Raw genomic sequence first — 115,343 nt, forward strand, 5'->3', positions numbered from 1 at the left:
GGGGAAGCAGGCGGTTCACCAGCCTGACCGTTCCGCGCAGAAACTCCCGGACATCGGGCAGAATGGGCTTTATCACCCCGACCACACTGCTGGCGGCCAGAACAACAATTTCGGTCATCACCCCGGCCGCGCCTTTTGAGTCAATGATGATGATGTCATACTGCCGGAACAAAGAGTGTTGCAGTACATTTCGCAGGCGCATCCTGCCGTCCGCGATGTGCAGTATCTCTCCCGGCAGACGCTCATCCGGGTCATTGGAGACAATCACATCCAGATTCGGAATACAGGTGCGGGAAAGAATATTATCAGGATTACTCAGGTCGACCGTCTGCGTCAGCAGTTCATAGAGACCACAGGGGGCCTCATAATCCAGGTGGTAGATACTGCAGGACGTCGGCTGGGAGTAGTCGCCGTCAATCAGAAGGGTTTTCAGGCCTGCATCGGCGGTGAAACCGGCAAGATAGGCACCCTGGGTGGATTTGCCTTCCCCACCCTTGGTGGAAATGATGGAAAGAATTTGTGTCGCGAATTTTGTCAGCGAAAATGGTAAACTGCCAGATGAGGTTATATTCTGAACAGAAGCAGCAACTACCTGCTCAACCTGCCCGGAAGAGACCGAAGTTTGTTCATTACGCATTTTGTATCCTGAACGTAATTCAGGAATTACAAACTTGAAACACGAATGTTAAAATCCGGTTAAATTGTCGGCATTTTCGGTGATGGGATTGAAAATCCCCGTGTCCTTGGTTCGATTCCGAGTCCGGGCACCACTATTTAGAAAAACCAGCCTTAGGGCTGGTTTTTTGCTTTCTGGGATTCCGGTAGATTTCAGGTCGCGCTGGCGGCAGATGTTACCCCCCAGCATCTGCCATCCAACATGAACATTTCTCTTAAGTAGCCACCAATCCCTCTGGTTGCTGTAGGCCCATCTGTCAGAATTCAAATTCCCAATAGACACTATTTCCATCATGCGTCATGGCTAATGAATTCATTGAAACAAGTCTGTACCCGGTCTTTGTCCGGTCTGAAGTAAAGCGAGAACCACAAACCTTGAGCCTAATGCCCAACCTTTTCCAACAATCCCTCTATATCACACTGAACGCTTTTCACCCCAATTGATTTAGCTTTAGTCATCTTTTGGGTATTATGCCTGCGATATCAATATGATTAATAAGGGATTATGGCTACGGGATACTTTCTGTATCATCTGGATAAAACCAGATGCGGGGGGCGAATTCTTTCCGGTGCGTCTGACACCGATTATGAAATCGGCGGCATTGTACGGCAGCAGGTCCGGGAGGGAGACCCGGTGACTTGCGGGAAGCATGAGGGGCTTTTCCGCGTCTGTGGCGGCATGGGAGACACCTACGAAGTAGGCGGTGTCCTGAAAGAGTGGGCGGGTTCGCTGGATAGTTACAGCTCCTGCCCCTGCCGGGCCCGGTTCGTTCCGACAGTATTTTCACACTATTATGAAAGTGATTGTAATGCCGGTCGCGTGGCCGAGCGGGAACGGGAAGCTAAACAGGCTGAGGCTTCTGCTGCACTGGTCGGGAGCGGAGCACAGGGGGAAGGGTCTGACAGCGTGAAACTGGCCCCTGTACCAGTTTTTGCCAAATCTTGCCTGCGTGGGGCCGGATGTACCGATGCCGGAACCGAGGATGAGCCACAGGCAAACTTTGCTGCGATGAGCATTTACCAGTCACTGCCTGCTTCTCCGCCCCCAGAGTCATCCTCAACGGCAACCAGCAATGAGCCAGAACAGCACGCTCAGGCGGCGAAGAAGACAAAGACCACCTCCGGGCTGATTGATGCCGTGCCGGAGAGGAAAAAATCCCTGTTTGATAAAGTAACGGGATTCTTCTTTGGTGAAGCGGAAGCAATGCCACTTCCCCCGCCACCTGTTGTTATGGGCGGTTCAGCCGAAGCCGGAATGGCAGCAACGGCAGGAGGGGCTACAGCAAAAGCGAATCAGGACGCAGCTAAGGCATTAATGTACCAGATGAAACACCTGTCCGGGCCAGCGGTATGGGAAAACCGGTTTGAACTGAATTTACCGTTCGTGGTCATGGGGGCAGTACTGCACTCAATGCTGAAAGGCGAAAAGTCTGACCTGCTGACAGCGGAGAAACTGCTCGCGGTAGCCCAAAGCGGCGGTACGGTACCAACACGGGTACGCTATAACTGGGTGGAAGACCCGGAAACCGGGCGGCTGAAAGCCGTGGGCTATCACACCAGCCCGGAAAGTGGGCGTGATCAGGTGAAAGTCAGGCTAATGGAAAAGCGATTTGACGGGAAATACCGCTTTTGGGGTGATGGACTGGTCGGAAAGGTACAAATAACATGGACACCAGCCGATGCTCCGGGCAACACAGATGCCAGTGGGTGGAACACCGGGAACCAAAGCCCACAGGCAGGAACGGTAGCAATTCCGGGGCTTGAGCACCCTGACATTCAGAGCGTGACCATCACCACCACGCCACCGCCAGAGGAAAAGGACTTCCGGGACTATATTCTGGTGTTTCCGGGCAACGTCCATCCGCCGATTTACATCTATCTCAGCAAGCCTCCAGTGGAACTGCTGGAAGTTGACTTATATAGCAACTTCACAGGTAGAGCACGAAACGGTACTCATGCTGATCACATGCCCTCAGCCGCAGCAGTACGGGCCTACTTACGACGTGAATTCCCAGACGCAAAACCTGCCGAAATTGACCGTATGGCGAAAGACGTTGCGTCTATCATCATTCCTGCTGATATTCACCAAAAACTTAGTGCCACTTATGGCGGCAGAAATAGTCCTACGCAAATACAGCAAGACTCCAGAGATTTGCGAGCGGCTGTAGAACGCGACATTGAGACCATACGCACTGAGCTTAAACAGCGTGGCGTAACAGATAGCCAAATCGATGAAGCAAAAGCTAAGATGCATCAATTAAATCAGGAACAGGGATTATACTAATGACCGTTAATGTCGAAGCATTGATTCGCTACTTAGGTAAGCCATATCAGGAAATTTTTGATGCCGGATTGATTCCCTACAAGACCAAGCCGACAGGCTACCCGGGAGATCCTGATCTAACGTTAAGCATGATGAATGAAGGAATTTACTTAGCCTTTAAGCGAGAAGGTACAACGCTTTTTTCAATTGAGCTTTTTTTACAGAATGAGAAGAAAACGAACTATAAATTTCCTAATGAGCTGCCATCCCCACTACAACCTGAGATGGTGCGATCTTGGGTGCATTCACAATTCGGACCTCCTGACAGATTCTTGCCTCCCCGGAAACGGTTACGCCAAGAGATTGGCTACACAGATTTGTTCACAGTAACGGATTTTCATATTCCGATCAGTATGCAAGTCGATTACGACTTGCAGGAGCGAGTCAAAGAGGTGGCATTCATAGCAACATCTGAGCTCCGCTGGTAATGGTCATAACAGCACCTTTCGGGGTGCCGTTTCCAGCCTCACCCAGGAAAAGAAACGTTAAGGTCATCACAGAAAGCTGAATCATGCATGACAGAATCTGAATCGCCACAGGTTTAACAGACACCTCGGAGTCATTTAAAATGGCTTATAGAGAGGTGCACATGAGCAGTAAGCGTTATCCTGAAGAGTTTAAAATTGAAGCAGTCAAACAGGTTGTTGATCGTGGACATTCTGTTTCCAGTGTCGCAACACGTCTCGATATCACTACCCACAGTCTTTATGCCTGGATAAAGAAATACGGGCCGGACTCTTCCACCAACAGAGAGCAGTCAGATGCTCAGGTTGAGATCCGCCGACTCCAGAAGGAGCTGAAGCGGGTTACTGATGAACGGGACATATTAAAAAAAGCCGCGGCGTACTTCGCAAAGCTGTCCGACTGAGGTACGCCTTTATCCGTGACAACTCCTGTTGTTGGCCCGTTCGTCTACTCTGCCGGATTCTGAATGTTCATCCGAGTGGGTTTTACACCTGGCTTCAGCAGCCGCATTCACTACGGTTTCAGGCGGATCTCAGACTGACAGGACAAATCAAACAGTTCTGGCTGGAGTCCGGTTGCGTTTATGGCTATCGAAAAATCCATCTCGACCTGCGAGATAGCGGGCAACAATGTGGGATTAACCGGGTCTGGCGGCTGATGAAGTGTGCCGGGATAAAGGCTCAGGTCGGATATCGAAGCCCACAAGCGCATAAAGGTGAAGTCAGTATCGTGACACCCAACAGGCTCCAGCGACAGTTCAACCCGGAAGCTCCGGATGAACGTTGGGTAACGGACATAACTTACATCCGAACCCACGAAGGCTGGCTGTATCTGGCCGTAGTTGTTGACCTGTTCTCGCGCAAAGTTATCGGCTGGTCAATGCAACCCCGGATGACAAAAGATATTGTTCTGAATGCGCTTTTGATGGTCGTGTGGCGACGTAATCCCCAAAAACAGGTGCTGGTTCATTCTGACCAAGGTAGTCAGTACACAAGCCATGAGTGGCAGTCGTTCCTGAAATCACACGGTCTGGAGGGCAGTATGAGCCGTCGTGGTAACTGTCACGACAACGCAGTTGCAGAAAGCTTTTTCCAGCTACTGAAGCGTGAACGGATAAAGAAAAAGATCTACGGAACACGGGAAGAAGCACGCAGCGATATTTTTGATTACATCGAAATGTTTTATAACAGTAAGCGTCGGCATGGTTCGAGTGTTCAGATGCCACCGACGGAATATGAAAAGCAATATTATCAACGGCTCGGAAGTGTCTAGATTATCCGTGGCGATTCATCCTGTATTCCGGGTTTCTTGTATGTATATCAGTCGGATGAACGTATTGCATTAGAGGAAGGGGGCAGAAATTTATTGGTCGCTGCATTATTTCCGCCCCCCAAAATAATTTTATTTCAGCCTGCAATAGAATTCATATTAATTAGAGTAATTATCAAATGCATCACTTATATATTTTTCATAGTGATTATTTTGGCTAATTTATTTTATAACCTTGATATACTAAGACAAGAAATGATTAATAGTGAGTCATCCGTGCTAATCCACACACCAAAAAGGATTTCAATACAGCGGTATAATCGGTATGAATTTCAATCCCAACGGGAGTGGAATGGGTTCTTTTTCTGGTGAACTCACAGAGTTGGATACTAATACTACATTTGATGTGCTGAGAATAATCCATTTCAATTATTTGATTGAGTAATATAGTTATTTCACATTATCAAATTTTGTTATTAAGAAAAATGTTAACGATTCGTCTGATGATCAGATGTTTAATCGACTGATGTTTGATTTGAACGCATCCGATCGTCGAATTCGAGTTGAAAGGGTGAAGGACAACGCTTTCCTTATCGAAAATACATTTAATCCGATTTCATTTGCACCGAAAGGTGATGAACTGGCAGTATAGGAACCTGAGCATGAACAGAACTTCATGCTTAAAAACAAATAAATATTGGAACATAAACCTATATTTACATCACAACCCAACTAAATGTATTAATCGATAACCTTTTAAGGATATCGTTTGTATCAATCCTGAATTACTTAAGAGTTTTTTCCTTATGAGCATGAATGCTGATTATCTGGTGCCTGGTGAAACGTAATTCGGAATGAATATAATAAAAAAAGTTTACTAAAAAAGATGCAAAAAGCGAAATTAGTTTAGAAGTGAAAACGAAATTAGTTTAGAAGTGAAAACAATGAAATGGATGTTTCTTTAAATAACATTGAAAATCTTAATGAAACAATGCACCTTGCTAAAGGTCGTAAAGGACTTACTAACTTGAGTACCATATATCAAACGCTCAGCACATCTTCTGAAGCAGGATTGACAACAAGACAGATAGCAGATAATTGTGGACTATCCATTTACGTTACCCGGAACTGGTTAACAAAGCTAAATCAGGCTGGGTTGATATGTTGTCATCTTTTTGATGGAAAATCTTTATATTGGTCTATTGATTTGTAATGCTCTTTTCTATATCAATTGCGATAGTAGTTCGTACCTTTCATGAGAAAGGTATGCGTTCTAACATTTTCAATCCAGTTCTAATTAATTATTTTCCATCAACTCAATATATAACACCAATGATATATTTTAAATTTGATATAGATATTAGCTATATTACTAATGTATGTGTCTTATGCTTGAAAGTATATATAGCTCAAAGTCGGATGTAATGTCAGAATAAATGTTATTCATGTACTAAATGGGTATAAGTTATGAAAATAGTAGTATCAATAATGATAATTTTATGTTGTGTGTTTCTTCTCGCATCTAACTCAAAGGCAGTGATTATGGGTATGCCTTTACCTGACAGGTGCCCGAGTGGTTCAATCGACGTTACGAGCTACAATACTGTATGTAAGCCGAACACACAAAATAGCTATTTTGGTGGAGCTACAACATGGTCTGGACGCAATGATGCACAGGCGAACATGTATGATGGTTTTGAATCCTATGTTCCATTTACTGGCAAATGGAGAATGGTTACTCACTTTTGCCCGGGAAATGCAATCTGCAATTTGCAAAATGCAATTAGCCATTATGTAAGTTCTAAAGAAGTTGAATTGAATACAAGCAAAGGTATTTCTTCGCAAAATCCTGACTTTGGGGGAGGGGCAGGGCCCTCACAATCTCAGGCCGGTACTGTATGCTTTACTTTTCAAGATGAACAAGGCAAACAGTGGAGCACTTCCGCAAACAGAACATGCCAAGATGCTACCCTGCTGCCCGAGGAACCTTCAATATGTTACATAAATTACAATAATAGTGATTTAAATGTTAGCATGGGTGATGTTGAGCGAACTGATATTACATCAAACCCCATGCTCGGGGCTGTCGGGAATATTAAAAAACAGCTAATAATTCTATGTAATGGCGAAGAAGCAAGTGTAACGTCTAGCACACAATTTAAGTTTACTCCCCTGTCAGTTGGAGGTAATCAAGTGATTCAGTCATCTCGCTCAGGCCTGGGTATCGCTTTATTTTATAATGGTAAAGCGGCAAGTACCACGGATATTATTAATGAGACATTTATGACTGGGAATAATGAGCGTAACATTGAATTTCAGATAGTACGAGACCCAAACATGAAACCTGAGGATATTCCTGCCGACGCATTTACAGCAAACGCTGTAATGATAATAACGATAGAGTAATATCATTCATTGTATTAAGCATAATATTTCAAAAGCATTCACTTTCCCAAATGAATGCTTTTTTGGTTCGGCAGCAGGAATGGAATTTAACATCGCCATACTGTAAACACACCCGTTTTAGTTCCACGCACTTCTTGAGATTTCCGTGTTTTTGGCCATCAGCCTGTATTCTTCCGCCCACTGCGCCGGTGCAGCGACACCAGTTCTGGCCCATTATCCATCCGCACCTTCAGCGGATATCGGGCTGATAAAAACACACTGTCCTGCTCAGCGATAAAGTCCTGCATGTCTGACGTAAGCTCATGCCAAATTGCACCGTCAGATAGCTGACGGGCTTGCACTTTATAGCTGGTTTTAAAACTTATTTTCGATGACGTCTTTCAACGCGCGGCATTCCAGACTGAGGTCGGCAAATATCTGTTTGAGACGCCGGTTCTCATCCTCAAGATCCTTTATCTTTTTAATATCAGAAGCCTCCAGGCCGCCGTATCTGGACTTCCATTTGTAGTAAGTGGCTTCAGAGATACCGGCCTCCCGGCAGACATCCTTAACAGTTCGTCCGGCTTCAACCGACTTAATCACGGCAATGATCTGATGCTCAGTAAAACGGGCTTTACGCATAGCAATCTACTTTGTTGGCAGATTGATTATGCCGGAGGATCTCTAAATGTGAATGGCACGATTATGCGGGATACTTACACATCGGCCCGTTGAACTCACAGTGATTACCGGTCTACAAGAGTGACGAAATGAGAGTTGTTCCTGTACCTAAATCCCAGGCTGCATTTGCAATAGGCAGATGAAACAGAATTATGACATGTAATAACAGGTATTACTTGATGATGGTTGTATCTAAAAAAGGGGGCAGAACAAGCGCCCCCATGAATTGCTGAATAACCTGACACAGGAAGAGTACAGGCTGATGACTTAAAGCCCGAATGTGTCAGAATTAACACGAGCGCGCTACATTTATTATACCAACATAAAAGAGCTAGCTAAATAATAGTAATACTTATCCCATCTAAGACCTCATTCGTGTATCCATACACTTTCTCTGGCAATGGGTCATTATAATGATCACATACGATCTGGACATAGAGTGTATATTTACCACTTGGAATATGTTCACTAACCTTCGAACTGATGGTGTTGGAAAAACTTTCATTTAAATAGATAAGTCCTTTTTCAGACCCTATTAAGTACTCATTAAAATCCTCATCTTTTAATTTAACATTGAACGTTACAATTTCCACACTTGGAAGATGCGAATATTCAATCATATATTGCGATGAAAATGTAACATCAAACTGTTCTAAATGATTGAATTCATTCTTACTCACTTCAATACTTTTAGTCAGGAACATAAAATCATAAGGATTCCGGTAAAATATATTGACTAGTGCTGGATTACTAACGGAAATATCTTCAGGCTTAACAATATATCGATTCTCATTATCGTCGAAATCACTATGCGTCAACCGTATTGAATATTCTGCAACAGGGTGTGACTGATCAACATTGAGTTGACCAGGGTTTATATTAAGGTCAATCTTAATTTCCCCCAGTTCTGTAACCCCATAACTTTTTTTATTACTCCTGATAATACGTCCGTTTACATCCAAATATTCAATGTAAAAATCGTAAAGCTTATTACCTTCAAAAACTATAGGTTGAATAACAACCTCAGATGGTGGGTAAGTTGCACCTGAATATAAAACATCTGGTAGCGGTATATTCTTTGATAAGGAAAAAAATTCACTATAATTTTCTTCTGATAAAATATAAACATCAGATTCAAATAAATCTAACTTCTCGAAAACGGGGAACACTTCTTCACTTTTTGTAGCAATAATAACTCTATAATTTTGTTCTACAGATATTTCATTGAAGTCGCCTTTAATTACAAATGGTGAGTTTTCACCATTATCTAAACGTACAATAGTACTACCTAGAGTTTTAATAATGTTAGTATTGATATCAGTAAGCAATAGGAAAAATTCTTTTTCCTCATCAATCTCACTATGTATTTTTATTTCTACTTCTATTTGACTTCCATAAGGAATAGTAGTGGGAATCACTACATCATTTACTAAATGTAATGTCTCACATACATGCCGATTAATCGTAACCTTTTCTTTTAAGATATTATTGCTACTATCCTTAAGCTTTTGCATCATACCATCTTTGCTAAGATACATTACTTCCACATATCTTTCGCCAAAAGATATATCAATCGGCATTTCAATAGGAATTATTAAACTAGACTCCTCACCTGATGCGAGGGAAATATTAACATTTTTGCTTATAACATTTCTTTTAAAATTATTTTTATCACAGGAAACTAAGTTCAAATGTCCCTCAAAACTAGTATCTGTAATATTTTTTATAACGACCTCAACAGAACTCGAAGATAGCTGGGTTAAAACATTATTAGTTACTAATAATTTTTCTGCTACCAACAACGGTTCAGATGATGGCCTAATGCCAAATATAATACACACTGGTTTACAACCCTGCATATCATTAGTTAAGTTATAGTAATAGCTACTGCCCCCCCCCCAGCCATAATTAAAAGAAAAAACACCATCCCCCATGTAACCATCACATACAGTTGAATGCCCTGGAATATCAACCAAAACAGGGAATCCCATTTGCAGGTTTTCTATAACGGCATCGTTTATAGTTGATTGTTGAATATAATCGGTAAAGTTATTCGTCTCTTTGTATGAGATATATGATATGTCATCTTCATAGCTAAAGTTATCGACAAGCGCACTTATCTCTTCTAAAAAATCCAGTTGAGAGCTAGATGATAAACCAAAGCGCGTGTTGATTGCACATGCAACATGTCCAATCATAGTTGATATTGCATCTCGTGCTTCTTCTGATAGAGCCTTATCATCCATTAAATCCCAACGATACACATATCCATCGATATTAATTTTTGGATCTTCTGCCATAATACCATTAATCATCCCCTTACCTTTAGCTGGATAGGAATTAGCTCTCATTAATTGAGCAATAGCCAGAGCAGTACAACCAACTAAGTACGGTTTTACAAAGTTATTATACGGTGCCGATTGAATCCATTGACTTGTTGTTAATGGTCCTATAAGATACTCTCTTTCTTTCACACTTGCGCGTTTCATTTTCCATCCTCAATTTCAAAACAATTAATTAACACTTTATAGATTATTTAAATTTCTGACAGCAAATAATAAAAACCATAGACCTACAATGAATATCATTTTGACTTTATATTCTAAAATCAGTATTGCCCTCCCATTCTGGACCATACACCGGTAAAAAAACCCTCTTTAATTAATAGAGAAAAGATAAAGTTTCGTCGCAAAGACAATACAACCAAATGCCTTAAGGAGAAACATTTAGTTGAACACATCAAAAATATAGATTTAAAATTCAATGAAAGATATACATACAAGATGAAACACTAATGATACTTAATGCAACTGAATCGACACAGATTTAACGGACACATTAGAGTGATTTAAAATAGTTAAAAAAGATAATGACCATAAACTGTAAACGTTAACACAACAATTTTAAGTTACAACGTTAAAACGAATAGTTGAATGAGGTCATCCTGTTCATCAGAGCAGCATCACATATTTATATCGCATCTCAGAATATCTACACCAGGATAAATAAGTATAGCCGGAATTGTCTGCTAACAACGCACAGTCAAATACTCAGGCCGCCCCCCTACAAATCCCAAAAGAACTGTAGCAGGTTACTAATGAGTGGCATATTTTACTTTGAAAAATCGTCTGAATGACATACACCTATATCCGTGACAATTGAATGAGTATCGTCCACATCCAGCACTGAATCGTAGGTCAACATAGATACCTATAATGCTAATTGACAGCTATATCTATAAACATAGGGAAACAGAAGCCAGAGATTACTACCACTGACAATACTTTTTTTTAAAATTTGTTTAAAAGTCTTGCATCTCAAATAGAACGCAAGTATTACAAATCAATAGTCCAACCTAAAGATTTTCCATCAAAAAGATGACAACATATTACCCCAGCCTCATTCAGCTTTGTTAACCAATTTCGGGTAACGTAAATAGATAATCCACAAATATCTGCTATCTGTCTCGTTGTCAATCCTGCTTCAGAGGTGGTACTAAGCGCTTGATATATAAGACTCAAGTTAGCGTATCCTTTACGCCCTTTAGCAAGACGCATTGTTTCATTAAGCTTCCCAATTTTTCTTAAAGCAACATCTGTTTTAATAGATGAATCACCACTTAATTCTTCTTTTGCATCTTTTTCAGAAAGACTTTTTCCAATTATATTTCTTTCCGTTTCACCCAACAACAAATAATAAACATTATCATTTACCACATTACTGCTCATAAGAAAAGCCAACCTCGGAGTCATTCAGAATTGTTGCAAATGATATCCTCAAAACCCATTAAAACGGCATATTTAGTTAAAATAGCATATAAATATAGGTTAAAATTCCGTTTTTTAAATAATTTACAGAATAAAAATCTTTTGAGCGTTCTAATTTTTACACCGATTATTAATCATCTTTCAATGCAAATGAAAATCGGATTAAATGTATTTTCGATAAGGAAAGCGGTGTCCTTCAATCTTTCAACTCGAATTCGACGACCAGCTGTACTTAAATCAAACATTAGTCGATTGAACATCTGATCATCAGTTGAATCATTAACATTTTTCTTGATAACGAAATTTGATAATGTGAAATAGCTATAGTATTCAATCGAGTAATCGAAATATATAATCCTCAGTACATCAAATGTAGTATTAGTATCTAACTCTGTGAGTTCACCAGAAAAAGAAGCCATTCCAGTCCCGTTGGGATTAAAAGTCATACCGATTATACCGCTGTATTGAAATCCTTTTTTTGGCATGGGGATCAGTACGGGTGACTCACAATTAATCATTTCTCGCCTGGACACATCAAAGTAATAATATATATTAGCCAGAATAATCACAATGAAAGATATAAGTATGGTTAACTTAATAATTGCGCGCATTGATATACACTCCATTGCAAGCTGAAATAATATTATCTTTCTCACCAGAAATATTGCAACGACTAATAAATTCCCGCCCCTTACCCTCTAGTGAAATACGTTCATCAGATTGATACACATACGAGAAACCCTTAGTACAGGCTATGTTGAAATTTTCATTTTCAACCATCTTCTCAATCCTGGAGCGAATTGATGCAAAATCATGCTCGCTTACCTTTTTAAGCGTGTAAATTTTACAAGAATCTATTTTACCAAAATAAAAGAGCTCCTTGTTTGTTAATCGGTCTTTAAGGAAAAAAATCTGATATAATAAAACCATAAGCAAAATCATAAAACTTAGAATTGCAAAAAGATATTTACGAAAAAAAACATCCTTGAGCAAACTAAAACCACCATCTTTATAATTACTAACATTATCGCCAGATAAATAAAAACCAACGCGTGGTATTGTCTTAATTAACTCCTCTTGACATTCCAAGTCTGTAAGCGTTTTTCTTATAAAAGAAACATATTGAGTAAGACTGTTATTTGATGCAAGCATCTCATTTCCAGACCATACATAATCAAAAATCGCTTCTCTGGGGACAACCTTCCCTGCGTTGATTAACAAGCATGTAAGAACACGTGCAGCCATATGTGGTAAAACAATAATATCGTCCGCACTATTTTTGTTAACTAAAGAACCATCATCAGAATTGTAAACTATAGAATTGTTAATCAAAAATTTCATTTTGATAAATGTCTCTAACAAATTGATCAGCATTTAATGCAGATACGTATCAACATAATGGATAAATTATAGTCCTTACAGTTCTAACTTGCAGAAATTTATACTACTTATTTTTATTTTGATGATGCTGCCATGTCATTAGCAATGCTTTCTAGTATAGCTTCTGGCACCCTTTGTTGGTTGAAATACGTTTCGCACAAGGCTTTCTGCTCATTTTGCAACGGGTCTTTACCTCCGGATGAAAAATGATCTAACCATGGGACTAACATCTCTGGCTGCTCTGCTGGGATAGGATGAACCCCTTTCTTGACGTGAACGCCAAATGCATTGAAGGGGCTATGATCTTCACGCTCTAAAAACAATACAGGCTTTTGATTAAGCTGGTATTCAAGCAGAAAACTAATCCCATCAACGATCAGTAAATCGGAAGCCTTGAACGGACCGGCGTAGTCGCCATTTGTAAGTACTCCTGTATTCGGTAGTGCACACCATCTGGCACAAAATACATCAAACTCTGAAGAGGATGTGTTTGAAATTGATTGCATTTGGCTGACAAGCGCAGGATGAGGACTGAACAAAAAATCAATTTCAGGATGCACCTGTGCCAGATTCAGCATAAATGATTTCACCATCCAAAATGTACCGAAATTGGTCCATTCAGTACCCGTGGAGTGGTGAGCACTCCATATTATTTTAAAGTTATTTCCTGTATTTATCGGCCAGATGGGTTCTGCGTGGCACAAATAATCAACTCGTGGATGCCCAGAAGTGATTACGGGTAATGTTGATGGCATAAACTCGCGTATTGCATCATTCGCAATAAATATTCCACTGGCTCGTCGATACAAAGGACTCGCCCGAAATCCTGAGACATGAATCGGGGCAATACTGTAATCTATATAATAAATCTTCGCAAAACCAAGCCATTCGGCAGCAAAAGCTGGCGATATATCAGCATCCCAATGTGATTGTCTAAAAATAATTTGAGGTTCTAATGCTCGAAGAGTAGACAAGTCATCAAAAAGATCTCCCGAGATAATCCTGATATGCGGAATACCTTTAGATTTCATGCTATTATGGGTATTCTCTTCATTACAAAGCTTTTCGCTTCCAGGATACTTTCGCGGGATAGTCACAACTATCGGATCAAATCGAGGATCTTTACTCATTGCGAGCCAAACAGCGTGCAAACTACTCCATATTTCAACACTGTGGACAAGAAAAACACAACGCCATGGTGCTTTTCTTTTCATTATCAGACGCTCAGAATGATGAATAGATTGCGATACAACCAAAAGTTTCTGGCGAATATCATTCAGCTGAGAAGAGAGCGAGTCTATCTGCGATTGTTGATGAACACTGTTGCTTAAAATGGCGTTAATTGAGTCTATAAGCCGCCTATAGCGCAGAGTTATCCCAGGAAATACTCTACGAATACCCATTGTGATCAGAGATCTAACCATTACTTTTGCCTTTTAAACCAAATCTGGACACCAGGCTACAGAGGGTTAAACGCATATAAAAGTTAAACATTTTACTTCCCATCTTCCTTGCCAGTAAGAATCGCTCAAAATGAGTGAGTGGAAATGATGCTCCAAGGCATTGTTTGAATATATTGTTCAGGTAATGTTTTTTTAGGGGCTCTTCAATAATAAACCATCCCCAATAGTGTGTATTTAACATCAATCTAAAAGCTTGCATTGCCGTGGAACGTGTTATCTCTGGTTTAAGGCGCAACATAAGCCATTCGAAAAGCTCAACATGTACCAATAAGCGTTCATCCTTGATGCCGATATCCTGTCCTGGCCTTGCCTGACGGTAAAAATAGTGACAATCCGTAATCGTTGTTAACTTTCGGGCTGCGAACAATGCTTCAAACTGAAAAGGAAGATCATCGAAACGACGAATATGTGCCGGGAATACAATCGCCTTTTCTTTCAGCATCGCTGTACGGTAGATCTTACGCCAAATCGTGGGACGCGAACTTAACTCATCACAAAGCAACGCATTCTCATTACCCAGGCATTCCACCTTCCCACCATCGGGATAAAATTCAGTCCAGCCGCATTGAGCCACATCAGACTGACGCAGCACAGCAGAACGGAATAGAGAGCTAAACATGTTCGGTGCAACAAAATCATCGCTATCAACAAACCCAGTAAATGTTCCCCGAGCAGCTGAAAGACCGGTGTTTCGTGCAGTAGCACACCCAGAATTTTGTTGATGAATCGTTTTGAAGCGTTGCGGATATTGTATCTGCCATTTTTTTGCAATTTCCCCACTACCATCGGTTGAACCATCATCAACAACAATGACTTCCAGCCCGTCCAAATCCTGATGAGCTAATGATGAAAGGCACTCATCCAGCCAATCGACAACATTATAGACAGGTACGACAACACTAACGGGTACTGAAGACAAGCGCCCACTGACTTGCGTTGAAGCTTCATCCACCCACCAGCTAAAACGCTCACAATGTTTCGCTGAAAATTGGTACCATTGCAGCCAGTCTCCCGCTGAACGTTCCAGAACGCCGCAGACAACATCTGGAGCGTGAGAAAGAATTAATTTTTTTATTTGTTCCGAGTTGTTTTGGTCCAGCACAGCATAGAGTTCGTATCTCTTATCTACAGGAGATTTATTAATAAGCTGATTTATATCTGACACGACATAAATATCTGAATGCGAAGGTAACGAACTCCACCTTCGTTGGCCAGCAGATTCTGAGTCCACAATCCAGATAGGTGCCTCATGCTCTTTTAATGAATTAATCATATTTGGGCTAATCAATTTGTCACCCGGAATGATAATCAGTGGGATATCAGGACGCTGAGCAAAATAAGGGTGTCTGCCATCGATACAGGAAGAAATAACTTTCATTGTGAACCGCCTTTAATCATTTTCCCCATCAGACGAAAGATACCGAGCCATAACATCGGACGAAACAGTAAACCGGGGACCAAAAACGGCAGACTGCTCCATCGGTAGCCAGCAGCCAGTCGAGACAGTCCATGTGAGCTACCCACTAACAACGCCAAAGCGATAATGGCCTGCCCCGCTGGCAACCCAGCCTTGAATGCCGTAGCAAGCACCTGACGCGGACGGGCATGCTCAAACAGCGAACACGATGCAACATAGTAGGGTTTGCGATCTTCGGGTAGAGAAGCGACGCCACTCCAGTGCAACATACGTAATAGCTGCCCCATTAATATTCTGCAATGATTACTGGAAAGTGTTGCAGGCACTGCGTCAATGACTCCCGCTACTGCGTCTACCATATCGCGTCGGCGATGGCTTCGTTCCTCCGTGATTTTACCGGGCCTTCCTACCCGATAATAGTAACCGACTATGTCCATCAACATTATTTTTCCTTCGCTAAAAAGAACACGGTAATGAGGAACCAAATCTTCAAATACTTTGCCATCACGAAAAAAGCCAACGTTGTGCAACCAAAAATTCCTCCGATAAACTCCGGTATTAATATTTGGCTCAAGACCTAATAATTCAGGGGCCGCAATAAACGTAGTAACCCCATCATCACAATACTTGCGCGACTGAGAATAGCTCTTTTCATCATAGAAAGGAGACAGTGTCTGATTAATATCGTCATAAACCATACTGCGCCAAAAAACAGCATCAGCATGATTCCTTTCACCACGATCAATGGCCACCATTAGCGTTAATGCATTTAACCAGTCATCACTATCACAAAAAGCAATCCAGTCACCTCTTGCCAGACACACCCCTTTATTACGAGTAGCCGACAGTCCCTGATTGGGTTGCTTCAACAGAAGAACCTGTCCTGGAAATTTCGCCAACAAATCCGGCAAACACTTGAAACTATCATCGGTACTGCCGTCATCAATGACGATCAATTCAGCATTAGTCAGTAATGATGAGGACAATGAAGCAAGCGTCATTTCTACCCAAGCAGCTGTGTTATAAACAGGAACGACGATGCTCACCACCGGTATTTCTGCACTGCGAGTATCAAGAATAATGTCAGGTTTCAGGTTAATTCCCTCTCACTTAAAAATTAAATTCTGGTAGATGCTATACGCCCGGCGCAGCGCCCTCAGACGCCGTGAACCTCGTATACAATCCTGTATCTTCTGCCCTCCGATCCGAAACCACAGATGGCGATAAATGCGAATTAAACCATCCGATAACGTAAACCGAAGCTTGCCCATTGGAGTGCGGGGCGTTCTTAAATGCCTAAAATACTCGCGTCGAAGCGGATGACGACAGCCAGGAAGCCATGGCTTATCCGGGCCTGTAAAATGTAATATGACGGGTCCGGCCAGCGCTGCAACGTGCTCCAGGGCACTAAAAGAAGGTGTCAGGATGTCCGGCAAGTAACAACGCGTCTGGACGTTGTAAATTAAAGGCAGAGTATGAATTTCTCCCTGATGCGCCAAATTCAGCACATCCTGATCCTGCAATCGAATAACTTGCTGAAAGCGGTAATAAATGGTCAGGTATTCTTTTAATGGAGACGGATAACGCGCTCTGAGTGCATCCAGGTTGATAAGGAGTACCCCAGCATTAATGTAAAGGCTCTCAATACCAAGCCTCTGCGCCTGATCTCTTCCGCCCTCATCCGCGCAGGCTCCCATTACTACATTTGCCGGCAAATCATACTGCCAGAGAGGAAGAAGGTTGCCGCATACCACCATATCCGCATCCAACCACAGCACTCGGGATACATCAGTAAGCAATTCCGCAAGCAATAGTCGATACCACGTTCGATGGCTAATATGGCGTCGGTTATTGGGGAGATACTCAAGAGAGTTATGTGAAACCTGATGAAACTGAAAGCGGATGTTGTCACCCCTTTCGTTGGACAGGAGCGCTCTGCTTTTTTGAGATAATGTTTCATCGCACAGTAAATGGATGATGAGTCTTTGTTTCGGATGTAGCCCTGTAATCAGCGATGACAAGAATGTATCGGCATGAACAACATAGGCGTCATCGACTGCGATAGCGACTTGTATTGCCTCATCAATCAACTGGCTTCGATCTGGCTCTACGGGTTGAGAAGGCTTGAGGTATGCAGGAGAAACCCCTATTGCAACCCCTGTTTGCCCAATCCTCATCTCTGGCCAACGCTGCTGAGCCGCAATGAGCCAGGCCTGCGTCAAACGCTCGGCAAGAAAGCCCCAAACTCGCTGCTGATAATGCGTGTAATGCTCAAGAGAGCGTTGTTGCGATTCCGGTAGTAATACTCCAAAAAGAAACGAACAGTAATCCTGAAAATAAGGATGTCGCATCACCACAAGATTACCCGTGACCATCGAAGTTCGTGAAAGGCAGTCAATCAGAGGGAGATAGAAATCTGGCCAGTCTCGCTTCACTCTTTCAACTATGCTTTCCAGATCGGCACCATGATGTGCACGATGATAATACTCTGCTACCGTCATTATCTGTTCAGGCAACCCAGGGGGATGTACCGGTAGCGCAGGAGCGGTCATAACATCATATGACTCCAGACACTCATTGACCTGTTTCTCCGTCCAGCCGAAATAATGGAGGGTATTTTCATCCAGTTTAGAGAATGTTCCGTTCAGGATCTTATTCTTACGAAACGTCAGCATGCGCCGATAGTGCATCAGCCCATACCAGTCGGCATCGACATTTTTCCATATCCAGTAAAGGGCCGTAAGCTCACTCCAGAAGGGATTTTGAGACGAAATATTGTCCCCTTCGTCGTCCCCCGCCGCGTAATCAAGACGAGTTGAAACAACAGATCGCCCTGCCTGAATGGGTGTAAAATAACGATTTCGAAAGTATGGTGCCGGGCGATGATGGCATACGAAAAAACGGACCACGGGTTCAGACATTATTTTCCTCCCCCGGACCAGCCAGACCGTCACGAAGCCCTATACCCCAGTGCCATATATTGCGGAGTTTTTCAGGGCCGCTCATTGCGCCAGCCAATTGCCCAAGCACCCTCAACGCAGTGACATTGTTATTCCATGGAGCACCCGAACGGGTTCTTGATAGCCACAAAAGGTTTCGTGTTAATAACTTACGGCGCTCGGGAGAGACGCCGCTGCGGCTGTTAATATCATGTTGAAATCGTAGCGATGGACACCACAGCATCCTGACACCTTGTTTTGCAAGCGCGGCTCCGGCGGCCAAATCGTCAAAATAAAGAAACAATCTTGTATCCAGTACATCCAGCAATTGCCGTACGACTCTACGCTCAACGCAGCAACCCACAAACGTCAGCGTACAGACCGACGTTATATTGGGCTCTCGGGGCAGCCATCGCTCAGGGAAGAAAAGATAGCCCAACGATTGTCGTAAGGTTTGCGGCAAACGCTTAAACGGCATGTTCATTCGGCAAGGTTGATTGAGTGCATCTCGAACATGACTCAACCAAATATCGGCCTGAGGCTGCTTTGCCAGTTCACAAAGCCAATCCGGTGCAGGTTGCGCATCATCATCGTAAAGACAGACGTGCGTCCAACCCGTCACCGCCGTTAACGCTTCTAATCCTGCTGCAAAGCCACCCGCACCACCACGATTCTCAGGTTGATGCAATACAGTCAGCCTTAGCTCATCCAGGCTATCCAGCCATTCTTTGGTTCCATCGGTGGAGGCGTTGTTAACCACCAGCACCTGGTCGAATGACATATTTAGCGTGTGGACCAGCGTCCTTTTCAGCATCGTTAACCTGTTAAAGGTCACAATCAGCGCAGCCACTTTCATGCGTTAGCATCCGGCCAGGCCAAAAAGCGCTCACCTGCTGGGGTTGTTATAAAATGCTTCGCGATCGATATGGCCTGGCGTAGCGTAACGTCCATATCCATATAGCGATAAGTCCCTAATCGCCCGATAAATGTCACACCAGTAAGAGCCGAAGCACGTTCGCGGTAGTGAGTCAGCAGCCGTTCATCATCTGCCATTCGCAGCGGGTAATAAGGGATATCATTCTCTTTGGCCTCCCGAGGGATTTCCCTGACTAAAAGCGTTTGTTGATGCTGCTCCCAGGGACTCAGACGCGCATGGTCAGTAATGCGCGTCCAGGGAACAGATTTATCAGCATAATTCATGACGGCACACCCCTGAGCGTCAGCCGTTGCAGCCTCCCGAATAAAATCCAACGTCCTCCAGCGCAAGCGACCCGCATCATGATTAAACCAGGCATCAAGTGGACCGGACCAGAAAACATGTCCTTTCTCCATCAACTCACGTGCAATTTCTGCCGTCACAGTGACGTCAGTCTGCACCTTAATATTGGGGTGTTGCAGCATAGATTGAACCATCGCGGTATACCCGTCCTGTGGCATACCCTGAAAACGGCTATCAAAATAGCCATCTGTATAGTCAAACCTGAATGGAAGGCGCTTGAGAATAGAAGCCGGAAGCTGCGTATCCTGGCGCTGGCGGTAACATCCCATCCTGATCTGGATGATACGCCGCTGTATGATGAAAATGGCGATGGTAACCGCAACAATGATGGCGATCTGTGGCATACCCACTGGGTGGTGCTGAAGCCTAACGAGGTCTGCGGGCCTGGCGCACTGGCCGTAGTTGATATTCCTGAGGGACAAAAACCCCGGCTGCCAAAAACCTGGCCTGGCTTGCCGGTACTGTTGGACAGTCCGGGCTGGAATCCTACGCTGACAGGTGAAACTGTAGAAGTGAAAGTTCCTTTCGATAATATTGGCGTGGTCACTGCCAGCCAGTTTGATGGTGTAACTGCCGGGCTACGAGTTAATGCCTCCGTTCATGCGCCGCTACTTTGCGTCGAGGATGTATTTAAAGTGGCCTCTGGCAAGCTGACGCTGCCGGGGAAAGTAAACCAGTAACGGAAATTAACCCGCACCACAGTGCGGGTTCTGGAGTTAACATGAATATCATTCGTCATCCGCGAGCACCAGCATTGACAATTGAACGCTGGTTTAATACGTCACAGCCGATAACCCTGGAATCATTACGCGGCAAGGTCGTGGTAATGGAATCATTTCAGATGCTGTGTCCTGGCTGTGTTTCCCATGGACTGCCGCAGGTTTCACGTGTGTATGCCACTTTTCCACCGGATAAAGTGGCCGTTATTGGCCTACATACGGTTTTTGAGCATCATGAGGTAATGACCGCACAGGCACTGGAAACCTTTCTATCAGAATACCGCATCCCTTTCCCCGTCGGGGTGGATATGCCGTCTCCTGACAATGATGTCCCCCAGACCATGCTGTCCTACGCTATGCGCGGTACACCTACGTTGACGTTAATTGATCAGCAGGGATACCTACGCCAGCAATATTTTGGTCAGGTAGACGACCTCGCGCTGGGAGCAGAAATCGGGGCGTTATTGAATGAGTCGTTGTCTGTTTCCGAGGACGCGTCTATGGCATCAGGGTGCAGTGATGGGCAGTGTGCCACTACATAATGAGATACTGGATATGGCGGAGAGTTTTTTCCTGCCCGTGGGAAGGGTGAAACATTATCCCCGGGCAGTGAAAAAGAAACCGCAACGCTAGGCATTACGGTTTCCATCAAAAGCTAAACTGACAAGCATTAGGAGATATACTCCGGCTTTTCGCATTTCAATCAAGCACTCGCAAAAAGATTACTCTTCCTTCACTACAATCAGCGGCTCGATATCGCTCTCTTTTTTAATCACCAGCGACTCATCGCCGCGCAGGCAGGTCCCCCCATAGTTACCGCCTACGGTGAAGGTACAAACCTGAATATATTTACCAGCAATTTTTGGCAGACACCAAAGCTGCTGATAAATGTTCTTCTGCTCGGCAAACTTACCGCTGGTTTTATCCAGTAACTCTTCCTGATGGCTCACCAGATCGATGTTGCTGCCACAACGTCCTGCAATAGGTTTCACTGCATAACCGGTTTGCGCCAGCTCTTCATTAACAGTGAAATCAGTATCAAGCAGATAGCGGTGGTGTGGGAACAGTTGCCACAGGATCGGCAGAATCGCTTTATTACCAGGGATCACCGTCCACAGAGGTTCAAAGACCAGCACTTCCGGGCGCAGCAACACGTCGATTAAACGCACTTCCTGATTCGTATGCCCGGTACGAATTGGTACCGCGGCGTACTCCGTTTCACTGACCTCTCGCACCTGCTCAATCGCGGTTTCCCACGCCCAGGTTTTCCAGACGCAGTTCACCAGACGACCGTCCCCGTCAATCAGCTGACCGGCGTCATCCCAACGTAGCTCATCGAGGCCACGCAGAATTTTACTGTCAAACCCGGCCTGACGTAGCGCCTGCTGCATAAACTGAGCGTGGTAGTTTTCCTCTATATCTTTATCCTGCATGATGTGGACAAAAGGACGCGCGCGGCTGTGCTTCCAGGCCCCCGCCAGTTCGTTGATCAATCCTTCAGCTGGGTTGTGTCCCTGTCCTGTATAGCCCTGCTCGGCCCATCTTTCGAGGATCAAACCAGCTTCGGTATGGCACGATGCGGAATCGGCGTTGTACTCATACACCTTCAGTCCGCGTTCATCCATACAGAAATCCATACGTCCTGTAATCATATGATGCCGACGACGCTGCCAGGAAAGGCGCAGACGCGGCCAGAGGATTTTCGGGATATCGAACAGCGCCAGCAGGTTGTCATCTTTCAGCACTTTGTCGGTCGCGTGCAGATACATCAGGTGCAGCTCGTTGGTGGCTTTGATCAGCTCCTGCTCTGCACTCTCGGTAATAGTGAAGTACTGATGCGGATCCTGATTAATAACGTGGCCGTTCGCCAGCACGTAGGCTTTCTGCAGCGGATCCTGTTCATCAAGCCATTTACCGTCAAACTGCCCGTTATCTTCCAGTCGCGCGCCGCCAATTCTCAACGAGTCGTTGGCGATCTCCGGCTGCGGCAGGCTGTCACGGGTATCATCGGTCTGGATCATCCAGCCAAGGATGGTGGTGTCGTCAAAGGTATCACGCAGGGTGTAACAACCGTTTTCAACCACCATCTCCAGTTCGCGGGTCCACTGCTGTCCGGGAGGCAACGGCGTATGGAGCACGTTCTGTTCGGCAATACGGATTTTGTTTTCCAGCAACTGGGTGACGACCGCCACATGGCCGGTATCGTTAAACTCACCGCCTTTTTGCCAGATAAGCAGAGCACCGGCTACCGGCGCGCGGGGTGAACCATTCGGAAATGCCTGTAACGGCAGGATATTGTCATTCACCACTTCGCGCAGAAAGCGTAAGGAAAAGATCTCCCAGGCCATGCCTACATCGGTGAAGACCACGCCATAATTAAGGAAGAGAAAGCGGCGTGCGAACTCTACGCACTGCCATTTGTGGCCCATGTATTCGTCGTCGATATAGCTGCGAAATGCCGCATCATCGTCGTAGTCCCGTGGGTCGAGGGAGCTGTAATCTGAAGAGTAGATTGCTACGCCGCCTGGGGCGTAGCCCAATAATGTCCCGAATGGGGCATCCTGACTGGTCGTTCCTTTGCTCATGCACCTTACCTCAAAACAATACAGCCTGAGCAGGTTGGCGTGAATTTTTCGCTCTGATTGCCTGCTCTGCGACACTAACCGGACAGAGGTCAACATCATCATACACCTCAACGCAGCGGCTGGCGCTCAGAGGCGAAAAATTCACAGCAGGAACTACGCTTTTGTCAGGGTGACCGGTACGCTTTTATACGCCGGAGTCAAACTTTGTGTGTCCACCGCATCCAGCGAAAGCAGGACATTCGCTTCTGGCAGATAAGCGCCTATTGAGCCCACCGCCATGTTGTAAATCACCACCGTCAAGCCGCACATAATACGATCCGCACAGGGCTGGCCGCGGTCGTCCAGCGCCTGAACGTTGACCACATCTCCCTGGCTCAGATCGCGAGTCGCCGCTTCTTCAGCGCTTAAAAACACCACATCCCGACGACCGGTAATGCCACGGTAGCGATCGTTCATACCATAAATAGTGGTGTTGTATTGATCGTGGCTGCGCAGCGTCGCCAGAACCAGTGCATCGGCAGGCTGATTTTCTCGCTCTACCGCCCGCTGATGGCTGACGATAAAGTTGGCTTTACCATTCGCCGTTCGCCATTCACGGCGCGAAGTGGGCGTATCCATACGAAATCCGCCCGGCTCGGCAATACGGGCATTGTAATCGTGGAACGCCGGGATCACGGCTTCAATGGCGTCACGGATCAGCGCGTAGTCCCCGGTTAACGCTTCCCAGTTGATCGGCGAAAGCGGCAGAGTGGCGTGTGCCATGCCCGCCACAATCGCGGGTTCCGATTTTAACCAGCGGGAAGCTGGCTTCAGCGCGCCGCAGGAAGCGTGGACCATCGACATCGAGTCTTCGACGGTCACCGACTGGATCCCCGTCGCCTGAATGTCGCGCTCCGTTCGACCTAATGCAGGCAGCAGATAATTATGCTTTGCCAGCAGCAAATGCGATCTGTTCAGCTTGGTCGCAACATGGACCTGCAGATCCAAATTTTTCATCGCCGCAAAGGTACGCTGCGGCTGCGGCATCGCCACCGCCAGATTGCCACCCATGCAAATGAGCGCTTTTGCCTCTCCCCGTTCGATGGCCCGAATACTCTCCACGCTGGAGCGGCCATGTGTACGCGGCACACGGATAGAAAAATGCGTCTCAAGGCGTTGCAGGAAGTCTTCGGATGCCGCTTCGTTGATCCCCACGGAACGGTCGCCCTGCACGTTAGAATGACCGCGCAACGGGCAGATCCCCGCCCCCGGCTTACCCATATTGCCTTTCAGCAGCAGCAGGTTTACCAGTTGCTGGACGTTCTCAGTACCGTTTTTATGCTGGGTGATGCCCAGACCATAACAAATAATAGTGGCACGAGATTTACTGTAGCTGTGTGCCAGGTCCTCCATCTGACTGCGCGTCAGGCCCGAGTCCTGTTCCAGCTCCGCCCAGTTATGCTGACGTAAGTCATCATACAGCGCTGCATATCCAGCAGTATGCTCATCGATAAACGCATGATCGAGCGTCGGTTGCTGATCCAGTAAGATCCGCGCTTCATCCATTTCGATCAGCGCCTTCATGATGCCTTTGAGCAGCGAGGCGTCACCGCCCATTTTTACCTGGTAGTAGTCGTTGCTCAGCTGCGTCGACTGACCGGTGAACATCTCTTTCGGGCTTTGCGGGAAACTAAAGCGCTCAAGCCCCCTTTCGTTCAGCGGATTGATAGAGATAATTTTAGCCCCGCGTTTGGCAACGTCGCGTAAGGTGGTCAGCATACGTGGATGATTTGTGCCAGGGTTATGCCCGATACAAATCACCAGATCGCAATGGTCAAAATCGTCAAGTTCAACGGTCCCTTTTCCAAGGCCAATGGCCGGCGTTAGCCCTGCGCTGGTCGGTCCGTGGCACATGTTTGAGCAATCAGGAAAGTTGCTGCTGCCATATTCGCGGGCAAAAAGCTGATACAGGAACGCCGCTTCATTTGACGTTCTGCCGGAGGTGTAAAACTCAACCTGCTGGGGTGAATCATAGCTGCGCAGACGCTCGCCTATCTCCTGGAAGGCGATATCCCAATCCACCGCCTGCCAGGTATCTGATGCTGCATCGTATTTCATCGGATGCGTCAAACGACCGATATTTTCCAGCTCATAATCGCTGTAGTGCCAGAGTGTGGAAACCGGGTGACGGCTGAAAAATTCCGGTGACGCTTTTTTACTGGTTGTCTCCCAGGAGACCGCCTTAACGCCATTTTCGCACAGCTCCATTGGCGCACGGTGCCCTGGGTCCGGCCACGCACAGCCCGGACAGTCGAACCCTTTCACCTGGTTCATTTTGAACATCGCGATAATGTCGCGGGCGACAGCCTTTTGCGAAAACACCGAAGCAGTGACGGCTTTTACCGCGCCCCACCCACCCGCCGGGCCCTGATAACCGCTTACTCCTGGAACACCATTTTTCATTATTACTGCTTATTCACCGCCAATTTTTAATGGTGAATACGGTAGCAATTTCCGTCCAACATTGATTTCCTCTTCATGGAGTACGGAGCGGGTACAATGAACGGGTTAGATTTATCTTCCCCTTTCAGCACAAAGCGACATAAAGTCCCAATCTGTTAAATTGAGTTCTACCTAACTGCTACACTGCATCAACACAACCACTCAGAAGGCAGGTCAATATGTCAGACAATACCTATCAGCCCGCGAAAGTCTGGACGTGGGAAAAATCGAACGGGGGCGCATTCGCCAATATCAACCGCCCGGTTTCCGGAGCCACCCACGAGAAAACGCTGCCGGTTGGCAAACATCCGCTGCAGCTCTATTCGCTGGGTACGCCAAACGGGCAGAAAGTGACGATCATGCTGGAGGAGTTGCTGGCGCAGGGGGTGAAGGGCGCGGAATACGATGCCTGGATTATCCGCATTGGCGATGGCGATCAGTTTTCCAGCGGCTTTGTTGAGGTGAATCCGAACTCGAAGATCCCAGCGCTACGCGATCACTCGCAAAACCCACCGGTTCGCGTATTCGAATCTGGCGCAATCCTGCTCTATCTGGCAGAGAAATATGGTTATTTCCTGCCGCAGGATTTGGCAAAACGCACCGAAACGCTGAACTGGTTGTTCTGGTTACAAGGCGCAGCGCCGTTCCTCGGCGGAGGCTTTGGCCACTTCTATAACTATGCTCCGGTAAAAATTGAGTACGCTATCAATCGCTTCACCATGGAAGCCAAGCGCTTACTCGACGTGCTGGATAAACAATTGGCGCGACATCAGTTTGTGGCCGGAGATGAATACACCATTGCCGATATGGCGGTCTGGCCATGGTTTGGCAATGTGGTTCTGGGCAACGTCTACGACGCAGCAGAGTTCCTTGACGCAGGAAGCTACAAGCACGTACAACGCTGGGCAAAAGAGATTGCAGCGCGTCCGGCGGTTAAGCGTGGTCGTATTGTAAACCGCACTAACGGACCGCTGAACGAGCAGCTTCATGAACGCCATGACGCCAGCGACTTCGATACCCATACCGAAGATAAGCGTCAGAACTAAAATAAATCGCCGGATGGCAACCGCTATCCGGCAATTTCATTCAGGATTTGTCACGCGCTGGTGACGTCGTACTCCATGCGGCGAAGTGCGTCTAACGTGGCTTTAGCTTCATCTTCATCAATGATGCTCATGGCGAACCCTACGTGCACCAGTACCCATTGCCCGACCAGCTCAGCTGTATCACCTTCACAAATCAGGGCAATATTGACATCACGTTTGATGCCGCACACTTCAACCTGCGCAAGCTGGTGAATATCTTCACCAACGGCCAGAACCTGACCAGGGACTCCAATACACATATCTGACTCCGCCCCATAGCAACCTATGGGTTATTCGACTTCAATACTTTTCACTTTCAGTGAATCGCCAGCATCAACCCGCAGGCGATCGCCCTGACATTGTGGACACTGCGCATCATGCTGGGTGATTTCCACAACCTGACTGCAATCCCAGCACCATGCCTGGGCTGGCTTGTAATCAATATGCAGCTCACAACCCTGAGCCAGCGTCCCCTGACAGACGATGTCGAAACTGAAACGAACGGCGCTCTCTTCAACGCAGGAGAGCGCCCCGATTTCCAGCCAAACACCGGTTACACGTTTGACACCGTGCTGCTCTGCCTGCTGTTGAACAATCTCAACCGCGCTCTGACAAAGGGACAGCTCATGCATTTTCGCAGTTCCGACGACCCAGCAGCAACGCGCGGCGATTAAGCTGCGGCGCATTCGGATCGCTAACCGGCAGCGATAACAGCATTCGCGCGCAATCGTCAGTCAGACGCATGCCTTCTTGCGCCGACATACTGTGCGAAAGCGGCGACATCAGTGAGCAGGAAAGGTATTGCGATACGCCCTCCAGTTCACCAACGGTAAAGGTCATCTCGCCATACGGCAGACGCAGTCCGATTTTTTCGCTGACTTTACGCACCGGCCAGATCTGGTCCGGTCCGGGGAAAATCAGTGCGCTGAGCATCCAGGGCGTGATAACACACCCCGTCCACTGTCCTTCAAACAGCGTAAATTCAGAGACATATACCGGCATGTTCGGATGCAGGAAAGAGAGATCGTGCATTGAACGCCGGGCAACCTCTTCAAACGCTGCCTGAATTTGCATCTTCGGGGCCGTCTGAAAACCGACAAACTCCTCAGACATGAGCCGCCTCCCGCGGGATCGCTTCAACACCTGATTCGCGAAGCGCGGCAAGAACCTGCTCAAGCGCAGGTTCAATCATCGCTTCAACCGTTGGCGTTAGTCCGATATGCGGCTCCAGCGATTCCGGAATAACACCGACTAACGTCAGCTTTTTCGGAAACTCGCCGGTGAAACGCAGGGCCGACAATACGTCGGCCAGACCAAGCTGGTGCGGTGAGATTTTGTTGGTAAACAGCGCCGGGATCTCTTCATCCCGCAGGACCATCATCGTTCCTGGCGTGTTTTTCTTCGACACAATGGCGTCAGCAATGATCAGATGATCTCTGTTCGCCATATCACCGAGAAGCTCCATCCCAGCCGTACCACCGTCCAGAACATCAACAAAGTCTGGCAGGACGTACCGTTGTTCTAATGCTTCAACGATACGTACCCCGATGGCTTCGTCGGTCAGCAAAATATTGCCGACCCCTAAGACTAATATCCGCATTACAGAACCTTAACTGAGACCACTTCGTTCCCATCAACGTCCACCACATGCACCGCACATGACATACAAGGGTCGAAGGAGTGAATGGTACGAACCACTTCCAGCGGTTTGTTTGGATCGGCAATCGGCGTACCTACCAGCGAGCGCTCATACGGTCCCACTTCATCATTAAAGTTACGTGGGCCAGAGTTCCAGGTTGACGGTACTACCGCCTGGTAGTTGCTGATAATGCCATCTTTGATCACCATCCAATGAGACAGCATACCGCGCGGCGCTTCGAGGAAACCGACACCTTTAAATTCACCCGTTGCCGGGATATCCGGTTTCACGAAGGTGGTGTGGTCACCTTTACCGATGTTCACAATCAGCGCGTTGTACTGATCCTGCAGAACGTTCTGCAGTTCACAGCAGTGAACGGTACGGCCAATAATACGGCCCAACGTAGAGTGCAGTTGTGACACTTCGATAGTTTTACCGGTCAGCTTGGTGTAAATCGCGATGATTTCATTCAGCTTGGCATGGGTAGACTCGCGTTTGGCCGCCAGTTTACACAGCATGTTGGCCAACGGACCCACTTCAACCGTTTTACCGTAGAAGGTCGGTGCTTTAACCCAGGAGTACTTGCCGTCATCTGACCAACCGGTGTAATCAGGAACCGTTGTGCCTTCCCACGGAGCCTGCGGCGCTTCGTCTTTGTACCACGCGTGTTTCGCACTCTCCTGAATCCCTTTGATCAGGTACTCATCGGAGTGAGAGGTGATCGGACGATAGGTCGACAGATCTTCATTGGTGATGTAACCCCCCGGGAACAGGAAGCTGCCGTTTTTACCATCAGTCGGGAATTCCGGTGCGCTCAGATAGTTAACCGCACCTTGACCACGTTCCAGCCACTCAGGGTAGAACGCAGCAATCACCGCGGTATCAACCTTGTAAACCTGCTCAACGAAGTCGCTCAGCTTATCGATAAAGGACTTGATATACATCAGGCGCTCAAGGTTCAGCACGCCAAGGCCGTCGAGGTTAATTGGGTTAGCAACCCCGCCTACCGCCAGGTTCTGAATGTGCGGCGTTTTACCGCCCAACAGCGCCACAACACGGTTAGCATCACGCTGGCATTCCAGCGCCTGCAGGTAGTGAGCGACCGCAATCAGGTTCACTTCTGGCGGCAACTGCATTGCCGGGTGACCCCAGCAACCGTTGGCAAAAATGCCTAACTGACCGCTGGCAACAAGGTCTTTGATCTTGTTCTGAACCTTAGTGAACTCTTCTGCGCTGTTCAGGTGCCAGGAGGACACGCCGTTCAGCATGGCAGACGCTTTCGCTGGGTCTGCTTTCAGTGCAGAGGTGATATCCACCCAGTCCAGCGCAGAGAGCTGATAGAAGTGAACAATGTGATCATGCGTGGTGTGCGCGGCCAGAATGATGTTACGGATATACTGTGCGTTCACCGGAACATCAATATTCAGCGCGCTTTCTGCTGCACGAACGGAAGAGATAGCGTGAGTGGTAGTACAAACGCCACAGATACGCTGCACAATCATCCAGGCATCGCGCGGATCGCGGTTTTTCACGATCTCTTCCATGCCGCGCCACATGGTACCGGAAGCCCATGCTTTAGATACCACGCCATTTTCGATTTCGCAGTCGATGCGTAAATGACCCTCAATACGGGTTACCGGATCAATAGTAATTCTCTGGCTCATGCTTTGCTCGCCTCATGACGATTTTGATCGTTTTGTTTTAAAGGAGGAAGTATCGGCAGTAGACGAATGAGTACGATGTATGCACAAATCTCAATAGCCACAAAACCAATAGAAATCAACAGTTCTTCCCAGGTCGGGAAGTAGTGGTAGCCACCACCAGGATTGAACGCCACCAGCGAATAGGACAGACGCCATGTCGCACAACCCAGCAATGCGCTCAGCGCAGACAGATACAGCATGCGTGAGTCGTTACGCAGCTTAGTGACGCGCAGCACCACCAGCGGGAAGACCATCAGCACGACTTCAATCCAGAACATCAGGGAGTAAAGATCGCCTGAGAACGCATAGGACAGCTTGTCGCGATAGATCAGTTCGCCAAAGCGCAGAACCACGAAAATCGCCAACAGCACACTGATGGTATTCGTCAGCTTGATGAACAAACTTTTCTCGTCCGGACCATTACCTTTCAGCCCGGCTTGTACCAACGAGCCTTCAAAGATGACGATCGAGAAGCCCATAATAAAAGCGGTTAATACGGAGAAAAGCGGCAACATTTCATAAGCTTGCCATAGCGGATGCACCTTATAGCCCGCAGAAATCATCAATGAACCCATTGAAGACTGGTGCATAGTTGGCAGCAGCGCGCCAAGGGCAATAATAAAGAACATCACTTTGTTCAAACGTTTGAGAGAAACTTTCCACCCCAGACGTTCAAACAGAGCCGGAGCAAATTCCAGCGCCATGATGCCGATATAGATGGTCATACAGACCGCCGTTTCGAACAGTACCGAGTTCACGTTGAAGTGGCCCGGAATGTAGAAATACGGCAGGTTCCAGTAACGACCGACGTCAATGGTGATCGACAGACCACCCAGCGAGTAGCCAAACAGGCTCGCCAACAGCGCCGGCCGTACCAGTGGATGGTATTGTCCTCTGTTGAAAACATACACCGCCCACGCCAGAGCCCAGCCACCGCACGCGAAGCCGGTACCAATCAGCAGGTCAAACGCGATCCATACACCCCATGGGAAACCGCCGTTCAGATCGGAGACTGAGCCCAATCCGAAGACCAGACGTTTCACGATCAGGAGCATACACAGGACGATAAGCGGCCCAAAAATAATGACCGGTTTGCTGATTATTTTTCCGCCCAGCGGTTTAGGATCATGACTCATGATCGTCTCCTCCATCGTGATGGTCGTTTTTCGTGTTACGACGAACCAGCACGGTTAAGCCCGCCAGCGCAGCCAGGGGTAATATCATGCCCTTGTACAAGGAATGTTGAACATGTTCGGAACGCGCACCGGTTGAAAGATCATCCAGTTTCGGCAGATCCAAATCCTCGTAAGGAACGCCCGTCAGTACCATAACCTGTGTACCACCACCCTCTTTCTCGCCGTACAGATGGGGGTAATACTTCGGTACCGTATGCAGATAGGTATCGCCTGCTTTCACCGTCTGACGCGGATAGTGGTATTCGCTGCCAGGCTTCAGCGCGAGACGTTTTTTCGCCTCAGCCATCAGCTCTTCACGCGTACCAAAAATCACCGCACCAGCAGGGCACACTTCAACACAACCCGGTAAACCGCCTTTATCCAGACGCTCAACACCTTTCTGGTTACACAGTTCACATTTGTGAAGCGCACCAAACGGGTTGTTGTAGTCATACTTAGGCACATTGTACGGGCAGGCGACCATGCAGTAACGACAGCCCGTGCAGACATCTTTGTCATAGTGGACGATGCCAGTTTTCGGATCTTTCTTCAGCGCGGAGACCGGGCAAACGGAGACGCAGTTCGGATCGACACAGTGCATGCACTGCTTCTTAATGTATGCGTAGCCGTTTTCTTCCTGGTCTTTGTTAACGCCTGTTCCGCTACGCCACACCTGGATGATGTTATTGGTATACGGTGACAGTTTGTCGTTGTTCGACCAGGTCTGCTCGCCTTCCGGGTTACGCGCCGGGAAGTTGATATCCTGACACTTGGTGACACAGGCCTGGCAGCCTACGCACAGCGTCGAGTCATAGAGCATCCCAAGAGAACCAGGGATCGGCGGACGGTTTTCTGCAGCCGCATGGCTGATGGACGGCGCAGCGCCCAACAGCAATGCCCCGCTGGAGGCTGCTTTAATAAAGTTACGTCTGTTCACGGTTATTCTCCCCGTGAGTCAGCGTTATCTTTCTTCTGCTGACGCCCCAGTTCACGAACCGCCATCACGCTGACACCGGCAACCAGTCCTACTACGCCACCAAGCAGCCCAATCGCCCCGGCAGAAATATTGCCGCCTTCTTTCATATTGACGTCAGGTTTCTCGGAACGCGGTGTTTGGTTTTCCACATGAGCAAGCTGGTGAATACCTTTATGGAAACCGACACCTTCTTCGTTACAGCCGTAGCAAGGGTGACCGATAGCCACCGGCCACACGCCGCCAACATCGCAGAATTGCAGCGTTGAGCAGTTGCCGTAGGTTTCTGGTCCTTTACAGCCCAGATGGTAGAGGCACCAGCCTTCACGGTGACCTTCATCGCCAAACTCTTTAGCAAAACGACCTGCATCGAAGTGCGGGCGACGTTCGCAGTGTTCGTGAATCAAACGACCATAGGCAAATGTAGGACGGTTTTTGGTATCCAGCTTCGGCGGCTTACCGTAAGTGATGATATGCGCGACCGTTGCAAGGAAGTTGTGCGGGTTCGGAGGACAGCCGGGGATGTTGATGATGGTTTTGCCTGGCAGAACTTCCTGCAAGCCGACGGCACCCGTTGGGTTAACGCCAGCAGCAGCAACACCACCCCACGCGGCACAAGAGCCGATGGCAATGATAGCGGCAGCGCCTTCTGCGGCCCGGCGGATGTGATCTACGATCGGCTCACCGGCAACCATGCAGTAAATACCATTGTCTTTCAGTGGGATAGAACCATCTACAACCAAAACATATTGCCCTTTGTACTTCTCCAGAGCGTTATGTTTATTCTCTTCGACCTGGTGGCCGAAGGCGGCAGAGAGTACCTCATGGTATTCCAGAGAGATTGTCTCCAGAACGAGGTTTTCCACTGTAGGGTGTGTCGCGCGAAGTAGCGATTCAGTACAACCCGTACACTCCTGCGCACCAATCCAGATAACCGGTGGACGCTGAGGACGAGAAACTGATTCGGCCATTTCTGCGGCGGCTTTGCTACTGAGCCCCATGGTAGCGGCCAGTGCTGCACAAAGCTTCATGAAATCACGGCGATTGATGCCGTTCGAATTGATGAGAGAGTTATCTCCAGTCATTTTATAGTTATTCCGTTGCGAAGACCTGGCTTTTATTTTGCACCTTTCGCATGTTGCATATTGCGATCGGCGCGCCATTTACCACACTTTTTATATGGTTATGTGCATTATAATACTTCGGCGGAGCAACAAAACGAAGGCGTAGGTCAATAGTGTAATTAATTAAAGCAAGATAATACCCCTTTCGGATCAAGCTTCGAGACGATAGCCAGCCATGAAAAAACGAATTGTTGTACTGGACTGGTTCTCTTTAAAGAAATCCATAACCATCTCTTTATCCAGCCCATAGCGACGCGTGAGGATCCCCGCTTCCCACGCGCTGAGCTGTCGATCGCCCGTTTTTTCAAACATTCGATGAGAAAATCCCAGCACAAAACCGCGTTTATAATCAGCACAAAAATTGGCCGCCGTGCGTGCGCTATCCGCACTTGACGCGTTTAATCCGGCCATCAAGCCTTTTCCAAAATGGTTGTCCATGCATAACCTCCAATCGCTATATAATAAATTATATAGCGATTTTTTAAGCAAAGACCAGAGGTATCACGTACTTTTTTATGCCCGCTTAAAAGGACACCCATTCATCCTTTTTAGCGGCCGCAGACGTTTTGCTGTCTGCTGAAGGGGAAGCGGTGCTGGCGGCGGCGTACTGCACATCGTTTGCTGAAAGGCGGAACTGTTGTACCGAGCGTTGCAGCTCTTCCGTTTGCCGTTCAAGCGCCACAGCTGCGGCGGAAACTTGCTCTACCAGCGCGGCGTTCTGTTGCGTTACGCTGTCCATCTGCGTGATCGCCACGCTCACCTGCGAAATGCCCTTATTCTGTTCTTCTGAGGCAGAAGCAATTTGCTTCATGATAACGGTCACTTCGGTGGCTCCGCGCAGAATCGCCTCCATGGTTAATCCCGTCTCTTTAACCAGTCGAGCGCCCTGATCGACGCGACGCGACGATTCGCCAATCAGCGTCTCAATCTCTTTCGCCGCCCCGGCGCTACGGCTGGCAAGGTTACGCACCTCACCGGCAACAACGGCAAAACCACGCCCCTGCTCACCTGCTCTGGCAGCTTCAACTGCCGCGTTCAGCGCCAGAATATTGGTCTGGAAGGCAATGCTATTAATAACAGACGTAATTTCCGCGATCTGTTTAGAGCTGGCGGCAATGCCGTCCATCGTCTCAACCACTTCTGAAACCAGGCTGCTCCCTTTACCTGCCGTCTCTGTCGCCGTATCGGCAAGCTGGCTGGCTTCACGCGCGTTTTCGGCGTTCAGTTTTACCGTTGCGGTCAGTTGCTCCATGCTGGCAGCGGTCTCTTCCAGCGCCGCAGCCTGCTCCTCAGTACGCGATGAGAGATCGTTATTGCCGGTGGAAATTTCCGTAGCCCCTCGCCAGATGTTGTCACTACCTGAGCGAATTGTACTGACGGCTTCACGCAGGCTGTCCTGCATCGCGCACAATAACGGCACCAGTTGGCCCACGCAGTTACGACCAAAATCTTCGATTGGATGGCTGAGATCGCCCTGAGCAATCTGCTGGAACTGCTGGCGGATACGTCCCAGGGGTTTCACCATCATGGCGACGAGGTAACGATCTGTGAAGAACAGGAGAGCAATACCGAGGATCACGGCGGTAATAATTAGCGTCCGGATGATAGACGTTTTGCCATCGACCATGACACGCGTGGTATCAAGCCGCTCACCTGCCGTGGCGTTAAAACGTTCGGCACTGGCGCCAAATTCACGGCTTAGCGCTGGCGTAACGGTGCTGGCATGCTCCGCAAAGGCCGTAAGCGTGCCCTGCTGCGCCAGTTGCATTTGCGGAATCACCCCGTTATCCAGCAGCGCCTGCCACTTCGTCAGTACTGCCGCGGCAACGTCCGGATCCATAGGCCCCGGAGACAACGTTTTCATCTCCTGGAGTTTTTTGCTCATATTCTCCAGGGACTGCTGCGCTGGTGCAAAATCAGGCGTTCCGCCGCTCATTTTGACATCCATGGCGCGACTTAAGCGCGTTACGAAGCGAAAATACTGATCGTTCCCCTGACTGAGCACCGTCATCTGATGGACAAGATGACGGTCAATATCATTGCCTTCAGATATTTTTGATAAAGAATGAAGACTGAATAAACCCACGCCCGACCAGAGCAGGCAAAAAAGTCCCAGTATTGCCAACATGACAATACGAATAGTGAAGTTTTTCAGCAAACGCATAATAATTTCCTTGCCGTTGATGAGGAATTCGCCATCAGGCGATACTTATCCTTGTTATCGGCAGGCAACAGAGAAGATATAATGCATTCTTTATTTTTTTACTTTCTTAAGTGCATCCAATATTATTTACACTATATCAACATGAATGCTAATGAAATTAGCTAGCATTATTATTCAGATAATTAACCTGAAGCATTAAATAATCCCTTGTTTTCTATCGTAAATATTTGTTAAACCATGCAAGAGTACGCTCCCAGGCCAAATCAGCGGCAGCATTATCATAACGCGGTGTCGAGTCATTATGAAAACCATGATTAACGCCGGGATAGATATATGCCTCATAGACTTTCTTATTGGCTTTGAGCGCCGCTTCATAGGCAGGCCATCCCTCATTAATTCGGGTATCTAATTGCGCATAGTGCAGTAATAAAGGCGCTTTTATTTTAGGGACATCTGATGCAGGAACCTGACGCCCATAAAAAGGCACTGCGCAGGCCAGTTCAGGAAAAGCAACGGCTGCGGCATTCGATACGCCGCCACCGTAGCAAAATCCGGTGATACCCACCTTTCCCGTCGCGCCTGAATAACGCTGCATAAATTCAATGGCGGCAAAGAAGTCGTTCATCAGCTTTACGGGGTCAACCTGCTGCTGCAACTCCCGACCTTTATCATCATTGCCAGGATAGCCCCCTACTGAACTTAATCCATCAGGCGCGAGTGCAATATAGCCCGCCTTCGCCACCCGCCGTGCCACATCCTCAATATACGGATTCAGCCCACGATTCTCATGCACCACCACTACCGCCGGAACTTTCCCCGTCGCTTTCGCAGGTTTAACCAGATACCCACGCACATCACCATGCCCTTCAGGTGAAGGATAAGTCATGTATTCCGCCAGGATATCAGGATCGGTGAACTCCACCTGCGTTGCGAGGGCATAATTGGGTTTCAATACATTGAATAATGCCAGCGCCGTCATACCGCCGACAGCATATTTCGCAGCAAGATTGAGAAACTCGCGTTTCGTTATTTTGCCATGAGCGTAATAGTCATAGTAGTCGAGTAATTCTTGCGGAAAGTCTTTGGCAGTTAGACGCGACATGGCAGCACTCCGGATCGATGTTTTTTTAAGCAAAGCACAGTGGTCTGTTTTTGCCCAGTTTTTCATTCCAGTGTGACCTGGTGAACGGGATATTCACCATGAACCCGCTAGAATAGAAACGTTGTTTCGAAATTCACCTGCACTAAGGAGATCTCATGGACTGGTTTGCCAATCCTGAACGTTACGAGCAGATGCTCTATCGCTACTGTGGGCGCAGCGGTTTACGTTTACCCGCGCTATCACTGGGTTTGTGGCACAGTTTTGGGCACGTTCAGGCGCTGGATTCACAGCGAGCTCTGCTGCGTAAAGCATTTGATTTAGGCATCACGCATTTTGATTTAGCCAATAACTACGGGCCGCCTCCGGGCAGCGCAGAAGAGAATTTTGGCCGATTATTGCGCGAGGATTTTGCACACTATCGTGATGAACTGATCATCTCCACCAAGGCAGGCTATGACATGTGGCCAGGGCCATACGGTTCTGGCGGTTCGCGCAAATACCTGCTCGCCAGCCTCGACCAGAGCCTGAAACGCATGGGCCTCGACTATGTCGATATCTTCTACTCTCACCGCGTTGACGAAAATACGCCAATGGAAGAGACCGCCTCAGCGCTGGCCCATGCGGTGCAAAGCGGTAAAGCGCTGTATGTCGGCATCTCATCCTATTCTCCGGAGCGTACGCTGAAAATGGCCGAGCTGATGCGGGAATGGAAAATTCCGCTGCTGATCCACCAGCCTTCTTACAACCTGCTTAACCGTTGGGTAGACAGCAGCGGTCTGCTGGATACGCTGGAATCCAACGGCATGGGCTGCATCGCATTTACGCCGCTGGCCCAGGGGCTGCTGACGGGGAAATACCTCAACGGCATTCCGGAAGGTTCACGCATGCAGCGTGAAGGGAAAAAAGTTCGTGGGCTGACGGAAAATATGCTGACGGAAGAAAACCTTAACAGCCTGCGTTTGCTCAATGAGATGGCGCAACAGCGCGGACAGTCGATGGCGCAAATGGCCTTAAGCTGGCTGCTGAAAGACAACCGGGTGACGTCGGTATTAATTGGCGCCAGCCGACCGGAGCAACTGGAGGAGAACGTTCAGGCGTTGTCTAACCTGACGTTCAGCGCCGAAGAACTGGCGCAGATCGATAAGCATGTCGCGGATGGTAAACTGAACCTGTGGCAGGCCTCATCTGACAAATAGCCGTTTGTAACTCTGTGCCGGGAAGCGGCGTTAGCCTCCCCGGCACGTAACAGGGCCAGCCAATCCCTTCACACCTCTTCCGCTTTGATCTCTGGACGTTGAAATTCCGGCCACACCAGCGCGACAAGCGCAGGATAAGCCTCCAGACTGAACTCCCTGAAGCACTGGCGTAAGTTAAGCACATCCAGATCGGCATGCGGGACTTTCTCACCGCTCAGACAGCGCTTTTTTATATTGTCGTAATATTTATACACCGCAGAGTTGAGATCGCTACAACGCCGCTGTGCATCAAATAACCCTGGCGTCTCATTTAGCTCCACCATTGTCATCCGCTTGATCGTGGAGTGGATAAAATCGATATATTCGTGATTAACGCGCCAATACCATACTGGGGTAATCGAATTCATCAGTACCGAAAAATGATCTTCCCCCTCTTCTTTACTCAGCATTTCCGGCTGGTTTTCAAAGTGCCCATTTTCTGCATATCGGTTTTTATTTGCACTGCGCATCAACAAAAGTACCCCGCAGGTAAGCAATAGCAGGGTAATAACAGAATAAAATATACTGTTCATATACTGGCTCCATTTTTTTTGATTTTAAAATTACGCCATGCTATTGTCAACGCAGCCTGGTTTATTTAGAACAACATATCATTGGCATCAAAGGATATTTCAACATGCTTCCCGAGCATCTTGTTCCCTCGCGTTTTCACTTATCCAGCTCATCTACTAATACCCGTCCCGCAGATAATAGTGAAAATTTGACTCAGGGAAAGAGAACATTAAGCGATTACGAACCCGATATTTTGATTAGCTCTACAGCTAACGGCCAGGCGCGCAATATGTTATTTGAAGAGTGCGATCGCCATTTAAAAGAGCGCCTGTTTCGTGCCGCAAAAATTGAGTCCTTCACTCGCCTGCTCAATTCACTACAAGCGGAAGGCGACATTAACGCTCAAGAATTAAGTAAAATTTTATCGACAAAAACAGCCAGCGTAAATGAACAGGGTAATAAAATTTGGCTTAATTTAATTACGCGTGAGACCAGCGATCCTATTTTTTATTCTCTGGAAGAGAAATAAAATGAAAGATGTTGAGGATAATAATGTTTATTTGGCTTTAGATGACCATAAAAGCGATGAGTTTGTCTTAAAGCAAAATTTAGCCGTATTGATTGCCAATAAAAATGCGACATTGGAAAGCGTTGCCCAGGAGATGGGCTCTATTCCCGCCGCGCTGGTGCGGATGAAATGGCAAAATCGTCGCGAAATTTATGCGCTACAGGCTAAAGAAGAGATCTATGGCGCCGCGATTGAAGCCATTATGGAGCAGCAACCAGAACTACGGGACAAAATCATGGCCCGGCTGGAGAGCACATACCAGCATATACTCCAGCGAGAAACAGCCACCTTACGCCTGACGCGTAAACTGTCTGAAGGAAACTACGAACCCACCAGGATAACGGCAGTCGCACTGGATGAGGACAGATAAGGGCGTGTAGGGAGAGTTGAATCAGGAGAGGAAGGCCGGGTAAGGCAACAACCATTACCCGGCAATCAGGATTACTTCGCTTTCACGGTCTCTTCACCGACCAGACCAATCTTCAGGAAACCCGCCTGATGCAACGTATCCATAACTTTCATCATGGTTTCATAATCGACGGTTTTATCCGCACGGAAGAAAATCGTGGTGTCTTTCTTCCCATCGGTCAGCGTATTTAATTCGCTAATCATGGTGTCATCCGTCACCTGATTGTTGCCAATAAACATACTCTTATCGGCTTTAACAGACAGGTAAACCGGTTTTTCTGGACGCGGCTGCGGCGTGCTGGTGGAAGCCGGGAGATTCACCTTCACATCCACCGTTGCCAACGGTGCGGCCACCATAAAGATGATCAATAAAACCAACATAACATCGATAAACGGTGTCACGTTGATTTCATGCATTTCACCGTTATCGTCCAGGTTTTCATTAAAGCTCATTGCCATGGAACATTATCCTACACGTAATTTCTGCGCTGCACGTACCGGATGGGCAGAAGCGCTAGCGTTCAGGTCCAGATCGCGACTTTGCAGCAACAGTACCTGTGCCGCGACATCGCCCAGCATCGCTTTATAGCTGCCAATCTGACGTGCGAAAATGTTGTAGATAACGACCGCAGGAATTGCCGCGACCAGACCGATCGCCGTCGCTAACAGTGCTTCTGCGATACCCGGCGCAACAACGGCCAGGTTGGTCGTTTGGGTTTGTGCAATCCCGATGAAGCTATTCATGATGCCCCATACGGTACCGAACAGACCCACAAATGGAGAGATAGCCCCGATGGTGGCCAGGTAGCCGTTACCACGTCCCATATGACGACCTACCGCCGCCACACGACGCTCCAGACGGAAGCCGGTACGCTCTTTAATACCTTCGTTGTCGTCGCTGCCTTCTGACAATTCCAGTTCGTTCTGCGCTTCGTAAATCAACTGTGCGCCCAGGCTTTTGCCATCAAATCCTGCAGCAATCTCATTTGCCTGGTCTAAAGAGCGGGCGTCCGCCAGCAGTTGCTGTTCACGCTTAAGGCGGCGTTTCTGAGTAAAGAACTCAAGGCTCTTACTAAAGAAGATAGCCCAGGTGACCACTGATGCCAAAATCAGCCCAATCATCACGCACTTAACCACGATATCGGCGTGCTGATACATACCCCAGACGGAAAGATCCGTCTGCATCAAATTATTACCCACTCTGTATCTCCAGGACGCAAATCACAAAATCTGAGCGTAATGATATCAAAACGACGTCGAATTGATAGTCGTTCTCATTACTATTTACATATTGCCGCACCTTTGGTTTCTTTTCCTTGCGCTTACGCAGTAAAAAAGTCACCAGAAGCATTTTGAGATTATTTTCTACTGTATGAGCGTTCTGCAGGATGCGTCATCTTTGATTCATGGTAGTTTAGACATCCAGACGTATAAAAACAGGTAAGACGACATGGCAGATAAGCAACTTGAAACCAAACTCGTTCACGCAGGACGCAGTAAAAAGTACACGCTGGGCGCGGTAAATAGCGTGATCCAGCGCGCTTCTTCGCTAGTGTTTGACACCGTAGAGGCCAAAAAGCAGGCTACGCACAACCGTGCTAACGGTGCGCTTTTCTATGGACGTCGCGGAACCCTGACGCATTTTTCCCTGCAAGAGGCAATGTGTGAACTGGAAGGCGGCGCGGGTTGCGCGTTGTTCCCCTGCGGCGCGGCGGCCGTTGCCAACACTATCCTCGCCTTTGTGGAACAAGGGGATCATGTGCTGATGACCAACACCGCCTATGAACCCAGCCAGGATTTCTGCACCAAAATTCTCGGCAAACTCGGCGTGTCCACCGGATGGTTCGATCCGCTGGTTGGTGCCGATATTGTGAAGCACATACAGCCGAACACTAAAGTCGTATTTCTGGAATCTCCCGGCTCTGTCACCATGGAAGTACATGATGTCCCTGCTATTGTTGCCGCCGTCAGAAGCGTCGCGCCGGATGCGATCATCATAATTGATAACACCTGGGCTGCCGGGGTGCTGTTCAAAGCACTGGATTTTGGCATCGACATTTCTATTCAGGCTGGTACCAAATATCTGATTGGCCATTCCGACGCCATGGTCGGCACTGCGGTAGCTAATGCCCGTTGCTGGGATCAACTGCGCGAAAATGCCTATCTGATGGGGCAAATGCTGGACGCCGATACCGCCTATATGACCAGCCGCGGACTGCGTACGCTAAGCGTTCGCCTGCGCCAACATCATGAAAGCAGCTTAAAGGTCGCCGAGTGGCTGGCCAGCCATCCGCAGGTCGCCCGCGTGAACCACCCCGCGCTGCCCGGCAGTAAAGGCCACGAATTCTGGAAGCGTGATTTCACCGGCAGCAGCGGACTGTTCTCATTTGTATTGAATAAGAAACTAAATCATGAAGAGCTGGCCGCGTATCTGGACCACTTCAGCCTGTTCAGCATGGCCTACTCCTGGGGCGGTTTTGAGTCGCTGATTCTCGCTAATCAGCCGGAACACATTGCGGCAATCCGTCCGCAAGGCGAGGTGGACTTCAGTGGAACGCTCATCCGTTTGCATATCGGTTTAGAGAATGTTGACGATCTGATTGCCGATTTGGCCGCAGGATTTGCCCGAATCGAGTAAAATTGCCATAGATGGACATATATGCAGACACTTCTGGTGGAAAAGTCTGCAATTGTTGCGTCCGGGATCAAGGCATCCCGGACAATTCAGGAGTACAATCCACACATAAACGCTGTTCCACAGGAAAGTCCATGGTAGTCATTCAAGATATTGTCTCCGCGCTTTGGCAACACGATTTTGCCGCGTTGGCGGATCCGCACGTTGTGAGCGTGGTGTACTTCGTAATGTTCGCCACACTGTTTTTAGAAAATGGCCTGCTGCCTGCCTCCTTTTTACCCGGAGACAGCCTGTTATTGCTGGCAGGGGCGCTGATCGCTCAGGACGTGATGAGTTTTATACCTACCATAGCTATTCTGACTGCCGCAGCCAGTCTGGGCTGCTGGCTGAGCTACATTCAGGGACGCTGGCTGGGCAACACGCGGACGGTAAAAGGCTGGCTGGCGCAATTACCTGATAAATATCATCAGCGCGCTACCTGCATGTTTGACCAACACGGGCTGATGGCACTGCTGGCTGGGCGTTTCCTGGCATTCGTTCGTACCTTGCTGCCAACAATGGCGGGAATTTCGGGTCTGCCAAACCGTCGGTTCCAGTTTTTTAACTGGCTGAGCGGTCTGCTGTGGGTCACCGTCGTCACCGGCTTTGGCTATGCGCTGAGCATGATCCCGTTCGTCAAACGCCATGAAGATCAGGTGATGACCTTTTTAATGATCCTGCCGATTGCCCTGTTAACCGCGGGTCTGTTGGGAACCCTGTTTGTAGTGATTAAAAAAAAATACTGTAGCGCCTGAGTATTAACCGTAGGCCGGGGTTCCCCCGGCATTTTCGCCTGATGACGTTTCGCTTATCAGGCCAGCGCTGAGCAAGTTTAACTCCCCTGCATCATTCGAATTCTGGCTGCATCCTCCCCCGGCGTTACGCCAAAGAAACGTTTGAATTCCCGACTGAATTGCGATGCGCTCTCATAGCCGACGCGCATGGCAGCCGCACTGGCCTTCATCCCGTCGTGGATCATCATCATCCGTGCTTTATGCAGACGATAGCTCTTCAGGTATTGCAGCGGCGACGTACTGGTCACCGCTTTAAAATTATGATGAAACGCCGACACGCTCATGTTCGCTTCTGCCGCCAGCTGTTCGACATTGAGATTTTCGGTGTATTTGGTTTCAATGCGCTTCAGCACCCGGCTTATCAAACTGAAATGCGTCTGGCGACTGACCAGCGCCAGTAATGCGCCGCCGCGCGGCCCGGTCAGCACATGGTAGAGGATCTCGCGAATAATCTGTTTCCCCAGAATACGCGCATCCAGCGGTCGCTCCATCACATCCAGCAGGCGCTCAGCGGCGCACAGTATTTCGTCAGAAAGCGTCGCGGAGTTGATCCCGCTGGCCGCCATGGCGGGCTGGAACAGCTCATCTTCCCCAATGTCCATCAACAGCTCCTGCAATTGCAGAATATCGACATTCAGGTAGATACCGGCCAAGGGAACCTCCGGCGTTGCATACGTTTCACATTCAAAGGGTAACGGTACGGTTAGCAACAGGTATTCGTTGGCGTCATAACGAAATACACGTTCATTGATATAACCAATTTTATGTCCCGAAAAGAGAAATATGATTCCTGGCTGATACATTACCGGTGTACGCGCTGCCGGCTCAGTGCCGTGCAGTAGGCGGACATCTGGCAGCAGTTCGCTGAGTTTATTTTCATTGTTTTTCAGCTGCTTAATTTTATCTGTCAGCAGGAGGCAGATCTCATCACGGTTCATAGAGCACCATTTCATCATCGGTTTGCAACCCTGACATAATGCGCAGATTTATCCGTTTTCTCCAGCAGTCTGTAGAAATGGGCAAGACATCGGCAGAAATGAGCATTGAGAGCAGCGCGGCTGACGACCACAATGTTCATCATCCGGCAGACACTCTCCTGCCCTCTTTTTTACCCACATAAGGGAACGAGCAATGAACAACTTTAATCTCCATACCCCAACCCGCATTCTGTTTGGTAAAGGTGCGATTGCTGAGCTGCGCGATCAAATCCCTCAGGATGCTCGCGTATTGGTTACCTATGGCGGCGGTAGCGTGAAAAAAACCGGTGTCCTGGCACAGGTTCAGGATGCGCTGAAAGGCCTGGACGTGCTGGAGTTTGGCGGTATTGAGCCGAACCCGTCTTATGAAACGCTGATGAACGCGGTAAAAATCGTGCGTGATGAGAAAGTGACGTTCCTGCTAGCGGTAGGCGGCGGTTCGGTGCTGGATGGCACCAAATTCATCGCGGCTGCGGCACAATACGCTGACGGCATCGATCCATGGCGCATTCTGGAAACCCACGGCAACGACGTAACAAGCGCTATCCCGATGGGCTCCGTATTAACCCTGCCAGCAACCGGCTCTGAATCTAACTCCGGCGCGGTCATTTCGCGTAAAACCACCGGCGATAAGCTGGCCTTTATGACCCCATTTGTGCAGCCGGTATTTGCCGTGCTGGATCCGGTTTACACCTATACCCTGCCGCCGCGTCAGGTTGCGAACGGCGTCGTAGATGCCTTCGTACATACCGTTGAGCAGTATGTGACTTATCCGGTTGACGGGAAAATTCAGGATCGCTTTGCTGAAGGTATTCTGCTTACGCTGGTAGAAGAAGGCCCGAAAGCATTGCAGGAGCCGGAAAATTACAACGTGCGTGCGAACGTTATGTGGGCGGCAACCCAGGCGCTGAACGGCCTGATTGGCGCAGGCGTACCACAAGACTGGGCAACGCATATGCTGGGCCACGAACTGACCGCAATGCACGGTCTGGATCATGCTCAAACATTGGCTATCGTTCTGCCAGCGCTGTGGAATGAAAAACGCGATACCAAACGTGCCAAACTGCTGCAATACGCAGAGCGTATCTGGAATATCACCGAAGGTTCCGATGACCAACGCATCGACGCCGCTATTGCCGCAACCCGCGCTTTCTTCGAACAAATGGGCGTACCGACTCGTCTGTCTGACTACGGCCTGGACGGTAGTTCCATCCCGGCGCTACTGGAAAAACTGCAAGCGCACGGCGGTACGAAACTGGGCGAACATCAGGACATTACGCTCGAGGTCAGCCGTCGGATTTACGAAGCTGCCCGCTAAGGTTTTTTCACCTCCGCCTTTCATTTTTGGGTATTTATATTCTAAATATTTCGAGTTGCATAAAGGCGGCAAAGGAGAGAATCCCCAGGAGCTTACATAAGTCAGTGACTGGGGGTGAAACGACAAACCTGCCGGGAGCAGATTTGAACGCTGCTTGCAGCGGCCTTGAAAGGACGAGGCCCATGGATGGGTCGAGTAATAAAGCCAACGCATATGCAGCTTGAAGTATGACGAGGATAGGCCAGACTTAAGTCACACCTAACTTACCGGGGCTTGCCTCGGTAAACTCAATTCAGGGGAGGAATTATGACCGGTCCAACCATTATTAAACTACAGGATGGTAACGTCATGCCGCAGCTGGGCCTGGGGGTCTGGAAGGCAAGTAATGAAGAGGTCATCACCGCCATTCATAAAGCGCTGGAAGTGGGGTATCGCTCAATTGATACCGCTGCGGCGTACAAAAACGAAGAAGGTGTCGGCAAAGCAATACGCGATGCGGGCGTACCGCGGGAAGAGTTATTCATCACCACCAAGCTATGGAATGATGACCAGAAACGCCCTCGGGAAGCCTTGCTTGAAAGCATGGAGAAACTCCAGCTCGATTACCTCGATCTTTATCTGATGCACTGGCCAGTTCCGGCGATCGACCACTACGTTGAAGCGTGGGAAAGCATGATCGATCTGCAAAAAGAAGGGCTGATTAAGAGCATCGGCGTGTGTAACTTTCAGATCAATCATCTCCAGCGACTGATGGATGAAACCGGCGTACCACCGGTGATTAACCAGATAGAACTTCATCCGCTTATGCAACAGCGCCAACTGCACGCCTGGAACGCAACGCATAAAATCCAGACCGAATCCTGGAGCCCGCTGGCGCAGGGCGGCAAAGACGTCTTTGATCAAAAGATCATCCGCGATCTCGCGGAGAAATATGGCAAATCACCGGCGCAGATTGTCATCCGCTGGCATCTGGATAGCGGCCTGGTGGTTATTCCGAAATCAGTCACTCCTGCGCGTATCGCAGAAAACTATAACGTCTGGGACTTCCGCCTGGATAAAGATGAATTAGGCGAAATCGCAAGGCTCGATCAGGGCAAACGTCTGGGACCAGACCCGGACCAGTTCGGCGGTTAACCCCTTCTCTCCTGCCCGACCTCTCGTCGGGCCTTTACTGATTTGAATTTCGGCGAAGACCACGTGCACAGCTAATTGAGTCCCATGCGTTCTGCCCCACTGGAAGCCGATTGAATCGCAGCAGAACAAATTTTTCGAGCAGTATGAAGGATATCTGTCGTCACACGATCGTGAACGGGCGGATGATGCAAAACTGGCCGCATTAGCGGCCAGAATTCGTGAGGCATAATTACTGAGCACTTCTGCCAGATGGCACCTTATCCGGCCGACGGTCTTTCAGGCCCGGTAAACATTTCACTCCCGGGCAAGACAGATTAGCGCCCAGCTACTTTCCCACGTTTTTTGTTCGCGGCGGGCGTCTGGCGCTGATGTGCCACAGGCGTGTGCTTGGTCAACGCCGGACGGGTATGACGGTTCTGGCGACGCGCTTCGCGCATCTCTTCCAGCGTAGGCGCCGGAACCAGACATTCGCGACGACCACCGATCAGATGCTTTTTACCCATATCTTCCAGCGCCTGGCGGATTAACGGCCAGTTGGCTGGATCGTGGTAACGCAGCAGCGCTTTATGCAGACGACGCTGTTTATCACCTTTCGGCACCACCACGTCTTCACTCTTGTAACCAATTTTACCCAGCGGGTTTTTCCCGGTGTAATACATGGTTGTGGAGTTCGCCAATGGTGATGGATAGAAGTTCTGCACCTGATCCAGACGGAAACGACGTTGCTTCAGCCACAGCGCCAGATTCACCATATCCTCGTCACGCGTCCCAGGATGCGCAGAAATAAAGTACGGGATCAGGTACTGCTCTTTACCGGCCTGTTTAGAGTAGGTGTCGAACAATTCCTTAAAGCGATCGTAGCTGCCCATCCCCGGCTTCATCATCTTCGACAGCGGGCCTTCTTCAGTATGCTCTGGCGCAATCTTCAGATAGCCGCCCACGTGGTGGGTCGCCAGCTCTTTGATATAGCGCGGATCTTCAACCGCGATGTCATAGCGCACACCTGAAGCGATAAGGATCTTTTTAATGCCTTTCAAATCACGCGCACGGCGATAGAGGTTAATCGTCGGCTCGTGGTTGGTATCCATATGCGGACAAATATCCGGGTAGACGCATGACAAACGACGGCAGGTTTGCTCCGCACGCGGTGACTTACAGCGCAGCATATACATGTTCGCCGTTGGGCCGCCGAGATCGGAAATCACGCCGGTAAAGCCCGGAACGGTGTCGCGAATAGCTTCGATTTCATTGATGATCGAATCTTCAGAGCGGCTCTGGATAATGCGGCCTTCGTGCTCGGTGATCGAACAGAACGAGCAGCCGCCAAAACAGCCACGCATAATGTTGATCGAGAAACGGATCATCTCGTAGGCCGGAATGCGGCTGTCGCCATACGCCGGATGCGGCACGCGCTTGTACGGCAGCGCAAAGACGCTGTCCATTTCTTCGGTAGAGAGCGGAATGGCTGGCGGGTTGATCCAGATGTAGCGATCGCCATGCTTTTGCATCAGCGCGCGCGCACAGCCTGGGTTGGTTTCGTGGTGCAGGATACGCGACGCATGTGCATACAGCACTTTATCGCCCTTCACTTTTTCGAAGGACGGCAGCAGCACGTAGGTTTTTTCCCACGGTTTCGGGCGCGGCGGCTGTACGGTTACCGCTTTCGCTTCCTGCTTTTTCGGGGCGACAGGTTTGTTGTCGGCACACGGCAGATCCTCGCCGTATGGATGCGGGATCGGGTCAATTTTGCCCGGCGTGTCGAGACGCGTGGAATCCACCCCACTCCAGCCCGGCAGCGCTTCTTTAACCATAATCGCGGTGTTACGCACGTCGCGGATCTGATCGATAGTTTCACCCATCGCCAGACGATGCGCCACTTCCACCAGCGGACGTTCGCCGTTACCGAACATCAGCATGTCGGCTTTTGAATCCACCAGCACGGAGCGACGAACGGTATCAGACCAGTAGTCGTAGTGCGCGGTACGGCGCAGGCTGGCCTCAATACCGCCGAGAATAACCGGCACATCTTTCCATGCTTCCTTACAGCGCTGGGTATAGACCAGCGTCGCGCGGTCCGGGCGTTTGCCCGCCACGTTGTCTGGCGTATAAGCATCGTCATGGCGCAGTCGTCGATCGGCGGTATAACGGTTGATCATCGAATCCATGTTGCCTGCGGTTACACCAAAGAACAGGTTCGGTTTACCCAAACGCATAAAATCGTCTTTGTTGTTCCACTCCGGCTGGGCGATAATCCCAACACGAAAGCCCTGCGCTTCCAGCATACGGCCGCAAATTGCCATGCCAAAGCTGGGATGATCGACGTATGCATCGCCGGTAACCAGAATGATGTCGCAGCTATCCCAGCCAAGTTGGTCCATTTCGTCGCGTGACATCGGCAAAAATGGTGCCGGGCCAAAACAGGCAGCCCAGTACTGCGGCCAGGAGAAAAGGTCTCTGTCCGGCTGGATCAGGGATATTGCGCTCATAGTGCTTCCAAAAATGGTAAAAAAATAATCAAAGGCCGGGGATTATACGCTGTATGTCGGCAAGAAATGAAGTGGAGTCTGAGTCGGACAAGTAGAAAGTGATTTAAATTGTTAAATTTTACGACGCCCATTTTTATCATTCATAATTAACACCATGCCGGCCAGCTGAGATAACTCTTTTTCGGCGGGGGATTTTTCATTGCGACTCAACGATTCACTGCATATTTCCCAGTTACGGGTAGTTGTTCACCTGTGCGGATTTCTGGTTCTTCTCTACAGCTTCTCCATGCTGCCGCCGATGACCATTGCTCTGTTAAATAAAGAGCGGAGCTTTTTCGCTTTTTTCAGCACATTTATGACGTTCTTTACCCTCGGCGGTGGAGCGTGGCTGGCAACCAAACATGCAGGAATTCAACTACGAACCCGGGATGGCTTCGTCATTATCGTCCTGTTCTGGCTGCTGTTTTCGTTTATCAGCGCCATGCCGATGTGGATGGACGATGGCTTAAATCTCTCCTTTGCCGATGCCCTGTTCGAAGGGGTTTCCGGGATAACTACCACTGGCGCTACGGTGATTGACGACGTCAGCGCCTTGCCGAAATCGTATCTGTACTATCGGGCTCAGCTCAATTTTATTGGCGGCCTGGGGGTTATTGTCCTTGCCGTGGCGGTATTACCCCTGCTGGGTATTGGTGGTATGAAGCTGTATCAGTCTGAAATGCCAGGTCCCTTTAAAGAAGAACGCCTCACGCCAAGGCTTGCTGATACCGCACGTACGCTGTGGCTGACCTACGTCATTCTCGGCCTTATTTGTACTCTGGCCTACTGGGTTGCCGGGATGTCGTTTTTCGATGCCTTATGCCACGGGCTGTCGACGGTCTCTCTCGGCGGATTTTCCACCCGAAGTGAGAGCATCGGCTTTTATAACAGCCACGCTATTGAGTTAGTCGCCGGACTGTTTTCACTGCTGTCTGCGTTTAACTTCACCCTCTGGTACGTAGCTATTGTGAAACGTACCTTTAAGCCCTTTCGTCGTAATGCCGAGCTGCGTTTCTTTCTGCTTATTGCGCTGGTTGTCACCCTGATCGCCACCTGGCAGGTCTGGCGGGCGGGTATGTACGGGATAACGGACAGCCTGGTGCATGCCTTTTTTCTAGCCAGCTCCATGCTGACAGATAATGGCCTGTCGACGGCGGATTATGCGCAGTGGCCTTCGCACACGATATTCATGCTGCTCAGCGCCAGTTTCTTCGGCGGTTGTATCGGCTCGACCTGCGGGGGGATTAAGGTGCTGCGTTTTTTGATTATGTTCAAGCAATGCCGTCAGGAGTTACACCAGCTCGCGCATCCTCGCGCCCTGCTGAATATCAAAGTGGGCAATAACGTGGTAAGCGACCGAGTAGTGCGTTCGGTATGGAGCTTTTTCTTTCTCTACGTTTTATTTACCAGCTTTTTTATCTGGGCGCTCAATCTGATGGGCTACGATCTCTTCTCCTCTTTCGCCACCGTTGCCGCCTGCATCAATAACATGGGCCTGGGATTTGGCATCACCGCAACGACGTTTGGCACCTTAAACGAGGAGGCAAAACTTCTGATGTGCGCGGCCATGATCATGGGGCGTCTGGAGATTTACCCCATTCTGATCCTGTTCTCGCGCATGTTCTGGCGGGCGTAACGGAAACTCCGGCGCATTACGGCGCCGGGTTCACCAATATCTGTCCGATCGAACCACGATCCGCCATTTCCAGCGTCTGACTGTTAAAGTAGAACGGGAAATGAGCCCAGGAAGGTTGTCCGTAGTAGACCAGTAATTCAACCTGGCCGTCGACCCAGACGGTATCTTTCCAGCCCCGGTCTTCCGGGAACGGCATTGCGCCATTCACATTACGGATCAGGAACGAGACGCCTTCGATATGGAAAGACTGAGGCATATCCGCTCGTACCGTCCAGCGCTCCCAGGAGCCCTGCTGAGCGGTAATATCCATGCGGTTGACGTCCCACAGCTGACCGTTGATGCCGGGATCGTCATCCAGACTGATATCACGGCTGCGAATCGGTGAACCACTGAGGATTTCCGTTGGCAGCAGGCGCATTGGCAGACTGTCGGTCACCAGCGGCAGGAGACCGGTCGGGCGCAGCGTCAATACCAGCGTGGAGATGAGAATACTGGAAGGCTCAAAGAATCCGCGGATCCTGTCGACAATGCTGGCCGCCTCACCACAGGTGATAGAGACCTCATTTCCGTTAGTCATATCCACCAGGATCTCACGGCGCTCGCCAGGCGCCAGCGAGAGCTGCTTCACCGAAACGGGCGCAGGTAAAAATCCCTGATCGCTGGAAATCACATGCAGCGCGCGGCCATCGCTCATTTGCAACTGGTAACGACGCGAGTTTGAAGCGTTCAGCAAACGCAAACGCACCCAGCCGCGAGAGACTTCGACATACGGGCTTTGCGCCCCGTTGACCAGCAGCGTATCACCGACAAAACCACCGCTGCCGGGTTCGCTGTACTCCGGCGTACCAAAGTTGTCCAGACGCTTGTCCTGGATAATGATCGGAAAATCATCCACGCCGTAGTGGTTGGGAATAGACAGTGATTTACTCACTTCATCTTCAATCAGCCACATCCCGGCAAGACCGTTATAAACCTGCTGGGCAGTACGATTTGGCGTATTGGCGTGATACCACAGCGTAGCGGCATTCTGACGAATCGGCAGCACAGGTGCCCAGTCTGCATTAGGGGACATCATGCGCGCCGGGCCGCCCATCAGCGGGCCTGGCACCTGTAATCCAGCGACAGTCATCGAGACATTTTCAGTCAGACGGTTGCTGTAGATAAGCTTGACGTCATCCCCTTTCCAGACGCGGATCGTCGGTCCCAGGTAGCGACCGTTAATCCCCCAGACAGGTGCGCGCGTGCCTTGCGTGAAGGACCAGTGGGCGCGTTGCAGCGTCATAAATAACGGCTGCCCCCGACGGGACTCCAGCAGCGGAGGTACGGGTAACGGTTGTTGCTGACCGGCAGCATTAGCCTTCAGCGGAACAGCACCTGCACACAGTGCGATCCCCGATGCCTGAATGAACTGACGCCGACTGAATGACATATAAACTCCATGAAAAACTGGCGATTAACACGCAGGAAATCTTTTCCTGTAACAAACCCGAATTGCGCGGATTAAACCTTACCGGCGGCTTCCCGCTCAGCAACTTCTTTATCGAGTTCTGCGATTTTTTGTTCCATCAGCGTACGGCAATGCGCTGCCAGTTCACGAACCTGATCTTTCCCAAAGTGGCTAATATCTACCGGCGGCAACATCTCTACAATCGCCAGACCATTATTGAGTCGGTTGAGTTTTATCTTGTTCGAGGTGGTTGAAACGCACACCGGAATAACCGGGACACCCGCCGCAATCGCCGCATGAAACGCGCCGGTTTTAAATGGCAGCAGACCGCGACCACGGCTACGCGTTCCTTCCGGGAACATCCAGATAGAAATACGACGTTTTTTGAAATGATTCACCACCGCCGCAATGGTGCTGTGCGCTTTGGTACGGTTGTTTCTGTCAATCAGCAGGTTGCCGGTTAACCAGTACAGCAGCCCGAAGAATGGGATCCACAACAGGCTTTTTTTACCTACCGTCACCGTCGGCGGCTGAACAATATTCGCAGCGGTAACCATGTCATAGTTGTTCTGATGATTACAAATATAGATAGCATTACCATAGTTCTGCGCGTCTGCCGGCATGCGGCACTCAACCTTCAGGCCATAAAGGGGAGCCAGGCGGCCAAACATATGACCGAACGTTGCGACGTGTTTTGGATTTCGTGGGCTGAACAAACAGTATATGCAACCGAAAATACAGACCAGAACGCAGTAAATAACAGTAATGATTAAACGAAAAATATATAGCATAACAACCTCTGAGGCCTAAGAGCCTGGCATTTTACGTCACCTGATTCATCACGCAGTATCAGGTTAGGGCTTTGTTAAGGGCGGCTCTCTGGAAAAGCGTATTGTTAATCGCAACGCACGAATAAACAACGGTTTCACGGGAATTTTTAACCTTGGCTCTCCCCGGGCTAAAACAGGGAGAGCCGGACGGTAGCGTTATTCTTCGCTGTCGCCGTGACTGGCGCGTCGAGGCGAGTCAATGTCAATGCGATCGATACGCTGCAGACCACGCATTAGCGTACCGCGACGGCCACGCTCGCCGGTCACTTTCTGCAACTCTTCAGGACGCAGTTTAATTTTGCGCTTACCGACGTGGATAGTCAGCGTGCTTTGTGGCGGCAGCACGTAGAGCTGCGCCAGGCCATCTTCACCTTTCGCCGCTTCCGCTGAAGGGATATTGATAATCTTGTTCCCTTTGCCTTTTGACAATTGCGGTAAATCGCTTACCGGGAACATCAACATGCGACCGGCCTGGGTGATTGCCAGCAGCATATCGGTTTCATCTTCAATCACAACCGGCGGCATAACGCGCGCATTTTCTGGCAGCGTAATCAATGCCTTACCAGCACGGTTACGAGCTACCAGGTCGTTAAAGGTGCAGACGAAACCGTAACCCGCATCGGATGCCATCAGCAGTTTCTGATCGTCGCCTTCCATCAGCATGTGCTCAACCGTCGCGCCCGGCGGCAGCGTGAGCTTCCCGGTCAGCGGTTCACCCTGTCCACGCGCCGACGGCAGCGTAATCGGGTCGATGGCGTAGCTGCGTCCGGTCGAGTCCACGAACACCACTGGCTGGTTGCTCTTACCCTTCACCGCAGACTTAAAGCTGTCGCCCGCTTTATAGCTTAATCCCGGCGCATCAATGTCGTGGCCTTTCGCGCTACGCACCCAACCACTCTGAGACAGCACAATGGTCACTGGCTCTGACGGCAGCATGTCGTGCTCGCTCATCGCCTTCGCTTCTTCACGTTCCTGCAGCGGAGAGCGGCGTTCGTCGCCATAGGCCTCGGCATCAGCCTGCAGCTCTTTCTTCAGCAGGTTACTCATTTTACGCTCAGAAGCCAGAATGCCTTGCAGCTGATCGCGCTCTTTCGCCAGCTCATCCTGCTCGCCGCGGATTTTCATCTCTTCGAGTTTGGCAAGGTGGCGCAATTTCAGCTCAAGAATGGCTTCAGCCTGGGTTTCAGAAATGCCAAACCGCGACATCAGCTCGGGCTTAGGTTCATCCTCATGACGAATAATTTCGATCACTTCGTCAATGTTGAGGAACGCCACCAGCAAACCTTCAAGGATATGCAGGCGTTTAAGCACTTTTTCCAGACGATAGTTCAGGCGACGACGTACGGTATCGCGGCGAAACGCCAGCCATTCGGTGAGGATCTCCAGCAGATTTTTCACCGCCGGACGACCATCAAGACCGATCATATTCAGATTGATGCGGTAGCTTTTTTCCAGATCGGTGGTGGCAAACAGGTGGTTCATCACCTGCTCCATATCCACACGATTGGAGCGCGGGACAATCACCAGACGGGTCGGGTTTTCGTGATCCGATTCGTCGCGCAGGTCGTCTACCATCGGCAGCTTTTTATTGCGCATTTGAGCGGCGATCTGCTCCAGCACTTTTGCCCCGGAAACCTGATGCGGCAGTGCGGAAATCACCACCGCGCCGTCTTCTTTCGTCCATACCGCGCGCATACGTACGGAGCCACGTCCGTTTTCGTAAATCTTACGAATCTCCGACCGCGAGGTAATGATCTCCGCTTCGGTCGGGTAATCCGGCCCCTGCACGATGTCCAGCAACTGATCCAGCGTCGTTTTCGGTTGCTCAATCAGGGTAATCGCCGCTTTCGCCACTTCACGCAGGTTATGCGGCGGAATGTCCGTCGCCATACCAACGGCAATACCGGTCGTGCCGTTCAACAGAATATTTGGCAGACGCGCAGGCAGCATCTTCGGTTCCTGCATGGTGCCGTCGAAGTTTGGCACCCAGTCCGACGTTCCCTGTCCAAGTTCACCCAGCAGAACTTCCGCATATTTAGACAGGCGGGATTCGGTATAACGCATCGCCGCGAAGGATTTCGGATCGTCCGGCGCCCCCCAGTTCCCCTGCCCGTCGACCAGCGGATAACGGTAAGAGAACGGCTGCGCCATCAGCACCATCGCTTCATAACAAGCGCTGTCGCCGTGTGGGTGGTATTTACCCAGTACGTCACCGACGGTACGGGCGGATTTTTTAAATTTGGCGCTGGCATTCAGCCCCAGTTCGGACATCGCGTACACGATGCGACGCTGAACGGGTTTCAAACCATCGCCAATAAACGGCAACGCCCTGTCCATGATGACGTACATGGAGTAGTTCAGATAGGCGGTTTCCGTGAATTCATGCAGCGCCAGGCGCTCTGCCATATCGCTCATTAATCGTGGTTCCTCAACTTTGTACCCCTCTATTGAAGGGCAATATTGCCGCAGATACTACCCTATCTGGCGTGTTGAGTCACAAAGAAAAGGGCCACGAGTGCGGCCCTGATGGGGATTATTTGGCAACTTTGGTAATCTGTTTCACGTCGATTTCAACGGAGTTCCAGTCTTTATCCACTTCACCCTGGATTTCAACCACATCCTGCGGTGTGACGGTTACGCCGTTCCAGCGCTTGTGGTCGATATCCACATTCACCGTGCCGGTCGCATCTTTAAACACATACAGGTCGTCGGAAATACGCTCAACGATGTTCCCGCGCAGGGTAACCCAAGTGTCATCACGCAGTGATTTGGCGCTTTCTACCGTCGCGCTGCTACCATTCGGGCCGACAAATCCGCCATTTTGGCTTTGCGTGGTGGTTGTCGGTCCAGAGAAACCGCCCTGCTGCGCTGCCAGAACAGGTGCGGAACACAGTGCCATTACAGCAACCATTGCAGCTAATTTTTTCATCGTCATGTCTCCCTTTCATTTTGGTTTACGACTATTAAATAAGTTAATCCTTAACAAGTTCTTAAGGCAAAAAAAGATACTTTTTTTGCTGTACAGAGGCTGTAGTCACAAGGTTTACTGAGGCTAATGAGAGCGGCTGCAGGGAAGAACATATGCGTATTTTACTGATCGAAGATGACACATTGATCGGCGACGGCCTGAAAACAGGTCTGAGTAAAATGGGTTTCAGCATCGACTGGTTTACCGAGGGTCGCCAGGGGAAAGAAGCGCTCTACAGCGCCCCTTATGATGCGGTGATCCTCGACCTGACGCTGCCAGGAATCGACGGACGGGACATCTTGCGCGAATGGCGAGCCAACGGGAAGCAGGAGCCAGTGCTGATTCTGACCGCTCGCGACGCGCTGGCGGAACGCGTTGAGGGTCTGCGTCTCGGCGCGGATGACTATCTGTGCAAACCCTTTGCGCTGATCGAAGTTGCCGCCAGGCTGGAGGCACTGGTGCGCCGTGCCAGCGGCCAGGCGAGCAACATATTGCGCCATGGCCAGGTGACGCTTGATCCCGGCGCGCTGGTTGCCACGTCGGCAGATGAGCCTTTGTCTCTCAAACCCAAAGAGTTCGCGCTACTGGAACTGCTGATGCGCAATAAGGGTCGCGTCCTGCCCCGCAAACTGATTGAAGAAAAACTGTATACCTGGGACGAAAACGTTTCCAGCAATGCGATTGAGGTACACGTCCATCACTTACGCCGTAAGCTCGGCAGCGACTTTATCCGTACCGTGCATGGCATTGGCTACACCCTGGGTGACGCATGAAACTCACACAACGCCTCAGCCTGCGCATCAGGCTAACGCTTATTTTTCTGATTCTGGCATCGGCAACCTGGGCCGTTTCGAGCTTTGTAGCCTGGAAGCAGACCACCGACAATGTCGATGAGCTGTTTGATACCCAACTGATGTTGTTCGCCAAGCGGCTTAGCACGCTGGATATCAGCGACGTCACCACCTCAAGCAATATGGCTCGCACGCCGAAGAAGCTCAAGCACGGCCATATTGATGACGACGCGCTGACGTTTGCCATCTTCACCATCGACGGCAAAATGGTATTGCACGATGGCGACAACGGCCAGGATATTCCCTACAGCTACACCCGCGAAGGCTTTACCGATGGCCAACTCAAGGGGGACAACGACGCATGGCGTTTTCTGTGGCTGAATTCCGCTGACGGCAAATACCGCATTGTGGTAGGCCAGGAGTGGGAGTATCGAGAGGATATGGCGCTGTCGATCGTCACCGCCCAGTTAACACCGTGGTTGATTGCGCTGCCGCTGATGTTGCTAATCCTGGTGGTCATGATTAGCCGTGAACTCTGGCCGCTGAAAAAACTGGCGCAGGCTCTGCGCTGGCGCTCACCGGAATCGGAGGAGCCGCTCGACCCGAAAGGTGTGCCAAGCGAAGTACGCCCGTTGGTTGAATCGCTCAATCAGTTGTTTACCCGCACCCATTCCATGATGGTCCGCGAACGGCGCTTCACTTCTGATGCTGCCCACGAGCTGCGCAGCCCGTTGACCGCGCTGAAAGTACAAACAGAAGTGGTGCAACTGTCAGACGACGACCCGCAAACGCGGGAAAAAGCGCTGGTACAGTTGCATGCGGGAATTGAACGCGCCACCCGACTGGTCGATCAGTTACTGACACTTTCACGCCTCGACTCCCTCGACAATCTTCAGGATGTGGCGGAAATCTCGCTGGAGGAGCTTTTGCAATCCGCGGTGATGGATATCTACCATCCAGCCCAGCAGGCGCACATCGACGTACGTTTGCAGATTAACGTGCACAACATCATGCGCACAGGACAGCCGCTGTTGCTGAGCCTGATGGTACGAAATCTGCTGGATAATGCGATCCGCTACAGCCCGCGGGGTAGCATTGTGGAAGTGACGCTCAACGCCCGTAATTTTAGCGTCAAGGATAATGGTCCTGGCGTTGCGCCAGAGGTCCTGACGCACATCGGGGAACGCTTTTATCGTCCACCGGGACAAAGCGTGACCGGCAGCGGTCTCGGCCTATCGATTGTCCGCCGTATCGCAATATTGCATGGAATGTCAGCCTCGTTTGGCAACGCTCCGCAAGGTGGCTTTGAAGCGAAGGTCAGTTGGTAATTGCGTTATTATTGCTCAAATAGCAAAAGACTTTGCACATTTTGCTAATTTCACCGCGTCGCTGGTAGGGGTAAAATCGTCTTCAAACGTATTTCCCTGAGGACACAAAATGAGCAACATTCTGATTATCAATGGTGCGAAAAAATTCGCCCACTCCAACGGTCAGTTAAACGACACCCTGACCGAGGTCGCGGATGGCCTTCTGCGCGACCTCGGGCATGATGTTAAAATCGTGCGCGCCGACAGCGACTATGACATTTCTGATGAAGTACAGAACTTCGTCTGGGCCGATGTGGTTATCTGGCAAATGCCTGGCTGGTGGATGGGTGCGCCGTGGACCGTGAAAAAATACATTGATGACGTGTTTACCGAAGGTCACGGTACGCTGTACGCCAGCGATGGTCGCACGCGTTCAGATGCGTCTAAAAAATACGGCTCCGGTGGGCTGATTCAGGGCAAAAAATACATGCTGTCACTGACCTGGAACGCACCGATGGAAGCTTTCACTGAAAAAGATCAGTTCTTCCATGGCGTTGGCGTTGATGGCGTTTATCTCCCGTTCCATAAAGCAAACCAGTTCCTGGGAATGGAAGCGCTGCCGACCTTTATCACCAATGACGTGATTAAAATGCCGGACGTCCCGCGTTATATCGCAGAATATCGCAAGCATCTGAGCGAAATTTTTGGTTAACTGGTAACCTGGAATTAGAAGGAGTTAACCATGCTTACCGTTATTGCAGAAATCCGTACACGTCCAGGTCAACATCACCGCCAGGCGGTACTGGATCAATTCGCTAAAATCGTTCCAACCGTACTGAAAGAGGAAGGCTGCCACGGCTACGCGCCGATGGTCGATCATGCTGCTGGCGTCAGTTTTCAGACCACAGCCCCGGACTCAATCGTGATGGTTGAACAGTGGGAAAGCATTGCGCATCTTGAAGCGCATTTGCAGACACCGCATATGAAAGCCTATAGCGAAGCCGTGAAAGGCGACGTGCTGGACATGAGTATTCGTATTCTGGAGTCTGGCATTTAAGATTGTCGATTTGCCGGATAACGCCATAAACAGACGTATCCGGCTTATATTGCAATCCTCAGGCCTGGTAAGCCCAGCGCCACCAGGCATTCACGGTCAATTACCCTTCGAGATCCGCCAGGTCGCCTTTCTCCTGCAACCAGTTACGGCGATCTTCAGAACGCTTCTTGGCCAGCAGCATATCCATCATTGCGTTGGTACGCTGATCGTCTTCGTCATCGATGATGAGCTGCACCAGGCGGCGGGTATTCGGATCCAGCGTGGTTTCACGCAGCTGCATCGGGTTCATTTCACCCAGACCTTTAAAGCGCTGCACGTTCGGCTTGCCTTTCTTGCGCTTTAACTGCTCCAGCACGCCCGCTTTCTCTTCTTCCGTCAGCGCGTAATACACCTCTTTACCGAGGTCGATACGGTATAACGGCGGCAGCGCCACATAGACGTGACCGTGTTTCACCAGCGTACGGAAGTGTTTTACAAACAGCGCGCACAGCAGCGTGGCGATATGCAAACCATCGGAGTCCGCATCCGCCAGAATACAGATCTTACCGTAGCGCAGCTGGCTCAGATCATCACTGTCCGGATCGATGCCGATCGCCACCGAAATATCGTGAACTTCCTGCGAAGCCAACACTTCATCGGAAGAGACTTCCCAGGTGTTGAGGATCTTACCTTTCAGCGGCATGATCGCCTGATATTCACGATCGCGCGCCTGTTTCGCCGATCCGCCCGCCGAGTCACCTTCGACGAGGAACAGTTCGGTGCGATTAAGATCCTGTGCGGTACAGTCCGCCAGTTTCCCCGGCAACGCCGGACCGCTGGTCAACTTCTTACGCACCACTTTTTTCGCCGCACGCAGACGACGCTGGGCGCTGGAAATCGCCATCTCAGCCAGCAGTTCGGCTGATTGCACGTTCTGGTTCAGCCACAGGCTGAAAGCATCTTTCACCACGCCAGAGACGAATGCCGCGCACTGCCGCGAAGAGAGGCGCTCTTTGGTTTGTCCGGCAAACTGCGGATCCTGCATTTTTACTGACAGCACGTAAGCACAGCGATCCCAGATATCTTCCGCCGACAGCTTCACGCCGCGCGGCAGAATATTGCGGTATTCACAGAACTCGCGCATTGCATCCAGCAGACCCTGACGCAGGCCGTTAACGTGCGTACCGCCCTGCATGGTTGGGATCAGGTTCACATAGCTTTCAGTCAGCAGCTCGCCGCCTTCCGGCAGCCAGAGCAGCGCCCAGTCCACGGTTTCTGTTTCACCGCTGAAATTACCGATAAACGGTTTTTCCGGCAGCGTCGGCAGGCCATTCACCGCTTCGCTCAGATAGTCATTCAGGCCATCCTGGTAGCACCAGCGCTGTTCACTGTTATTGACCTCGTCCTTAAAGGTGATCTCAACGCCTGGGCACAGCACCGCTTTGGCTTTCAGTACGTGCGTTAAGCGCGAAACGGAAAAACGCGGGCTGTCAAAGAAGCTTTCATCCGGCCAGAAGTGCACGCTGGTTCCGGTATTGCGTTTACCGCAGGTACCGACAACCTGTAAATCTTGCACCTTATCGCCGTTCTCAAACGCGATGTTGTACACCTGCCCGTCGCGGCGCACGTTCACTTCCACACGCTTCGACAGGGCGTTGACCACGGAGATCCCTACCCCATGTAAACCACCAGAGAACTGATAGTTTTTGTTGGAGAACTTACCGCCTGCGTGCAGACGACAGAGGATCAGCTCTACCGCCGGAACGCCCTCTTCAGGGTGAATGTCTACCGGCATGCCGCGGCCATCATCAATAACTTCCAGAGACTGGTCGGCATGTAAAATCACGTCCACGCGTTTTGCGTGGCCCGCCAGTGCTTCATCCACACTGTTATCAATCACTTCCTGTCCAAGATGGTTCGGACGGGTTGTATCGGTGTACATCCCCGGGCGACGGCGTACCGGCTCAAGCCCAGTGAGTACCTCAATGGCATCAGCGTTATAAGTTTGCGTCATGGTTTAAATAAGCAATTCGAATTGATCGTCAGAAACTGTGCAGTCCAAGGAAATCGACAATCGGGTTGAAATAATCTTCGAAGCCCGTGAATGCGTGGTTTCCGCCCTCAATAACTGTCTGGCGGCAGGAGGCGTAATACGCCACCGCCTGGCGGTAGTCCAACACTTCATCGCCCGTTTGTTGAAGCAGCCAGATCAAATCCGGCGCTTCCAGCGGGTCAATCTGCATGACTTTAAGATCGTAAATATGGCGTGACTCTAGCACATATTGCTGCCCCGTGTAGGGGTTCTCGTTTTGACCGAGATAGTCGACCAGCAGTTCATAAGGTCGGACAGCAGGGTTCACCACCACCGCGGGCAGCATAAAACATTGCGACAGCCAGGTGGCGTAATAGCCTCCTAGCGAGGAACCGACAATTCCCAGCGACTCTCCGCCATGTTCAAGAATGATCGATTCCAGCATCTCTGCGGCCTGGGCCGGATACGGTGGCAACTGGGGTACGATCATCTCAACGTGCGGATGATGCTCCGCCAGCCAGTTTTTCAGCAAACATGCCTTCGCCGAACGAGGAGAACTATTAAATCCGTGAAGATAAAGAAGCGTAGACATCAGTAGCCTTCTGAAGCGGTATCAGGGTGGAACCGATTACCCTGCAGACGGCGTACCTGCGTCTGCAACGTCCCGTCAGCAAAAAGCTCCAACGTCCGCCAGCCGGGGCTGATGGTATCTAACGTGAAGTTGGAACAGTGTGGCTTAAACTGCACACAGGTCGACGGCGTCGCCAGCAGGCGGCGTCCGTTCCAGTCCAAATCCAGTTCCTGATGAATATGCCCACACAACAAATACTTGGCACGAGGATAATTCACCAGCACGTTATCCAGCTCTGCGGCATTACGCAGGCTATGCTGATCGAGCCAGCTACAACCTGCTGGCAGAGGATGATGATGCAGAAGCAGCAAAGTATTGCGCTCAGGCGCATCGGCAAGTTTACGTTCCAGCCATTCGAGCTGAAATTCGCTTAATTCACCGTGGGGAACGCCGAACACCTGGCTGTCCAGCAACAGGATTTGCCACTGTTCACCAATAAAGACGCGTTTAGCGGGTGAGATCCCCGCGTCCTGTAGCGCGCTGTACATTGCCGGCTGAAAATCGTGATTGCCCGGTAGCCAAACGCAGGGCGCACGAAAGCTTGCGATGCCCTCAGCAAAATGCTGATAGGCCGCAGCGGATTGGTCCTGCGCCAAATCACCAGTCGCGACGATCAGATCGTATTCAGGCGACTCTGCATGTATTGCATCCAGTACGGATTGATAGCTGTCCCAGGTGTTTACACCCAGCAGCGTTTCATGCTTTTCGGCAAACAGGTGAGTGTCTGTAATTTGTAAGATCCTGACTCTGGCCTCACCAGCCAAAGGAAGGGTTAACAGGCTTTCCAAATGGTGTCCTTAGGTTTCACGACGCTAATAAACCGGAATCGCCATCGCTCCATGTGCTAAACAGTACCGTAACCAGTCGGCCAGAAACTGATTAATTTGATGCTTTTCGTCGCGTTGATGCAACTTTTTATTTGGATAATCATACCGCGCTTTGAAGCGAAAGATCTGCTGACTCGAACACACTTCGGCCACCCTCGCGTCATGATACAGGCGGACTGTCAATGACGGCAGGCTCCAGTAAGTGACCGCGGGTGCCGTTTGTTCGATCGCGACAAGCGTAGTGTATCGGGTCGATTCAACGATCGTTAACCGATATTGTGCGTTTGCGACCTGATAGCTCACTGTTTCACCGGCTGCATCATTACGTGGCAGCAGGCGGCGCAATTGCGAATAGTTGGTTTCGCACAGGCGCATCATTTCAGGGAAGTCAGGTGTGTAACGCTTCATTTTTTCCACTCAGTTTTTAACTCTTGATAGTGCAGCTGTAACCATTGCAAGGCGATGACAGAAGCCGCGTTGTCGATTTTCCCCTCTTCAACCCATTGATAAGCCTGCTCCCGGCTCACCACATGAACACGAATATCTTCGTTTTCATCAGCCAGACCGTGGATCCCGCTCGCGGTCGTGGCGTCCACTTCGCCAACTAAAATAGACAGGCGCTCACTGGTGCCGCCAGGGCTTGCCAGATAGCTCAGAACGGGCTTGGTACGTTTAACTTCCAGCCCGGCCTCTTCCATCGCTTCACGACGAGCCACTTCCTCAACGGTTTCGCCCTCTTCAATCATTCCGGCCACCATTTCCAGGAGCCACGGACTTTCGCTGGTATCAAACGCTGCGATACGGATCTGCTCGACCAGAACAACTTCGTCCCGCTCAGGGTCAAAGGGTAGCAAGACTGCCGCGTGTCCGCGCTCAAAAATTTCGCGCTTTACCTCACCACTCATACCGCCGTTAAACAGGCGATGGCGGAACCGATAAAGATCCAGTGAAAAAAAACCGCGGTATAGCGTTTCTCGTGCAATAATTTCTACATCATTTTTAGTGAAAGTCATTGGCAAGTTGTCTGGTTTACGCATTGTGCTGTCCTGAAACCAATAGTGATTAAAATGTGAATTTCAAGGTCGTTTGACTGATGTTTGAACGCCCTTGTGTTAAATTGATGCAAATTAACGCCGTATGGCACGTAACGCCAACTTTTTGAAGTGGCGGATTCTGCTAGAATCAGCAAATATTTTTACAATTTGATCAGCGCTAAATACTGCTTCACAACAAGGAATGCAAATGAAGAAATTGCTCCCCATCCTTATCGGCCTGAGCCTGTCGGGGTTCACTACTTTGAGCCAGGCTGAAAACCTGATGCAGGTTTATCAGCAAGCACGCCTGAGCAACCCGGAATTGCGTAAATCCGCCGCCGATCGCGATGCTGCATTCGAAAAAATTAACGAAGCGCGTAGCCCATTACTGCCGCAACTAGGTTTAGGTGCCGATTACACCTACAGCAATGGCTACCGTGATGCAAATGGCGTCAACTCCAACGCAACCAGCGCGTCATTACAATTGACTCAGACGCTGTTCGACATGTCTAAATGGCGTGCCCTGACGCTGCAAGAAAAAGCAGCAGGCATCCAGGACGTAACGTATCAGACCGATCAGCAAACGCTGATCCTGAATACCGCTACCGCTTATTTTAACGTACTGAACGCGATTGACGTGCTGTCTTACACTCAGGCACAGAAAGATGCGGTCTATCGTCAGTTAGATCAGACCACACAGCGTTTTAACGTGGGCCTGGTCGCCATCACTGACGTACAGAACGCCCGTTCACAATACGATACCGTACTGGCGAACGAAGTTACCGCGCGTAACAATCTCGACAACGCGGTAGAACAGCTGCGCCAGGTGACCGGTAACTACTACCCGGAACTGGCTTCGCTGAACGTTGATGGCTTTAAAACCAACAAACCGCAGGCGGTGAACGCGCTGCTGAAAGAAGCAGAAAACCGCAACCTCTCATTATTGCAGGCTCGTTTGAGCCAGGATCTGGCGCGTGAACAGATTCGTCTGGCGCAGGATGGTCACTTACCGACGCTGGGTTTGACCGCCTCTACCGGCGTTTCTGACACCTCCTACAACGGGTCGAAAACCAACACCTCCCAGTATGACGACAGCAACATGGGCCAGAACAAAATCGGTCTGAACTTCTCGCTGCCGCTGTACCAGGGTGGGATGGTTAACTCGCAGGTGAAACAAGCGCAGTACAACTTTGTTGGCGCGAGCGAACAACTGGAAAGCGCGCACCGCAGCGTGGTGCAAACCGTGCGTTCTTCGTTCAACAACATTAATGCTTCTATCAGTAGCATTAACGCGTACAAACAAGCGGTTGTCTCTGCCCAAAGCTCTTTAGATGCGATGGAAGCAGGCTATTCCGTAGGTACCCGTACCATCGTGGATGTGTTGGATGCCACCACCACGCTGTACAACGCCAAGCAGCAACTGGCGAATGCGCGTTATACCTATCTTATCAACCAGCTTAACGTCAAATCTGCGCTCGGTACGCTGAACGAGCAGGATCTGGTGGCGCTGAACAATACGCTGGGTAAACCGATCCCGACTTCTCCGGATAGCGTCGCGCCGCAAAATCCGCAGCAAGATGCCGCTGTGAATGACTTTAACAGCAACGGCAATATGCCTGCGGCTCAACCAACGGCTGCACGTTCAACCAGCAGCAACGGTAACAACCCGTTCCGTAACTGATGCTGATGACGGGGCTTCGGCCCCGTCTGAACGTAAGGCAACGTAAAGATCCGCCCCTTCTTCCGCATTCTCGCCTCTTCCCGCTTCAATTTCGACCAGTCATCCTCTATTCTGAGCAGAGTTACCACTGGGTCCTGGAAGACATAAATGAAACGGACAAAATCTATACATCACGCCTCGTTCCGCAAAAGCTGGAGCGCGCGCCACCTGACTCCTGTCGCTCTGGCAGTTACCGCTGTTTTTATGCTCGCGGGCTGTGAAAAGAGTGACGAAACGGTTTCGCTTTATCAGAACGCGGACGACTGCTCTGCAGCTAATCCGGGTAAAAGCGCCGAATGTACCACCGCGTTTAACAATGCGCTGAAAGAAGCTGAACGCACCGCGCCAAAATACGCCACTCGCGAAGACTGTATCGCTGAATTCGGCGAAGGCCAGTGCCAACAGGCACCTGCACAAGCGGGCATGGCGCCGACCGGTGAAGGTCAGGCTCAGGCGCAGAATCAAAGCAGCGGCAGCTTCTGGATGCCGCTGATGGCAGGCTATATGATGGGCCGCATGATGGGTGGCGGTATGGGCGCTCAGCAGCCGCTGTTCAGCTCGAAAAATCCGGCCAGCCCGGCATACGGCAAATATACGGATGCCGGCGGTAAAAACTACGGCGCCGCAACGCCAGGTCGCACCATGACCGTACCGAAAACCGCCATGGCGCCGAAACCGGCTACCACCTCTACCGTAACCCGCGGTGGATTTGGCGAATCTGTGGCTAAACAGAGCACCATGCAGCGTAGCGCAAGCGGTACTACCACTCGTTCAATGGGCGGCTGATCGTCATGGAAAGAGTCAGTATTGTTGAGCGCCCGGACTGGCGCGATAAAGCCACCGAATACGGTTTCAACTTTCACACTATGTACGGCGAGCCGTACTGGTGTGAGGATGCGTATTATAAGCTCACGCTTGCTCAGGTCGAAAAGCTGGAAGAGGTCACCGCAGAGCTGCATCAAATGTGTCTCAAAGTGGTGGAAAGGGTCATCGCCAGCGATGAGCTGATGACCAAGTTTCGCATTCCGAAGCATACCTGGGGCTTTGTCCGCCAGTCCTGGCTGACACAGCAGCCGTCGCTCTATTCGCGTCTCGATCTGGCGTGGGACGGCACGGGCGAGCCTAAGCTGTTAGAAAACAACGCCGATACGCCAACCTCTCTGTACGAAGCTGCGTTTTTCCAGTGGATCTGGCTGGAAGACCAACTCAATGCAGGCAACCTGCCGGAAGGCAGCGATCAATTCAACAGTCTGCAGGAAAAGCTGATCGAGCGTTTCGCCGAGCTGCGTGAGCAGTATGGTTTTCAGTTGCTACATCTGACCTGTTGTCGCGATACGGTGGAAGATCGCGGAACGATCCAGTATCTGCAGGATTGCGCTGCAGAAGCTGAAATCGCCACTGAATTCCTCTATGTCGAAGATATTGGTCTTGGTGAAAAAGGTCAGTTCACGGATATGCAGGATCAGGTCATTGCTAACCTGTTCAAGCTCTATCCGTGGGAATTCATGCTGCGCGAAATGTTCTCCACTAAGCTGGAAGACGCTGGCGTTCGCTGGCTGGAACCAGCCTGGAAGAGCATCATCTCCAACAAAGCGTTATTACCGCTGTTGTGGGAAATGTTCCCGGATCATCCGAATCTGCTGCCTGCGTATTTCGCCGAAGATGACTATCCTCAGATGGATAAATTCGTCGTAAAGCCGATCTTCTCACGTGAAGGCGCGAACGTTTCAATTATCGAAAACGGTAAAACGATCGAAGCAGTGGAAGGGCCGTACGGCGAAGAAGGTATGATCGTGCAGCAATTCCATCAGCTACCGAAGTTTGGCGACAGCTATATGTTGATCGGCAGCTGGCTAATCAACGATCAACCAGCTGGCATTGGCATTCGCGAAGACCGCGCGTTGATCACGCAGGATCTCTCGCGTTTCTATCCGCATATTTTTGTCGAATGACTGAGAGTGCCGGGTGGTGGCTGCGTCTTACCCGGCCTACAGCATGAACTGTAGGCTCGATAAGCGCAGCGCCATCGGGCATTTATCATCCGACCTGCACCGACAACATACTCAAACTTCCCATCTCAATCCCGTCAACAGGAATAGTCACCGGCTCTTTGCCGTCCCAGGCACCTAATACGTACAGCAGCGGCAGATAGTGATCCGGTGTCGGGTTCGATAACGATCCCCCTTCATGATCGAGATAGTTCACCAGCGGGTGCTGTTCAACCGGTCCCTGCCATGTCAGGTTTGCTTTAACATATTCGTTGAATGAAGTCGCCCACGGATATGGCGTGTTCTCACCGTGCCAACGCACTGTGCGCAGGTTATGCACCACGTTACCGCTGGCTACCAGCATAATGCCCTCATCACGCAGTGCCGCCAGCTTGCGGCCAATTTCAAAATGCCAGGCCGCAGGTTTGGTACTGTCAATGCTCAGCTGCACCATCGGAATATCCGCATGCGGGTACATCTTGATCAGCACGCCCCATGAACCGTGGTCAAAACCCCACGCCTCTTTGTCTAAGGTAACGGGCACTGGGGCCAGCAAGTCAACCAGATGCTGCGCCAGTTCCGGTGATCCAGGAGCCGGGTAATGGGTGTCATACAGCGCCTGCGGAAAACCGCCAAAATCGTGGATTGTTTTAGGCGCTTCCATCGCCGTCACGCCCGTGCCACGAGTGAACCAATGCGCCGAGACCACCACAATGGCTTTCGGGCGCGGCAACGTTTCCCCCAGTTGCTGCCAGGCGCGGGTATAAACGTTATCTTCCAGAACATTCATCGGGCTACCGTGGCCCAAAAACAATGCTGGCATACGAGTTGAAGACATGATGATATCCTTACTGAGGGAGTCATTTTGATACCACCACAATACGCTTATTCGGCTGATGAAGAACTCAGATAACCATGATGAAGATCATCAGTTATTTTGACGATCCAACCCGGACAGCAGATTGATAAGGAGTTTTATTTGTCGATGTCAGTACCTTTACTTCTGACTTTACTGGCAGGCGCCGCCACGTTTATCGGCGCATTTCTCGGCGTGTTAGGGCAAAAACCCTCCAACCGCGTACTCGCCTTTTCGTTAGGCTTCGCCGCAGGGATTATGTTACTGATCTCACTGATGGAGATGCTCCCAGCCGCACTGGCTGCTGAAGGTATGTCGCCGGTATTGGGCTACGGAATGTTTATCGTTGGCTTACTGGGATACTTTGGCCTGGACCGCCTATTGCCGCACGCGCACCCTCAGGATCTGGTACAGAAAACCACGCGGCCTCTGCCCGGCTCCATTAAACGTACCGCGATTTTATTAACGCTCGGCATTAGCCTGCACAACTTCCCGGAAGGGATAGCGACGTTTGTTACCGCCAGCAGCAACCTCGAGCTGGGCTTTGGTATTGCCCTTGCCGTCGCATTACACAATATTCCTGAAGGATTAGCCGTTGCGGGTCCAGTCTATGCAGCCACGGGCTCCAAACGTACGGCGATATTCTGGGCCGGGATCTCGGGCATGGCGGAAATCCTGGGTGGCGTACTGGCGTGGTTAATTCTGGGGAGCCTGATCTCGCCGGTGGTGATGGCGGCAATAATGGCAGCAGTCGCAGGAATTATGGTGGCGCTGTCCGTCGATGAGCTAATGCCGTTGGCAAAAGAGATCGACCCGAATAATAATCCCAGCTATGGGGTACTTTGTGGAATGTCGGTGATGGGGTTAAGTCTTGTCATCCTCCAGTCCATGGGGATCGGCTAATTCAGAGGGCGGATGCCACCCTGCTAATTTACAGCATCCGCTCATCCATAGCAGAACGTGAAGGACTATTCCTGTTCCTTAACCGCGCTGTTATCTTCGCCAGAACGACGAAAGAGTTTGTTTCGCGCCTCGAGTAATGCATCCCGGTCTTGCCGAAATGCCCGACAATAACGCTTCATATGGCAATAATAACCAACTGCAACGAGTGCAATTAATACAATCCAGTACCAGGCGATAAACATTCTTTTACCCTTAAAATTTAACATCATTAAACATTTAACGTTAAAATTTTACACAACCTTATTCTGACATACTCCTATAGTGGCATATTCCAGAAACAAATATATGATTTCGATCATATAAACCAGCAGCTATACAAATAGTTAACACCGTTATAAAAAATAAAACAATGTCGACAAGATCACACTGCGCAATAATAAATATTGCCCTTAAAATAACGCACTCATACCATCCAAAAAATAATAAAAATTAGCGCCTGCAAAATAATACACCTCATCAATATTAATATATTCACCATAAAAGTAGCATCGGCAATACCATTTTTTATTATATTCACATCGTAAAAACATAATATATTCAGCACTGTTATATCTAAAGATAATATAAGGAGATATATCCATGTTTACACAGTACCGAAAAACACTTCTAGCCGGAACGCTTGCACTGACGTTTGGCTTTGTCGCAGGTAATTCATTTGCCGCTGGTTTCCAACCAGCCCAGCCCGCAGGAAAATTGGGTGCGATAATCGTTGACCCATACGGAAACGCCCCTCTTACCGCACTGGTTGAATTAGATAGTCACGTTATTTCGGATGTTAAAGTTACCGTTCATGGTAAAGGTGAAAAAGGAGTCCCAATTACCTATGCCGTCGGCAAAGAATCCCTCGCCACCTACGATGGGGTTCCTATTTTTGGCCTTTATCAAAAGTTCGCTAATAAGGTCACTGTTGAATATAAAGAAAATGGCAAGGCCATCAAGGAAGATTACGTGGTGCAAACATCTGCCATCGTTAATCACTACATGGATAACCGTTCTATTTCCGATTTACAGCAAACAAACGTTATTAAGGTCGCACCTGGCTTTGAAGACCGTCTCTATCTGGTGAATACCCACACCTTTACCGCGCAGGGCGCAGAATTCCACTGGCATGGTGAAAAAGATAAAAATGCCGGTATCCTGGATGCAGGTCCGGCCGGTGGCGCATTACCCTTTGATATCGCACCCTTTACCTTTGTCGTTGATACGGAAGGTGAATATCGTTGGTGGCTGGATCAGGACACTTTCTATGACGGTCATGACATGGATATCAACAAGCGCGGTTACCTGATGGGCATACGAGAGACACCGCGCGGCACCTTCACCGCCGTACAGGGCCAGCACTGGTATGAATTCGATATGATGGGCCAGATTCTGGCCGACCATAAGCTGCCGCGCGGATTCCTCGACGCATCGCATGAGTCCGTCGAAACGGTGAACGGCACCGTACTGCTTCGCGTGGGTAAACGGGACTATCGCAAGGAAGATGGCATTCACGTCCAAACTATCCGCGACCAGATTATTGAAGTCGACAAATCCGGTCGTGTTGTTGACGTGTGGGATCTGACAAAAATTCTCGATCCGATGCGTGATGCACTGCTGGGTGCGTTGGATGCGGGCGCGGTATGCGTCAACGTGGACCTCGCTCATGCCGGCCAGCAGGCAAAACTGGAGCCAGATACCCCCTACGGTGACGCCCTCGGCGTGGGTGCGGGTCGTAACTGGGCGCACGTTAACTCCATCGCCTTTGACGCCAAAGACGACGCCATCATTATCTCTTCCCGCCATCAGGGGGTTGTCAAAATCGGTCGCGATAAACAGGTGAAGTGGATCCTTGCACCGTCTAAAGGCTGGAATAAGGCGCTGGCAAGCAAGCTGTTAAAACCGATTGATGATAAAGGCAACGCACTGAAATGTGATGAAAATGGCAAGTGCGAGAATACCGATTTCGATTTTACCTACACTCAACACACCGCATGGCTCTCCAGCAAAGGAACGCTTACCATTTTTGACAACGGCGATGGCCGCGGACTCGAACAACCGGCGTTACCAACAATGAAATACTCCCGTTTCGTCGAATATAAAATTGACGAGAAAAAAGGGACCGTCCAGCAAATTTGGGAGTACGGAAAAGAGCGCGGTTATGATTTTTATAGCCCTATCACCTCGGTTATCGAATATCAAAAAGATCGCGACACCATGTTTGGCTTTGGTGGTTCGATTAATTTATTTGACGTTGGACAGCCAACCATCGGCAAAATCAACGAAATTGACTACAAAACAAAAGAAGTCAAAGTCGAAATTAATGTCCTGTCCGATAAGCCAAATCAAACTCACTACCGTGCATTGCTGGTTCATCCACGCCAAATGTTTAAATAATTACATTAGATTAAGGATTAATTATGTCATCTAAATGGATCACTTCATTATTTAAAAGCGTGGTATTAACCGCCGCGCTTGCCTCACCGTTTGCAGCATCAGCGTTTACTGAAGGCACTGATTATATGGTTCTGGAAAAACCAATTCCCAACGCCGATAAGACGTTGATCAAAGTATTCAGTTACGCCTGCCCATTTTGCTACAAATATGATAAAGCCGTGACAGGGCCCGTGTCAGACAAAGTCGCCGATGTCGTTACTTTCACTCCGTTTCATCTGGAAACCAAAGGGGAATACGGTAAACAGGCCAGCGAAATCTTTGCCGTAATGATTGCCAGGGACATGGCTGCAGGTATTTCATTGTTTGACGCCAAATCACAGTTTAAAAAAGCCAAGTTCGCTTATTACGCCGCCTACCACGATAAGAAAGAGCGCTGGTCAGAGGGTAAAGATCCCGCCTCATTCATCAAAACAGGGTTGGATGCAGCGGGCATGAGCCAGGCTGATTTTGACGCGGCATTGAAGGATCCAGCCGTCCAGCAAACGCTGGAGAAATGGAAAGCAGCATATGATGTCGCCAAAATCCAGGGCGTTCCGGCTTACGTCGTCAATGGTAAATACCTGATCTACACCAAAAATATCAAATCTATTGATTCCATGGCTGAGCTTGTCAGAGAGCTCGCGAAAAAATAAACAGGGACCCGGCTATGGCTTTCATAAAAGGATCGTGGCGAGACTTATGTAATACACCGGTTGATACCCTGGTGAGATGGCAGGAACAGCGCTTTCTGTGGCTGTTGATGGCTTGCGCAATGGGTGGATTGATTATTCTGGCGCATTCGTTCTTCCAAATCTATCTCTACATGGCCCCCTGCGAACAATGTGTCTACATTCGCTTTGCCATGCTGGTGATGGTTTTTGGCGGATTGATTGCGGCAATCAACCCCAAAAATGTTGTTCTGAAGCTCATCGGTTGTATCGCGGCATTTTACGGCAGCATCCTGGGCATTAAGTTCTCCATCAAACTTAACGGCATTCATTATGCTGTACATAACCCGGACCCGGATTCGCTGTTTGGCGTACAGGGATGCTCCACCGATCCGACATTCCCTTTTAATTTGCCTCTGGCCAACTGGGCACCGGAGTGGTTTAAACCCACAGGAGATTGCGGCTATGACGCTCCCATTGTTCCCGACGGCGTGGCGCTCAGCAGTACGCAAAAGTGGTTTGTCGATCTGTACCAGCAGTCAGAAGGCTGGTATCTGATCCCGCCTTGGCATTTTATGAACATGGCGCAGGCCTGTTTGTTGGCCTTTAGTTTGTGCTTACTGTTGCTCGTCATTATGAGCGGCGCATGGGCATTACAGCGGGTGAGAACCAAATAATCGGAGCAAGAAACAAAAAAACCGAAGCCTGGAAGATGGCTTCGGTTTTTTATGCTTACCGCGACTAACGTGGTAATTTGCGATTAGCTGGCTTTGCGCTCATGCGCCTGACGATAAGCCACCAGGTCTTCGATAGTAACTACCGCCATATTATGCTTGCCGGCAAATTCGATACATTCTGGCGCACGCGCCATGGTGCCATCGTCATTGGTCAGTTCGCACAGCACGCCTGCCGGTTTAAACCCTGCCAGCGTCATCAGGTCGATGGTTGCTTCAGTGTGACCACCGCGGGTCAACACGCCACCTGCCTGAGCACGCAGCGGGAAAACGTGCCCCGGACGGTTAAGATCGGAAGGTTTAGCGCCATCCTGAATTGCCGCACGCACCGTAGTAACACGGTCCGCAGCGGAAACGCCGGTAGTCACGCCTTCTGCGGCTTCAATGGTCACGGTAAAACCGGTACCGTAAGCGCTGGTGTTATTTTCCACCATCATTGGCAGATCGAGCTGTTTGCGTCGGTCTTCAGTGATGCACAGGCATACAATACCGCTGCCGTGACGGATGGTCAGAGCCATCTGTTCAACAGTCATGGTTTCTGCCGGGAAAATCATATCGCCTTCGTTTTCACGATCTTCGTCGTCAAGCACCATCACACCGCGTCCTTCACGCAGCGCAGACAGCGCAAGTTCAACACGTTCGAAAGGCGTACCAAAAGAGGAAAGTAGCGTCTGATTCATGGTAAAAAAACCTCACTAAAATTATGGTTACCAGAATCAGGGCAGTCTTAGGAGTACCGTCTAAGCGGCAAAAAAATAACGTGAGCGGGTCCATGCCCGACTGGATCGTTACTCTCTCCCATCCGGACTCTAACCGTCGGCCCCGGAATTACACCGGATCTGCTGACCTTTGAGTTTGCACCCAAAGCGCTCGCGGGCTTTCAACCTGAGTTGATTTACCGCCGGTGGGGAATTTCGCCCCGCCCTGAGAATAAGCGAGTTAACTATAACGCTATTGATTACCTTCATCAACGCCTTTGCTCGTCTTAGCTTCACACAATTCTGGTTTATGCCTGTGCCAGTTCGCACTACAATAGGCAACAACACGTACCAGTTCAGGGAAACCACAATGATTGACCCGAAAAAAATTGAGCAGATTGCTCGTCAGGTTCACGAGTCGATGCCGAAAGGGATCCGCGAGTTTGGCGAAGACGTCGAGAAGAAAATTCGTCAAACGCTGCAGTCACAGCTGACCCGTCTGGATCTGGTAAGCCGTGAAGAGTTTGATGTACAGACTCAGGTTTTGCTGCGTACCCGTGAAAAGCTGGCGCTACTTGAGCAACGTCTGACTGAGCTGGAATCGCGTGAAAAAACGGCAGAAGTTAAACCTGCTCCCGCGATCCCGTCAGTCGATCCGCAAGAGTAAAAACGACAACGGGCCGCAAGGCCCGTTTTTTCTGTTAGTGTTCCAGTTCTAGCTTCCTGGCCTCCGTCGCCTGCTGGCAGTACAGCGCATAGCGTTTGCAAAACCAGCTACGATGTTCTTCATCCATATTCCCAGTTATCGCCTGGATATCTACGGGATGGCCCTCAGCTTGCATCCTGGCAAAACTACGGGCCAGGAAATCGAAATTGTTCATTGAATACATATTGCTGTTCATGAGCATACCCTCCAGTTATTGAATATCTGTTAAGGCCATATGCTTTTTCTAATTTCAGTATTTCCCTGGATGCGAAGTTATTCTGTACATATTGTGCGCAAAACCACTGCGCTGGTTCACAGTTTCCCACGAAATCTAAGAGGGGTCGGATTTAAGGTCAGCGTGACGCACGCTTATTGTAACGTCATGTAAAAGTAAATCGGGGGGAGAAATCCCCTCTCCCCTTATTCCTTTACTCTGGGTTGAAGAAAACAGCAGCATCAATAGCAAGAAACGTATCGCATCCAAAAGTTCGATACGTTTCCAGCATTTGTTATTTATCGCTGTCTTTTTGGATCTTCTTGATGATATTGGTCGTTGAGCAGCCATCTTCAAAGTTCAGCACCAGCACTTCACCGCCGTTCGCCCACACTTCTTTGCTGCCCGCAATATCTTCCGGCTTATAGTCGCCGCCTTTTACCAGCAGATCCGGCAGGATGCCGGCAATCAGACGCTGTGGTGTGTCTTCTTCAAAAGAGACCACCCAGTCGACGGCTTCCAGCGCGCCCAGCACGATCATGCGCTGTTCCAGCGGGTTGACCGGACGCGTTTCGCCTTTCAGACGTTTGGTCGAAGCATCGCTGTTTACCGCCACGATCAGACGATCGCCCAGCTTGCGCGCATTCGCCAGATAGGAAACGTGGCCCGCATGCAGGATGTCGAACACGCCGTTGGTCATCACCACTTTCTCACCGCGCTTGCGGGCGCTGGCTACGGCCTGTTTCAGCTCAGACTCGCTCATCACGCCAAAGCCAGTGTCGGCCCGACCGCGCACGGCGTTTTCCAGTTCAATCGGGGAAACGGTTGAAGTCCCCAGTTTACCGACGACAACACCCGCTGCGGCATTAGCAAAATAGCACGCCTCTTCCAGAGTGTTCCCCGCCGCCAGCGTCGCTGCCAGCACGCCGATCACCGTATCGCCCGCACCCGTCACGTCATACACTTCCTGCGCCTGCGTCGGCATATGCAGTGGCGATTTGCCCGGTTGCAGCAGCGTCATACCCTGTTCGGAACGCGTGATCAGCAGCGCGGAAAGGTCGAAATCTGCAATCACTTTCATGCCGCGCTCAACCAGTTCATCTTCGCTTTTGCACTTACCGGCCACCGCTTCAAATTCAGACAAATTCGGCGTCAGCAGCGTTGCGCCACGATAGCGTTCAAAATCGGTCCCTTTCGGATCGATAAGCACCGGCACCCCAGCCTTACGCGCCAGAGCAATCATCTGCTGCACGCTTGCCAGCGCGCCTTTGGCGTAATCGGAGAGCACCAAAGCGCCAATGGAGCCCAGAGCCTGGTTAATACGCTCATGCAGTGGCTGCGGATCCACGCCTTCAAAACCTTCTTCGAAATCCAGGCGAATCAGTTGCTGGTTGCGGGAAAGCACGCGCAGTTTGGTGATCGTCGGATGAGTTGGCACAGAAACGAAGTCACATTTTACGTTCACATCCGCCAGCGTTTTGCTCAGCGCACGCGCCGCGTCGTCAATCCCAGTCAGGCCAACCAGACGCGAATTCGCTCCCAGAGAGGCAATGTTCATCGCCACGTTTGCTGCGCCACCGGGACGTTCTTCAATGGTATCAACCTTCACCACCGGAACCGGCGCTTCAGGTGAAATACGGCTGGTAGGACCGTACCAGTAGCGATCTAGCATCACATCACCGACAACCATGACTCCTGCACGTTCAAACTCTGGCAGCGTTACTTTCATTCCTGTCTCCTGAGAGATTCTCTGAGGGTCTTAAAATTTGCGCGCGATAATAGCACACTTCACTCGGCAACCAGCCACTTCTGCCAGCTGTCACGCACCAGCGTACGTTCAGCGTCGAAGAGCTCCGGCACCACATGGCCCGGAAGTTCCTGCAATGCAAGATGATGAAGTTCATCGCGCAGCGTCGTATAAGCACGGGTAAGCGCCAGCGCTTCCTGCTCATCCATAATGTCGTTTTGCGCCAGTAACTCCAGAATGCGCACGTTATCCGACCAGCGCGTCAGCTTCGGTTTTTCATGCGCATAGCGCAGCACCAGGTATTGCGTAATAAACTCAATGTCGGTGATGCCGCCTTCATCCGCTTTGATATCAAAACGATCGCGATGCTTATTGCCCAAATGGGCCCGCATTTTCTCACGCATTTCGCGCACATCGGTCTGCAAGGTTTTCGCGTCGCGGACGAGGGTCATGATATCGCGACGAATCGCATCAAACTGAGAGGTCAACCGTGGGTCGCCGTACACCACTCGAGCGCGCACCAGCGCTTGATGCTCCCACGTCCAGGCTTCGTTGCGCTGGTAATCAGCGAAAGCCTCGGTTGATGTCACCAGCATTCCCGCCGCGCCGGACGGACGCAACCGCGCATCCACTTCATATAAAATACCGGATGAGGTGCGGGTGCTGAAAAGGTGCATAATGCGCTGCGACAGACGCAAATAGAACTGTCGCCCGTCAATCTCACGCTCACCATCCGTCATCACGTCCATAGGACAGTCATGCAGGAAGATCAAATCAAGATCCGAACTGTAGCCCAGCTCCCAGCCGCCCAGTTTGCCATACCCGACGACGGCAAAACCGCGCCCCTCGCGCCCGTCAAGATGAGTGGGTTGCCCGTAGCGAGCGACCATCTGCATCCACGCCTGCTGGACTACCGCATCAATAATAGCTTCCGCCAGCCAGGTTAAGTGGTCGCTCACCTTCATCACCGGCAGCGTACCAGCGATATCTGCCGCGGCAATGCGCAGCAACTGCGTTTGCTTAAACTGACGCAGCGCTTCCAACTGCTGCTCTTCGTCATCTTCCGGCACGCGCAGCAAATACTGACGCAGTTCATCACGGTAGGCATCCGTCGCAGTGGGTTGATACAAGGTGTTCGGATCCAGCAGTTCATCGAGCAACAGCGGATACCGCGCCAGCTGGCTGGCGATCATCGGCGAAGCGGCACATAACGAAATCAGATGCTTAAGCGCTCCGGGGAATTCGCTCAGCAGCTCCAGATAGGTCGTACGGGTCACAATGCCTACCAGCAGCGGTGTGATGCGCGACAGCGGGACTGAGGCGTCGTCACGCGAACAGACATCGCTCAGCAGATGTGGCATTAAGTGATCCAGCACCTGGCGTCCGCGTGGGCCAATGGTGCGTTTATCCAGCTCTTTGCGAAAATCGGCAATCAGAGACAGCACGCGCCGGCGATCGTCATCCGCCAGATGCGTCAGCACCGGCGAGGTGTCATCTTCCTGTAATGCGTCCTGCCACAGTTCACGCCACTGTTCTGAGAGCGACTCTTCCTGGGTTTCTGCTTCGTCATCGCCAATCAACTCGTTAAACACCCGGCGCACGTTGTCCATATGACTGGCCAGCACATCGGTTAGCTGCTGCCAGTCATCGACGTTCATCCCCCACGCCAGCCGCGCGCGGTTCAGTTCATCGCCTGGCAACGTCTGGGTCTGCTCATCATTGATACTTTGCAGCAGGTTCTCCAGACGACGTAAATAGAGATAGGCTGCGCGCAGTTGTTCCGCGTCGGTATCTGACAGCAGGTGCAACGCATTGATGGCGCTGAGCGTGGGTAACAGCGAGCGGGATTGCAATGACGGCTCGCGCCCACCGCGAATAAGCTGGAATACCTGCACGATAAATTCGATTTCACGAATACCGCCCGCGCCCAACTTAATGTTGTCTTTCAGGCCACGGCGGCGCACTTCGCGGGCAATCATTCCTTTCATGTTACGCAGAGACTGGATCACGCTGAAATCAATATAGCGGCGGAAAACAAAAGGCCGCAGCATAGCGCGAAGCTCACTGACGTAAGTACCGTCGCAATCGCCCATAATGCGGGCCTTGACCATCGCATAGCGTTCCCAGTCGCGCCCTTGTTCCTGATAATAATCCTCCAGCGCAGAGAAGCTCAGCACCAGCGGGCCGCTGTCGCCAAACGGGCGTAAACGCATATCCACCCGATAGACAAATCCATCCATTGTGGGCTGATCCAGCACTTTGATGAGCCGCTGGCCCATACGGGTAAAGAACTGCGCGTTATCCAGCTCGCGACGTCCGCCCTGCGTACTACCGTGCTCCGGCCAGGCAAAAATCAGATCGATATCAGAGGAAAAATTCAGTTCGCCGCCGCCCAGTTTCCCCATACCTAAAATCAGCAGCGGTTGCGCAACACCTTGTGGATTACAGGGCGTACCCCATTCACGACAGCAGGCGGCGTATAACCAGTCACGCGCGGCGACGATCAGCGTTTCAGCCAAATGGCTTAGCTGCTGCAAGATACTCTCTTCCGTCACCAGCGACAGCGTCTGCGCCCAGGCGATACGCACCATGATGCGACGGCGAAACAGGCGCAGCTCACGCATCAGCGTGTTTTCGTCGCTAACGTCGACCAATGCTTGCTGTAACCAATCAGCATAGTGTTGCCATTCATCCGCCTCGGGTGGCGTGCTTTCCAGTTCGACCAGCCATTCGGGATGGGCAATAATGCTGTCGCGAAAAAAATCACTGAATGTAAGCACTGACTTCGCCTGAATGCTAAGCGAGGACTCAGATATTGCTGCTGGCAGCCGCTCAACAACGGTCGGCCAGTAATGCTGTAACGGTGAAGAGAGCTGCTTCATTTATGGATTATCCTTTGAATAGTACCGGGCAGCGGCATGTTGCCTTATCCAGCCTACATGACGCTTCCGCCCATCGCGTAGGCCTGATAAGCGCAGCGCCATCAGGCATCCCGGCCTCACCCTGATTATCGTTTTCCGCTGTGCAACCAGAACGGTTCCAAAGCGATCGCCTCGTTGCGGAAGTGTTCAATTTCAATGTATTGGTTGGCCGCAATGGCGTGACGTAAACCCTGCCAGGTGGCGATCCATTCCGATGCGACCTTTTCGTCGTAGTATCCCGCCAGCATCAGCATGCTATCAATATTGCGCGTCAGGCGCGGAAGTTGATCGGCGTACTGATCGCCCAGCGGCTGAGCAAAAGCTGTTTTCAGTTCAGCGGCATGGCGCGAGAGATGGGTATCTGAGAAACGCTTAAAGGAGTCGGCTATTTTACCCTGCGCCTTCGCATCAAGGAACGGCTGCCACCCTTTGGTCACCAGCCATTCGGTCAGCGCCAGCTTGGCCATCGCCGTTTGCGTGCTGTAAACCGCGGAAACGGCAGAAACGTCAGACGCAATGATCGCTTCCGACTGGGTTAGCAAATCACGTAAGTGAGCACTCGCTTTTCGTGGCACATTACCGCCAAACAGCATCAGAATGTGACGCACCAGGCCCATCGCAGCCAGCACCTCGGCTTTCGCCCCTTTGACGCCGCGCACCCACAGCTCTTCATGGTACTGCCACTGTGATAATGCTAGCTCCAGCGCCGCTTCCAACCCTTGCTCAATACTCGCTTTTGCCGGAACCTTCAAAATGCGCGTCGGTTTGAGTTCACGCGGTGCATTCCCCTGAGCCAGATGATAGCCGCGCGCCGCTTTACTCAGGCTGCCCTGGCGTAAACCGGTTTGCGATACCAGCTGGTTTGCCAGCTTCAATACCGCACGGGTATCGCCGCTTAACAGCTCCAGTTCAAGCTCACAGATAGGTTCAGCCAACTCGCCCGCTTTCACTTCCCCGAGATCGAGGGCCATTTCAATGCGGCTACCGTCGATATCAAGGTGCCATTTCTCACGGTAAAAATCGGTGCTGAAGAGCGGCTGTACCTGAGAGGCAAGTTCAGCGGGCAGTTTGCCATCAGGCCAGACTTCCGTTGGAAACAGGGAGAGATCCAACTCTGGCGCGTTCAGCGCAACGTTAAACTCCGGCCGCTGATGCAGGCCACCCGTCACTCGTCCGGCAATTTTCATGGTCATTTCGTAATGACCGTTCTCACCGCGAATACGCAGCCCCATATCGTGACCACGCAGCCACGCATCCGGCGTTTCGTAGTAGATATTCAGCAACTGGCTGGGCGCATGATGCTCTCCCCCCAGCGTATTCAGACGTTCACGTAGCGCATCTACGGCGTCACTATTGACGATAAATTTTAATTCGATTTCCTGGGCCATGGTCTTGTACTTATGGGTTATGTCACAGTTGAGAAAACTGACTGCGAACTAAGCTCGTTCTTTATGGTCAGTAGATAGTATTTTGCGCCAAATTGCCATGCAACGAGCAATTTGACGGGCGTAAAAGTTTCGAGTGGTGGCAAAAAGGACACAGATGATTCCGATTGATGTCGAATGCTTTGCGTAGAGACACTGATGCCACTACTATCGTTCCACTTTCTATGACAATAACGACAGCCTGATGCCAAAATTACGCCTGATTGGATTAACTTTACTCGCACTTAGCGCCACTGCAGTCTCTCATGCCGAAGAAAAGCGCTATGTTTCTGACGAACTGAACACCTGGGTCCGCAGCGGTCCGGGAGATAATTATCGCCTCGTGGGTACGGTTAACGCCGGCGAGGAAGTCACGCTATTACAGACCGATGCCAACACTAACTACGCCCAGGTGAAAGACAGCACCGGACGTACCGCCTGGATCCCACTGAAAGAGCTGAATAGTACGCCGAGCCTGCGTACCCGCGTTCCCGATCTGGAAAACCAGGTTAAGACCTTGACCGATAAGCTCAATAATATCGACACCACGTGGAATCAGCGCACCGCCGATATGCAGCAAAAAGTGTCGCAAAGCGACAGCGTAATCGACGGGCTGAAACAAGAAAACCAGAAGCTGAGGAACGAGCTTATCGTGGCGCAAAAGAAGGTCAGCGCAGCCAACCTTCAGCTTGATGACAAACAGCGCACCATCATCATGCAGTGGTTTATGTACGGCGGCGGCGTGCTGGGTCTTGGTTTGTTGCTCGGCTTGGTTCTGCCACACATGATCCCCAGCCGTAAACGCAAAGATCGCTGGATGAACTGAATCGCCTTCTCCGCCGCACTGACATATGATTAAGGGATCATAATTTCAAAAGGAAAGTGGCGTGAAGATTTATCTGGTCGGTGGTGCTGTTCGGGATGCGTTATTAGGGCTACCGATTAAAGATAAAGATTGGGTTGTTGTCGGCGCCACGCCGCAAGAGATGCTCGACGCGGGCTACCAGCAGGTAGGGCGCGATTTTCCCGTGTTTCTGCATCCGCAAACCCGGGAAGAGTATGCGCTGGCGCGTACCGAACGCAAATCAGGCTCGGGGTATACCGGATTCACCTGCTACGCCGCGCCGGATGTGACGCTGGAGGCCGATCTTCAGCGTCGCGATCTGACCATCAACGCAATGGCCCGCGATGACGACGGCGAGATTATCGATCCGTATAACGGACGCGACGATCTGGAAAACCGTCTGCTACGCCATGTGTCCCCCGCCTTTAGCGAAGATCCATTGCGCGTGCTGCGCGTGGCGCGCTTTGCTGCCCGCTATGCGCACCTCGGTTTTCGTATCGCTGAAGAAACCATGACGCTGATGCGCGATATGAACGCCGCAGGGGAACTGGAGCACCTGACGCCAGAGCGAGTGTGGAAAGAAACAGAAGGTGCTTTAACCACCCGTAACCCACAGGTATTTTTTCAGGTCCTGCGCGACTGCGGCGCACTGCACGTCCTGTTTCCGGAAGTAGATGCCCTGTTTGGCGTTCCCGCGCCCGCGCAATGGCACCCGGAAATTGATACCGGTATTCACACGCTGATGACGCTGTCGATGGCGGCCATGTTAAGTCCGGAGGTCGACGTGCGTTTTGCCACGCTGTGCCACGATCTTGGCAAGGCATTGACGCCAAAAGCGCTGTGGCCACGCCACCACGGTCACGGTCCGGCAGGCGTGAAGCTGGTCGAGCAACTGTGCCAACGCCTGCGCGTGCCGAATGACATCCGTGATTTAGCCAAACTGGTAGCCGAGTTCCACGACCTCATTCATACCTTCCCGATCCTGCAGCCGAAAACCATCATTAAGCTGTTTGATTCCATCGATGCCTGGCGCAAACCGCAGCGCGTGGAGCAAATCGCCCTGACCAGCGAGGCCGACGTGCGTGGGCGAACCGGTTTTGAAGCGGCGGATTATCCGCAAGGCAGGCTGTTGCGTGAAGCCTGGCAGGTTGCGCAGGCGGTACCAACGAAAGACGTCGTTGAGGCGGGATTCAAAGGTCAGGCTATTCGCGAGGAACTGACCCGGCGTCGGATCGCGGCGGTGGCCGCCTGGAAAGAACAACGTTGCCCGAAAGCGTAGACAGAGCATTGCCGGATAAGCTTTAACGCCGCTATCCGGCAAGCTAGTAAAATCAGAAGAACACGACGTAAACGGCAGCCGCCACAATAAAGCGGTAAATCGCAAACGGAATAAACGAGATGCGCTTAATCAGCTGCAGGAAGGTTTTGATCGCCACCAACGCCACGATAAACGCCGTCACGAAACCAACTGCAAACATCGGAATATCTGATGCGCTGAGGAACGTCCAGCTTTTGTAGAGATCCAGCGCCGTTGCGCCCATCATCATCGGCACGGCCAGCAGGAAGGAGAATTCGGAGGCCGCGTAACGGCTTACTCCCATCAGCATACCGCCAGAAATCGTCGCCCCGGAACGAGAAAAACCCGGCCACAGCGCCAGACACTGGAAACAGCCAATCATAAACGCCTGGCGATAGGTCATATCATCCAGACCCGGCGCACGCGGCTCTTTCGGCTTCAGGCATTCTGCGGCAATCAGCAGCACGCCCCCTACCACCAGCGCATACATCACGTTGATCGGGTTAAACAGCGATTTGATGATGTCGTGGAAAATCAGTCCCAGTACGACGGCAGGAACCATCCCCAACAGGATATGGCCCAGCGTCAGCCGACCTTTGCCAGTGCCTTCATGTGGGACCTTACCGAAGTGAATGCCAATCAGGCCAAACAGACGTCGCCAGAACATCACCACGACCGCCAGGATAGAGCCCAACTGGATAACCACCTCAAATGTTTTTGCGGTGTCACCCTCAAAACCCAGCAAGTGGCCAACAATAATCATATGGCCGGTACTGGAAACGGGTAAAAACTCCGTCAATCCTTCGACCACACCCAAAATTGCCGCCACCAGCAGCGAGTGCATATCACTCATTAATGAACCTCTAGATAGATAAACCACGGCGAAAACGAGCCGACATAAAGACCCTTTTATACCCGTTTGGTTTAGATATTATTATTTTAATTATTTTCTTTCAGATTATTGCCACGCTCAATGATAACCCCGACGTTCGCCGCACGGGCTACCGCGCCAGGTTTACTGAGTTTGATCCGCACCCATGGAGAATTAAAACGGCTCAGCAGCAGATCCGCCACCTCTTCCGCCACGCGTTCGACCAGCGCAAAGCGCCCGCCTTCCACATGATTAACAACCGTTTGAGCAATATCAGCATAGCTCAGGCAATCAGCCACATCATCGCTTTTAGCCGATTTACGGTTGTCCCACGCCATTTCGATATCGAACACCAACTGTTGTTCGATCGTTTGTTCCCAGTCGTAAACACCAATAGTGGTGATTACAGAAAGTTGCTCTATAAATACAATATCCATCACGACCTGCCTGCTTTTTGGCTAACCCGGATACCACTTCCGGCGAAATATGCGTATTATCCACAGAAGTAGCGTTTTACACGACATTTTCAAAACGGAACAGCTTATGAGTGCAATCGCGCCTGGAATGATTATCTTCGCGTACCTCTGTGGCTCAATTTCCAGTGCTATTCTGGTATGCCGCCTTGCTGGATTACCGGACCCGCGTGACAGCGGATCTGGGAATCCGGGCGCGACAAACGTATTGCGCATCGGTGGCAAAGGAGCCGCCGTCGCGGTGCTGATTTTCGACGTCCTGAAAGGTATGTTACCCGTCTGGGGTGCCTATGCGCTAGGCATTAGCCCCTTCTGGCTGGGATTGATCGCGATCGCCGCCTGTCTGGGTCACATTTGGCCGGTCTTCTTCGGCTTTAAAGGTGGGAAAGGCGTTGCCACCGCCTTTGGCGCAATTGCGCCGATTGGTTGGGATTTAACCGGCGTGATGGCCGGAACCTGGCTGCTGACCGTCTTATTAAGCGGCTATTCATCACTAGGCGCTATCGTCAGCGCGCTGATCGCCCCCTTTTACGTCTGGTGGTTCAATCCCCAGTTCACTTTCCCGGTGTCCATGCTGTCGTGCTTAATTCTGTTACGCCACCATGACAACATTCAGCGTCTGTGGCGTCGTCAGGAGCCAAAGATCTGGACCAAGCTGAAGAAAAAACGCGAAAGAGACCCAGAGTGATTTTAATGTCGGATAGCGACGCAACAGCGTCTTATCCGGCGTGGGGAATGTGATACCCCTCTACCGGTTTGCCTAATCGGTGCTGGCACCACGTCGCCAGAAACTCCACGCACACCCGAAGCTTCACGCTGCGATACAGCGGCTCCTGATAAACCGCCCAGATATTGGCGCTTTGCGCATAGTCCGGCAGCACGCGCACCAGTTCACCGCTTGCCAGAAACGGCTGCAGGTCCCATTCGGAACGCAGCATAATCCCTTTTCCCTGTAGCGCCCACTGCAACACAATCTCGCCGCTGTTAGAGGAAAGATGTCCCGCCACCTTGACCGACTTTTTCTCCTGGCCGTTATCCAGCTCCCACACCCCGTGGGTCATATCGCGTTCTTTAGTGACCAGGCAATCATGACGACTTAATTCCTGCAGCGTTGTCGGCTCACCGTATTTTTGTAAATACGTCGGCGCTGCACATAATATTCTTCTATTTTTCGTTAACAAATGCGCAATATAATAATCCGGAATCTCGTCATTAATACGAATATCCAAATCGATATTATCCTGCGCCAAATCAATTTGCCGATCATAAAGTTCAAAATGCACCTGTAATTCAGGATAGCTATGCATCAGTTCGGTAATAGCCGGTGCAATATAACTGCGCCCAAAGCCAAAGCTACAGCCGATACGAATCATCCCTGCCGGGCGCGTTTTGAGTTGCGTGACGTCATCGACCAGATGCTGATAGCCCGCAAGAATAGCCTGCGCATGTTCATAACAACGTTGACCACTCTCCGTGAGTATCACGCCGCGCGCGGAGCGGCTTAGCAGCGTCGTCCCCAGCGTGGACTCAAGGATCTGAATGCGTTTCGTCACAAACGCGGGTGTTTGGCCCAGCGCCGCGGCGGCGGCACTGAAGCTGCCGCTATGAACAATTTCAACCAGGACCTGCAGGTCTTTCGCGAGGGGATACGTGTTCAGCATGATAGGTATATCCGTAAAGTTGTTAACCGCAGTGTAATTCCCTCATGCGTATTAAACCCTGCCTTTGCGCAATTTTTATTGCTTATCTGAACATCATTCACGATCTGTTAATTGGATATTCACAGTGGCAAATAATATAAACCCACATTTTTAGTGGTAGTTTGTGGCGGAGAATTTATTTCCAGACAAATAAAAGAACTGGAGTTAACAAGATGAGCAATCAAAATAACCAAAATGCGATAACTACGCTGACAAACATTGTCGCCGATTTTACCGCCATGATTTCTACCCGCATGCCTGACGACGTCGTAGATAAATTAAAACAGCTGCGTGAAGGCGAAACTTCACCGATGGGTAAAATCATCTACCACACCATGTTTGACAACATGCAGAAAGCTATCGACCTGAACCGTCCGGCCTGTCAGGACACCGGCGAGATTATGTTCTTTGTGAAGGTCGGCTCCCGTTTTCCGCTGCTGGGCGAACTGCAAAGCATCCTGAAACAGGCCGTTGAAGACGCCACGGTAAAAGCGCCGCTGCGCCATAACGCGGTCGAGATTTTTGACGAAGTGAATACCGGCAAAAATACCGGTACCGGTGTGCCGTGGGTCACCTGGGACATCATCCCTGATAACGACGACGCGGAAATCGAAGTCTACATGGCAGGCGGCGGTTGTACGCTGCCGGGACGTTCAAAAGTGTTAATGCCTTCTGAAGGCTACGAGGGCGTGGTGAAATTTGTCTTCGAAAATATCTCCACGTTGGCAGTCAACGCTTGTCCGCCGGTGCTGGTGGGCGTAGGTATTGCCACCTCTGTGGAAACCGCCGCCGTCCTTTCTCGTAAAGCGGTGCTACGTCCTATCGGATCACGTCATCCGAATCCAAAAGCGGCCGAACTGGAACTGCGTCTTGAAGAAGGGCTGAACCGTCTGGGCATTGGCCCGCAAGGGTTGACCGGGAATAGCTCGGTGATGGGCGTGCATATCGAATCCGCCGCACGCCATCCGTCGACTATCGGCGTTGCCGTTTCTACCGGCTGCTGGGCACACCGTCGCGGCACACTGTTAGTTCATGCTGACCTCTCCTTCGAAAACCTGTCTCACACCCGGAGCGCGTTATGAAAAAGATCCTCACAACCCCGATCAAAGCCGAAGATCTGGCCGACATTCGCGTTGGCGATGTCATCTACCTGACCGGTACGCTGGTGACCTGTCGTGACGTGTGTCACCGCCGCCTGATCGAACTGAAGCGCCCGATTCCTTATGACCTGAACGGCAAAGCCATTTTCCACGCGGGGCCCATCGTACGTAAGAACGGTGAAAAATGGGAGATGGTCTCCGTTGGCCCAACCACCAGCATGCGTATGGAAGCGTTTGAGAAAGACTTTATCGAGCAGACGGGCGTCAAACTGGTGGTCGGCAAGGGCGGCATGGGACCGCTAACGGAAGCAGGCTGCAAACAGTTTAAAGCGCTGCACGTAATCTTCCCGGCAGGTTGTGCGGTCGTGGCGGCAACCCAGGTTGAAGAGATCGAAGAGGTACACTGGACCGAACTTGGCATGCCGGAGTCCCTGTGGGTATGTCGGGTTAAAGAGTTCGGCCCGCTGATCGTTTCCATCGACACCCACGGCAATAACCTGATCGCCGAAAACAAAAAGCTGTTCGCTGAACGTCGCGATCCTATCGTCGATGAAATCTGCGAGCACGTGCACTACATCAAATAACCCTCCCGGAGAGGCGCTGCGCCTCTCCCTTTTCGTAGGGATACAACAATGGCACCTTTAGCTGGTTGGTGGCGATACCTGGCTCCGCTGGTGGTCATCGCCATTATTGCTGTACTGCCCGTCCCCAACGGCCTTGAGAGCCACACCTGGCTCTATTTTGCCGTTTTTACCGGTGTGATTGTGGGGCTGATTCTGGAACCTGTACCGGGCGCGGTGGTAGCGATGATTGGCATTTCGATCATCGCCGTCCTTTCACCGTGGCTGCTGTTCAGCCCGGAGCAACTCGCGCAGGACGGTTTTAAATTTACCGCCAAATCGCTGTCATGGGCGGTATCAGGTTTTTCAAACTCGGTAATCTGGCTTATCTTCGCGGCCTTTATGTTTGGTACCGGCTATGAGAAAACCGGGCTCGGTCGACGTATCGCGCTGATGCTGGTGAAAAAGATGGGGCACCGGACGCTGTTTCTCGGCTATGCGGTGATGTTCTCTGAACTTATCCTCGCTCCCGTCACGCCGTCCAACTCCGCGCGCGGGGCCGGAATAATCTACCCGATTATCCGCAACCTGCCGCCGCTGTATAACTCGCAGCCCAATAGCGCCAGTTCTCGCTCCATTGGCTCGTACATTATGTGGATGGGCATTGTCGCCGACTGCGTCACCAGCGCCATTTTCTTAACGGCGATGGCACCGAACCTGCTGTTAATCGGCCTGATGAAAGGCGCGTCCCACACGGCGCTGAGCTGGGGCGACTGGTTCTTAGGCATGCTGCCGCTGAGTATTTTACTGGTGCTGATTGTGCCCTGGCTGGCGTACGTGTTGTATCCACCGGTGCTGAAATCCGGTGATCAGGTTCCGCGCTGGGCGGATACAGAGCTAAAAGCAATGGGACCGCTCTGCGCACGCGAGAAAAAGATGTTGGTGCTGATGGTCGGCGCACTGGTGCTGTGGATTTTCGGCGGCGATTACATTGACGCCGCGATGGTCGGATACAGCGTAGTGGCGTTGATGCTGGTACTGCGCATCATTAGCTGGGATGACATCGTCAGTAATAAAGCCGCGTGGAACGTCTTTTTCTGGCTGGCCTCGCTGATAACGCTGGCGACCGGGCTCAATAACACCGGTTTTATTACCTGGTTCGGCAAGCTGCTGGCAAACGGGTTGAGCGGCTATTCGCCGATGATGGTGATGGTGGCGCTCATTGTGGTGTTCTATCTGCTGCGCTACTTCTTTGCCAGCGCCACGGCGTATACCTCCGCCCTGGCACCGATGATGATTGCCGCCGCGCTGGCGATGCCGGAAATTCCACTTCCGGTCTTCTGCCTGATGGTCGGCGCAGCCATTGGTCTCGGCAGCATTCTGACCCCGTATGCCACCGGTCCTAGCCCTATCTACTACGGCAGCGGCTATTTGCCGACGGTGGATTACTGGCGACTCGGTGCTATTTTTGGCCTGATTTTCCTTGTGCTGCTGGTGATTACCGGTCTGGTCTGGATGCCCCTCGTTTTACTGTAAAACCCCATTGGGGCGGCATATTGTCGCCCCTTTATCCATAAGCTTCTCATATGATCGATTTCCCGATGTGCTGAGGCATACTTTTTTGTATGCAAACACCCTCATGCTGATAAGGGAAACGCTCTGGACACGGTTGCGCACGAGACACTCACACGGGGCTGGCAGGCCGAACTGGATCTGCATTTCACCCGCACTGGGCACAACACGGTGCTCGCCTCGGCGCGTCATCATGGTCCATTGACGGTTCAGCGTCCGTTTTACCCGGAAGAGGACGTCTGCCACCTCTATTTGCTTCATCCACCCGCGGGGATCGTCGGCGGGGATGAACTACACATTGCCGTAACTCTCAACGAAAACAGTCATGCGTTAATCACCCAGCCCGGCGCGGGAAAGTTTTATCGCAGCGGTGGGCCGCAGGCGTTGCTACGCCAACATTTCACGCTCGCGCCGCACGCCACGCTGGAGTGGCTCCCCCAGGATACGATCCTCTTTCCCGGCGCCAACGCCACTATCCAGTCCGTCTTTCACATCGCGTCAGAGAGTCGACTGCTGGCCTGGGATCTGCTGTGTCTCGGGCGACCAGTTATGCAGGAGTCCTTCAGCCACGGCACGCTGCAAAACCGTCTGGAAGTGTGGCGAAATGGGCAGCCGCTGCTGATAGAGCGCTTGCAGTTGCAGAAGGGGGAGCTGAGCGGCGTTGCGCACCATCCCTGGGTCGGCACGTTGCTGTGTTATCCGGCCACTGAAAACATGCTGGAAGGCACGCGCGAGCGGCTGACGCCGCTTGGCGATTACGCCGGGGCAACGCTTAACGACTCACTGCTGACGATCCGCTTTCTTGCCAACGACAACCTGATTGTTCAGCGCGTTATGCGTGACATCTGGCAATTTCTGCGCCCGCTTTTGACACACAAACCGCCCGTACTACCGCGAATCTGGCAAACCTAAGAGACCCCGTATGGAACTGACCCCCAGAGAAAAAGACAAGCTGTTGCTGTTTACCGCCGCGCTGGTGGCAGAACGTCGCCTGGCCCGCGGGCTGAAGCTGAACTATCCGGAATCGGTGGCGCTAATTAGCGCTTTCATCATGGAAGGGGCACGCGATGGTCAAACCGTGGCCTCGCTGATGGAAGACGGGCGTCACGTCCTGCGCCGCGATCAGGTGATGGAAGGCGTTCCGGAGATGATCCCAGATATTCAGGTTGAAGCGACGTTTCCGGACGGATCAAAGCTGGTCACCGTCCACAACCCGATCGTTTAAGGAGCGGCAATGATCCCAGGTGAATATCAGATAGCCAAAGGCAATATCGCGCTCAATCAGGGGCGGGAAACCTGTACGATCGTGGTGGAAAACCATGGCGACAGACCCATCCAGGTGGGATCGCACTATCACTTTTCCGAGGTGAACCCGGCGCTGCGCTTTGACAGGCGGGCTGCACGCGGCTTTCGTCTAAACATTCCTGCGGGCACGGCGGTACGTTTTGAGCCGGGACAAAAACGCGAAGTCGAACTGGTACGCGTCGCTGGCGCACAAAGGATCGTGGGTTTTCGCAACGAAGTGATGGGCGCGCTGGAGGCAAATGATGAGTGAAATTTCACGGCAGGCGTACGCCGACATGTTTGGCCCAACCACCGGCGATAAGGTACGTCTGGCGGATACCGAGCTGTGGATTGAGGTGGAAAAAGACTTCACCACCTACGGCGAAGAGGTCAAATTCGGCGGCGGGAAAGTGATCCGCGACGGCATGGGTCAGGGACAAATGCGCGCGCAAGCGTGTGTGGATCTGGTGATAACCAACGCCCTGATCGTCGATCACTGGGGGATCGTGAAAGCGGATATCGGCATCAAGGACGCCAGGATCTTCGCCATCGGTAAAGCGGGTAATCCCGATATTCAGCCCGACGTCACGATCCCGATCGGCGTGGGAACTGAAGTCATCGCCGGGGAAGGCAAGATCGTCACCGCGGGCGGTGTGGATACGCATATTCACTGGATCTGCCCACAGCAGGCACAGGAGGCGCTGGTTTCCGGCGTAACGACGATGATCGGCGGCGGCACCGGCCCGGCGGCAGGAACTAACGCCACCACCTGCACGCCGGGTCCGTGGTACATCGCGCGCATGCTGCAGGCGGCAGACGCCTTGCCGGTTAACATCGGTTTGCTGGGTAAAGGCAACGGCTCAAACCCTGACGCCCTGCGCGAGCAAATCACCGCGGGCGCCATTGGCCTGAAAATCCATGAAGATTGGGGCGCCACGCCAGCCACCATCAACTGTTCCCTGGAAGTGGCAGAGGAGATGGATATCCAGGTGGCGCTGCACAGCGATACGCTCAATGAGTCCGGTTTCGTTGAAGATACGCTGGCGGCGATTGGCGATCGCACCATTCATACCTTCCACACCGAAGGCGCGGGCGGCGGCCATGCGCCAGATATCATCACCGCCTGCGCGCATCCGAATATTCTGCCCTCCTCCACTAACCCGACGCTGCCCTATACCGTCAACACCATCGACGAGCATCTCGACATGCTGATGGTTTGCCACCACCTCGATCCGGATATCGCCGAAGACGTGGCTTTTGCCGAATCACGCATTCGCCGGGAAACGATCGCTGCCGAAGATGTGCTGCATGACATTGGCGCGTTTTCCCTGACCTCGTCCGATTCACAGGCGATGGGGCGCGTGGGCGAAGTGATCCTGCGCACCTGGCAGGTGGCGCACCGCATGAAGGTTCAGCGTGGTCCGCTGGCAGAAGAAACAGGCGACAACGACAACCAGCGCGTTAAACGCTACGTCGCCAAATACACCATCAACCCGGCGCTAACCCACGGCATCGCCCACGAAGTTGGCTCCGTTGAGCCTGGCAAACTGGCCGATCTGGTGCTGTGGTCCCCAGCCTTTTTTGGCGTAAAACCAGCGACGATCGTAAAGGGCGGGATGATCGCGTGTGCGCCGATGGGCGATATCAACGCCTCGATCCCCACCCCGCAGCCGGTGCATTACCGCATGATGTTCGGCGCACTTGGCGCGGCGCGGCATCGTACTCGGCTGACCTTTATTTCGCAGGCCGCTAACGCGCAAAACATCCCGCAGCAGCTCAATTTGCAAAGCGCCATCGCCGTCGTCAAAGGCTGTCGGACGGTGAAAAAGGCCGACATGATCCACAACGGCCTGCAACCCAATATTACCGTCGATGCTCAGACTTATGAGGTGCGCATTGATGGCGAACTAATCACCAGCGAACCGGCAGACGTTTTGCCGATGGCGCAACGCTATTTCCTGTTTTGAGGAGTGACGATGATCTACCTGACCCAACGCCTTGACCACGCCCACCGCGTCACCGCAAGCGTCACGCTACCCATTGATATGCGAGTAAAAAGCCGTGCCAGAGTGACGCTGAACGACGGTCGCGAAGCCGGACTAATGCTTCCGCGCGGTTTGCTGTTACGCAGTGGTGATCTGCTGACCACCGAAGATGGCAGCGAGGTGATCGAAGTGATCGCCGCGCCGGAGTCAGTTTCCGTGGTGCGCTGCGCCGATCCTTTCCTGCTCGCCAAAGCCTGTTATCACCTCGGCAATCGCCACGTTCCGCTGCAAATTCTGCCGGATGAGTTGCGCTACCATCACGATCATGTGCTGGACGCCATGTTGCGCCAGTTCAGCCTGGAGGTGACGTTCGCTCAACTACCGTTTGAACCGGAAGCAGGCGCTTATGCCAGTGAATCACACGGGCATCATCACGCCCATGCGCACTGATGCATAACATCCAACAGCTGCGTCTGATGCAGCTCGCCAGCAGCGCTCTCCCGGTGGGGTCGTTTACCTGGTCCCAGGGTCTGGAGTGGGCGGTTGAAATCGGCTGGGTGAAAAGCGCCGATGACTTCTCTGACTGGCAAATCCAGCAGATGGAGCAGAACTTCTTTACCGTCGACCTACCGCTACTGGCGAGACTGTATCGCGCCTGCGAGCAGGACGATCTCGCTGCAGCACGCCGCTGGATCGCTTACCTGTTGGCCTGTCGGGAAACCCGCGAACTACGGGATGAAGAACGCAGTCGGGGCGCGGCGTTTACGCGGCTGGTCACCGACTGGGAAGCAGATTGCTCGCGGGAGTGGCGCGCGCTCTTTGTCGACAGCCAACTCTGCGGTATGGCCTGGCTGGGCGTGCGCTGGAAAATCCCCCTGACGGAGCTGGCGTTAAGCCTCGGCTACAGCTGGATTGAGAGCGCAGTGATGGCTGGCGTCAAACTGGTCCCTTTTGGGCAGCAGGCGGCCCAGCGTTTGATCATTGCGCTCTGCAATCGGTATGCGCAAGGTCTGGCACAGGCGCTGGCGTGTCCTGACGCCAGCCTCGGCTCAGCAACGCCGTTGGCGGCCATCGCATCTGCCCGGCATGAAACCCAATATTCCCGATTATTCCGCTCCTGAGGAGAAAAAATGAGTAACAACAAGCATCCCCTGCGCGTGGGCGTTGGCGGCCCGGTTGGCTCCGGCAAAACGGCGCTGCTGGAAGCGTTATGCAAATCCATGCGCAGCAGCTATCAACTGGCGGTGGTAACCAACGATATCTATACCAAAGAAGATCAGCGCATTCTCACCGAGGCAGGCGCCCTGGAGCCAGACAGGATCGTCGGCGTGGAAACCGGCGGTTGCCCGCATACCGCTATCCGTGAAGATGCGTCGATGAATCTGGCCGCCGTAGAGGCGCTGAGCGAGAAATTCGGCAATCTGGATCTGATTTTTGTGGAAAGCGGCGGCGATAACCTGAGCGCCACCTTCAGCCCGGAATTAGCGGATCTGACGATCTATGTGATCGACGTTGCCGAAGGTGAGAAGATCCCGCGTAAGGGTGGTCCGGGGATCACCAAATCTGATTTTCTGGTGATCAATAAAACCGATCTGGCCCCTTACGTGGGCGCCTCGCTGGAGGTGATGGAGCGCGATACCCTACGCATGCGCGGCGAGCGTCCGTGGACGTTTAGTAATTTAAAATCCGGAGAAGGTCTGGAAAAAATTATCGCGTTTCTGGAAGAGAAAGGGATGCTGCGGGAGTAGAGTATTGCCCGGTGGCGCTACGCTTACCGGGCCTACAATATTATGTACTTATGCCGCCGGTAATTCCGCCAGCGGCCAGCGAGGACGCACGGTCACGCCAAGATCCGCCGTTGCACCCGCTTTAAAACGCACCATGCCCGCGTAGGCGATCATCGCCCCGTTATCGGTGCAAAATTCCGGACGCGCGTAAAACACTTCGCCACGACGCTTTTGCATCATCTCGGCCAGTTTTGCACGCAACGTACGGTTAGCGCTCACGCCCCCCGCCATCACCAGACGTTTAAAACCGGTTTGATCCAGCGCGCGTTTACACTTGATCATCAGCGTATCAACCACAGCATCTTCAAACGCACGGGCGATATCTGCACGCGTCTGATCGTCATTTTCGTTATTACGAATGGTATTCGCGGCGAAAGTTTTCAGGCCGGAGAAACTGAAATCCAGACCCGGACGGTCGGTCATCGGGCGCGGGAAGACAAAGCGTTTTTCAACGCCTTGCGATGCAAGCTTTGACAGCATTGGGCCGCCAGGATAATCCAGCCCCAGCAGCTTGGCCGTTTTATCGAACGCTTCACCGGCGGCATCATCTATCGATTCACCCAGCAATTCATACTGCCCAATACCGGTGACGCTGATCAGTTGCGTGTGACCGCCGGAAACCAGCAGCGCAACGAAGGGGAAAGCAGGGGGATTATCTTCCAGCATCGGCGCCAGCAGATGCCCTTCCATATGGTGCACAGGAATTGCCGGTACGCCCCAGGCGAACGCCAGCGAACGTCCTACGGTTGCGCCGACCAGCAGCGCGCCAACCAGACCAGGACCTGCGGTATACGCCACCGCATCAATCTCTTTTGCCGTCAGTCCCGCTTCTTTCAGCGCGGCCTGGATCAGCGGTACGGTTTTACGTACGTGATCGCGCGAGGCCAGTTCTGGCACTACGCCGCCGTAGTCAGCGTGTAATTTCACCTGACTATACAATTGGTTGGCTAAAAGACCTTTTTCATCGTCGTAAATGGCGATGCCGGTTTCATCGCAGGATGTTTCAATACCCAGTACACGCATGACTTGTTTTACCTCGCTCTATTACCGCGCAGTGTAGGACCAATGCGGGTTGATGTAAAACTTTGTTCGCCCCAGGAGTTCCGCTCGTGTATACTCCTTATCCTTATAAAAGTCCCTTTCAAAATCGCGTCGGTGCTTTACAAAGCAGCAGCAATTGCAGTAAAATTCCGCACCATTTTGAAATAAGCTGGCGTTGATGCCAGCGGCAAACCGAATTTATAAAGGTGAGAGTTACATGCCGGTAATTAAAGTACGTGAAAACGAGCCGTTCGACGTAGCACTGCGTCGCTTCAAGCGTTCATGCGAAAAAGCAGGTGTTCTGGCGGAAGTTCGTCGTCGTGAGTTCTATGAAAAACCGACTACTGAACGTAAGCGCGCTAAAGCTTCTGCTGTGAAACGTCACGCGAAGAAACTGGCTCGCGAAAACGCACGCCGTACTCGTCTGTACTAATCCATTGAGAGCCAAGGCTCTCAATTCAGACAGAGTTGTAGTTGTAAGGCCGTGCTTCCGGAAGGAATGCGCGGCTTGTTTTCGTTTATACGCATCATCATTCAAGCTGCCTCTGCGTTGGCTGCAGTCGTTCCCTCCAGTCACGTACTGATGTACGCTCCTGAGGATTCGCTCCCTTGCCGTCTTGATGCATCTTGAATGATTTTGTGTATATAAGTCATAAAAAAATAAACGGGGCATATGGCTGGACGAATTCCACGCGTATTTATAAATGACCTGCTGGCAAGAACCGACATTGTCGATCTCATCGACGCGCGGGTAAAGCTGAAGAAGCAGGGCAAAAATTATCACGCGTGCTGTCCGTTCCATAACGAAAAAACCCCCTCTTTCACCGTAAACGGTGAGAAACAGTTTTATCACTGCTTTGGGTGTGGCGCACATGGCAACGCCGTCGACTTTCTCATGAACTACGACAAGCTCGAGTTTGTGGAAACCGTCGAAGAACTGGCCGCAATGCACAACCTTGAAGTGCCCTATGAAGCAGGCAGTGGCCCTAGTCAGATAGAGCGCCATCAACGGCAAAGCCTTTATCAATTGATGGACGGCCTGAACACTTTTTATCAACAGTCTTTGATGCAACCCGCCGCTACCCCCGCGCGCCAGTACCTGGAAAAGCGAGGATTAAGTAGCGACGTTATCACCCGTTTTGCTATTGGTTTTGCGCCCCCCGGCTGGGACAACGTCCTGAAACGGTTTGGCGGCAATGCTGAGAATCGTAAATCGCTGGTCGATGCGGGAATGTTGGTCACCAACGATCAGGGACGCAGTTACGATCGCTTCCGCGAACGGGTGATGTTCCCCATCCGCGACAAACGTGGTCGAGTCATTGGTTTTGGTGGACGCGTGCTGGGCGATGCCCTGCCGAAGTATCTCAACTCTCCGGAAACCGATATTTTCCATAAAGGTCGCCAGCTGTATGGCCTTTATGAAGCCCAGCAGGATAACGCCGATCCGCAGCGCCTGTTAGTGGTAGAAGGCTATATGGATGTGGTGGCGCTGGCGCAATACGGCATTAACTACGCTGTGGCATCCCTTGGGACGTCAACCACCGCCGATCACATCCAGTTGTTGTTCCGCGCGACGAACAACGTAATTTGCTGTTACGACGGTGACCGTGCCGGACGCGACGCAGCATGGCGCGCGCTGGAAACCGCACTGCCCTATATGACAGACGGACGCCAGCTACGCTTTATGTTTTTACCTGACGGCGAAGACCCCGATACGCTGGTGCGTAAAGAAGGGAAAGAGGCCTTTGAAGCCCGGATGGAGAAGGCGCTGCCGCTCTCCGCGTTTTTATTTAACAGCCTGTTGCCGCAGGTGGATTTGAGTACCCCAGACGGACGCGCACAGCTCAGCACGCTGGCATTACCGCTGATTACTCAGGTACCAGGCGAAACGTTGCGCATTTATCTGCGACAGGAGTTGGGAAACAAGCTCGGCATTCTCGATGACAGCCAGCTTGAACGTTTAATGCCAAAACTGGCAGAAAATGGGGCTTCCCGCCCTGTTCCACAGCTAAAACGTACGACCATGCGTATACTTATAGGGTTGCTGGTACAGAACCCGGGTCTCGCCCCGCTGGTTCCGCCGTTAGGCGCACTGGATAGCAATAAACTGCCTGGACTTGGCTTATTCAGAGAACTGGTCAACACTTGTCTGGCTCAGCCAGGTCTGACCACCGGACAACTTTTAGAACACTATCGTGGCACAAATGATGCTGCGACCCTTGAAAAACTGTCGATGTGGGACGATATAGCAGATAAAGATATCGCAGAAAAAACCTTCACCGACTCACTCAACCATATGTTTGATTCGATGCTTGAGCTGCGCCAGGAAGAGTTGATAGCTCGTGAGCGCACACACGGTTTAAGCAGCGAAGAACGCCGGGAACTCTGGACGCTGAACCAGGAACTGGCCAAGAAATAACAGAAAGACAAAAGTATTTAACGGCTTAACTGCCGAATATCGCTCGGGAAGCCCCCGACAGCCGCACGGAGAGGCAGCGGCAAAATATAAGTATGCCCTCGTTTTGCCGTTGGCGGTTTTACCGCCCAACACCAATCAAACGAATTAAGTGTGGATACCGTCTTATGGAGCAAAACCCGCAGTCACAGCTGAAGCTACTTGTCCAACGTGGTAAGGAGCAAGGCTATCTGACCTATGCCGAGGTCAATGACCATCTGCCGGAAGATATCGTCGATTCAGATCAAATCGAAGACATCATCCAAATGATCAATGACATGGGTATTCAGGTGATGGAAGAAGCACCTGATGCCGATGATCTGCTGCTTGCTGAAACCTCCAACAGCACCGATGAAGACGCGGAAGAAGCGGCTGCCCAGGTTCTGTCCAGCGTTGAGTCTGAAATCGGTCGTACAACTGACCCGGTCCGCATGTACATGCGTGAAATGGGTACCGTTGAACTGTTAACCCGTGAAGGCGAAATCGACATCGCTAAACGCATCGAAGACGGGATTAACCAGGTTCAATGCTCCGTTGCCGAATACCCGGAAGCCATCACCTACCTGCTTGAGCAATACGATCGTGTAGAAGCTGAAGAAGCGCGTCTTTCCGATCTGATCACCGGCTTTGTCGATCCGAACGCGGAAGAAGACATGGCGCCAACGGCGACACACGTCGGTTCTGAGCTCTCTCAGGAAGAGATGGATGACGATGCAGACGAAGATGAAGAAGATGACGACGACAGCAGCGATGACGACAACAGCATCGACCCTGAATTAGCGCGTGAAAAATTCGGTGAACTGCGTACTCAGTACGAAATCACTCGCGACACCATCAAAGCGAAAGGCCGCAGCCATGCTGCCGCGCAGGAAGAAATTCAGAAGCTGTCTGAAGTGTTCAAACAGTTCCGCCTGGTGCCGAAGCAGTTCGACTACCTGGTAAACAGCATGCGCGTCATGATGGACCGCGTGCGTACTCAGGAACGTCTGATCATGAAGCTCTGCGTTGAGCAGTGCAAAATGCCGAAGAAAAACTTCATCACCCTGTTCACTGGCAACGAAACCAGCGAAACCTGGTTCAACGCGGCAATCGCGATGAACAAACCGTGGTCTGAAAAACTGCACGACGTGGCAGATGATGTTCACCGCGGACTGCAGAAACTGCAGCAGATTGAAGAAGAAACCGGCCTGACCATCGAGCAGGTTAAAGACATCAACCGTCGCATGTCTATCGGTGAAGCGAAAGCCCGCCGTGCGAAAAAAGAGATGGTTGAAGCGAACTTACGTCTGGTTATCTCTATCGCCAAGAAATACACCAACCGTGGTCTGCAGTTCCTGGATTTGATTCAGGAAGGTAACATCGGTCTGATGAAAGCGGTTGATAAGTTTGAATACCGTCGTGGTTACAAGTTCTCTACCTATGCAACCTGGTGGATCCGTCAGGCGATCACCCGCTCGATCGCGGATCAGGCACGTACCATCCGTATCCCGGTACATATGATTGAGACCATCAACAAGCTCAACCGAATCTCCCGTCAGATGCTGCAAGAGATGGGCCGCGAGCCGACGCCGGAAGAGCTGGCTGAACGCATGCTGATGCCGGAAGACAAGATCCGTAAAGTGCTGAAGATCGCTAAAGAGCCTATCTCCATGGAAACGCCGATTGGCGACGATGAAGATTCGCATCTGGGTGATTTCATCGAGGATACCACCCTCGAGCTGCCGCTGGATTCTGCTACCACCGAGAGCCTGCGTGCCGCAACGCACGACGTTCTGGCAGGCCTGACCGCCCGTGAAGCGAAAGTACTGCGTATGCGTTTCGGTATCGATATGAATACCGACCACACACTGGAAGAAGTCGGTAAACAGTTCGACGTTACCCGCGAACGTATCCGTCAGATCGAAGCGAAAGCGCTGCGTAAACTGCGCCACCCGAGCCGCTCTGAAGTGCTGCGTAGCTTCCTCGACGATTAATCTCGCCGCATAAGCATAAACGCCACCGCAAGGTGGCGTTTTTCTTTATAGTCCCCGTCTGGCCAGGGCGTCATTCACTTCCTGATACGCCTCCACCAGTTTATCCAACGTAATCCGGCTTAACCCGCTGGGATTCGGCAAAACCCATATTTGCGTCGCGCCAATAGTCAGCGTTTGTTTTCCCCACTGCGCCCCTCGCTGGCTGAGGCCCTGCTCAAATGCCTGCTTCCCAAGGATTGCTAGTGCAGCAGGCTGATACTCTTCTATTTTCTCAATGAGCTTACGACCGCCGTTGCGCATCTCTTGTAGCTTCACTTCATTGGCTTGCACCGTCGGTCTGTCGACAAATTTAGTCACGCCGCAACGGAAGTCCAGCAGGTGTTGTGCCTCTTCGGGTTTGAGCTGGCGATCGGTAAATCCCGCCTGATGGATGACCTTCCAGAAGCGATTAGCGGGATGTGCAAAGGGGAATCCTGTACCTGCGGAAGACAACCCCGGATTGATGCCGCAAAACACCACCCGCAGCCCCGGCGCCAGTATGTCCTTAACCATAATTACTCCCATCAATACATCAGAGGAACAAGTATAACGGACTGAAAATACATTGTTTATAAAAACAGCATCCGTACGCTTATGTCTGGATTGCAACGCGGAGTTACTTTATAATCCACCGCCACGGCCCCTTAGCTCAGTGGTTAGAGCAGGCGACTCATAATCGCTTGGTCGCTGGTTCAAGTCCAGCAGGGGCCACCAAACACAGCAAGGGCTGGCGAGAAATCGCAGGTCCTTTTTTTTGGGGGTTCTTCCGTAGCTGTTGGCGCGAGCCAAAAGGATTCCTGCTGGAACAAATCAATATCTGTTCGCACCAAAATGTGAAATAAGAGCCGGGAAGAATACGGCAGGCGGGGCCTGAAGATATATTACGGGATGCCTCTGTCCAGCAACAAGCTGGTCACTGTCCCCCCTCTGGACGTCGCCATCCAGAGATGGAAACGTCCGTTAGAGTTTGATTCGATAGTCAGCTCAAACTAGCTCTTTGAGCTGCTCCTGCATATAAGTTGAAAAATACTCTGGGTTCTTGATAAGGATGCGGTTACCGGAGGCCACTTTTTCTGCCCATCCGGCCACTTTTTTCGTGAACTCGGGATTCCATCCCTCCTGCTCACCCCGTGCCATCACAGCTTCTGGACTTGCTGGCACACCTAAGTCATGCAAATACTTTAAGATTCCCTTAGCGGTACTTTCATCCATTGAATGGGGTACTGACGCCGAAGTGTTCATACCACCAATAAAATCCAATGCTTTCTCAATTGCTGTTGGCATGCTCTTATCCTTAAAATTAACCACGTGAGAGACACATTTATACTATGTACCCAACTCCGCCGGGATATCAAAGAGAACATCACCTTTATTTGATTTACCCCGCAGCTAAACGCTTGCGGCGGCTGTTTTCTGCACGATTAATTCGCTATCCCGGCCAAAACCAGCCCGGTCGCTACCGCATTACGCGGCCCTTCGGTACCACGGATGTTGCCCTGTCCGGCAACCACGCCGTAATGCGCCAGCGCGTCGGTGATCATCTGCGGGATTTCGAAATCCAGCGAGGAGCCGCCCACCAGCACCACAAAAGTCATATCGCGAATAGAGCCGCCGGGTGACACCTGGCGTAAAGCGCGCAGGCAGTTGGTCACAAAAACTTTCTCTTTGGCCTGTCGGCGCACCAACCGAATTTTTTCCAGCGAGGTCTGGTTATCTACGGGGATCAGCTCGCCGTTTTTCAGATAAACGACTTTGGCAAACACTGACGGACTGAGCGGTTCGCGAAAAAACTCCACCGCGCCGTTCTCGTGGCGAATGCTGAACAGGCTCTCCACTTTTGCCAGCGGGTATTTTTTAATTTCCTCCGCCAGAAACGGATCGCTTAAGCCCAGCTCGGTTTGAATCAACAGGCTGACCATATTCCCCGCGCCAGCCAGATGGACCGCTTTCACTACGCCATCGCTATTGATAATGGCGGCATCGGTGGAGCCTGCGCCTAAATCGAGGATCGCCAGCGGTGCAGCACATCCGGGCGTTGTTAACGCACCGGCGACAGCCATGTTGGCCTCCACGCCGCCGACTTCAACCGGGATGTTTAACCGGACGCTCAGCTCACTGGCGATGGCCTGCATCTGTAAGCGATCGGATTTCACCATCGCCGCAATGCCAACGGCGTTCTCCATTGAACACTCCCCGGCAATACCGCCCTGCACCTTGCGGGGAATAAACGTATCCACCGCCAACAGATCCTGAATATACACCGCGTTCATGTCGTGACCGGTCAGCGAGGCCATCACCTTACGCACTCGCTCCAGCATGCCGCCTGCATGCGTACCTGCTTCACCACGAATATCGCACACGGGCGCACAGGTGCTCATCGCCTGCATAATGGCCTGTGCGCCTTGCGCTACGTCGGCTTCACCGCCACGCTTTTCGCCGCGGATAAAGATCTTACCCGCCGGGATCACCCTTGAGCGCACATCACCCTGCGGGGTTTTCAGCACCACGGCGGAACGGTTGCCAATTAGCGCCCTGGCGATGGGGACGATAGTTTGCGTTTCCTCGGGCGTCAGGGTAAAAAAGGTCGCGATGCCGTAAGGATTCGACAGCACACGCACCACCTGTCCTGGGGCTGCCACTTCCACCGCCGCCAGCACACCTTCCGGCACCTTCTCCAGCAGGGTGACTTCATCTACCACCGGCATTGTTCGACGCAGGCGATTGTTCACCAGCACGCCATCATCTTTTTTCAGGATCGCCGCCACCACGTTGACACCGCGATCCAGCGCCTCATTGATAAACCAAACCGCCTCGAGGAAATCCCTCTCCTCACCGACCAGCGGGATCCAGCCCTGGGTAAACCGATCTTCACTCAACGCCGCCAGCTTCTCCACGGCGATGGTGGTTCCCATTCCCACGCCAACGCCGCCGGGCGTTTGCGGGTTATGCCCAATCATTGTTGATTCGGTAATGATGGTTTCAGTGATGGTTTCCATCGCCACATCGCCAATCACCGGTGCCGCCTCGTTGATGCAGATTTTCGCCACGTCCTGAAGCGACCACGGGGTGTTATTCAGCGCCTGCTGCAGGGAGGCCACCACCCCGGCAATATTGTCCCGTGTGCCTTTCATACCGGTCGTGGCGACAATCCCGCTGGAGATAAACCGGCCATGCTGCGCCAACGCCACTTCGGTGGTGGCGTTGCCGATATCAATCCCTGCAATTAACGGCATACAACCTCCGTCACTGGCTGCCTTTACGCAGCTTGTTTCTCTGCTGATACACCTCTGCCGACTCGCGGACAAACCCGGCGTTCACCGTGGCATGCCAGGTATGTTCCAGTTCATCGGCAATGGCCTGAAGCTCGGCGAATGAAGAACGAAACGGCCGCAGCGCGTTGTAAATTTCAAGAATACGGGCATCCGGGATTGCTATAAGCTCCGCCGCACGACGGAAATTACGCGCCACGGCGTGACGCTGCATCTGTTCGGCAATCTGCGCCTGGTACTCCAGCGTTTGCTGAGAAATACGCACATCCTGCGGACCTACGCGGCCCGCCAGCACATTCTCAAGGGTAATCTCGGTTAGCGGTTTGCCGGTAGGAGTCTGGATTTTCTCCGGGCAGCGGGTTGCTAATGGATAATCCTGCGCGGTCATGATGTTGTCGTTCATGGTCATTCCCTTACGAGTGCAATATGCAGCGTGACAGGCGCAGCATCCTGCACCACGTGTTTGGTCTCTTTGATATGAAACAGCGCGGCCTTGGCCATAAATTTGGGGCGTACCATCTGGTCATTAACCACTGGCACTGGCGAAGGCGACTCTTTACGTGCATAGCGCGCGGCGTTTTTACCAATCTGGCGATAGGTTTCCAGCGTCAGCAGCGGAGCCTGAGAGAACAGCTCAAGGTTGCTCAGAAGCAGCAGATCGCGCTGATGAATCACCGTGGTTCCTTTCGACTGGATACCAATCCCGATGCCCGAACCGCTGAGATTTGCCGCATCCCATGCCATAAATGAAACATCAGAAGTGCGCAGAATCCTCACCACCCGAGCATGCAGGCCCTCTTCTTCAATGCCGGCAACCAGCTCTTTCAAAATCGCTTTGTGCGGCATATCAATCAATGTTTTGTGCTGATACTTATCAAAGGCCGGGCCGACGCCTATCACGACTTCATCCACGCGTTCGTCCGCTTTAGCCGCCTCGCCTTCACTCACCTGCAAGGTGAAAACCGGCTTACGTTCAGTTGTGCATTCCACTGTGTACCGCCTTATTCGATCGAGCCGGGCTGAACCACGCCCGCAATATTTTTAATTTCCGCCCAACGTTCGGCAGAGATGCGATAGCCGGTGCCGGGTCCCTGATAATCGTTGATGTCATTAACGGCGCTGACGACGTCGAACTGACGATCCAGAATGGCCGACGTTTGCAGATAATCACCAGTAACACGCTGCCTCAGCATGTTGAGGATATTGCTGGCGATGTCTTCGAAGCCGCTGGAACTCAACGCGCCGACGATATCCAGCCCGGTGATATTGCGTTTCATCATCTCTTCCACGGCAGCCAAATCTTCCACCACATTGCGCGCGGGCATATCTTTGCTGCCGTGAGCGTAAGTGGCGGCCTCCACCTCTTCATCGCTAATCAGCGGCAGGCCCAGTTCGCGGAACACCGCCTGAATGGCGCGCGCGGCCTTATTGCGGATGGCGATTGTCTCCTCTTCCGTGACCGGACGCAGGCCCCCATCAACCATCAGATCGCGTTGCAGAATGTTGTAATCATCGAAGTCTTCAGCGTCGAAGTTCGACCCGGCAAACATGTTGTCGTAGTTCGGTACCGCGCTATAGCCGGAGAAGATAAAGTCGGTGCCCGGCAGCATCTGCATCAGGGTGCGGGCAGTACGACGAATATCGGAGTGGGAAAAGGTCTGGTCATTGGCGGAGGCCACTTCAAGGTCGAGCATCGAGGCAATCAGGTTTTCCGCCAGCACCGCGCGAATCCCCGACGGCACAGCGCCGGTCATGCCGATACAGCTGACCGCACCGTTTTGTAACCCCTGTACGCCCGCGCCTTTGGTGATAAAAATGCAACGCGACTCCAGATAAAGCATCGATTTACTTTCGGAATAGCCCATCAGCGCTTCCGAACCGGTGCCGGAGGTGTAGCGCATCTTCAGACCACGAGAAGCATACGCCGAGGCAAGAAACGCTTTTGACCACGGCGTATCATCGCCATCGGTAAACACCGACTCCGTGCCATATACCGACACCGTTTCGGCGTAGCTGGTTAGCCCGCGCATTCCCAGTTCCAGTTCCGTGGCCTCTTCAACGGAGCATTGCGTCAGCACGCCGGGGCGACCGCATTGGGACCCCACCAGCAGCGCCAGGGCGTTAAACGGCGCATAGCGGGCGATCCCGACCGTTGTTTCCTGTTCGGAAAAACCACGGATCCCCGCTTCAGCAGCGTCGGCAGCAATCTGTACCGGGTTATCTTTCAGGTTGGTCACGTGGCACTGATTGGAGGGGGTGCGTCTGGCGCGCATTTTTTGCAGCGCCATCATCATCTCCACCACGTTCATTTGCGCCATCACCTCCACCGCTTTCGCCGGGGTGATGGCAGTCGTAATGGCAATGATCTCTTCCCGACTGACGTGGATATCCACCAGCATTCTGGCGATCTCCAGCGCGTCGAGCTGCATGGCGCGCTCGGCCTCGGGCACGTTAATCGCGTAATCGGCAATGAACCGGTCAATCATGTCGAACTCGGCGCGGCTCTTGCCGTCCAGCTCAACAATACGACCATTTTCCACCTTCACCGACGAAGCCGGATCGTAAGGGCTTTCCATTGCGATCAGCCCCTCTTCAGGCCATTCGCCAATTAGCCCATCCTGATTTACAGGCCGCTGGGCAAGCACTTCGAATCGTTTTGATCTTCTCATAGTTTATGGACTCAAAAGATAAAAAATAGGGACGCCGGGCCGTATTGCCGGGGACACAACACCCGGCATTCGCCTTTCATCAGCAATAGCCGAACTCTAAATGAGCAGGACAATAAAAAAATAAAATTAATTTCGTTCCAATTTGGCACGTAATAAAAAACCATCGTTTCATATTGAAACGCGGCTCAGGAATATTCACCGCGAATTGTGACGAGGTTAAATGATCATTATCAATAAACACCGCAACAGGAAACTGAACGTAATATTTTTGAACCCCCCACCCTATTGACTTAATAACGCGGGGCGAGAAAATAAGATAAAGCCAATGATAAAAATAGCTGTTGCGCGATATTTTCGTGACCTCAGCCCTACAACCTTTTCAGGAGAGACTGTGAATAAGAGCCAACAAATCGCCACCATTACGCTGGCGGCTGCAAAGAAAATGGCGCAGGCCGTCGAGGCTAAAGCGCTTGAAATCAACGTTCCGGTGGTGTTTTCCGTGGTGGATCACGGCGGGAACACGCTGCTAATGCAACGTATGGACGACGCGTTTGTCACCAGCTGTGATATCTCTCTTAATAAAGCTTATACCGCCTGCTGCCTGCGACAGGGTACCCATGAAATTACCGATGCGGTACAACCAGGTGCCTCTCTATATGGCTTGCAGCTCACCAATCAACAACGAATTGTTATTTTTAGCGGCGGTTTACCTGTCATATTAAACGGCAAAGTAATCGGTGCCGTTGGCGTAAGTGGCGGTACCGTCGAACAAGACAGATTATTAGCAGAAACCGCATTGAATTGTTTCTCTGAATTATAATTTAAATCTAAGAAGGTATATTATGAGCTATCGTATGTTTGATTACCTGGTGCCAAATGTGAACTTCTTTGGCCCCAATGCTATTTCCGTGGTCGGCGAACGCTGCAAACTGTTGGGCGGTAAAAAAGCGCTGCTGGTCACCGATAAAGGTCTGCGGGCGATTAAAGACGGCGCGGTAGATAAAACCCTCACTCATCTGCGTGAAGCCGGTATTGACGTCGTGGTTTTTGACGGCGTTGAGCCAAACCCCAAAGACACCAACGTGCGCGACGGCCTGGAGGTCTTTCGGAAAGAGCATTGCGACATCATCGTTACCGTTGGCGGCGGTAGCCCGCATGACTGCGGTAAAGGCATCGGTATCGCCGCGACTCACGAAGGGGATCTCTACAGCTATGCCGGAATTGAAACCCTGACCAACCCGCTGCCGCCGATCGTTGCGGTGAATACCACCGCCGGTACCGCCAGCGAAGTCACCCGCCACTGCGTGCTGACCAATACCAAAACCAAAGTGAAGTTTGTGATTGTCAGCTGGCGCAACCTGCCGTCGGTCTCCATTAACGATCCGCTGCTGATGCTCGGCAAGCCAGCCCCACTGACTGCGGCCACCGGGATGGACGCCCTGACCCACGCCGTGGAAGCCTACATTTCCAAAGATGCCAACCCGGTCACCGACGCTGCCGCTATCCAGGCGATCCGCCTGATCGCCCGTAACTTGCGCCAGGCCGTGGCGCTGGGCAGCAACCTGAAAGCTCGCGAGAACATGGCCTACGCCTCCCTGCTGGCGGGTATGGCCTTCAACAACGCCAACCTCGGCTACGTTCACGCGATGGCGCATCAGCTTGGCGGTCTTTACGACATGCCGCACGGCGTGGCGAATGCCGTACTGCTGCCGCACGTAGCGCGCTATAACCTGATCGCTAACCCGGAAAAATTTGCCGACATCGCAGAGTTTATGGGCGAAAACACGGACGGACTCTCCACCATGGATGCCGCCGAGCTGGCCATTCATGCTATTGCCCGCCTCTCCGCCGACATCGGTATTCCGCAGCATCTGCGCGATCTGGGCGTCAAAGAAGCCGATTTCCCGTATATGGCGGAAATGGCGCTGAAGGACGGCAACGCCTTCTCCAACCCGCGCAAAGGGAACGAGAAAGAAATTGCCGAGATCTTCCGTCAGGCATTCTGATAACGTAGGGGGCGCAATGTCACTTTCATCACCGGGCGTACATCTGTTTTATCACTCACGCTGGCAGGGTACTCGCGTGCTTGATGAGCTGTGCTGGGGACTGGAAGAGCAAGGCGTTCCCTGCCGGGCAATCTGTTGCGACGATCATGACTGCGCGCTGGCTCTCGGCAAACTGGCGGCCAAAAGTTCGGCGCTGCGCGTGGGTCTCGGTCTCAACGCCACCGGAGATATTGCCTTAACCCATGCCCAGTTGCCCGAGGATCGGGCGCTGGTCTGCGGGCATACCCGCGCCGGGACAGCACAGATCCGCACGCTCGGCGCCAATGCCGGTCAACTGGTTAAAGTTCTTCCCTTCAGCGAGATAAAATAAATGTACCGCATCTATACCCGAACCGGCGATAACGGCACGACCGCGCTGTTTGGCGGCAGTCGTATCGATAAAGACGACATCCGCGTTGAGGCCTACGGCACGGTGGATGAACTGATTTCCCAGCTTGGCGTCTGCTATGCCAGCACGCGCCAGGCCGAGCTACGCCAGGAATTGCACGCTATGCAGAAGATGCTGTTCGTACTGGGGGCGGAACTCGCCAGCGATCAGAAAGGACTCACACGCTTAAAACAGCGTATTGGCGAAGAGGATATTCAGGCGCTGGAGCAGCTTATTGACCGCAATATGGCGCAAAGCGGCCCGCTCAAAGAGTTTGTTATTCCGGGGAAAAATCTGGCATCGGCACAGCTGCACGTTGCGCGAACCCTGACGCGTCGGCTGGAGCGGATCCTCATCGCGATGGGCAGAACGCTGACGTTACGCGATGAGGCCAGGCGTTATATCAACCGGCTGTCGGATGCGCTGTTCTCGATGGCCAGAATCGAAGAAACTACTCCAGATGTTTGCGCTTAAACTGGCTGGCATCAATGTCGTACTGCTTCATCTTACGCCACAAGGTGGTGCGACCAATATTCAGCAGTTGCGACATCTCCTGAACACGCCCACTGGTCACGCGGGCGGCATGGATAATCGCCTCTTTCTCGATGGCGGTAAAGGTCAGGCTGGCGGGCAGCAGTGAAGATGCCGTCTCCAGACCAGGGCGTTCGGCAAACAGATAATCCGGCAGATTGCTCAGCCGAATATGGCCGTTATCACTGCTGATAGCGATGTTTTCAATAATGCTGTTCAGCTCAAAATCATTACCCGGCCACGAATAGGCCACCAGTTGTGCCAACGCGTCGTCGTCGATCTTCAGGCTGGATGAAAAGCGTTTTTTCAGGCTATTCAACCGCGTATAAATCAGCGATGGAATACTGTTACGCCGCACCCGCAGCGGCGGGATAACGATCTCAAAAGAGTGCAGCGCGTAATACAACTGACGGCTAAAGCGGTTTTGCTCCACCAGATTCGCGAGATCAACCGTGGTGGTAGCGATCACTTTGACATCCACCGGAATCAGCCGCCGGGCATCCAGGCGTGTTAAAACCCCCTGCTTGATCACCTGCAGCAGCGCGGATTGTAACTCCGGCGCCAGATATTCAATTTTTTCCAGAAACAGCGTGCCGCCGTTCGCCAGTTCAAGACGGCTCAGCCGACCGTTTTCATCATCAGTAGGCGCACTGCCCATAAAATCCTGCCCCAGTACGCTGTTGGCATACAACTGGCAGTTCACGGCGATATACGGCCCGCTGGCGCGTTCGCTTTCATTGTGAATGGCCTGACTCAGTAGCTCTTTACCGACGCCCTCTTCCCCGCACAGCAGGATCGGGAAACTTCCCCTCGCCGCCTGACGACCAAAGTGGATCAAACGTCGGGTTTCTGGATCGTCTGTCGACATCTGCTCAAAGGTGTGGCTCACCTTGCCGAGCTGGCTGGTCATCAGTTGACGCATTTGCTCCACCGGATGCAGCAGCAGGATAAAGCTGTTGCCCTGCTCTTCAACAATCGGTTTCAGGGTGATGACGGCATCAACAAACTGGTGCTGGCTTTCAAAGGTGACTTCGACATGATTCAGGCCGCGGGCATGTTTGATCGCCCGACGCAGCAGCATGGGGAGATTGAGCAGGTCGTTAATATTCTTCCCCTGGCTGGCCTGCGCGTCGAGATGCAAAAGCAGAGCCGCGCGCGCATTGAGGAACTGCAATACGCCCTGTTCGTTCCAGGCCATCACGCCATCATCCATACTCTCCAGCAGCCCGTACATCTGGTTCAGATGGCGGTTGGATTCAGCCAGCAGGCTGTCAGTCAGCAATGAGTTGCCGACTTCTCTGGCAATCGCCAGCGTCAGGGATAAATCAGAAACGCACTCATGCTCTACCAGACAGCACAGCGAGATGGAGCCAAACAGTCGACCATGGTTATCGAATACTGGCGTAGAGCAGAACGACCACGGATGCAACGCCTGTTTAAAGTGTTGATCGCCAGAGGTTTTTGTCGGCTGCCCCGGCATCGTCGCCAGCGACAACGCGCAGCTGCCAATAATGCTTTCCGCACAGTAACTGCCGTCGCGAAAACCGAGCTCCGCCAGTTGCTCCACCGTCTGCGGATCGCCGCAACGGCTGAGAATACAGGCTGATTCATCCAGAATTAGCAACGCGCACGGACGGCCGTCCATAAACTCCCAGGCATCTTCCAGCGCGGCCTGAGCAATCGTCAGCAGCGCCGTTTTGCGACGACAGATCGACTCAAAGGTCAGGCCCTGCGCCTGATGCGGCGCCTGCCAGGTTTCCCGCTGCATAAACTTGCTGCAACGATGCCATGACTGGGCAATGACCGAAGAGACTTCCTTCCCAATGTCCTGAGTGTGCGTCGTCATATCCCTTTCCGCTGTTTTACCATAGACAACCCCTCCGGCAGAGACTGTCAGAGGGGGGAGAAGATGCCGGATAAAAACTTACCGACGACTGATTAACGCGCCAGCCACTGCTGTCCCAGCAGGTCTGCCGTCAGTATCGCGGCATGTACGCTCTCAGGCGTCACCGGGAACGGCATATTGTGGATGGTTTCACCTTCTGCGCAGGTCGCTTTGGCCACGGCCATGATCTTGCCGTCAATGTCGTCTTTTACGCCCATTTCCGCTAACGTTACCGGCAGGCCTACTTTCTGACAGAAATTCAGCACGGTTTCGATCTCTTCCATCGGGCTGTTTTGCAGCACCAGCTGCGCCAGCGTGCCAAAGGCGACTTTTTCACCGTGGTACAAATGGTGACACTCTTCCAGAATCGTAAAACCGTTGTGGATAGCATGCGCCCCTGCAAGACCGCTGCTTTCAAAGCCGATGCCGCTGAGGTAAGTGTTCGCTTCGACAATACGCTCCAGCGCATCAGTCACCACGCCAGCCTGCGCGGCAAAGCGTGCCTTTTCGCCTTCCGCCAGCAGGGTATCATAGCACAGGCGCGCCAGGCTCAGCGCCGCTACGGTGGACTGTCCGCCCGCCATGCTGGTCGCTCTGGCGTCATAACAGGCTTTCGCTTCAAACCAGGTTGAGAGCGCATCGCCCATCCCGGCCACCAGCAGGCGTACCGGCGCTTTGGCAATGATTGCGGTGTCCATCACCACCATATCCGGGTTTTTCGGGTAGATCAGATACTCTTCAAACTCACCGGCTTCGGTATAGATAACCGACAGCGCGCTGGTTGGCGCATCGGTAGAGGCGATAGTCGGGATCACCACCACCGGTAGCTTCTGGTAGTAACCAATCGCTTTGGCGGTATCCAACGTTTTCCCGCCGCCAATCCCAACCACGCCGCGGCAACCGTGCTGTTTCAGAATGGCAATCAGGCGATTAATTTCAATATGGCTGCATTCACCGTTGAAGCGTTCCGCGTGGCAGCTAATGTCGTGGCTGTGCAGGCCATTGAGTACCTTCTCTCCCGCCAGCTTCATCACGAAGTCATCCGCAATCACGAAAAAGCTGTCCGCCAGATTTTTAGCGTATTGACCAAATAAGGTGGAAGCGTCAGGGCCCTGGAGATATTTGGCTGGAGATTGAATAACTTTTAGCATTCCTTTCATCCTCAAATAAGTACATGTTTTTACATGGTGAGCCCTGGCGTTAACCTGTTTGGCCTGTTGCTGTCGGCAAAAACAGGAGGTACCGGAGCGATGCAATAACTGTATGGCGAGGCGTGAACAAAAAAATCTTTCGTCATTTTGTTCTGATATGAAACAGATAAAAACGACGCACGTTCCATTCTGGAACGCTTATCCACAAAAATGATAAGGTTTGCGATCCCGATCCGTACATTTACCCCCAAATCTCCAGCAAATACGAAGCTCAGTTCCTCTTTTACTCATGCAGTTGTATTAAAACCGGCAAAAAAAGGCTGGCTGCGCCGTATGAGCGGCGCTGATCGCAGGAGAAAAAAGTCGAGCGAGCTCGCATTATGATCATTCCCCGCTTTTTTAAGTTTCATTTCGGAACAAAAAACAGCGTCAGCGTTCCGTAATGAAACTCATTTTAGCGTTGTTTTTTTCCACGCTGACTTCGCCAGAATCTCTTCATTGCCTCCGCACCATGATCCTACATTCGGGGGTTTGTCTTTCACTCAACCTCGAGGAGCAGTTATGTCTCAATTCTTTTTTAACCAACGCACCCATCTCGTGAGCGACGTCATCGACGGGGCGATTATCGCCAGCCCATGGAATAACCTGGCGCGTCTGGAAAGCGATCCGGCCATTCGCATCGTGGTCCGTCGTGACCTTAATAAAAATAACGTAGCGGTCATTTCCGGCGGCGGTTCGGGACACGAACCCGCGCACGTTGGGTTTATCGGTAAAGGCATGCTAACCGCTGCGGTCTGCGGCGACGTTTTCGCCTCCCCGAGCGTGGATGCAGTACTGACCGCTATTCAGGCGGTGACCGGTGAGGCTGGCTGTTTGTTGATTGTGAAAAACTACACCGGTGACCGTCTTAATTTCGGTCTCGCCGCCGAGAAGGCGCGTCGCCTTGGCTATAACGTTGAAATGCTGATTGTCGGCGACGACATCTCCCTGCCGGATAACAAACACCCACGTGGCATTGCGGGAACTATCCTGGTGCATAAAATCGCAGGCTATTTTGCCGAACGCGGCTATAACCTCGCCACCGTCCTGCGTGAAGCGCAGTACGCAGCCAGCAACACCTTTAGCCTGGGCGTAGCTCTTTCCAGCTGTCATTTGCCGCAAGAAACCGACGCAGCCCCTCGTCATCATCCGGGTCATGCGGAGCTGGGTATGGGCATTCACGGTGAACCAGGCGCATCGGTTATCGACACCCAAAACAGTGCGCAAGTGGTGAACCTGATGGTGGATAAACTGCTGGCCGCCCTGCCTGAAACCGGTCGTCTGGCGGTGATGATTAATAACCTTGGCGGCGTTTCCGTGGCCGAAATGGCCATCATCACCCGCGAACTCGCCAGCAGCCCGCTGCACTCGCGTATCGACTGGCTAATTGGCCCGGCCTCGCTGGTCACTGCGCTGGATATGAAAGGCTTCTCACTGACGGCCATCGTGCTGGAAGAGAGCATCGAAAAAGCACTGCTCACCGAAGTGGAAACCAGCAACTGGCCGACGCCGGTCCCACCGCGTGAAATCACCTGTGTAGCGTCATCTCAGCGTAGCGCCCGCGTGGAATTCCAGCCTTCGGCAAACGCCCTGGTGGCCGGGATTGTGGAGCTGGTCACCGCAACCCTTTCCGATCTGGAGACTCATCTGAATGCGCTGGACGCCAAAGTCGGCGATGGCGATACCGGTTCGACCTTTGCCGCCGGCGCGCGTGAAATTGCCAGCCTGCTGCATCGCCAGCAGCTGCCGCTGGATAACCTTGCCACGCTGTTCGCGCTGATTGGCGAACGTCTGACCGTGGTGATGGGCGGTTCCAGCGGTGTGCTGATGTCAATCTTCTTTACCGCCGCCGGGCAGAAACTGGAACAGGGCGCTAACGTTGTCGAAGCGCTAAATACGGGGCTGGCGCAGATGAAGTTCTACGGCGGCGCAGACGAAGGCGATCGCACGATGATTGATGCGCTGCAACCGGCCCTGACTTCGCTGCTCACACAGCCGAAAAATCTGCAGGCCGCATTCGACGCCGCGCAAGCGGGAGCCGAACGAACCTGTTTGTCGAGCAAAGCCAATGCGGGTCGCGCATCGTATCTGAGCAGCGAAAGCCTGCTCGGAAACATGGACCCCGGCGCGCACGCCGTAGCGATGGTGTTTAAAGCGCTAGCGGAGAGTGAGCTGGGCTAAGATGTAACAAGGAGCGCTTCTCAGGTATTTACTGCCTGATGGCGCTTCGCTTATCAGGCAGAACGTTAACGATAAACGCGGATCCCGCCCTCTACGCCGCGACTAAACAGCACCTGCCAAAGTTCAATATCTCTGGCGCGGAAAGCCCCGGCGCAGGCGCATAAATAGTAGTTAAACATTCTTCTGAAGGTGGCGGAATAACGTGATGACAGCTCCGGCCATGCTTGATTAAAGCGCTCGTGCCACGCCATCAGCGTTTTATCGTAATCGCTGCCAAAGTTATGCCAGTCTTCCATCACAAACCGTGATTCGCTGGCTTCGGCAATATGGGAGATCGCCGGTAAGCAGCCGTTCGGGAAAATGTATTTATTGATCCACGGATCGACGCTCATCCCTTTTTTATTGCTACCAATGGTATGTAGCAGGAACAGTCCGTCCGGTTTTAAACAACGGTCGGCGATGCTGAAATAGGTGTCGTAGTTTTTTGGCCCGACATGTTCAAACATCCCCACGGAGACAATGCGATCGTAGTGTTTATCGAGGTCGCGATAATCCTGCAGCAGAATGTTAACGTCCAGTCCTTCACAGCGCTGCTGCGCCATTTTTTGCTGCTCTTTGGAAATGGTGACGCCTTCCACCGCCACGCCATAATGACGCGCCGCATATTCCGCCAGCCCACCCCAGCCACAACCAATATCGAGTAAACGCATGCCCGGTTTAAGTTGTAGCTTCTCACAGATCATTTTTAATTTAGCATTTTGCGCATCGTCTAATGTGGTCGCATCTTTCCAGTAAGCGCAGGAATATTGCATATGCGGATCAAGCATCAGCGCAAAGAGATCGTTACCAATATCATAATGTTCTTTGCCGACAATCCACGCGCGGCTCCGCGACTGCAAATTAAACAGGCGTGCGCTGGCAATACGTAAAATATCTTTCAGGTTACCCGGCATCTGCTGGTCAAGTTTTGCTTTCAGGATTTTGCAGAACAGAATATCGAGCCGCTCGCAGTCCCACCAGCCTTCCATATAGCTTTCGCCAAGCCCTAACGAGCCTTGTTGCAGTACCCGTTTAAAGAAACCGGCATGATGAAGTTGAATGTCCCAGGCACGGGTGCCATTAATCCTGATATCCGCTTGCGAAAGCAGCTCTTTTCCCATTCGGGTCCAGTTATCATTTGTTTCATTGACGATGACAGCATCTGAACAAAGCGAGTTCATGGTATTTACCAAAGGTGGGCTAAAAATTCTTACGCAAGATTATTATGGAAAAAAGAGTGTATGTATTATGATCCGCGGACAAGATCTATCGAGCAGCGGACACACCATCGGGAGCATTGACGATCTATTTATGGAAACTCTCGTGCAAAAACAGTGGAACTCCTTCCCGGATAACTCCATGACGGAACTGCCGCAGGATGTTTACTTTCGCTCTTATGTCCTGGAAGCCAATCATCATGTTCCACAGCATTCACACTCTTTTATGCAGTTTCATTTCGCCCGCAAAGGCAGTATGCGTATTGATGTTGCCGGCAAGTGCTGGATAATCCCGGCGCATTATGGCATCTGGATCCCGAATAATACGGAGCATGCGGTTTGGGCATTGGATGATGTGTATTTAGAGAATCTGGATATTAAACCGAGCTTTCTTGAAGAGAGCATCAATGAATGTA

The 115,343-nt window shown here is 51.5% G+C and carries 108 protein-coding genes, 1 tRNA gene, 2 pseudogenes and 1 riboswitch (1 of these 112 running past the window's edge); of the genes and pseudogenes, 52 read left to right on the forward strand and 59 right to left on the reverse strand.

Going from position 1 to position 115,343, the window contains the following annotated elements; all coding sequences use genetic code 11:
* Nucleotides 1-637: ParA family protein (locus tag BZK42_RS15715; protein WP_143329702.1), on the reverse strand; the 637-nt coding region annotated here is incomplete at its 3' end.
* Between the two features lie 543 nt (nucleotides 638-1,180).
* Here BZK42_RS15715 and BZK42_RS15725 point away from each other — a divergent pair.
* The 5 genes from BZK42_RS15725 (at nucleotide 1,181) to BZK42_RS15745 (ending at nucleotide 7,138) form a co-directional block, all read left to right on the forward strand.
* Nucleotides 1,181-2,959, forward strand: a complete 1,779-nt coding sequence (locus BZK42_RS15725) for an S-type pyocin domain-containing protein (protein WP_080859468.1) — start codon at nucleotides 1,181-1,183, stop codon at nucleotides 2,957-2,959.
* Complete coding sequence (locus BZK42_RS15730; protein ID WP_047358704.1) at nucleotides 2,959-3,426, forward strand: DUF6392 family protein; 468 nt, start codon at nucleotides 2,959-2,961, stop codon at nucleotides 3,424-3,426. The genes BZK42_RS15725 and BZK42_RS15730 overlap by 1 nt, the downstream gene beginning before the upstream one ends.
* A gap of 161 nt (nucleotides 3,427-3,587) precedes the next feature.
* Nucleotides 3,588-4,735, forward strand: a protein-coding gene (locus BZK42_RS15735) for an IS3 family transposase (protein ID WP_095716019.1) whose coding sequence is annotated in 2 segments (ribosomal slippage) — nucleotides 3,588-3,825 and nucleotides 3,825-4,735 — 1,149 coding nt in all. Because the reading frame shifts where the segments join, the coding sequence is not laid out codon by codon here.
* Nucleotides 4,736-5,681: 946 nt separating this feature from the next.
* Complete coding sequence (locus BZK42_RS15740) at nucleotides 5,682-5,945, forward strand: FaeA/PapI family transcriptional regulator (RefSeq protein ID WP_072058784.1); 264 nt, start codon at nucleotides 5,682-5,684, stop codon at nucleotides 5,943-5,945.
* A 254-nt stretch (nucleotides 5,946-6,199) separates the two neighbouring features.
* On the forward strand, nucleotides 6,200-7,138 hold the full coding sequence (locus BZK42_RS15745) for a hypothetical protein (protein ID WP_141244122.1): 939 nt from the start codon (nucleotides 6,200-6,202) through the stop codon (nucleotides 7,136-7,138).
* A 238-nt stretch (nucleotides 7,139-7,376) separates the two neighbouring features.
* Here BZK42_RS15745 and BZK42_RS15750 read toward each other — a convergent pair.
* From BZK42_RS15750 to BZK42_RS15800, 11 genes and pseudogenes are all read right to left on the reverse strand, one after another.
* Nucleotides 7,377-7,759: pseudogene (locus tag BZK42_RS15750) on the reverse strand (transposase); the annotation flags it as partial.
* A 374-nt stretch (nucleotides 7,760-8,133) separates the two neighbouring features.
* The gene (locus BZK42_RS15755; RefSeq protein ID WP_080859472.1) at nucleotides 8,134-10,287 is read right to left on the reverse strand and encodes a C10 family peptidase; all 2,154 of its coding nucleotides are present in this window, start codon (nucleotides 10,285-10,287) and stop codon (nucleotides 8,134-8,136) included.
* A gap of 846 nt (nucleotides 10,288-11,133) precedes the next feature.
* Nucleotides 11,134-11,526 (reverse strand): FaeA/PapI family transcriptional regulator, encoded by a 393-nt coding sequence (locus BZK42_RS15760; RefSeq protein ID WP_158083360.1) that lies wholly within the window; start codon nucleotides 11,524-11,526, stop codon nucleotides 11,134-11,136.
* Nucleotides 11,527-11,699: 173 nt separating this feature from the next.
* Entirely contained in the window at nucleotides 11,700-12,176 is a 477-nt protein-coding gene (locus BZK42_RS15765) for a FidL-like protein (RefSeq protein ID WP_053389974.1), read from the reverse strand.
* Complete coding sequence (locus BZK42_RS15770; RefSeq protein WP_158083361.1) at nucleotides 12,160-12,906, reverse strand: winged helix-turn-helix domain-containing protein; 747 nt, start codon at nucleotides 12,904-12,906, stop codon at nucleotides 12,160-12,162. The genes BZK42_RS15765 and BZK42_RS15770 overlap by 17 nt, the downstream gene beginning before the upstream one ends.
* 113 nt (nucleotides 12,907-13,019) lie before the next feature.
* On the reverse strand, nucleotides 13,020-14,369 hold the full coding sequence (locus BZK42_RS15775; protein ID WP_052951280.1) for a hypothetical protein: 1,350 nt from the start codon (nucleotides 14,367-14,369) through the stop codon (nucleotides 13,020-13,022).
* On the reverse strand, nucleotides 14,362-15,786 hold the full coding sequence (locus BZK42_RS15780) for a glycosyltransferase (RefSeq protein ID WP_080859479.1): 1,425 nt from the start codon (nucleotides 15,784-15,786) through the stop codon (nucleotides 14,362-14,364). Before BZK42_RS15780 ends, BZK42_RS15775 begins: the two co-directional genes overlap by 8 nt.
* The gene (locus BZK42_RS15785) at nucleotides 15,783-16,871 is read right to left on the reverse strand and encodes a glycosyltransferase family 2 protein (protein ID WP_131351402.1); all 1,089 of its coding nucleotides are present in this window, start codon (nucleotides 16,869-16,871) and stop codon (nucleotides 15,783-15,785) included. Before BZK42_RS15785 ends, BZK42_RS15780 begins: the two co-directional genes overlap by 4 nt.
* Nucleotides 16,872-16,931: 60 nt before the next feature.
* Nucleotides 16,932-18,746, reverse strand: a complete 1,815-nt coding sequence (locus BZK42_RS15790) for a DUF4422 domain-containing protein (RefSeq protein WP_080859481.1) — start codon at nucleotides 18,744-18,746, stop codon at nucleotides 16,932-16,934.
* Entirely contained in the window at nucleotides 18,739-19,620 is an 882-nt protein-coding gene (locus BZK42_RS15795) for a glycosyltransferase (RefSeq protein WP_080859483.1), read from the reverse strand. Before BZK42_RS15795 ends, BZK42_RS15790 begins: the two co-directional genes overlap by 8 nt.
* Entirely contained in the window at nucleotides 19,617-20,267 is a 651-nt protein-coding gene (locus tag BZK42_RS15800; RefSeq protein WP_249025143.1) for a UDP-galactopyranose mutase, read from the reverse strand. Before BZK42_RS15800 ends, BZK42_RS15795 begins: the two co-directional genes overlap by 4 nt.
* Between BZK42_RS15800 and BZK42_RS15805 the strand changes: the two genes are divergently transcribed.
* Both BZK42_RS15805 and BZK42_RS15810 read left to right on the forward strand, forming a co-directional pair.
* A complete protein-coding gene (locus BZK42_RS15805) occupies nucleotides 20,169-20,723 on the forward strand; it encodes a hypothetical protein (protein WP_249025144.1) in 555 nt (184 codons plus the stop codon). The two genes, BZK42_RS15800 and BZK42_RS15805, sit on opposite strands and share 99 nt — an antisense overlap.
* 41 nt (nucleotides 20,724-20,764) lie before the next feature.
* A complete protein-coding gene (locus BZK42_RS15810) occupies nucleotides 20,765-21,304 on the forward strand; it encodes a redoxin domain-containing protein (protein ID WP_053388763.1) in 540 nt (179 codons plus the stop codon).
* A 180-nt stretch (nucleotides 21,305-21,484) separates the two neighbouring features.
* Here BZK42_RS15810 and gss read toward each other — a convergent pair whose 3' ends face one another.
* On the reverse strand, nucleotides 21,485-23,347 hold the full coding sequence (gss, locus tag BZK42_RS15815; RefSeq protein WP_047358635.1) for a bifunctional glutathionylspermidine amidase/synthase: 1,863 nt from the start codon (nucleotides 23,345-23,347) through the stop codon (nucleotides 21,485-21,487).
* Nucleotides 23,348-23,500: 153 nt separating this feature from the next.
* Nucleotides 23,501-25,789 carry an FdhF/YdeP family oxidoreductase gene (locus tag BZK42_RS15820; RefSeq protein WP_080859485.1) on the reverse strand — a complete coding sequence of 763 codons (2,289 nt, stop codon included), beginning with the start codon at nucleotides 25,787-25,789 and terminating at the stop codon, nucleotides 23,501-23,503.
* Nucleotides 25,790-26,007: 218 nt separating this feature from the next.
* On the opposite strand from BZK42_RS15820, the gene yghU reads away from it, so the two are divergent.
* Nucleotides 26,008-26,874 (forward strand): glutathione-dependent disulfide-bond oxidoreductase, encoded by an 867-nt coding sequence (gene yghU / locus BZK42_RS15825; RefSeq protein ID WP_080859488.1) that lies wholly within the window; start codon nucleotides 26,008-26,010, stop codon nucleotides 26,872-26,874.
* 50 nt (nucleotides 26,875-26,924) lie between these two features.
* Here yghU and hybG read toward each other — a convergent pair whose 3' ends face one another.
* From hybG to yghX, 11 genes are all read right to left on the reverse strand, one after another.
* Nucleotides 26,925-27,173, reverse strand: a complete 249-nt coding sequence (hybG, locus tag BZK42_RS15830; protein ID WP_003024459.1) for a hydrogenase maturation factor HybG — start codon at nucleotides 27,171-27,173, stop codon at nucleotides 26,925-26,927.
* Nucleotides 27,174-27,203: 30 nt separating this feature from the next.
* Nucleotides 27,204-27,545 carry a hydrogenase maturation nickel metallochaperone HypA gene (gene hypA / locus BZK42_RS15835; RefSeq protein WP_016157467.1) on the reverse strand — a complete coding sequence of 114 codons (342 nt, stop codon included), beginning with the start codon at nucleotides 27,543-27,545 and terminating at the stop codon, nucleotides 27,204-27,206.
* Nucleotides 27,538-28,026 (reverse strand): hydrogenase-2 assembly chaperone, encoded by a 489-nt coding sequence (gene hybE, locus BZK42_RS15840; protein ID WP_016154490.1) that lies wholly within the window; start codon nucleotides 28,024-28,026, stop codon nucleotides 27,538-27,540. The genes hypA and hybE overlap by 8 nt, the downstream gene beginning before the upstream one ends.
* Nucleotides 28,019-28,513: a HyaD/HybD family hydrogenase maturation endopeptidase gene (locus BZK42_RS15845; protein ID WP_016157468.1), complete on the reverse strand. Its 495-nt coding sequence runs from the start codon at nucleotides 28,511-28,513 to the stop codon at nucleotides 28,019-28,021. The genes hybE and BZK42_RS15845 overlap by 8 nt, the downstream gene beginning before the upstream one ends.
* Nucleotides 28,513-30,216, reverse strand: coding sequence for a hydrogenase 2 large subunit (hybC, locus tag BZK42_RS15850; RefSeq protein WP_003024476.1), 1,704 nt, complete (start codon nucleotides 30,214-30,216; stop codon nucleotides 28,513-28,515). Before hybC ends, BZK42_RS15845 begins: the two co-directional genes overlap by 1 nt.
* Nucleotides 30,213-31,391 carry a Ni/Fe-hydrogenase cytochrome b subunit gene (hybB, locus tag BZK42_RS15855; protein WP_016154492.1) on the reverse strand — a complete coding sequence of 393 codons (1,179 nt, stop codon included), beginning with the start codon at nucleotides 31,389-31,391 and terminating at the stop codon, nucleotides 30,213-30,215. The genes hybC and hybB overlap by 4 nt, the downstream gene beginning before the upstream one ends.
* Entirely contained in the window at nucleotides 31,381-32,367 is a 987-nt protein-coding gene (hybA, locus tag BZK42_RS15860; RefSeq protein WP_003828357.1) for a hydrogenase 2 operon protein HybA, read from the reverse strand. Before hybA ends, hybB begins: the two co-directional genes overlap by 11 nt.
* Nucleotides 32,368-32,369: 2 nt before the next feature.
* Nucleotides 32,370-33,488, reverse strand: a complete 1,119-nt coding sequence (gene hybO, locus BZK42_RS15865) for a hydrogenase 2 small subunit (protein ID WP_016154493.1) — start codon at nucleotides 33,486-33,488, stop codon at nucleotides 32,370-32,372.
* A gap of 189 nt (nucleotides 33,489-33,677) precedes the next feature.
* Nucleotides 33,678-33,965: a DUF2623 family protein gene (locus BZK42_RS15875; RefSeq protein ID WP_016154494.1), complete on the reverse strand. Its 288-nt coding sequence runs from the start codon at nucleotides 33,963-33,965 to the stop codon at nucleotides 33,678-33,680.
* Nucleotides 33,966-34,050: 85 nt separating this feature from the next.
* On the reverse strand, nucleotides 34,051-35,691 hold the full coding sequence (locus tag BZK42_RS15880; protein WP_047414033.1) for a methyl-accepting chemotaxis protein: 1,641 nt from the start codon (nucleotides 35,689-35,691) through the stop codon (nucleotides 34,051-34,053).
* Between the two features lie 214 nt (nucleotides 35,692-35,905).
* The gene (yghX, locus tag BZK42_RS15885; protein WP_049268743.1) at nucleotides 35,906-36,793 is read right to left on the reverse strand and encodes a YghX family hydrolase; all 888 of its coding nucleotides are present in this window, start codon (nucleotides 36,791-36,793) and stop codon (nucleotides 35,906-35,908) included.
* A gap of 155 nt (nucleotides 36,794-36,948) precedes the next feature.
* Between yghX and BZK42_RS15890 the strand changes: the two genes are divergently transcribed.
* Nucleotides 36,949-37,989: an aldo/keto reductase gene (locus BZK42_RS15890; RefSeq protein ID WP_080859490.1), complete on the forward strand. Its 1,041-nt coding sequence runs from the start codon at nucleotides 36,949-36,951 to the stop codon at nucleotides 37,987-37,989.
* Nucleotides 37,990-38,057: 68 nt separating this feature from the next.
* Here BZK42_RS15890 and BZK42_RS15895 read toward each other — a convergent pair whose 3' ends face one another.
* Nucleotides 38,058-38,561, reverse strand: a complete 504-nt coding sequence (locus tag BZK42_RS15895) for an ESA_00282 family adhesion-associated protein (protein WP_080859492.1) — start codon at nucleotides 38,559-38,561, stop codon at nucleotides 38,058-38,060.
* A gap of 104 nt (nucleotides 38,562-38,665) precedes the next feature.
* Between BZK42_RS15895 and BZK42_RS15900 the strand changes: the two genes are divergently transcribed.
* Entirely contained in the window at nucleotides 38,666-39,070 is a 405-nt protein-coding gene (locus BZK42_RS15900; RefSeq protein WP_080859494.1) for a hypothetical protein, read from the forward strand.
* A gap of 1 nt (nucleotide 39,071) precedes the next feature.
* A complete protein-coding gene (locus BZK42_RS15905) occupies nucleotides 39,072-39,479 on the forward strand; it encodes a cytoplasmic protein (protein ID WP_080859496.1) in 408 nt (135 codons plus the stop codon).
* A gap of 71 nt (nucleotides 39,480-39,550) precedes the next feature.
* On the opposite strand, the gene exbD is transcribed toward BZK42_RS15905, so the two are convergent.
* Both exbD and exbB read right to left on the reverse strand, forming a co-directional pair.
* Nucleotides 39,551-39,976 (reverse strand): TonB system transport protein ExbD, encoded by a 426-nt coding sequence (exbD, locus tag BZK42_RS15910; RefSeq protein WP_016154501.1) that lies wholly within the window; start codon nucleotides 39,974-39,976, stop codon nucleotides 39,551-39,553.
* A 6-nt stretch (nucleotides 39,977-39,982) separates the two neighbouring features.
* Nucleotides 39,983-40,717 (reverse strand): tol-pal system-associated acyl-CoA thioesterase, encoded by a 735-nt coding sequence (gene exbB / locus BZK42_RS15915; RefSeq protein ID WP_016154502.1) that lies wholly within the window; start codon nucleotides 40,715-40,717, stop codon nucleotides 39,983-39,985.
* A 250-nt stretch (nucleotides 40,718-40,967) separates the two neighbouring features.
* On the opposite strand from exbB, the gene metC reads away from it, so the two are divergent.
* Together metC and yghB are read left to right on the forward strand one after the other, a co-directional pair.
* Nucleotides 40,968-42,155 (forward strand): cystathionine beta-lyase, encoded by a 1,188-nt coding sequence (metC, locus tag BZK42_RS15920; protein ID WP_016157474.1) that lies wholly within the window; start codon nucleotides 40,968-40,970, stop codon nucleotides 42,153-42,155.
* 131 nt (nucleotides 42,156-42,286) lie between these two features.
* Nucleotides 42,287-42,946: a DedA family general envelope maintenance protein YghB gene (yghB, locus tag BZK42_RS15925; protein ID WP_016154504.1), complete on the forward strand. Its 660-nt coding sequence runs from the start codon at nucleotides 42,287-42,289 to the stop codon at nucleotides 42,944-42,946.
* A 77-nt stretch (nucleotides 42,947-43,023) separates the two neighbouring features.
* Here yghB and BZK42_RS15930 read toward each other — a convergent pair whose 3' ends face one another.
* Nucleotides 43,024-43,923 (reverse strand): AraC family transcriptional regulator, encoded by a 900-nt coding sequence (locus tag BZK42_RS15930; RefSeq protein ID WP_029139662.1) that lies wholly within the window; start codon nucleotides 43,921-43,923, stop codon nucleotides 43,024-43,026.
* 193 nt (nucleotides 43,924-44,116) lie between these two features.
* Here BZK42_RS15930 and yqhD point away from each other — a divergent pair, with 193 nt between their 5' ends.
* The 3 genes and pseudogenes from yqhD to BZK42_RS15945 form a co-directional block, all read left to right on the forward strand.
* Nucleotides 44,117-45,280 (forward strand): alcohol dehydrogenase, encoded by a 1,164-nt coding sequence (yqhD, locus tag BZK42_RS15935; RefSeq protein ID WP_003838168.1) that lies wholly within the window; start codon nucleotides 44,117-44,119, stop codon nucleotides 45,278-45,280.
* A 306-nt stretch (nucleotides 45,281-45,586) separates the two neighbouring features.
* Nucleotides 45,587-46,414, forward strand: coding sequence for a 2,5-didehydrogluconate reductase DkgA (gene dkgA, locus BZK42_RS15940; RefSeq protein WP_080859498.1), 828 nt, complete (start codon nucleotides 45,587-45,589; stop codon nucleotides 46,412-46,414).
* 91 nt (nucleotides 46,415-46,505) lie between these two features.
* A pseudogene (locus BZK42_RS15945) lies at nucleotides 46,506-46,643 on the forward strand (hypothetical protein); the annotation flags it as partial.
* 85 nt (nucleotides 46,644-46,728) lie between these two features.
* Here the strand turns inward: BZK42_RS15945 and BZK42_RS15950 are convergent.
* Nucleotides 46,729-48,900, reverse strand: coding sequence for a YgiQ family radical SAM protein (locus tag BZK42_RS15950; protein ID WP_003024532.1), 2,172 nt, complete (start codon nucleotides 48,898-48,900; stop codon nucleotides 46,729-46,731).
* Nucleotides 48,901-49,099: 199 nt separating this feature from the next.
* On the opposite strand from BZK42_RS15950, the gene BZK42_RS15955 reads away from it, so the two are divergent.
* Nucleotides 49,100-50,575, forward strand: coding sequence for a TrkH family potassium uptake protein (locus BZK42_RS15955; RefSeq protein ID WP_080859500.1), 1,476 nt, complete (start codon nucleotides 49,100-49,102; stop codon nucleotides 50,573-50,575).
* A gap of 16 nt (nucleotides 50,576-50,591) precedes the next feature.
* Here BZK42_RS15955 and ftsP read toward each other — a convergent pair whose 3' ends face one another.
* From ftsP to BZK42_RS15975, 4 genes are all read right to left on the reverse strand, one after another.
* Complete coding sequence (gene ftsP, locus BZK42_RS15960) at nucleotides 50,592-52,004, reverse strand: cell division protein FtsP (RefSeq protein WP_046276172.1); 1,413 nt, start codon at nucleotides 52,002-52,004, stop codon at nucleotides 50,592-50,594.
* 71 nt (nucleotides 52,005-52,075) lie between these two features.
* A complete protein-coding gene (gene plsC / locus BZK42_RS15965) occupies nucleotides 52,076-52,813 on the reverse strand; it encodes a 1-acylglycerol-3-phosphate O-acyltransferase (RefSeq protein ID WP_016154509.1) in 738 nt (245 codons plus the stop codon).
* A 195-nt stretch (nucleotides 52,814-53,008) separates the two neighbouring features.
* A complete protein-coding gene (gene parC / locus BZK42_RS15970) occupies nucleotides 53,009-55,267 on the reverse strand; it encodes a DNA topoisomerase IV subunit A (RefSeq protein WP_016154510.1) in 2,259 nt (752 codons plus the stop codon).
* A 118-nt stretch (nucleotides 55,268-55,385) separates the two neighbouring features.
* Nucleotides 55,386-55,781: a YgiW/YdeI family stress tolerance OB fold protein gene (locus tag BZK42_RS15975; protein WP_016154511.1), complete on the reverse strand. Its 396-nt coding sequence runs from the start codon at nucleotides 55,779-55,781 to the stop codon at nucleotides 55,386-55,388.
* A 152-nt stretch (nucleotides 55,782-55,933) separates the two neighbouring features.
* On the opposite strand from BZK42_RS15975, the gene qseB reads away from it, so the two are divergent.
* The 4 genes from qseB (at nucleotide 55,934) to BZK42_RS15995 (ending at nucleotide 58,975) form a co-directional block, all read left to right on the forward strand.
* Entirely contained in the window at nucleotides 55,934-56,593 is a 660-nt protein-coding gene (gene qseB / locus BZK42_RS15980) for a quorum sensing response regulator transcription factor QseB (RefSeq protein ID WP_080859502.1), read from the forward strand.
* Entirely contained in the window at nucleotides 56,590-57,939 is a 1,350-nt protein-coding gene (gene qseC, locus BZK42_RS15985; RefSeq protein ID WP_080859503.1) for a quorum sensing histidine kinase QseC, read from the forward strand. The genes qseB and qseC overlap by 4 nt, the downstream gene beginning before the upstream one ends.
* A gap of 109 nt (nucleotides 57,940-58,048) precedes the next feature.
* Nucleotides 58,049-58,630 (forward strand): NAD(P)H-dependent oxidoreductase, encoded by a 582-nt coding sequence (locus BZK42_RS15990; protein ID WP_016154514.1) that lies wholly within the window; start codon nucleotides 58,049-58,051, stop codon nucleotides 58,628-58,630.
* A gap of 30 nt (nucleotides 58,631-58,660) precedes the next feature.
* A complete protein-coding gene (locus tag BZK42_RS15995; RefSeq protein ID WP_016154515.1) occupies nucleotides 58,661-58,975 on the forward strand; it encodes a putative quinol monooxygenase in 315 nt (104 codons plus the stop codon).
* Between the two features lie 100 nt (nucleotides 58,976-59,075).
* Here the strand turns inward: BZK42_RS15995 and parE are convergent, their stop codons facing one another.
* From parE to nudF, 5 genes are read right to left on the reverse strand one after another with little or no spacing between them, the layout of a single operon-like run.
* Nucleotides 59,076-60,968: a DNA topoisomerase IV subunit B gene (parE, locus tag BZK42_RS16000; protein WP_003024571.1), complete on the reverse strand. Its 1,893-nt coding sequence runs from the start codon at nucleotides 60,966-60,968 to the stop codon at nucleotides 59,076-59,078.
* 28 nt (nucleotides 60,969-60,996) lie between these two features.
* Complete coding sequence (yqiA, locus tag BZK42_RS16005; protein WP_003024575.1) at nucleotides 60,997-61,578, reverse strand: esterase YqiA; 582 nt, start codon at nucleotides 61,576-61,578, stop codon at nucleotides 60,997-60,999.
* Nucleotides 61,578-62,405 (reverse strand): 3',5'-cyclic-AMP phosphodiesterase, encoded by an 828-nt coding sequence (gene cpdA / locus BZK42_RS16010; RefSeq protein WP_016154517.1) that lies wholly within the window; start codon nucleotides 62,403-62,405, stop codon nucleotides 61,578-61,580. The genes yqiA and cpdA overlap by 1 nt, the downstream gene beginning before the upstream one ends.
* Before the next feature lie 24 nt (nucleotides 62,406-62,429).
* Complete coding sequence (locus tag BZK42_RS16015; protein WP_003024582.1) at nucleotides 62,430-62,852, reverse strand: DUF1249 family protein; 423 nt, start codon at nucleotides 62,850-62,852, stop codon at nucleotides 62,430-62,432.
* Nucleotides 62,849-63,481: an ADP-ribose diphosphatase gene (gene nudF, locus BZK42_RS16020; protein ID WP_019077696.1), complete on the reverse strand. Its 633-nt coding sequence runs from the start codon at nucleotides 63,479-63,481 to the stop codon at nucleotides 62,849-62,851. The genes BZK42_RS16015 and nudF overlap by 4 nt, the downstream gene beginning before the upstream one ends.
* A gap of 199 nt (nucleotides 63,482-63,680) precedes the next feature.
* Here nudF and tolC point away from each other — a divergent pair, with 199 nt between their 5' ends.
* The 3 genes from tolC to BZK42_RS16040 all read left to right on the forward strand — a co-directional run bounded on the left by tolC (nucleotide 63,681) and on the right by BZK42_RS16040 (nucleotide 67,150).
* Nucleotides 63,681-65,159, forward strand: coding sequence for an outer membrane channel protein TolC (gene tolC / locus BZK42_RS16025; RefSeq protein WP_094168678.1), 1,479 nt, complete (start codon nucleotides 63,681-63,683; stop codon nucleotides 65,157-65,159).
* A gap of 147 nt (nucleotides 65,160-65,306) precedes the next feature.
* Nucleotides 65,307-65,984: a DUF1190 family protein gene (locus tag BZK42_RS16035; RefSeq protein ID WP_016154521.1), complete on the forward strand. Its 678-nt coding sequence runs from the start codon at nucleotides 65,307-65,309 to the stop codon at nucleotides 65,982-65,984.
* A gap of 5 nt (nucleotides 65,985-65,989) precedes the next feature.
* Nucleotides 65,990-67,150 carry a glutathionylspermidine synthase family protein gene (locus BZK42_RS16040; RefSeq protein WP_019077698.1) on the forward strand — a complete coding sequence of 387 codons (1,161 nt, stop codon included), beginning with the start codon at nucleotides 65,990-65,992 and terminating at the stop codon, nucleotides 67,148-67,150.
* 85 nt (nucleotides 67,151-67,235) lie between these two features.
* Here BZK42_RS16040 and ygiD read toward each other — a convergent pair whose 3' ends face one another.
* Nucleotides 67,236-68,024: a 4,5-DOPA-extradiol-dioxygenase gene (ygiD, locus tag BZK42_RS16045; protein ID WP_047358648.1), complete on the reverse strand. Its 789-nt coding sequence runs from the start codon at nucleotides 68,022-68,024 to the stop codon at nucleotides 67,236-67,238.
* Nucleotides 68,025-68,171: 147 nt separating this feature from the next.
* Here ygiD and zupT point away from each other — a divergent pair, with 147 nt between their 5' ends.
* A complete protein-coding gene (zupT, locus tag BZK42_RS16050) occupies nucleotides 68,172-68,945 on the forward strand; it encodes a zinc transporter ZupT (RefSeq protein ID WP_016157488.1) in 774 nt (257 codons plus the stop codon).
* 65 nt (nucleotides 68,946-69,010) lie between these two features.
* On the opposite strand, the gene BZK42_RS29060 is transcribed toward zupT, so the two are convergent.
* A complete protein-coding gene (locus BZK42_RS29060; RefSeq protein WP_016154525.1) occupies nucleotides 69,011-69,187 on the reverse strand; it encodes a hypothetical protein in 177 nt (58 codons plus the stop codon).
* Nucleotides 69,188-69,584: 397 nt separating this feature from the next.
* Between BZK42_RS29060 and BZK42_RS16060 the strand changes: the two genes are divergently transcribed.
* From BZK42_RS16060 to dsbI, 3 genes are read left to right on the forward strand one after another with little or no spacing between them, the layout of a single operon-like run.
* Complete coding sequence (locus BZK42_RS16060) at nucleotides 69,585-71,381, forward strand: aryl-sulfate sulfotransferase (protein WP_053388753.1); 1,797 nt, start codon at nucleotides 69,585-69,587, stop codon at nucleotides 71,379-71,381.
* Nucleotides 71,382-71,404: 23 nt separating this feature from the next.
* On the forward strand, nucleotides 71,405-72,073 hold the full coding sequence (locus tag BZK42_RS16065) for a thiol:disulfide interchange protein DsbA/DsbL (RefSeq protein ID WP_019077701.1): 669 nt from the start codon (nucleotides 71,405-71,407) through the stop codon (nucleotides 72,071-72,073).
* A gap of 14 nt (nucleotides 72,074-72,087) precedes the next feature.
* A complete protein-coding gene (gene dsbI / locus BZK42_RS16070) occupies nucleotides 72,088-72,765 on the forward strand; it encodes a protein-disulfide oxidoreductase DsbI (RefSeq protein WP_053388752.1) in 678 nt (225 codons plus the stop codon).
* Nucleotides 72,766-72,848: 83 nt separating this feature from the next.
* Here the strand turns inward: dsbI and ribB are convergent, their stop codons facing one another.
* Complete coding sequence (gene ribB / locus BZK42_RS16075; protein ID WP_016154529.1) at nucleotides 72,849-73,502, reverse strand: 3,4-dihydroxy-2-butanone-4-phosphate synthase; 654 nt, start codon at nucleotides 73,500-73,502, stop codon at nucleotides 72,849-72,851.
* Nucleotides 73,503-73,608: 106 nt separating this feature from the next.
* A riboswitch (FMN riboswitch) is annotated at nucleotides 73,609-73,758 on the reverse strand.
* A 132-nt stretch (nucleotides 73,759-73,890) separates the two neighbouring features.
* Between ribB and ubiK the strand changes: the two genes are divergently transcribed.
* Nucleotides 73,891-74,187 carry a ubiquinone biosynthesis accessory factor UbiK gene (gene ubiK, locus BZK42_RS16080; RefSeq protein ID WP_003024618.1) on the forward strand — a complete coding sequence of 99 codons (297 nt, stop codon included), beginning with the start codon at nucleotides 73,891-73,893 and terminating at the stop codon, nucleotides 74,185-74,187.
* Nucleotides 74,188-74,221: 34 nt separating this feature from the next.
* Here the strand turns inward: ubiK and glgS are convergent, their stop codons facing one another.
* From glgS to BZK42_RS16100, 4 genes are all read right to left on the reverse strand, one after another.
* Nucleotides 74,222-74,428 carry a cell surface composition regulator GlgS gene (glgS, locus tag BZK42_RS16085; RefSeq protein ID WP_019077704.1) on the reverse strand — a complete coding sequence of 69 codons (207 nt, stop codon included), beginning with the start codon at nucleotides 74,426-74,428 and terminating at the stop codon, nucleotides 74,222-74,224.
* Nucleotides 74,429-74,735: 307 nt separating this feature from the next.
* Entirely contained in the window at nucleotides 74,736-76,169 is a 1,434-nt protein-coding gene (hldE, locus tag BZK42_RS16090) for a bifunctional D-glycero-beta-D-manno-heptose-7-phosphate kinase/D-glycero-beta-D-manno-heptose 1-phosphate adenylyltransferase HldE (RefSeq protein WP_016154530.1), read from the reverse strand.
* Between the two features lie 59 nt (nucleotides 76,170-76,228).
* On the reverse strand, nucleotides 76,229-79,069 hold the full coding sequence (glnE, locus tag BZK42_RS16095) for a bifunctional [glutamate--ammonia ligase]-adenylyl-L-tyrosine phosphorylase/[glutamate--ammonia-ligase] adenylyltransferase (RefSeq protein WP_080859505.1): 2,841 nt from the start codon (nucleotides 79,067-79,069) through the stop codon (nucleotides 76,229-76,231).
* Nucleotides 79,070-79,194: 125 nt separating this feature from the next.
* The gene (locus BZK42_RS16100; protein WP_046276260.1) at nucleotides 79,195-80,496 is read right to left on the reverse strand and encodes a CYTH domain-containing protein; all 1,302 of its coding nucleotides are present in this window, start codon (nucleotides 80,494-80,496) and stop codon (nucleotides 79,195-79,197) included.
* A 241-nt stretch (nucleotides 80,497-80,737) separates the two neighbouring features.
* On the opposite strand from BZK42_RS16100, the gene BZK42_RS16105 reads away from it, so the two are divergent.
* Nucleotides 80,738-81,358 (forward strand): TIGR04211 family SH3 domain-containing protein, encoded by a 621-nt coding sequence (locus BZK42_RS16105; RefSeq protein ID WP_016154533.1) that lies wholly within the window; start codon nucleotides 80,738-80,740, stop codon nucleotides 81,356-81,358.
* A 61-nt stretch (nucleotides 81,359-81,419) separates the two neighbouring features.
* Nucleotides 81,420-82,655 (forward strand): multifunctional CCA addition/repair protein, encoded by a 1,236-nt coding sequence (locus BZK42_RS16110; RefSeq protein WP_016157495.1) that lies wholly within the window; start codon nucleotides 81,420-81,422, stop codon nucleotides 82,653-82,655.
* Nucleotides 82,656-82,707: 52 nt separating this feature from the next.
* Here BZK42_RS16110 and bacA read toward each other — a convergent pair whose 3' ends face one another.
* Entirely contained in the window at nucleotides 82,708-83,526 is an 819-nt protein-coding gene (gene bacA / locus BZK42_RS16115) for an undecaprenyl-diphosphate phosphatase (protein WP_016154535.1), read from the reverse strand.
* Between the two features lie 86 nt (nucleotides 83,527-83,612).
* A complete protein-coding gene (folB, locus tag BZK42_RS16120) occupies nucleotides 83,613-83,981 on the reverse strand; it encodes a bifunctional dihydroneopterin aldolase/7,8-dihydroneopterin epimerase (RefSeq protein ID WP_003828442.1) in 369 nt (122 codons plus the stop codon).
* Between the two features lie 106 nt (nucleotides 83,982-84,087).
* Here folB and plsY point away from each other — a divergent pair, with 106 nt between their 5' ends.
* Entirely contained in the window at nucleotides 84,088-84,705 is a 618-nt protein-coding gene (plsY, locus tag BZK42_RS16125; protein ID WP_016154536.1) for a glycerol-3-phosphate 1-O-acyltransferase PlsY, read from the forward strand.
* Between the two features lie 31 nt (nucleotides 84,706-84,736).
* Here the strand turns inward: plsY and ttdR are convergent, their stop codons facing one another.
* Nucleotides 84,737-85,678, reverse strand: coding sequence for an L-tartrate utilization transcriptional activator TtdR (gene ttdR / locus BZK42_RS16130; protein WP_016157496.1), 942 nt, complete (start codon nucleotides 85,676-85,678; stop codon nucleotides 84,737-84,739).
* Between the two features lie 212 nt (nucleotides 85,679-85,890).
* Here ttdR and ttdA point away from each other — a divergent pair, with 212 nt between their 5' ends.
* The 10 genes from ttdA to ureG all read left to right on the forward strand — a co-directional run bounded on the left by ttdA (nucleotide 85,891) and on the right by ureG (nucleotide 93,966).
* On the forward strand, nucleotides 85,891-86,799 hold the full coding sequence (gene ttdA / locus BZK42_RS16135) for a L(+)-tartrate dehydratase subunit alpha (protein ID WP_016154538.1): 909 nt from the start codon (nucleotides 85,891-85,893) through the stop codon (nucleotides 86,797-86,799).
* Nucleotides 86,796-87,401: a L(+)-tartrate dehydratase subunit beta gene (ttdB, locus tag BZK42_RS16140; RefSeq protein ID WP_016154539.1), complete on the forward strand. Its 606-nt coding sequence runs from the start codon at nucleotides 86,796-86,798 to the stop codon at nucleotides 87,399-87,401. The genes ttdA and ttdB overlap by 4 nt, the downstream gene beginning before the upstream one ends.
* 48 nt (nucleotides 87,402-87,449) lie before the next feature.
* Nucleotides 87,450-88,913 (forward strand): anion permease, encoded by a 1,464-nt coding sequence (locus BZK42_RS16145; RefSeq protein ID WP_049283285.1) that lies wholly within the window; start codon nucleotides 87,450-87,452, stop codon nucleotides 88,911-88,913.
* 123 nt (nucleotides 88,914-89,036) lie between these two features.
* Entirely contained in the window at nucleotides 89,037-89,861 is an 825-nt protein-coding gene (locus BZK42_RS16150; RefSeq protein ID WP_200047093.1) for an urease accessory protein UreD, read from the forward strand.
* A gap of 10 nt (nucleotides 89,862-89,871) precedes the next feature.
* The gene (locus tag BZK42_RS16155; protein WP_016154542.1) at nucleotides 89,872-90,174 is read left to right on the forward strand and encodes an urease subunit gamma; all 303 of its coding nucleotides are present in this window, start codon (nucleotides 89,872-89,874) and stop codon (nucleotides 90,172-90,174) included.
* Nucleotides 90,175-90,183: 9 nt separating this feature from the next.
* Nucleotides 90,184-90,504, forward strand: coding sequence for an urease subunit beta (locus BZK42_RS16160; protein WP_080859507.1), 321 nt, complete (start codon nucleotides 90,184-90,186; stop codon nucleotides 90,502-90,504).
* Nucleotides 90,497-92,200, forward strand: a complete 1,704-nt coding sequence (gene ureC / locus BZK42_RS16165) for an urease subunit alpha (RefSeq protein WP_080859508.1) — start codon at nucleotides 90,497-90,499, stop codon at nucleotides 92,198-92,200. Before BZK42_RS16160 ends, ureC begins: the two co-directional genes overlap by 8 nt.
* A gap of 9 nt (nucleotides 92,201-92,209) precedes the next feature.
* The gene (gene ureE, locus BZK42_RS16170) at nucleotides 92,210-92,668 is read left to right on the forward strand and encodes an urease accessory protein UreE (protein ID WP_047499211.1); all 459 of its coding nucleotides are present in this window, start codon (nucleotides 92,210-92,212) and stop codon (nucleotides 92,666-92,668) included.
* Entirely contained in the window at nucleotides 92,668-93,339 is a 672-nt protein-coding gene (locus BZK42_RS16175; RefSeq protein WP_047358659.1) for an urease accessory protein UreF, read from the forward strand. The genes ureE and BZK42_RS16175 overlap by 1 nt, the downstream gene beginning before the upstream one ends.
* A 9-nt stretch (nucleotides 93,340-93,348) precedes the next feature.
* A complete protein-coding gene (gene ureG / locus BZK42_RS16180; RefSeq protein ID WP_016154547.1) occupies nucleotides 93,349-93,966 on the forward strand; it encodes an urease accessory protein UreG in 618 nt (205 codons plus the stop codon).
* Between the two features lie 48 nt (nucleotides 93,967-94,014).
* Here the strand turns inward: ureG and tsaD are convergent, their stop codons facing one another.
* Nucleotides 94,015-95,028 (reverse strand): tRNA (adenosine(37)-N6)-threonylcarbamoyltransferase complex transferase subunit TsaD, encoded by a 1,014-nt coding sequence (gene tsaD, locus BZK42_RS16185; RefSeq protein WP_003024694.1) that lies wholly within the window; start codon nucleotides 95,026-95,028, stop codon nucleotides 94,015-94,017.
* A gap of 235 nt (nucleotides 95,029-95,263) precedes the next feature.
* Here tsaD and rpsU point away from each other — a divergent pair, with 235 nt between their 5' ends.
* From rpsU to rpoD, 3 genes are all read left to right on the forward strand, one after another.
* Nucleotides 95,264-95,479, forward strand: a complete 216-nt coding sequence (gene rpsU / locus BZK42_RS16190; RefSeq protein ID WP_001144069.1) for a 30S ribosomal protein S21 — start codon at nucleotides 95,264-95,266, stop codon at nucleotides 95,477-95,479.
* 240 nt (nucleotides 95,480-95,719) lie between these two features.
* On the forward strand, nucleotides 95,720-97,465 hold the full coding sequence (dnaG, locus tag BZK42_RS16195; RefSeq protein ID WP_046276250.1) for a DNA primase: 1,746 nt from the start codon (nucleotides 95,720-95,722) through the stop codon (nucleotides 97,463-97,465).
* A 164-nt stretch (nucleotides 97,466-97,629) separates the two neighbouring features.
* Nucleotides 97,630-99,474 carry an RNA polymerase sigma factor RpoD gene (rpoD, locus tag BZK42_RS16200; RefSeq protein ID WP_016154549.1) on the forward strand — a complete coding sequence of 615 codons (1,845 nt, stop codon included), beginning with the start codon at nucleotides 97,630-97,632 and terminating at the stop codon, nucleotides 99,472-99,474.
* 45 nt (nucleotides 99,475-99,519) lie between these two features.
* Here rpoD and mug read toward each other — a convergent pair whose 3' ends face one another.
* Nucleotides 99,520-100,026, reverse strand: a complete 507-nt coding sequence (mug, locus tag BZK42_RS16205) for a G/U mismatch-specific DNA glycosylase (protein WP_080859510.1) — start codon at nucleotides 100,024-100,026, stop codon at nucleotides 99,520-99,522.
* Between the two features lie 125 nt (nucleotides 100,027-100,151).
* On the opposite strand from mug, the gene BZK42_RS16210 reads away from it, so the two are divergent.
* Nucleotides 100,152-100,227: transfer RNA gene (locus BZK42_RS16210), tRNA-Ile, on the forward strand.
* Nucleotides 100,228-100,497: 270 nt separating this feature from the next.
* Here the strand turns inward: BZK42_RS16210 and BZK42_RS16215 are convergent.
* The 5 genes from BZK42_RS16215 to BZK42_RS16235 all read right to left on the reverse strand — a co-directional run bounded on the left by BZK42_RS16215 (nucleotide 100,498) and on the right by BZK42_RS16235 (nucleotide 105,451).
* Nucleotides 100,498-100,821 (reverse strand): DUF1889 family protein, encoded by a 324-nt coding sequence (locus BZK42_RS16215; protein WP_071524484.1) that lies wholly within the window; start codon nucleotides 100,819-100,821, stop codon nucleotides 100,498-100,500.
* 113 nt (nucleotides 100,822-100,934) lie between these two features.
* Nucleotides 100,935-102,746 (reverse strand): diol dehydratase reactivase subunit alpha, encoded by a 1,812-nt coding sequence (locus BZK42_RS16220; RefSeq protein ID WP_080859512.1) that lies wholly within the window; start codon nucleotides 102,744-102,746, stop codon nucleotides 100,935-100,937.
* A 10-nt stretch (nucleotides 102,747-102,756) separates the two neighbouring features.
* Nucleotides 102,757-103,185, reverse strand: a complete 429-nt coding sequence (locus BZK42_RS16225; protein WP_016154578.1) for a diol dehydratase small subunit — start codon at nucleotides 103,183-103,185, stop codon at nucleotides 102,757-102,759.
* 2 nt (nucleotides 103,186-103,187) lie between these two features.
* On the reverse strand, nucleotides 103,188-103,772 hold the full coding sequence (locus BZK42_RS16230; protein ID WP_080859514.1) for a propanediol/glycerol family dehydratase medium subunit: 585 nt from the start codon (nucleotides 103,770-103,772) through the stop codon (nucleotides 103,188-103,190).
* An 11-nt stretch (nucleotides 103,773-103,783) separates the two neighbouring features.
* The gene (locus BZK42_RS16235) at nucleotides 103,784-105,451 is read right to left on the reverse strand and encodes a propanediol/glycerol family dehydratase large subunit (protein ID WP_016154580.1); all 1,668 of its coding nucleotides are present in this window, start codon (nucleotides 105,449-105,451) and stop codon (nucleotides 103,784-103,786) included.
* A gap of 391 nt (nucleotides 105,452-105,842) precedes the next feature.
* Here BZK42_RS16235 and BZK42_RS16240 point away from each other — a divergent pair, with 391 nt between their 5' ends.
* Genes BZK42_RS16240 through BZK42_RS16255 form a run of 4 tightly spaced genes read left to right on the forward strand, consistent with a single transcriptional unit; the run spans nucleotide 105,843 to nucleotide 108,358 of the window.
* The gene (locus BZK42_RS16240; protein ID WP_080859516.1) at nucleotides 105,843-106,271 is read left to right on the forward strand and encodes a GlcG/HbpS family heme-binding protein; all 429 of its coding nucleotides are present in this window, start codon (nucleotides 105,843-105,845) and stop codon (nucleotides 106,269-106,271) included.
* A 22-nt stretch (nucleotides 106,272-106,293) separates the two neighbouring features.
* The gene (gene dhaT / locus BZK42_RS16245; protein WP_016157511.1) at nucleotides 106,294-107,457 is read left to right on the forward strand and encodes a 1,3-propanediol dehydrogenase; all 1,164 of its coding nucleotides are present in this window, start codon (nucleotides 106,294-106,296) and stop codon (nucleotides 107,455-107,457) included.
* 16 nt (nucleotides 107,458-107,473) lie between these two features.
* Nucleotides 107,474-107,827, forward strand: a complete 354-nt coding sequence (locus tag BZK42_RS16250; RefSeq protein WP_016154583.1) for a glycerol dehydratase reactivase beta/small subunit family protein — start codon at nucleotides 107,474-107,476, stop codon at nucleotides 107,825-107,827.
* Nucleotides 107,828-108,358 (forward strand): cob(I)yrinic acid a,c-diamide adenosyltransferase, encoded by a 531-nt coding sequence (locus tag BZK42_RS16255; RefSeq protein WP_016157513.1) that lies wholly within the window; start codon nucleotides 107,828-107,830, stop codon nucleotides 108,356-108,358.
* Here BZK42_RS16255 and dhaR read toward each other — a convergent pair.
* Nucleotides 108,336-110,261, reverse strand: coding sequence for a dihydroxyacetone kinase operon transcriptional regulator DhaR (gene dhaR / locus BZK42_RS16260; protein WP_080859518.1), 1,926 nt, complete (start codon nucleotides 110,259-110,261; stop codon nucleotides 108,336-108,338). The genes BZK42_RS16255 and dhaR overlap by 23 nt on opposite strands.
* A gap of 92 nt (nucleotides 110,262-110,353) precedes the next feature.
* Nucleotides 110,354-111,451 carry a glycerol dehydrogenase gene (locus BZK42_RS16265; RefSeq protein WP_016154586.1) on the reverse strand — a complete coding sequence of 366 codons (1,098 nt, stop codon included), beginning with the start codon at nucleotides 111,449-111,451 and terminating at the stop codon, nucleotides 110,354-110,356.
* A gap of 561 nt (nucleotides 111,452-112,012) precedes the next feature.
* Between BZK42_RS16265 and BZK42_RS16275 the strand changes: the two genes are divergently transcribed.
* Entirely contained in the window at nucleotides 112,013-113,671 is a 1,659-nt protein-coding gene (locus tag BZK42_RS16275) for a glycerone kinase (RefSeq protein WP_053389285.1), read from the forward strand.
* Between the two features lie 65 nt (nucleotides 113,672-113,736).
* Here the strand turns inward: BZK42_RS16275 and cfa are convergent, their stop codons facing one another.
* A complete protein-coding gene (gene cfa / locus BZK42_RS16280; protein ID WP_047358666.1) occupies nucleotides 113,737-114,891 on the reverse strand; it encodes a cyclopropane fatty acyl phospholipid synthase in 1,155 nt (384 codons plus the stop codon).
* A 67-nt stretch (nucleotides 114,892-114,958) separates the two neighbouring features.
* Here cfa and BZK42_RS16285 point away from each other — a divergent pair, with 67 nt between their 5' ends.
* Nucleotides 114,959-115,343 carry the beginning of a helix-turn-helix domain-containing protein gene (locus BZK42_RS16285; protein ID WP_047358672.1) on the forward strand. It continues 464 nt past the right edge of the window, so 385 of the gene's 849 nt are visible here — the first part of the coding sequence; its start codon is at nucleotides 114,959-114,961; its stop codon lies beyond the right edge, outside the window.

The organism is Citrobacter braakii (assembly GCF_002075345.1).
Lineage (GTDB): Bacteria > Pseudomonadota > Gammaproteobacteria > Enterobacterales > Enterobacteriaceae > Citrobacter > Citrobacter braakii.

Bases quoted from the DNA above. Each gene is read 5' to 3' on its own strand.
- BZK42_RS15725 (WP_080859468.1), top strand. From the start codon at position 1,181: ATGGCTACGGGATACTTTCTGTATCATCTGGATAAAACCAGATGCGGG.
- BZK42_RS15730 (WP_047358704.1), top strand. From the start codon at position 2,959: ATGACCGTTAATGTCGAAGCATTGATTCGCTACTTAGGTAAGCCATAT.
- BZK42_RS15740 (WP_072058784.1), top strand. From the start codon at position 5,682: ATGGATGTTTCTTTAAATAACATTGAAAATCTTAATGAAACAATGCAC.
- BZK42_RS15745 (WP_141244122.1), top strand. From the start codon at position 6,200: ATGAAAATAGTAGTATCAATAATGATAATTTTATGTTGTGTGTTTCTT.
- BZK42_RS15755 (WP_080859472.1), bottom strand. From the start codon at position 10,287: ATGAAACGCGCAAGTGTGAAAGAAAGAGAGTATCTTATAGGACCATTA.
- BZK42_RS15760 (WP_158083360.1), bottom strand. From the start codon at position 11,526: ATGAGCAGTAATGTGGTAAATGATAATGTTTATTATTTGTTGTTGGGT.
- BZK42_RS15765 (WP_053389974.1), bottom strand. From the start codon at position 12,176: ATGCGCGCAATTATTAAGTTAACCATACTTATATCTTTCATTGTGATT.
- BZK42_RS15770 (WP_158083361.1), bottom strand. From the start codon at position 12,906: ATGAAATTTTTGATTAACAATTCTATAGTTTACAATTCTGATGATGGT.
- BZK42_RS15775 (WP_052951280.1), bottom strand. From the start codon at position 14,369: ATGGTTAGATCTCTGATCACAATGGGTATTCGTAGAGTATTTCCTGGG.
- BZK42_RS15780 (WP_080859479.1), bottom strand. From the start codon at position 15,786: ATGAAAGTTATTTCTTCCTGTATCGATGGCAGACACCCTTATTTTGCT.
- BZK42_RS15790 (WP_080859481.1), bottom strand. From the start codon at position 18,746: ATGTCTGAACCCGTGGTCCGTTTTTTCGTATGCCATCATCGCCCGGCA.
- BZK42_RS15795 (WP_080859483.1), bottom strand. From the start codon at position 19,620: ATGAAAGTGGCTGCGCTGATTGTGACCTTTAACAGGTTAACGATGCTG.
- BZK42_RS15810 (WP_053388763.1), top strand. From the start codon at position 20,765: ATGAATATCATTCGTCATCCGCGAGCACCAGCATTGACAATTGAACGC.
- gss (WP_047358635.1), bottom strand. From the start codon at position 23,347: ATGAGCAAAGGAACGACCAGTCAGGATGCCCCATTCGGGACATTATTG.
- BZK42_RS15820 (WP_080859485.1), bottom strand. From the start codon at position 25,789: ATGAAAAATGGTGTTCCAGGAGTAAGCGGTTATCAGGGCCCGGCGGGT.
- yghU (WP_080859488.1), top strand. From the start codon at position 26,008: ATGTCAGACAATACCTATCAGCCCGCGAAAGTCTGGACGTGGGAAAAA.
- hybG (WP_003024459.1), bottom strand. From the start codon at position 27,173: ATGTGTATTGGAGTCCCTGGTCAGGTTCTGGCCGTTGGTGAAGATATT.
- hypA (WP_016157467.1), bottom strand. From the start codon at position 27,545: ATGCATGAGCTGTCCCTTTGTCAGAGCGCGGTTGAGATTGTTCAACAG.
- hybE (WP_016154490.1), bottom strand. From the start codon at position 28,026: ATGTCTGAGGAGTTTGTCGGTTTTCAGACGGCCCCGAAGATGCAAATT.
- BZK42_RS15845 (WP_016157468.1), bottom strand. From the start codon at position 28,513: ATGCGGATATTAGTCTTAGGGGTCGGCAATATTTTGCTGACCGACGAA.
- hybC (WP_003024476.1), bottom strand. From the start codon at position 30,216: ATGAGCCAGAGAATTACTATTGATCCGGTAACCCGTATTGAGGGTCAT.
- hybB (WP_016154492.1), bottom strand. From the start codon at position 31,391: ATGAGTCATGATCCTAAACCGCTGGGCGGAAAAATAATCAGCAAACCG.
- hybO (WP_016154493.1), bottom strand. From the start codon at position 33,488: ATGACTGGAGATAACTCTCTCATCAATTCGAACGGCATCAATCGCCGT.
- BZK42_RS15875 (WP_016154494.1), bottom strand. From the start codon at position 33,965: ATGGACAACCATTTTGGAAAAGGCTTGATGGCCGGATTAAACGCGTCA.
- BZK42_RS15880 (WP_047414033.1), bottom strand. From the start codon at position 35,691: ATGCGTTTGCTGAAAAACTTCACTATTCGTATTGTCATGTTGGCAATA.
- yghX (WP_049268743.1), bottom strand. From the start codon at position 36,793: ATGTCGCGTCTAACTGCCAAAGACTTTCCGCAAGAATTACTCGACTAC.
- BZK42_RS15890 (WP_080859490.1), top strand. From the start codon at position 36,949: ATGGACTGGTTTGCCAATCCTGAACGTTACGAGCAGATGCTCTATCGC.
- BZK42_RS15895 (WP_080859492.1), bottom strand. From the start codon at position 38,561: ATGAACAGTATATTTTATTCTGTTATTACCCTGCTATTGCTTACCTGC.
- BZK42_RS15900 (WP_080859494.1), top strand. From the start codon at position 38,666: ATGCTTCCCGAGCATCTTGTTCCCTCGCGTTTTCACTTATCCAGCTCA.
- BZK42_RS15905 (WP_080859496.1), top strand. From the start codon at position 39,072: ATGAAAGATGTTGAGGATAATAATGTTTATTTGGCTTTAGATGACCAT.
- exbD (WP_016154501.1), bottom strand. From the start codon at position 39,976: ATGGCAATGAGCTTTAATGAAAACCTGGACGATAACGGTGAAATGCAT.
- metC (WP_016157474.1), top strand. From the start codon at position 40,968: ATGGCAGATAAGCAACTTGAAACCAAACTCGTTCACGCAGGACGCAGT.
- yghB (WP_016154504.1), top strand. From the start codon at position 42,287: ATGGTAGTCATTCAAGATATTGTCTCCGCGCTTTGGCAACACGATTTT.
- BZK42_RS15930 (WP_029139662.1), bottom strand. From the start codon at position 43,923: ATGAACCGTGATGAGATCTGCCTCCTGCTGACAGATAAAATTAAGCAG.
- yqhD (WP_003838168.1), top strand. From the start codon at position 44,117: ATGAACAACTTTAATCTCCATACCCCAACCCGCATTCTGTTTGGTAAA.
- dkgA (WP_080859498.1), top strand. From the start codon at position 45,587: ATGACCGGTCCAACCATTATTAAACTACAGGATGGTAACGTCATGCCG.
- BZK42_RS15950 (WP_003024532.1), bottom strand. From the start codon at position 48,900: ATGAGCGCAATATCCCTGATCCAGCCGGACAGAGACCTTTTCTCCTGG.
- ftsP (WP_046276172.1), bottom strand. From the start codon at position 52,004: ATGTCATTCAGTCGGCGTCAGTTCATTCAGGCATCGGGGATCGCACTG.
- plsC (WP_016154509.1), bottom strand. From the start codon at position 52,813: ATGCTATATATTTTTCGTTTAATCATTACTGTTATTTACTGCGTTCTG.
- parC (WP_016154510.1), bottom strand. From the start codon at position 55,267: ATGAGCGATATGGCAGAGCGCCTGGCGCTGCATGAATTCACGGAAACC.
- BZK42_RS15975 (WP_016154511.1), bottom strand. From the start codon at position 55,781: ATGAAAAAATTAGCTGCAATGGTTGCTGTAATGGCACTGTGTTCCGCA.
- qseB (WP_080859502.1), top strand. From the start codon at position 55,934: ATGCGTATTTTACTGATCGAAGATGACACATTGATCGGCGACGGCCTG.
- qseC (WP_080859503.1), top strand. From the start codon at position 56,590: ATGAAACTCACACAACGCCTCAGCCTGCGCATCAGGCTAACGCTTATT.
- BZK42_RS15990 (WP_016154514.1), top strand. From the start codon at position 58,049: ATGAGCAACATTCTGATTATCAATGGTGCGAAAAAATTCGCCCACTCC.
- BZK42_RS15995 (WP_016154515.1), top strand. From the start codon at position 58,661: ATGCTTACCGTTATTGCAGAAATCCGTACACGTCCAGGTCAACATCAC.
- parE (WP_003024571.1), bottom strand. From the start codon at position 60,968: ATGACGCAAACTTATAACGCTGATGCCATTGAGGTACTCACTGGGCTT.
- yqiA (WP_003024575.1), bottom strand. From the start codon at position 61,578: ATGTCTACGCTTCTTTATCTTCACGGATTTAATAGTTCTCCTCGTTCG.
- BZK42_RS16015 (WP_003024582.1), bottom strand. From the start codon at position 62,852: ATGAAGCGTTACACACCTGACTTCCCTGAAATGATGCGCCTGTGCGAA.
- nudF (WP_019077696.1), bottom strand. From the start codon at position 63,481: ATGCGTAAACCAGACAACTTGCCAATGACTTTCACTAAAAATGATGTA.
- tolC (WP_094168678.1), top strand. From the start codon at position 63,681: ATGCAAATGAAGAAATTGCTCCCCATCCTTATCGGCCTGAGCCTGTCG.
- BZK42_RS16035 (WP_016154521.1), top strand. From the start codon at position 65,307: ATGAAACGGACAAAATCTATACATCACGCCTCGTTCCGCAAAAGCTGG.
- BZK42_RS16040 (WP_019077698.1), top strand. From the start codon at position 65,990: ATGGAAAGAGTCAGTATTGTTGAGCGCCCGGACTGGCGCGATAAAGCC.
- ygiD (WP_047358648.1), bottom strand. From the start codon at position 68,024: ATGTCTTCAACTCGTATGCCAGCATTGTTTTTGGGCCACGGTAGCCCG.
- zupT (WP_016157488.1), top strand. From the start codon at position 68,172: ATGTCAGTACCTTTACTTCTGACTTTACTGGCAGGCGCCGCCACGTTT.
- BZK42_RS29060 (WP_016154525.1), bottom strand. From the start codon at position 69,187: ATGTTTATCGCCTGGTACTGGATTGTATTAATTGCACTCGTTGCAGTT.
- BZK42_RS16060 (WP_053388753.1), top strand. From the start codon at position 69,585: ATGTTTACACAGTACCGAAAAACACTTCTAGCCGGAACGCTTGCACTG.
- BZK42_RS16065 (WP_019077701.1), top strand. From the start codon at position 71,405: ATGTCATCTAAATGGATCACTTCATTATTTAAAAGCGTGGTATTAACC.
- dsbI (WP_053388752.1), top strand. From the start codon at position 72,088: ATGGCTTTCATAAAAGGATCGTGGCGAGACTTATGTAATACACCGGTT.
- ribB (WP_016154529.1), bottom strand. From the start codon at position 73,502: ATGAATCAGACGCTACTTTCCTCTTTTGGTACGCCTTTCGAACGTGTT.
- ubiK (WP_003024618.1), top strand. From the start codon at position 73,891: ATGATTGACCCGAAAAAAATTGAGCAGATTGCTCGTCAGGTTCACGAG.
- glgS (WP_019077704.1), bottom strand. From the start codon at position 74,428: ATGCTCATGAACAGCAATATGTATTCAATGAACAATTTCGATTTCCTG.
- hldE (WP_016154530.1), bottom strand. From the start codon at position 76,169: ATGAAAGTAACGCTGCCAGAGTTTGAACGTGCAGGAGTCATGGTTGTC.
- glnE (WP_080859505.1), bottom strand. From the start codon at position 79,069: ATGAAGCAGCTCTCTTCACCGTTACAGCATTACTGGCCGACCGTTGTT.
- BZK42_RS16100 (WP_046276260.1), bottom strand. From the start codon at position 80,496: ATGGCCCAGGAAATCGAATTAAAATTTATCGTCAATAGTGACGCCGTA.
- BZK42_RS16105 (WP_016154533.1), top strand. From the start codon at position 80,738: ATGCCAAAATTACGCCTGATTGGATTAACTTTACTCGCACTTAGCGCC.
- bacA (WP_016154535.1), bottom strand. From the start codon at position 83,526: ATGAGTGATATGCACTCGCTGCTGGTGGCGGCAATTTTGGGTGTGGTC.
- folB (WP_003828442.1), bottom strand. From the start codon at position 83,981: ATGGATATTGTATTTATAGAGCAACTTTCTGTAATCACCACTATTGGT.
- plsY (WP_016154536.1), top strand. From the start codon at position 84,088: ATGAGTGCAATCGCGCCTGGAATGATTATCTTCGCGTACCTCTGTGGC.
- ttdR (WP_016157496.1), bottom strand. From the start codon at position 85,678: ATGCTGAACACGTATCCCCTCGCGAAAGACCTGCAGGTCCTGGTTGAA.
- ttdA (WP_016154538.1), top strand. From the start codon at position 85,891: ATGAGCAATCAAAATAACCAAAATGCGATAACTACGCTGACAAACATT.
- ttdB (WP_016154539.1), top strand. From the start codon at position 86,796: ATGAAAAAGATCCTCACAACCCCGATCAAAGCCGAAGATCTGGCCGAC.
- BZK42_RS16145 (WP_049283285.1), top strand. From the start codon at position 87,450: ATGGCACCTTTAGCTGGTTGGTGGCGATACCTGGCTCCGCTGGTGGTC.
- BZK42_RS16155 (WP_016154542.1), top strand. From the start codon at position 89,872: ATGGAACTGACCCCCAGAGAAAAAGACAAGCTGTTGCTGTTTACCGCC.
- BZK42_RS16160 (WP_080859507.1), top strand. From the start codon at position 90,184: ATGATCCCAGGTGAATATCAGATAGCCAAAGGCAATATCGCGCTCAAT.
- ureC (WP_080859508.1), top strand. From the start codon at position 90,497: ATGAGTGAAATTTCACGGCAGGCGTACGCCGACATGTTTGGCCCAACC.
- ureE (WP_047499211.1), top strand. From the start codon at position 92,210: ATGATCTACCTGACCCAACGCCTTGACCACGCCCACCGCGTCACCGCA.
- BZK42_RS16175 (WP_047358659.1), top strand. From the start codon at position 92,668: ATGCATAACATCCAACAGCTGCGTCTGATGCAGCTCGCCAGCAGCGCT.
- ureG (WP_016154547.1), top strand. From the start codon at position 93,349: ATGAGTAACAACAAGCATCCCCTGCGCGTGGGCGTTGGCGGCCCGGTT.
- tsaD (WP_003024694.1), bottom strand. From the start codon at position 95,028: ATGCGTGTACTGGGTATTGAAACATCCTGCGATGAAACCGGCATCGCC.
- rpsU (WP_001144069.1), top strand. From the start codon at position 95,264: ATGCCGGTAATTAAAGTACGTGAAAACGAGCCGTTCGACGTAGCACTG.
- dnaG (WP_046276250.1), top strand. From the start codon at position 95,720: ATGGCTGGACGAATTCCACGCGTATTTATAAATGACCTGCTGGCAAGA.
- rpoD (WP_016154549.1), top strand. From the start codon at position 97,630: ATGGAGCAAAACCCGCAGTCACAGCTGAAGCTACTTGTCCAACGTGGT.
- mug (WP_080859510.1), bottom strand. From the start codon at position 100,026: ATGGTTAAGGACATACTGGCGCCGGGGCTGCGGGTGGTGTTTTGCGGC.
- BZK42_RS16220 (WP_080859512.1), bottom strand. From the start codon at position 102,746: ATGCCGTTAATTGCAGGGATTGATATCGGCAACGCCACCACCGAAGTG.
- BZK42_RS16225 (WP_016154578.1), bottom strand. From the start codon at position 103,185: ATGAACGACAACATCATGACCGCGCAGGATTATCCATTAGCAACCCGC.
- BZK42_RS16235 (WP_016154580.1), bottom strand. From the start codon at position 105,451: ATGAGAAGATCAAAACGATTCGAAGTGCTTGCCCAGCGGCCTGTAAAT.
- dhaT (WP_016157511.1), top strand. From the start codon at position 106,294: ATGAGCTATCGTATGTTTGATTACCTGGTGCCAAATGTGAACTTCTTT.
- BZK42_RS16250 (WP_016154583.1), top strand. From the start codon at position 107,474: ATGTCACTTTCATCACCGGGCGTACATCTGTTTTATCACTCACGCTGG.
- BZK42_RS16255 (WP_016157513.1), top strand. From the start codon at position 107,828: ATGTACCGCATCTATACCCGAACCGGCGATAACGGCACGACCGCGCTG.
- dhaR (WP_080859518.1), bottom strand. From the start codon at position 110,261: ATGACGACGCACACTCAGGACATTGGGAAGGAAGTCTCTTCGGTCATT.
- BZK42_RS16265 (WP_016154586.1), bottom strand. From the start codon at position 111,451: ATGCTAAAAGTTATTCAATCTCCAGCCAAATATCTCCAGGGCCCTGAC.
- BZK42_RS16275 (WP_053389285.1), top strand. From the start codon at position 112,013: ATGTCTCAATTCTTTTTTAACCAACGCACCCATCTCGTGAGCGACGTC.
- cfa (WP_047358666.1), bottom strand. From the start codon at position 114,891: ATGAACTCGCTTTGTTCAGATGCTGTCATCGTCAATGAAACAAATGAT.